We start from the raw sequence: 111760 nt of genomic DNA on the forward strand, positions 1-111760 counted from the left end.
CGGGCCGTCCGGGGGGTCCGTCGGGCCTCAGGCCGGGTCGGCCGCCTGCCCCGCCTCCCGGGCGATCTGCTCGAACCGCGCCCCCATGGCCGCCGCCAGTGCCTGCGCGCCCGACAGCGGGCGGACCATCACCGTGAACGAGTCGATCAGCCCGTCGTCGTCGACGTGCAGGAAGTCGCAGCCCTCGACGACCCGGTCGCCGACCCGTGCGGTGAAGACGAGGGCGTGGTCGCGGCCCCCGGCGTCGTCGATCGCGCGCACGTAACGGAAGTCCTCGAAGACGTCCGCCACCGCGCGCAGGATCGCGGCGGTGATCGCCCGGCCCGCGTACGGCTTGAACACCACCGGGCTGGTGAAGACGACGTCCTCGGCCAGCAGGGCCACGGCGGCATCCAGGTCGTGCGCCTCGACCGCCTCGCGGAACGCGCGCATCGGGCCTCCCTCATGGTCAACTTGTTGAATAGGTGTGGAGGAGAATAATCACCCGCCGCTACCCTGTCCACATGTCGCTCAGGTACGCCGTGCTGGCCGCGCTCCTGGAGGGCGAGGCGTCGGGCTACGAACTGTCCAAGCTCTTCGACGTCTCGTTCGCCAACTTCTGGGCCTCCACGCCCCAGCAGCTCTACCGGGAGCTCGAACGGCTCGCCGGGGACGGACTCATCGCGGCCCGGGTGGTCCGGCAGGAACGCCGCCCGGACAAGCGGATGTTCTCCCTCACCGAGGCGGGCCGCGCCGAACTGGACGGCTTCGCCGCGACGCCGCCCCGGCGTCCGACGGCCGTCCGCGACGAGCTGCTGATCAAGATCCAGGCCATGGACGGGGTCCCGCCGGAGGCGACCCGCGCCCTCGTCGAGGAGCGCAGGGACTGGGCCCTGGGCAAACTGGCCCGCTACACCCGGGTGCGCGAACGCCTCCTGGACGGCCGCACCGAGGAGGAGTACCTCCGGGAAGCCGACCGGCTGGGCCCGTACCTCACCCTGCTCGGCGGCATCGGCTTCGAGGAGCAGAACCTGCGCTGGTGCGAGCGCGTCCTGACGATCCTGGCCGACCGCGCCCGCGAGGAGCCGGCCACGGCACCGCCCGGGACCGCGGGCAGGAACCCGGTCGACGCCGGCCCCGGCCGGGCCTCCGCGTCCGGGTGACGGATCACGGCCGCCCTCGTTGGACGGGTGACCGCCCCCGCCGCAGAACGGAGCGTCCGTGTCCCGCGAAACACCCCCGCCCGGGGGGACCCCGACCGTCGTGCACGGCCCGGCCCCGGCCCCCCGGCCGCGCACGGGCCCACCGGAGGCCACCGGGCCGTCCGGGCCGTGCGTGCCGCCGGCGGAGCCCGTCCGGCCGGGACCGGGCGGCAGGTCGGCCGGGCGCGAGCCGGTCGACGACGGCGGCGCGGGCCGCGCCGCGGAGCCGGCTGGTACGCGGGGTGACCGCCGAGGCCCGCGCACCTTCGTCGAGGACACCCTGGAGACGCTGCGGCTCGACCCGGGCCGCGAACTGGCCGTGCACGGCGAACGACGGCTTTCGGCCGGGGAGTTCGCGGCGCTGGTGGACCGCATGGCCCACGCCCTCGTGGCCCTGGGCGTCGAGCGGGGCGCGACCGTGACGCTGCTGAGCGGCAACCTGCCTCAGACGCTCGCCGCCCGGTACGCGGCCCATCTCGCGGGCTGCAAGGTCAACCACCTCTACAGCGGGATCTCGGCCGCCCTGCAGGCGGCGATCGTCCGGGACGTGGAGACCCGGGTGCTGATCGTCGACCCGCGGCTCACCGGCCGCGCCAAGGAGATCACCGACGCGGCACCGGTACGGCACCTTCTCGTGCTGGGAGACCCGGGCCGCACCGGAGGGCAGGATTTTCTGGCGCTGGCGGACGGGCAGCCCGACAGCGCGTTCCCCGCCCGGTGCCGCCCCGAGGACATCTGCGTCATCCGGCACACCGGAGGCACCACGGGCCGCCCCAAGGGCATCGTCTCCGCCTTCGACCAGGCGGCGCGGATCAGCCGGGTGATGACCCCCGAGCGCCGGGGCGCCGACGGGGCGCTGCGGCAGCTCGTGTGCACGACCCTCGCGCACGCCGGGGGCATGATGGCCGACGGCGTGCTCCGGGCGGGCGGGAGCGTGGTGCTGCAGGACGGGTTCGACGCGGGCGAGGTGCTCGCCGCGATCGAACGCGAGCGCGTCACCTGCCTGTTCCTGCTGCCTCCGCTGCTCTACCAGCTCCTGGACCACCCCGACGCCCGCCGCCGCGACCTCAGCAGCCTGACCACGGTGACCTACAGCGGCTGCCAGGCGTCCCCCGCCCGACTCGCGAGCGCCGTACGGCGCCTGGGGCCCGTGCTCGTCCAGGTCTACGGCCAGAACGAGACGGGCGGGATCAGTGTCCTGACGGCGCGGGACCACGACCTCACGCGCCCCGAACGGATGCGTTCGGCGGGCCGCGTGCTGCCCGGGGTCGAGGTGGCCGTGCGCGACGCGGACGGCCGGGACCTCCCGGCGGGGGAGCAGGGCGAGATCTGTGTCCGCTCCCCGGGCGTCATGCGCGGCTACTGGAAGCAGCCCGAGCTGACCTCCCAGGTGCTGCGGGAGGGATGGGTGCACACCGGCGACCTCGGCCGCCTGGACGAGGAGGGCTACCTCACCGTCGTCGACCGGATCAAGGACATGATCGTCGTGGTCGGCGGACACGTCTACACCACCGAACTGGAGGATCTCCTCAACTCCCACCCGGAGGTGTCGCAGAGTGCCGTCTACGGCGTGCGGGACGCGGACCACGTGGAGCGGGTGCACGCCACCGTGGTCACCGTGCCGGGGGCCGGGGTGCGGGCCGGGGACCTGCGGGCCATGGTCCGGGAACGGCGCGGCCCCCTGTATGAACCGGCCCGCATCGACTTCGCGGACTCGCTCCCGCTCACGGACGCCGGCAAGCCCGACAAGAAGCTGCTGCAGCGACGGGCCCGGGAACGGGCCGGGACCGCGTCTCCCGCCTGACTCCGGCGGGGCGTGGCGGAAGTCCGGGGCCAGGGCACGGGGCCGGGTGAGCCGCACGCGCGGAACCCGGCCCCGGGCGCGGACCCCCCGGCCCCGGGCGCGGCCCTCCGGTGAGGCCCCGCGGGCCCCGTCGGCGGCCCGGCACCGGGGAACCGTCGGGACGCGTCGCCGGGACGTGCCGGGGTACTAGGCTGAGCCGATGTTCAGCCCCGAAGGCCCCCGGTTGCGCGAACTCGCCGTCCAGGCGCTCTCGTCCGTGGAGCACGGCTACGACCTCCTGGCCCCGAAGTTCGACCACACCCCCTTCCGCACCCCCGACCGGCTGCTGCACGCCACCGCCTCGGCGCTGCGCCGGTCCGGACCCTTCGACCACGGGCTCGACCTGTGCTGCGGCACCGGCGCCGGCGTGGAGGTGCTGGCCGGGCTGTGCCGCGGACGCGTCACCGCCGTCGACTTCAGCGCCGGCATGCTCACCGTGGCGCGCGAGCGGACCCGTCCCGGCGGGCCGCCGGTGGACTGGGTGCGCGCCGACGCCCGGGCCCTGCCGTTCCGCCGGGTCTTCGACCTCGTGGTGAGCTTCGGAGCCCTCGGCCACTTCCTGCCGCACGAGGTGCCCGGGCTGTTCGCGCAGGTGCACTCGGTGCTGCGGCCGGGAGGCCGGTTCGCCCTCCCCGTCGTCGCGCCGCCCCGGCCCGGCACGCCCGCCCACGCCGTGCTGCTCGGCTTCGACACGGTGATGCGGGTGCGCAACGCCCTGTGGCGCCCGCCGTTCGTCATGTACTACCGGGCCCTGCGCTTCGGCGACCTCGTGCGGGCCCTGGAGGAGGCGGGATTCCGGGTGGAGTTCCAGCCGCTCCCCGAGTTCGGCCGCCGGCCCGACGGCAGCCCGCGAGTCCGCCTGGTCGTCGGTGTGCGCCGGGAGGCGTGACCCGGGGGCCGTGGTCCCCCGGGGGATGTGACCCCGGGGAGTCGCGACGAGTGCCGGGAGGCGTGACGCCCGTGCCACGACGCTCGGACGCGTTACCTCGGGGGTGCGCCCCCCCCGGCCGCGCTCGGGGCGCGTCCGGTCGTCTCCGGTCGTCTTCGGTCGCGTCCAGTCGTCTCCGGTCGCGTCCGAGCCGTCGCGGCCCCGACGTCCGGCCCACGTCACACGGCGGCCGGCAGCGTGAACTCGTAGACCAGGGCGTCCTGCTGGCTGTCGACGACCAGTTCGGTGATCTCCAACGGCCGCGCGTACTGGTCGTGCACCCGCCGGGTGACCCGCACCGACGGCGCGCCCGCGATCCGGGAGATCGTGTCGCGGTGGTGCAGGGTGAGCCCGGCCCGGCGCAGCCAGTCGTAGGCGCGCCGCAGCTCGGCGGCGGCCGTGCCGTCGGCCCGCCCGCGGTAGCGGGCCAGCTCCGGCACCTCGGCGAGCGCCGTCGCGGAAAACGATGTCACCGCGGTCCGCTGCTCCCGCTCGTCCGCCGACGCCGACCAGTAGCGGTGCACCAGGGTCGGCCGGGCGGGCGCCAGGTCCAGGGCCTCCGCGTGGCCGGGCGGCGGATGCTCCCAGGCGATCGTCGCCCGGGTCACCGCCCCCCCGTCCGGCGGACCGCGAGCCCACCGGGAAGGTGAGGGAGGCGGGCGTCTCCACCGGCAGACCGGGCAGGGTGGCGTGGCTGCCCCGCCGGTCCGTGGCGACCAGACCGTCACGGCGCAGCACCTCCAGCGCCTGCCGTACGGTCTCCCGGCTGACGCCGAAGTGCCCGGCCAGCCGGCGCTCGCCCGGCAGCCGCTCGCCGGGCGGGATGGTCCCGGCGTGCAGCTCGCCGAGCAGTTCCGTCGCGATCCGCCGGTACAGGGGTTCGCCGTCGGCCGACGCGGGGTCCTGGGGGGTGGTGCGGGTCATGCCGCGCCTCCTGATGATGACGTTCCGTATGCGCTCGGGCTCGGTGCGCCATCACATCTACCATTGGTCTAAACCAGCAGGGAAGAGCGATCCTCTACTTCGGCCGAAACCGCACCGGGCGCCGCTCGCCTCAGAGGGCCCCGTGGACCGCGTCGATCAGGGCCGTCTTGCGGGGGTCGTCGGCGATGTGGGGCCCCATCCGGTTCATCACGTAGCCCATCGACACGCCGGCCTCCGGGTCCGCGAGGCCGCACGAGCCGCCGAAGCCGTCGTGTCCGAAAGCCCGCGGGTTGGGACCGTAGGAGGCGTGGGGTCCGCTGAGCCAGAGACCCAGCCCGATCTCGGTGTCCCGTTCGAAGCCCGCGCCGAGCACCAGGTCCCGGCAGCGGCCCTGCCCCTCGCGCACCCGTTCCGCCGCCCCGGCCGACAGCAGCCGGCGGCCCTCGCGCGGATCGCGCCCCATCAGCACGCCGTACAGGTCGGCCACGGCCCGGGCGGTGCCGTGCCCGTTGGCGGCCGGTATCTCCGCGGCCCGCCACGCGGGGGTGTTGGCGGTGGCCGCGCCCGCGAGGGGGTTCGCCAGCGCGGCGACCGCGACCGGCGCCGGCGCGGCCCGCTCCCCGCCCGGCGCGGCCGGATCCTGCACCAGTTCGGCGATCCGGCCGGCGTCCTTCTCCGGGCGGCCCACGGTGAAGTCGATGCCGAGGGGGCCGGCCACCTCCCGCTCCAGGAAGGCGCCGGGCAGCAGCCCCGACACCCGGCGCACCACCTCGCCGACCAGGTGACCGTACGTCAGCGCGTGGTAGCCGGACCGGGTGCCGGGTTCCCACCAGGGCTCCGTCGCGGCGAGCCGGCGCGTGGTCAGGTCCCAGTCGTAGAGCTGCTCCAGCGTGTGCGGCTCGCGCAGCCCCGCCAGGCCGGCCCGGTGCGACAGCAGATGGCGGACCAGGACGCCCTCCTTGCCCGCGGCCGCGAACTCCGGCCAGTACGCGGCCACCGGGGCGTCGAGGTCGAGCAGCCCCCGGTCGGCCAGCAGGTGCGCGCACAGGGCCACCGGACCCTTCGTCGTCGACCACACGTTGACCACGGTGTCCCGCTCCCAGGGCCGTGTGCGGGCCGCGTCCGCCCACCCGCCCCACAGGTCCACCACCGTCCGGCCGTCCACCGTCACGGTCACCGCGGCGCCCAGCTCGCCCCGCGCCCGGAAGTTCTCCTCGAACGCCTCCCGTACCGCGGCGAAGCGCGGTTCGCAGTGACCGTGAACCAGAACCTCGTGCTCGGACATGGGCCCTCCGTGGCCGTCGTGACGTCCGGGCTCCGACGAAGCGGCCCGGCGCAGCCCAGAACATACCGACTGGTCGGACCGTGAGGAAGGGGGCTGTCAGGGACGGGGTCGTGAGGAGGGGCTGTCAGGAGGAGACCGGGAGTGAGCGACCGCGAGGAGGGGGCGCGAGGAGGGGGGCGCGAGGAGGGGCGTGCCCCGGCGGCGGAAACCACGCGCCCGCCGCCGGGGCACGGGCACGGCACACCACCCCCGGGCGGCGCCCACCCACCGTCCGCCGTCAGGCGTACGCGCGCATCCAGCGCAGCTTGACCGCCTCGTGGAACGGGCCGCCGCCCTCGTGGTCGTTGAACTCGTACACCTCGATCGACTTCTCCGCGTGCGCCCAGGAGTTGAAGGCCGCGAAGACGGTCGAGGGCGGGCACGTCTGGTCCTCCAGGGCCACCGCGAACAGCGCCGGCGCCCGCCCTCGGGCCGCGAAGTGCACCCCGTCGAAGTACGCCAGGGTGCGCAGCGCGTCGTCGGTCCGCCCCGGAAGCCCCTTGAGGAACAGCCCGATCTCCCGGTACGGGGGCCGGTCGGTCAGCGTCACCGCGCGCGGGAAGTCGCACAGGAACGGCACGTCCGGCGCCACGCCCGCCAGGTCCGGCACCAGACCGCCCACCGCCAGCGCCAGCCCGCCGCCCTGGCTGGAGCCCACGACCACGGTGCGGTCCGCGTCCGTCAGCGGGTGCGCGCGGGCCGCCTCCACCGCGCGCACGGCGTCGGTGAACACCCGGCGGTAGTAGTACCGCGCGGGGTCGTCGAGGCCGCGGGTCATGAACCCGGGGTAGGCGGGACCGCTGCCCACCGGGTCGGCGGTGCCCTCCGCGGGCCCCCAGCCGCTGCCCTGGCCCCGGGTGTCCATCACGAAGTGGGCCCGGCCGGTGGACGCCCACAGCAGGTGCTCGTGCGGCAGACCGCGGCCCCCGCCGTAGCCGATGAACTCCACCACCAGCGGCAGCGGCCGGGTGGCCCCGGCGGGCAGCGTCAGCCAGCCCTTGACCGGGTGCCCGCCGAACCCGGCGAAGGTCACGTCGAACACCCGCACCGTGGCCAGCTCCGTGTCGACCGCCTCGAAGCGGACGTCCAGGTCGTGCGCGCGCGCCTCCGCGAGCGTCTTGGACCAGAAGGCGTCGAAGTCCCCGGGCTCCGTGGTGGACCCGCGGTACTCGCGCAGTCCGTCGAGGGGAAGGTCGAACCGGGCCATCAACAACCGCCTCCGTCAGCGAAGTACGCCTACACGATCACACCGTACGAACGCCGTGCGGGACCCCGCCAGGACCCGTACGGCCACCCGGTCAGACACCGCGCCCGGTCCACTCCGGACCCGTGCGGGCCCAGTCCCGCTCCCACTCGGCCAGCCGCCGCCGCATCGCCGCCGACCGCACGGCGGCGTGCACCACCAGCACCGCGGCCGCCGCACCGCCCGCGGCGAAGCCGCCCATGCCGACGGCGTGCTGCCAGGCCGTGGCGGCGTCCACCGGCGGCGGCACGTTGCGTCCCCGGGAGTCGAACCAGACGTGCACCCGGTCGCCCGCCCCCGCCGTGGCGGGCACCCGGGCCACGGCCTCGCGGGCGCTCCCGTCCGGGCCGGTCCAGCGCACGGTGGCCCGGTAGGCGTGACCGCGCTCCAGGGTGGCGGGGCGCGCGCCGGCGGCGCGGCCGGTGACCTCGACGGCCACCCGCTGCCGTTCGGCGCGCTGCTCCGCCGCGGCGGTCCGCGCGTCGACGTACGCCCACCGGGCCGCGACCACGCCCACCAGCGGGGCGCCCACGGCCACCAGCACGGCGACCACCAGGGCGGTCCACGCCTCGACGGCGTCCGACCGGCGCCGCAGCGGACTGCCCCGCAGCAGCCGGGCCCTCACCATCGGCGTTCGCATCCCGGCCTCCCCAGCCGTCGTCGCACCGTCGTCCCACCGCCGTCGGGCCGGACAGCGGGTGCGCCGACCGCGCCGCGACCCCCGTGGCGCGGGCCGCGCACCCGCCCGCCGGCCCTCCGCAGGGGTGCCCGGACGCACGGCGCCGAAACCGGCGGCGTCGCCGGTGCGCGGCTGCGGGCGGCACGGTTCAGCCGAAGCGCTCGATCCGGATCCGGTCCACCGGCTGACCGGCGGCCACCAGCAGCCCGGCGGCGTGCTCCGCGAAGGAGTTGGAACCGCAGACGTACGCCTCCCACCCGCCGGGCGGCGGGTCGGCCAGGAGCGGCGCGAGGTGACGGTCCGTCAGGCGTCCCACCGGCATCCCCGGCGGGGCGCTCCGGGTGAACACCGGGGTGGTCTCCGGGCCGTACTCGCGCGCGTAGATCAGGTCCTCGGGGCCGCGCGCCGACACCAGCAGCCGCAGCGGCACGGTCAGGCCGCGGGAGCGGTGGTGCCGCACCATCGACATCAGCGGGACCACCCCGGACCCGGCGCCGAGCAACAGGGCGGGCCGGTCGCCGGGCCAGGCGAAGAAGCCGCTGAGGGGGCCGCGCATCTCCACCCGGTCGCCGGGCCGCGCCACGGTGTGGAACCAGCCCGACACCTCGCCGTCCGCCACCCGGTCCAGGGTCAGCTCCACGTGCCCGGGGTCGTCCGGCGCGGAGGCGATCGAGTAGTGCCGCTGGGCCACGTAGCCGTCGGGGGCGGTCAGCCGCACCATCAGGTGCTGGCCCGGCACGTGCGCCGACCAGTCCGGCACGGCGAAGCGGAAGGTCGCCGCCCGCGGGGTCTCCCGGCGGATCTCCGTCAGGGTCGCCGTCCGCCACCGGGAGGCGGTCCCCTCGTTCACCGCGATCCGCCCGGGCACCGCGAACCGCGTGGGCGGCACGAAGCCGTCCGGCGCGGACCGGCGGGCCTGTTGGGACTGCCGGGCCTGCTGAGTTCGCTGGGTCTGCCGGGCCTGCTGGGTCTGCTGGGGCACGGTCTCAGTCACCGGAGTACCGCTGTTCCTCCCAGGGGTTGCCCCGCGGGTGGTAGCCGTTGGTCTCCCAGAAGCCCGGCTCCTCCCGGTCGAGGAGGCGCAGGCCGGCGACCCACTTCACGCTCTTCCAGAAGTACAGGTGGGGCACCACCAGGCGCGCCGGGGCGCCGTGCTCGGGCGTGAGCGGCTCGCCGTCGGCGTCCCAGACGATCCAGGCCCGCCCGCCGGTCACGTCCGCCAGCGGCAGGCTCGCGGTGTAGCCGGTGTGCGCGTACGCGACGACGTGGCTCGCGGTGTCCAGGGGCCGCACCGCGTCCAGGAAGGCGTCCAGGGACACGCCCCCGAACCGCACGCCGAACTTCGACCAGCCGGTCACGCAGTGGATGGCCCCCTCGTACGCCGAGGCCGGCAGGGCGTGCGCCTGGTCCCAGTCCCAGGTGCGGGGCTGCGCGACCAGCCCGTCGACCCGGAACGTCCAGTCGGCCGGCGCCAGGTCCGGGGTGACCTCGGCGGACAGCACGGGCCAGGTGTCACGGGCGTCGTACTGGCCGGGCGGCAGACCGGGATCGGCCACGCGGGGGCGGCCGGTGAAGCCTCGGGTGATGTTCACGTGATCAGTGGTTCCGTTGCGGGTGCGGGGTGTTCCAGGGTCCCACGGTACGGGGTGCGGGTGATCGTCGCGGACGTGCGGGGGCCGCGCGGCGTCCGGTACTGTGACGCTCCGGCCGCGCACGGGCGCGGCCTGTGGAGCCGGGGAGGTGGGACCGATCACCGCTCAGTCAGGTCGGGCGCACCCGCCTCGCAGGGCCGCGGAACACCGGCCGTAGGCGTCCGCGGGAGCGTCCCCACGGCTCTCGAAAGGCCCCCGCGATGCCGTCCCAGCCGCCCGTGAACCCCCTGGCGTCGTCCACGGACCCGCCGTCCGGCACGAGACCTGCCTCGCCACCCGCGGCGCCCGCGCCCGCCCCGTCCACGGACTCGTCCTCCGGCCCGGGGACGCCTCCGATGCCCTCGTCACCCGCGGCGTCCGCGCCCGTCCCGTCCGTGCCGCCGGCCGGGGTTCCGGTCCCCGACGGTGCGTCGGCCCCCCGCCCGGCCCCCGCCCCGGGCGGTCCTCCGGCGCCGGGCCCGGCGCCCGACTCCCCGCAGCCCGCCGACTTCCCGCCGTCCGCCGACTCCCCGCCGCCCGCCGGGGGCCCGTCGCTCGCCCCGCCGCCCGGCCCCTCCTCCCGGGACGTGGTCGTGGCCGTGCTGCGGGCCGCGGGCTGTGTGTTCGCCGAGGACGAGGCCGAGCTGATCCTCGCCACCGCGCGCACCGAGCGGGAGGCCGCCGCGCTGGCCGGGCGCCGCGCCCGCGGGGTGCCCCTCGAACAGGTCGTCGGCTGGGCCGGCTTCCGGGGCCGCCGGATCGGCGTCGTGCCCGGGGTCTTCGTACCGCGCCGGCGCACCGAGTTCCTCGTGGCGCAGGCCCTCGCGCAGGCACCGGACGCCTCCGTCGTCGTGGACCTGTGCTGCGGCTCGGGTGCCGTCGGGGCGGCCCTGGCCGCCGAACTCGGGGACGTGGAACTGCACGCCGCCGACCTCGACCCGGCGGCCGTGCGCTGCGCCCGGCGCAACCTCGCCGGTACCGGCGGCCAGGTCCACACCGGGGACCTGTTCGAGGCGCTCCCGCCCCGGCTGCGGGGCCGGGTCGACGTGCTCGCCGCCAACGTGCCGTACGTGCCCACCGGTGAGATCGCCCTGCTGCCCCCGGAGGCCCGTGACCACGAGCCGCTGATGGCGCTGGACGGCGGGGCGGACGGCCTGGACGTGCTGCGCCGGGTGGCCGCCGGTGCCCCGGACTGGCTGGCGCCCGGTGGGTGCCTGCTCGTCGAGACGAGCCGGCGGCAGGCGCCGGCGGCGGCCGAGGCGTTCACCGCCGCCGGCCTGCGGACCCGCTCGGCCGTGGCCGAGGAGGAGGACGCCCACGTGGTGATCGGCGTGGCGCCCGGCCCGGACGGCCCGGCGCACGGGCCGCGGGCGGTCAGCCCGGGGCCGTCGCCCGGGCGATGAGCAGGGCCACGTCGTCGAAGTTGTCGGGCTCGTGCAGGGTGCGCAGGAGGAGGTCGCAGACCTCCTCCAGGGGCAGGTCGGGGCAGTCCAGCAGGGTGAGGAGCCGGTCCAGCCGCTCGTCCAGCGGGTGCCGCCGCGTCTCCACGAGCCCGTCGGTGTAGAACACCAGCCGGTCGCCCGGCTCCAGGCCGACGACGGTGGTGGAGAAGGACACCCCGCCCACCCCGAGCGGCACCCCCGTGGGCAGGTCGAGCAGCTCCGGAGAGCTCCCGTTGCGCACCCGCACCGGCGGCAGGTGCCCGGCGTTGGCGATCAGGCACTGCCGTCGCGCGGGATCGTGGACGGCGTACACGCAGGTGGCGATCGCCTGGTCGAGGTCGCCGGAGATGCGGTCCAGGTGTTCCAGCAGCGCCGCCGGCTCCAGGTTGAGGGAGGCGAGGGTGTTGGTGGCGGTCCGCAGCCGGCCCATGGTGGCCGCGGCGGGGATGCCGCTGCCCATCACGTCCCCGACGACCAGCGCGGTCCGGTCGCCGGCCAGCGGGATCACGTCGAACCAGTCGCCGCCGACCTCGCTGGTGGTGCCCGCCGGCTGGTAGCGGGAGGCGAGTTCCAGCCCGCCCGTGCGGGGCGGGAGGCTGGGCAGCAGACTGCGCTGGAGGGTGAGTGCGGTGGCGCGGGCGTTCTGGTACCAGCGGGCGTTGTCGATCTGCACGGCCGCCCGGGAGGCCAGTTCGCGCGCCAGCAGCAGGTCGTCGTCGCCGAACGGCAGCGGATTGCCGCACCGCTTGAGGTCCAGCGCGCCCAGCACCTCGCCGCGCGCGATCAGCGGCACGGCGAGGTAGGAGTGGACGCCGGCCCGGCGGAGCAGTTCGGCGGCCTCGGGGGAGCGGGCGATGCGCGGCAGGTCGGCGTCCTCGACCACCGGGAGCATCACCGGCCGGGCCGTGCGCACGCACTCGGTGACCAGCCGGTCGGGAGCGTAACGGGCCAGTCCGCCCGGCGGGTCGGCGGCCCGGAGCGCGTCCGGCGCCCGGTCGCCCTGGACGGCCAGGGCCCGGATCACCGCGGGTTCGCCCGGACCGAGGGTGCTGCGACGGCCCCGGACCACCGCGTCCAGCAGGTCCACCGCCGCCACGTCGGCGAGTTCCGGCACCGCCACCTCGGCCAGTTCGCGGGCCGTGCGGTCCAGGTCCAGGGTGGTGCCGATGCGGGCCGTGGCGTCGGCGATGAGGGCCAGCCGGCGCCGGGCGGCCTCGGCCTCGACCCCGGCCCGGTACTGCTCGGTGACGTCGACCACCGACAGGGCGACGCCGAGGACCGTGCCGAGGGCGTTCTCCAGCCGGTACAGCGACACCGTCCAGGCGTGGTCCTCGTCCGGGTCGGCCGGTGTGCGCCCGACGGCGGACCGGTCGATGACCGGCTGCCCGGTGTCCAGCACCCGGCGGGCCGCGTTCTCCAGGACGTCGATGTCCAGCTGGGGCAGCACCTCGCGGACCGTGCGGCCCAGGTGCTTCGCGGCGGGGATGCCGTTGATCTGCTCCAGCGCGGGGTTGACGGACACGTACCGCAGGCGGGTGTCGAGCACGGCGAGCCCGATGGGGGACTGGGCGACGATCCGGGTGGACAGCGCCACGTCCTGTTCCAGCCGCCGCACCGTCGACTGGTCGACCGCGAGGCCGAGGGCGAAGACCTCTCCCTGGTCGTCCAGCAGCCGCATGTTGCGGAACTCCACCAGGCGGGTGCCGCCGTCCTTGCGCCGGATGGGAAAGGCGCCGGCCCAGCTCCGCCCCGTGCGCATCACGTCGGCGAACAGGTCGACGACCATGTCCAGGTGCTTCTCGTGCACCATGATCCGGGCCGCGTACTGGCCCAGCGCCTCGTGCACCGTGTACCCGAAGAGTTCCTCGGCCTGCGGGCTCCACAGGACCACGCGGCCCTCGGCGTCCAGCACCACCGAGGCCACGCCCAGCACGTCGAGGAGCCCGCTGGGGCGCACCGGCCCCCGCTCCGGGCCGCCGTCCCCGGCCGGGGGTGCCCCGGCTGCACTCATCCCATGCCCGCCTTCGCCGCTCGGGCCGACATCTCGTCGCGCTGCCGGCTTCCCTTGTTCTACCGCGCGCGGGGGCGATTTTCCGCCGCTCGGCCGGCCCGGTTTCCAGCTTCTCGCGTTCCGGTGCGGCTCTCACCCCGGCGCGGCGCGCATGCGCGTGCCGGTCGGCGGGTACCCGCGGGGTCCGCTTCCCGTCAGCCGTCCCGCGGGTCCGGCGACGCGCGGGTCGTGCCCGGGCGCCGACGGTGCTTTGCTGGGAGGGCGGGGCACGGCGGGGGTCAGGAGAGGAGCGATCCCGATGAGCAGTGAGCGACCGCACCCGGAATCCGTCTCGGTCGAGATCAGCGGATGCAGCAAGCACGACGCCCGGATCGTGTTCGACACGCTCTGCGCGTGCTTCACGTCCGACCGGTGCGCCGAGGACGTCCCCGAGGAGTTCCACGAGACCCGGCCCACGGTGTGGCTCGGCACGTTCGACGTGGCCGCACCGCACGGCGGCGGCACCGGCCCGGCCCGACTGTCGTCCTCCGTCGACGCCGACCTGCACGGCGGCCCCTGGGCCGTCGACCGGTTCCGCAGCACGCTGGACGACCTGTTCGCCGTGCACGACCTGACCACGGTCTCCGGGGACCAGGAGAGGGAGCTGCACGTCCGTCTCGAAAGCCGCTGACACGGCCGGCCCGAGCAGCCGCACCCGTCGGCCGACACCCACCGGACCCCGGAGCACCGCTCCGGGGTCCGTTGTGCCGTCCCTCACCCTCCGATCCTTATGCAACTAGTTGCACAAGGCGTCGCGCGTCCTCTACAACAGAGGCACCACACCGCGCACGGAGGGCCCGATGAGCCGTTACCCGCACCTGCTGACCCCCCTCGACCTGGGCTTCACCACCCTGCCCAACCGGGTCCTCATGGGCTCCATGCACGTCGGCCTGGAGGAGGCGGAGGGCGGCTTCGCCCGCATGGCCGAGTTCTACGCGGCCCGCGCGCGCGGCGGAGTCGGCCTCATCGTCACCGGCGGCATCGCGCCCAACGACGAGGGCCGGCCCTACGAGGGCGGCGCGAGGATCACCACCGAGGCCGAGGCGGAGCAGCACCGGGTCGTCACCGACGCCGTGCACGACGCGGGCGGACGCATCGCGCTGCAGATCCTGCACTTCGGCCGCTACGCCTACCACCAGGACCTGGTCGCCCCGAGCCCGCTCCAGGCGCCGATCAGCCCCTTCCCGCCCCGCGAGCTGACCGACGCCGAGGTCGAGCGCACCATCGACGACTACGCGCGCGCCGCCCGCCTCGCCCGGCAGGCCGGCTACGACGGCGTGGAGATCATGGGCTCCGAGGGCTACCTGATCAACGAGTTCATCGTGACGCGGACCAACCGGCGCACCGACCGCTGGGGCGGCTCCTACGAGAACCGGACGCGCTTCCCGGTCGAGATCGTCCGCCGGGTGCGCGAGGCGGTGGGCGAGGACTTCATCGTCATCTACCGCCTCTCCATGCTCGACCTGGTGCCCGACGGCTCCACGCTCGACGAGGTGATCACCCTGGCGAAGGCCGTCGAGGCGGCCGGGGCCACCCTCATCAACACCGGTATCGGCTGGCACGAGGCCCGCATCCCCACCATCGCCACCTCGGTGCCGCGCGGCGCCTACACCTGGGTCACCCAGCGCCTCATGGGCGAGGTGTCGGTCCCGCTGGTCACCACCAACCGGATCAACACCCCCGAACTCGCCGAGCAGGTGCTCGCCGAGGGCTACGCCGACATGGTCTCGATGGCGCGGCCGATGCTCGCCGACCCCGACTTCGTCGCCAAGGCGGCCGAGGGGCGGCCCGAGGCGATCAACACCTGCATCGGCTGCAACCAGGCGTGCCTCGACCACACCTTCAGCGGACAGATCACCTCCTGCCTGGTCAACCCGCGCGCCTGCCACGAGACCGAACTGGTGCTCTCCCCGACCCGCCGCCGCAAGCGCGTCGCCGTCGTCGGCGCCGGACCGGCCGGCCTCGCCTGCGCGGTCGGCGCCGCCGAACGTGGCCACCACGTCACCCTGTTCGACGCCGCGAGCGAGATCGGCGGACAGCTCAACGTGGCCCGCAAGGTGCCCGGCAAGCAGGAGTTCGACGAGACGCTGCGCTACTTCCGCACCCGCCTCGACGAACTGGCCGTCGCCCTGCGGCTGGACACGCACGTCACGGCGGACGACGTCGCCGGGTACGACGAGGTCGTCGTCGCCACCGGCGTCACCCCGCGGGTGCCGGAGATCCCCGGCGTCGACCACCCCAGCGTCCTCGGCTACCTGGACGTCCTCCGGGACGGCGCCCCCGTCGGCGACCGGGTCGCGATCCTCGGCGCCGGAGGCATCGGCTTCGACGTCGCCGAGTTCCTCACCGACAGCGGGGACAAGGCGCACGAGGACGCCGAGACCTACTTCCGCCACTGGGGCGTCGACCTCGACCACGCTGCCGCCGGCGGCCTCACGGCACCCGACCGGCCCGCCCCGCCGCGCACCGTCCACCTGCTCCAGCGCAAGACCACCAAGGTCGGCGCCGGCCTCGGCAAGACCACCGGCTGGATCCACCGCACCGAACTGAGGCACCGGGGCGTCACCATGGTCCCCGGAGTCGTCTACGACCGGATCGACGACGCCGGACTGCACCTGACCGTCGACGGCGAGAGCGCCGTGCTGGAGGTCGACACGGTGGTGCTGTGCACCGGCCAGGAGCCGCGCCGGGACCTCTACGAGGAGCTGGTCGCCGCCGGCCGTCCCGTCCACCTCATCGGCGGCGCCGACGTGGCGGCCGAACTGGACGCCAAGCGGGCCATCAAGCAGGGCACCGAGGTGGCCGCCGCCCTGTAGGGCCCGCGTCCCCGCCGGCCGTCCGGAACGAGCCGTCCCGCCCCGCCGGGACGGCCACTCCGGCACGGCGGGCCCGCACCCCGCCCCGTCGGGCCCGGCACCCGCCCACGGCAGGCCCGGCACCCGGCCACGGCGGGCTCGGTGCCCGGCCACGGCGGGCCGCGGGGCTCGCCTGCGTCCCTAGGATGAGCCCATGTCCCTCCCGCACGCGATCCTCACCGCCCTGCTCGAGAAGCCGTCGTCGGGGCTGGAGCTGACGCGCCGGTTCGACCGGTCGATCGGCTACTTCTGGTCCGCCACGCACCAGCAGATCTACCGCGAGCTGGGCAGGCTGGAGGCCGAGGGGTTCATCCGGGCGCTGCCCTCCCGGCAGCCGGTCCGGGGGCAGAAGAAGTCCTACGAGGTCCTGCCTGCAGGACGCGCGGAACTGGCCCGCTGGACGGCCGCGTCCCAGGATCCCAAGCCGCACCGCGACGCGATGCTGCTGCGCCTGCGCGCTGCCGCGGTGGTCGGCACCGACGGCATCGAGGACGACCTGCGGCGCCATCTGGAGCTGCACCAGCGGCAGTTGGCCGAGTACCAGGACATCGAGCTGCGCGACTTCCCGCCCGGCAAGGACGACCCCGAGGACCGTCTGCGCCACCTGGTGCTCCGGGCCGGCATCGACCTGGAGACGTTCTGGGTCCGCTGGCTCGAACACGCGCTCGCCGAACTCGCCGAACTCCGCGAACTGCGCGGCCCGCAGGGAACGCCGGGCCCACGAGCAATGCAGGCGCAGGCCGACCGGCCGGAGGCGGACGAGGGAACCCCGGACCGGCCGGAGGCGGGTGCGGAGCACGCCGGCTGAGCCTTCGGGCGCCGGGCACCCGGGAGCGGGTCACGAGGTCCGCGTCCGAAGCGCGCCGCGTCCCGGGTGAGGCCAGGCGCATCCCCGGGCGAGGGGTGACGGGCGTGGGGTGAGGTACGCGGGAGGGGGGCGGGAAAGGTGACGCCGGCCGCCGGACCGGAGCGCGTCGGACGTGGTGGCGGCCGGCGCCGGCTCAGAGGCGGTGCGGCTTGTTGCGGCGGCGCAGGAACCACGCCGCGCCGAGCAGACCGGTACCGACCAGCGCGCCGCCCGCGACCAGGGTCACCGTGCCGTAGTCCGTCGAACCGCCCCCCACGCCGCCCATGACGCCCCGTGACGGCGAGGCCGTCGGGGTGACCCGGCTCGGGCTGGGCGCGGGCGAGACGATGACGGACTGGCTGCCCGCGGTGCTGCCGTTGGAGCACGTCACGATCACCGTGTAGGTGCCGGACGTGACGTTCGACCAGGCGGCCGACTGCGACGAGGCGCTGCCCGACAGGGCCACCTGCCGGCCCTGGGCGAAGCTGGTCTGGCTGCTGTTGAGCAGCGAGGCCGTGCCCCAGTTGCCGTTGATCTGGGTGCACGCCGACGTGGTGACCGAGACGGTCGAGCCGGTGGTGCTCACCGAGATGCCGGAATCGGCGGCGGCCGGAGCGGCCAGCGCGAGGGTGAGCGCGGCGGCGGCTGCCGCGGTCGGGCCGGAGCGGAACACGGACGTGGAGTAGCGCATGTGGACTGCCTTCCGGCGGCACGGTTGGCGGTACATCCCTTGCGCCGCCGAGGGTCGGGAACGCCCGTGCCGTACAGGGCCAGCCAAGGCGCACCGGACGCCCCCCGCACCCCGGCCGCCGCCGGGCAGGTGACGGGGCCGTGCGCGCGGCCCACGGCCCCGTCGCGGGACGTCAGTTCCGGGTTCCGGTGGTCACCGTGCGCTCCGCCGAGAAGGCGCCCCACGTGCCGTCCGGCAGCATCGGCCGGATCCGGACCCGGTGGGTGACCCCCGGCTCCTTCCCCACGTAGAAGGAGTACTCGGCCCGGTCGCGCGGGGCCTCCCCGCCGAAGACCAGCGAGGTGGCCGCGCGGCCGTCCAGGTGGACCTGATACTCGGTCACCACGCCGTCCACGTCCGGCGGGACCCAGCTCAGGTCGAGGTGGTAGGCCCCGTCGGCCCGGCGCACGTCCGCCTCGAAGCGGGTGGGCGCGGTCCCGGCGCCGCCGTCCCCCGAGCCCGGTGTGGTGATCCGCACGGCGGTGCTCACCGGGGAGGCGTTGCCGGCGGCGTCGAGGGCCCGGACGGTGAAGGAGTACCGGGTGCCCGGCCGCAGGCCGGTGACCACCGTCGCCGTCTGCTGTCCGCCCACCCCGTGGATCTTCGTGCCGGCCTGGAGGATGTCGTACGAGACCACGGCCCGGTCGTCCGTGGCGGCCGACCAGGACAGTTGCACCGCCCTGCTGCCCACCGCCCGGCCCGCCGCCCCGGTCGGCCGGGTGGGTGCCGAGCGGTCCTCCGGTGCCGCCCGCGGGGTCGTCGCCCGGACCTCCCGGCTGTGCGGCCCCAGCCGCCCCTCCGTGTCCCGGGCCCGGACGGTGAAGGCGTACGCGGTCGCGGGCCGCAGCCCGGTGACGTCCACCATGTGTGCGGAGCCGGGGACCTCCTTCACCTTGGTGGCGTCGCGGTACACCTCGTACCGGGAGACCTTCCCGTCGCCGGGGGGCAGCGCGTTCCACATCACGTGCACGCTGGTGGCGCTCCCCGCCTCGGCGGTGACTCCGGTCGGCGCCCCCGGCAGCCCGCCCTCGCCCCCGGCGCGGTCCGCGGAGCCGCCGGTTCCGCAGGCGGCGAGGAGCAGGAGGAGGGCGCACGACACGGCGCCCGGCACCCCGGCCCGTCGCGCCGCGCGCCGGGGTGTGGGGGAAGGCGCGCGCGAGGGGGCGCAAGCAGGCGCGCGCGGGAGCTCGGACGCAGGCTCGGGCGAGGGAGCGTGCGACGGCGCGGGCGGGCGCGGGGAGGGCGGCGCGGGCGCGACCCTGGCGAACGGCGCGGAGGGGCGCGTGGCGGAGGAGCTGAAGGAGGTCGGGCCGGAGGCGGGCGGGAAGGGGCGCCCGGACGGGCCGTCCGGTTCCGGTTCGGCGGGCCTGTCGGCCGTGGGACGGTGCACGCTCCTCCTTTCCCCGGACCCCGGTCGTGGCGACACGCCGGGGCACCGGCCGAACGGACGGATCCTGGCCTCGTAATGGTCCGTACCAATATGCCGTCCCTGACGCGGCCACATCAAGGGGGCATCGTTGGTGCGCGGTCCGCCGTATTACGTATGCTGAGCATCCGAACGGCTGAACTGCTCGCGAGGGCTGGGTGGTTCATGTCCGTGGCGCGGACCGCTGTCGTCGCTCGTCCCGCGCCTCAGAGGGTGACCGGGCGGCCCGGGCCGGAACACGGCTCGGCCCCCGGGTGCCCGAGCACCCCCCGTCGCGCACCCTCCGGCCCCGTCGCGATGACCCCGTCGCGGAGCCGGAATGAGGTTGGCTGAGGGCTGAGTGCCCGTCAGTGTCCCCGACGAGAGGCCCCTCGAACGTGTTCCGTGCCCCCTCGCTCACCCTGGCCGCGGCCGGTGCCGCCCTGCTCGCCCCCACCCTGCTCCCCGGCGGACCGGCCGGGCCACAGCACGACGCACCGGTCGCCCGGAGCGAGAGTTCCGTGTCAGCCGCCGACCTGCTGGACAGGGTGCGCGACTGCACCCGGATCTCCGACGGTCTCTACCGCACCGATCACGGCACTGCCCCGACGGTCCCCGTCTGCGGCGCCCGCGACGTCGTGCACTGGACGGCCGACCTGGACATCGACTGCGACGGCCGTCCCGGCCCCCGCTGCAACGCCGCGACCGACCCCACCTTCTCCGCCGCCACGGCCTTCGCCCAGTCCGACGGCCGTCCGCTGAACTCCGCGACCCTGCCCCACATCGTGGTGCCGACCCCTAGCGCGGTCTGGGACTACCGCGAGCACGGGGTGCGCGGCGGCTCGGTCGCCGCCGTGATCCACGAGGACCGGGTTCAGTACGCGGTCGTCGGCGACGTGGGCCCCGCGCACATCATCGGCGAGGCCTCCTACGCCACCGCCGAGGCCCTCGGCATCGACCCGCATCCGCTCACCGGTGGCACCGCCGCCGACGTCACGTACATCGTCTTCAAGGACAGCCGCGTCACCCCGATCGAGGACGCCGACGCGGCGGTGACCCTGGGGGAGGAGTTGGCACGCCGGTTCGTCGACGCCGACTGACCGGGCGGCGCCGGTGCGGCTCCGGCGGCGCGCGAGCCGGCGGTGTGCGAGCCGACGGTGTGCGCGCGGGACGCCGGCGAGCGGGGCGGTAGCGGGCGGGGTGGGGGCACGCGGCCGGTGACGCGCCGGCCGGTGGCTCCGGGCGGTGGGTGGGCGGGCGGTGGCGGTGGCGGGCCACCGGCGCGGCTCCCGTCCAGCGGACCGCCCCGGAGCACCGCCCGTCCAGCGGGCCGCCGTCCCGCCGTCCCGTCGGCTCGCGCGCCGCCGCACCGCCGCCCGCCCGCCGCGTCACGCCTTGCGGTACGTGTACGCCTCCGCCGCCGCTGCCTCCACCGCGGCCAGGTCCGCTCCGGTGGCCGCCGTGACCACCGCGGCCACCGCGCCCTCCACGAACGGCGCGTCGACCAGCCGGGTGTTGCCGGGGAGTTCGTCGCCCTCGGCGAGGAGCGTCTTCACCGTGAGCACCGCGCTCCCCAGGTCGGTCAGCACGGCGACCCCGGCCCCGCGGTCGACGGACGCCGCCGCGGCGACGACGAGTTCGGCGCTCGTGCCGAGCCCGCCGTCGTCGGTGCCGCCCGCCGGGGCGACGGGGACCGCGTCCCCCGCCCCGGCCAGCCCCTTCGCCAGCTCCGCGACCGAGGTGGCGACCGCCGCGCTGTGCGACACCAGCACGATGCCCACCGTCGCGTCACTCACCGTCGGCCCCCGTCCCGGACGCGGCGGTCTCCAGGGCCGCGATCAGCAGCGCCGCCGACGTCGCCCCCGGATCCTGGTGCCCGATGCTGCGTTCACCCAGGTAGCTGGCCCTGCCCTTGTGGGCCCGCATCGGGGTGGTGGCCACGGCCCCCTCCTCGGCCGCGCTGCGGGCGGCGGCGAAGGACTGGCCCAGCGCCTCCACCGCCGGCTCCAGCGCGTCGATCATGGTCTTGTCGCCGGGAGCGGCGCCCCCGAGCTGCTTCACCGCGTCCAGCCCGGCCCGCAGCGCCTCGGCCAGTTGCGCCTCGTTGACCTCGTCGGCGTCGCCCAGCGTCTTGCCGGCCCGCCGCAGCAGCGTCCCGTACAGCGGTCCGGACGCGCCGCCGACCTTCGAGATGAGCAGGCGGCCCGCCGTGGTGAGCACCGCCCCGGGCGTGGCGGGCGGGTCCTGCTCCAGGGACTCCCGCACCGCCGTGAACCCGCGCCGCAGGTTGCCCCCGTGGTCGGCGTCACCGATGGGGGAGTCGAGGGCGGTGAGCCGCTCCGCCTCGCGGTCCACGGACGCGGCGGTCGCCGTCATCCAACGGCGGAAGAAATCGGCGTCGAGCACGGAATCTCCTTGCATGGTAGGCACTCCTCGGACCCTGCCCGGGTGCCCGTCACATACCCCAGCGCAGGCCGGGCGTACTGACCGGCGCGTCCCACAGGCGCAGCAACTCCTCGTCGACCTGGCACAGGGTGACCGAGGCGCCGGCCATGTCCAGCGAGGTCACGTAGTTCCCCACGAGGACCCGTGCGACGGGGACCCCGCGCTCGCCGAGCACCCGCTGCACCTCGGCATTGAAGCCGTACAGCTCCAGCAGCGGGGTGGCGCCCATGCCGTTGACCAGGACCAGGACCGGATTGCGGGGGGTGATGTCCGCGAGGATCGCGTCCAGCGCGGCCTCGGCGATCTCGCCCGCCGTCATCATCGGGCGCCGTTCCCGTCCGGGCTCCCCGTGGATGCCGATGCCCAACTCCAGCTCGCCGGACGGCAGGTCGAAGGTGGGGCTGCCCTTGGCGGGCGTGGTGACCGCGCTGAGGGCGACGCCGAAGCTGCGGGAGTTCTCGTTGACCTGCCGGGCGACGGCCTCCACCCGCTCCAGCGGCTGTCCCTCGTCCGCCGCGGCCCCCGCGATCTTCTCCACGAACAGGGTCGCGCCGGTCCCGCGGCGGCCGGCCGTGTACAGGCTGTCGGTCACCGCGACGTCGTCGTCGACCAGCACCTTCGCGACCCGGATCCCCTCGTCCTCGGCGAGTTCGGCGGCCATGTCGAAGTTGAGCACGTCGCCGGTGTAGTTCTTCACGATGAACAGGACACCGGCGCCGCTGTCCACGGCGGCGGCGCGCACCATCTGGTCGGGCACCGGGGAGGTGAACACCTCGCCGGGGCAGGCGGCGGAGAGCATGCCCGGCCCGACGAACCCGCCGTGCAGCGGCTCGTGCCCGGACCCTCCGCCGGACACCAGCCCGACCTTGCCGGCCACCGGCGCGTCCCTGCGGACGATCACCCGGTTCTCCACGTCCACCGTCAGTTCGGGATGAGCCGCCGCCATGCCCCGCAGCGCGTCGGCGACCACGGTTTCCGGGACGTTGATGAGCATCTTCATGGGTGCCTCCTCGGAACCCGCCGAGCGGGTCCGCCGCTGGTTCCTGCTGGTCGGACGGAAAAGGAACGGGAATCGGGGCCCGGCGGCCCGCGGCGGGCCGTGAGCCGGGTGCTGCTGGTGGCGCACGAGGGATTGTCACGTCGGTCGGGCGGTCGGCGGCCCTCGGCTGAGAGGGCCGCTAGTCGGCAGTATCGGCCCTGGCACGGCGAAGGGCACGTGCACGAGCAGGACCGGCCGAGGTGCCCTGCCCGCGGGCCGCGCACGGAGCCGGACGCCCCGCCCGGGCCCGGCCGTCCGGGCGCGGCGGATCCGGCGGACGGGTCGTGAGCCGGACGCACCGCGCCGCACGGCGTGCCCGCCGGGGGACGCTACCGGCGGGCGCGGCGGTGGGCGATGAGCAGGCCGAGGACCAGTCCGGCCACGAGGGTGACGGTCAGGACGCTCCACAGCGGCAGCGTGACCGTGGGGATCCACAGCCGTACCGTGACCGAGCCCGTGTTGGCGGCGATGAACCAGATGGCCGCGGCCACGATCAGCAGCGACCCGATGGTGCGCAGCCTGATGGCCCGCCCCTTGACCGTCACGGTCGGCGGATCGTACGCGCCGGCGGAACTCCGGGTGTTCCGGGACATACCGTCCATTATCGGCCCGGCCGTCGCACGCGGCGACTTCCGGCCGCCCCCGCCCGGGCTCGTCCCCGGGGCGCCCGCCGGGCGGGCCGCACGTGGCGGCCGGCGGCCTGCGTGATCCGGGTGGTTCCTGCGTGCGGGAGGCGGGAACGCGGGTCACGATGAGGTGGGCGGCGGAAACGGACCGTCTCGCCCCGGGTCCGGAAAGAGGTGGATGGTCGTGACGCGGGACGACGGTCGACGGCGCCCGGAGACGTCCCCACCACGGGAGACGACCCACCCGCACCGCTCCACGGTCGGGTACGCGAGGCCGACGACGGACCAGCAGCGCATGTCGGGCCTGCTCTCCGCCGTCCTCTCGCTGAGCCGGGAACTGGAGCTCCCCGTCGTCCTGCGGCGCATCGTGACCACCGCGATGGACCTGGTCGACGCCCGCTACGGCGCCCTCGGCGTCCTCGACGACGAGGCGAGCGGCCTGGAGGAGTTCATCCCCCTCGGCCTGAGCGACCAGGAGTACCGGGACCTGGCGGGCTCCGAGTTCCCGCACGGCCGCGGACTGCTCGGGCATCTGATCCACCACCCCGAGCCGCTGCGGGTGCGGGACCTGACCCGCCACCCCGACTCCATCGGCTTCCCCGAGGGGCATCCGCCGATGCGCACGCTGCTCGGGGTGGCCATCAGCGTGCGCGGGCGGATCTACGGCAACCTCTACCTGTGCGACCGGCGCGACGGCGAGCCGTTCGACGAGGAGGACGAGGCCGTCGTGACGGCGCTGGCCGGTGCCGCGGGCATCGCCATCGAGAACGCCCGCCTGTTCGAGCAGACCCGCGCCTCCGCCGAGCAGTTCCAGCGGCTGCTGCTGCCCCGCCTGCCCGACCTCGCCCCCTTCGAGGCGGCCGCCGTCTACCGCCCCGCCACCGCCCCCGGCCACCACCTGGGCGGGGACTGGTACGACGCCCTGCTGCTCCCGGACGACAGCTGCGGGGTCATCATCGGTGACGTCATCGGCCACGACTTGAAGGCCGCCGCGGCCATGGCGCAGATCCGCAACATGCTGCGCGCCCTGCTCTACGACCACCGCACCCCGCCCAGCCTGGTCCTGCACCGCCTCGACCACACCCTGCACGCCATCACCGAGGCACCGGTCACCACCGCCTGTCTGGCCCGCGTCGAGGCCGACGGGGACGGCTGGCACCTGCACTGGTCCACCGCGGGCCACCTGCCGCCGCTGGTCGTCACCGCCGACGGCCGCACCCGCTACCTGCACGCCGACCCCGGCCTGCCGCTCGGCGTCGACGAAGCGGTGCCGCGGCCCGACCACACGCATCAGCTGCGGGCGGGGGACACGGTCCTGCTGTTCACCGACGGGCTGGTGGAGCACCCCCACCGGCCCCTGGGCGCGTGCATGGACGAACTCGCCGCCCTCGCCGCCCAGCACATCGACAAGGATCTCGACGCACTGTGCCGGACGCTGGCCGACCGGCATCCCAGCGACGGGCACGACGACCTCGCCGCCCTCGCCCTCAGGCTCCCCGCGCCCGGCGCCCGCCGGAGCACGTGACGCCGCCGGGACGCCCACGCGGCCACCAGGGCCGGCGGGCGGTCACAGGCGCAGGGTGAACCAGGTGGTCTTGCCGTCGTCGGTGGGGCGCACGCCCCAGCTGTCGGCGAGGACGCGCACGAGGTTGAGCCCCCGGCCGCACTCCTCGTCCTCGTCGGCCCGCCGGGGCTCCGGCAGGCAGGGGCTGCCGTCCCCGACCTCCACGGTGACGTCGGCCGCTGTCCGGCACACGTGCAGGGTGACCGGTCCCTGGGCGTGCTGGACGGCGTTCGTCAACAGCTCGGAGACGAGCAGGCGCGCGTCGTCGGCTTTCTCACCGCAGCCCCAGGCGTCCAGCGCCCGGGTGAGGAAGGCGCGCCCCTCGGGCACCGATTCGGGCCGGGTGGCCAGGGTCGTGGTGAGGGACGCCAGGGGCGCGGCGGGCAGCCGGGCGAGCAGCAGCGTGACGTCGTCGTCGTGGCCCTCGGCGTCCGGCCGCAGGGTGGACAGGATGCGGTCGGCGGCCTCGTCCAGTCCCGGCGGTCCGGCGGTGAACAGGGCGCCGCAGGCGGACGTGAGGGCGGCGAGACTGTCCTCGATGTCGCAGCCCGGGGTCTCGATCAGGCCGTCGGTGTAGAGCACCAGGGTGGCGCCCGGGGGCACCGCCGCCGACGCCTGCTCGTACAGGACGCCGCCCACCCCGAGCGGCGCGTTCACCGGGGCCGCCAGCGGCCGCGCCCCCTCACCGGGCACGGCGACCAGCACCGGCAGGTGTCCGGCGGAGCACAGGGTCACCGTCGCCTCGTCGGCGGCCACGACGAGGTAGCAGCAGGTGACCAGCTGGTCCGGCACGTCCAGGTCCGCGACGCAGGCGTCCAGGGCCTGCATCAGCCGCCGGGGCCGCATGCCCGTCTTCGCCAGCGCGTGCGCCGCCGACCGCAGCTGGCCCATGGCGGCGGCCGCCTCCAGGCCGCGGCCCATCACGTCGCCGATCAGCACGCCGACCCGCCCGGCGCCCAGCGGTATCAGGTCGAACCAGTCGCCGCCCACGCCCGCCCCCTGGGTGGCCGGACGGTAGCGGCTCGCGGTGACCAGGCCGGGGACGTCCGGCGGGGTGCCCATCAGGCTGCGCTGCAGGGTCAGGGCGACATGGCGCTGCTGCTCGTACAGGGCGGTCAGTTCCGCCTCGGCCCGCTTGCGGTCACTGATGTCGCGGACGATGGCGCACACGCCGATGACCGTGCCGTCCGGTGCCCGCCGCGGCCACAGGGTGACGTCGACGTCCAGCAGCGCACCGGAGCGGGTGAGGCGCAGCGTCTCGAAGTGCTCCACCTTCTCGCCGAGCCGGAGCCGGTCCAGCAGCGCGGCGATCTCGTCCTGATGGCCGTCGGGGGCGAGGAGGGAGATGTGCCGGCCCATCACCTCGGCGGCGGTGTACCCGTACAGCCGCTGGGCGGCGGCGTTCCAGTAGGTGATCCGGCCGTCGAGCGTCTTGGCGAGGATGGCGTCCTGGGAGGACTCCACCAGGGCGGCCAGCTCGCTGATGCGTTCCTCGGCGGCCTTGCGGTCGCTCACGTCGCGGACGGCGGCGGAGATCAGCAGTCCGTCGGCGGTCTCCAGGGGGCTGAGGCTGATCTCGACGGGGAACTCGCTGCCGTCGCGACGCAGCCCGTACAGGTCGAGACCGGCGCCCATCGGGCGGACCTGCCGGTTCGCCAGGTAGGCGTCGCGGTGCAGGGTGTGGTGACCGCGCGAACGCTGGGGGACGAGCAACTCGACTGGCTGGCCCAGGAGTTCCCCGCGTTCGTAGCCGAACAGTGCCTCGGTCTGGGCGTTCACCAGGGTGATCGTCCCGGTCCCGTCGACGATGACCATGGCGTCCGGCGCCGCCTCCAGCAGGCCGCGGAACCGCTCCTCGGCGGCCCCCGGTTCGCCGGGCCGCGCGCAGGCCGAGGGCCGGCCCGGGGGGAGAACCGCGAGCGGATGCGTGGCCGTACCGGTGTTGTCGCTCATGTCCGCCCCAGCCGCCCTGCTGCCAGTGATGTCCGGCCATCCCAGCGCACCCGGACGCGGGCCGGGCCCCGATGTCCCAAAACGGCGACTTTCGGGCCGGGCCCGCCCGGTGACGCACCGCTTGTGACCGGCTGCGCGCCCGGGGTGTCCTCCGTCGCCGCTGTCGGCCCGCGGCGGCCGCCGGGCGGGAACGGCCGCCCCGAGCGGATCCGCCGCGGGTCGGACAAGCTGGAGAGAGGGCGGACACCGGCCACGCGCCGGGTCCCGCCGGACCACCACGGAAGCGAGGTGCGGCATGAAGGGTTACGTCTTCCACGGCCCCGGACGGGCCGCGTGGGAAGAGGTCCCCGACCCGGGCCTGCGGGACGCCACCGACGCCGTCGTCCGGGTCACCGCCGTGACCGTCTGCGGGACCGACCTGCACATCCTCAGGGGCGACGTGCCCGAGGTGCCGCCCGGCACCGTGCTCGGTCACGAGGCGGTCGGCGAGGTCGTCGAGGCGGGGAGCGCCGTGACCGCCGTCCGGCCCGGCGACCGGGTGCTGGTCTCCTGCATCAGCTCCTGCGGACGGTGCCCCTCCTGCAGGCAGGGCATGTACGGGCAGTGCCGCGGGGGCGGCGGCTGGATCCTCGGCCACACCGTCGACGGCACCCAGGCCGAGTACGTCCGGGTGCCGTTCGCCGACCTGTCCCTGCACCCGCTGCCGGGCGCGATGGCCGACCGGGACGCCGTGCTGCTGGCCGACATCTTCCCCACCGCCTACGAGGTGGGCGTGCTCAACGGCGGTGTGCGGCCCGGGGACACCGTGGTGGTCGTCGGCGCCGGGCCCGTCGGGCTGGCCGCCGTCGCCACCGCCCGGTTCTTCGCCCCCGAGCGGATCATCGCGGTCGACCTGGCCGCGTCCCGGCTGGAGGCCGCCAGGAACCTCGGCGCCGACGCCGTGGCCGACGCGGGGGAGGAACCCGCGCAACTGGTCGCCGACCTCACGGACGGGCAGGGTGCCGACGTCGCGATCGAAGCGGTCGGCGTGCCCGGCACGTTCGAGATGTGCGCCCGCATGGTGCGCCCCGGCGGACGCGTCGCCAACGTCGGGGTCCACGGCCAACCCGTCACCCTGCACCTGGAGGACCTGTGAATCAGGAACCTGACGATCACCACGGGCCTCGTCGACACCCGGACCACCCCCGTGCTGCTGCGGATGGCCGCCGCCGGCCGGCTGCCGGCCTCGCAGCTGGTCACCCACACGTTCGGACCGGACGGGATGCAGGAGGCCTACGACGTCTTCGCGGGTGCCGCCGAGACCGGTGCCCTCAAGGTCGTGGTGGGCGAGGAACCGCACGACGTCGTCGCCGTGCGGGACGGCTGACGGCCGCGCGGTGACCCCCGGCACCCGGGCCGGGGCCCTTCGGCCCCTGTTCCGGGCCGGCCGGGTCGCCGACGCTGGGAGTGTCCGCCCGACGACATCCGAGCAGGTGGGTGGAGATCATGGAGAACTCCCCGAAGACCGTCGCCGACGTCATGACGCGCACCGTGGTGGCCCTGTCCGGCGGGGCGACGTTCAAGGACATCGCCAGGACCATGAAGCAGTGGCGGGTCAGCGCGCTGCCCGTCCTGGACGACGAGGGCCGGGTCATCGGCGTCGTGTCGGAGGCCGATCTGCTCCGCAAGGAGGAGTTCCGCGACAGCGACCCGCCCGGCCCCGTGTTCCTGCGCAGCCCCTCCGAGCCGCACAAGGCCGACGCGGTGACCGCGGAGCAGCTCATGACCGCCCCGCCCCTGACCGTCACCCCCGACGCCCCGCCGGCCCGGGCCGCCCGCATCATGGCCCGGCGCGGCGTGAAGCGGCTGCCGGTGGTCGACGGCGAAGGGGTGCTGAAGGGCATCGTCAGCCGTGCCGACCTGCTCAAGGTGTTCCTGCGCGGCGACGACGAGATCGCTCGGGAGATCCGCGGCGTGATCGCCTCCGGGCGTTTCCCCGCCTCCATGGAGGCGGTGCGGGTGGACGTGCGCGACGGCGTGGTCACCCTCACCGGCCACGTCCCCGACCCCTCCCTGGTGCCCTTCGCGGTGCGGGTCGTCCGCTCCGTCGAGGGCGTGGTGGACGTGCACAGCCTCCTGTCGGGCCCCCGCCGGCGCCCGCCCCTCGACCCGGACTTCGCGGACGACGCGAAGCGCCCCGGCGAGCGGGACGGGACGGGCGGGACGCCGGAGAAGGCCGAAGCCTCCTGAACCCGCCCGCCCGCGGGCGCGCACGCTCAGGGCTTGCGGTTCTCCCGGACGACCACCACGGGGCAGGCGGCGTGCTGGGCGCAGCGCTGGCTGACCGAGCCGAGCATGGTCCGGGCGAAGCCGCCCCGCCCCCGGTGACCGACCACGAGCAGGTCCGCCCGCTCCGAGGCCCGGATCAGCACCTCAGACGGATCACCCTCGACCAGGCGCTCCCGCAGCCCCGGCGGACGCTCCCCGGGGAAGGCGGCCTCCAACGCCTCCCCGAAGCGGTGCCGCGCCTGCTCCAGGTCGAGGTCGGGCTCGATGGCGCGCCCGCCCCAGCTCGGCGTCACCCAGGTGTCCCAGGAGTGGATCGCCTCCACCTCACCGCCGACCAGCTCCGCGTACCGTGCCGCCCAGCGCAAGGCCTCGTACGACGCGGGGGAACCGTCCACGCCCACTACCACCAGAGGAACCGGCTCGGGGGATTCCATGGCCACCTCACTGGGTCGACGTTGTCCTACGTCCACGCTGCCCCGCCCGGGGCCGCCCCGCCAACCGGACGTGCGGAACAGGTCCGGGCACGGGCCGCGGGGCGGGTCAGAGGCTCGCCGCGTGGTCGGGGACGTAGGTCTGCAGCTCGCGCGGGGGCCGGCGGTAGCCGGTCGACGGCGGGCGTTCCGGCAGCTCCAGGACGGGCGGCGTCACCTCCGTGTAGGGCACGGAGGACAGCAGGTGCGCGATGGTGTTCAGCCGCGCCCGGCGCTTGTCGTCGCTCTCCACGACGAACCACGGCGCCTCGGCGATGTCGGTGTGCACCATCATCTCGTCCTTGGCCCGGGAGTAGGCCTCCCAGCGGGTGATCGACTCCAGGTCCATCGGTGACAGCTTCCAGCGGCGCCGCGGGTCCTCCAGGCGGCGCTGGAACCGCTCCTGCTGCACGGCGTCGCTCACCGAGAACCAGTACTTGCGCAGCAGGATCCCGTCCTCCACCAGCATCCGCTCGAACAGGGGGCACTGGCGCAGGAACAGCTGGTACTCCTCCTTGGTGCAGAAACCCATGACGTGCTCGACGCCGGCCCGGTTGTACCAGGACCGGTCGAACAGCACGATCTCCCCGGCGGCCGGCAGATGCTGCACGTACCGCTGGAAGTACCACTGGGTCCGCTCGCGCTCCGTCGGTTTCGGCAGCGCCGCGATGCGCGCGCCGCGCGGGTTGAGGTGCTCGGCGACCCGCTTGATGGTGCCGCCCTTGCCGGCCGCGTCCCGGCCCTCGAAGACGACGACCAGCCGGACGCCTTCCGCCCGCACCCACTCCTGCAGCCGCACCAGTTCGGTCTGCAGCCGCAGCAGTTCCTGCTCGTAGACCTTGCGCGGCACCCTCGCCGCCGCCGTGTCCGTCATGAACGCCTCCACCGCCCGGTGATCCGGCCGTGCTCCGCCGGGTCACTCCGCCGAGTCCACCACCCGGCGTCACGCTACTGAGCGGCGCCGGGCCGCGCACCCGGGGGCCGACCGGCCCTCCGGACGGGCCCGGACAGCCCCTGGGCACCGGGGGCGGGACGGCGGACGCTCGAAGCGTGGAGCAGTCCGCGACCGTGAGAGGAGGCGGTCCGCGATGACGAACACCGTGCTGGTCGCCTACGGAACGACCAACGGCTCGACGGCGGAGATCGCCGAGGCCGTCGCCGGCGTCCTGCGCCGTGAGGGGCTGACGGCCGAGGTGCTGCCCGCCCGGTCGGTGCGCAGCGTGACGCCGTACGACGCCGTCGTGGTGGGCGGCGGTCTGTACGCCGGACGCTGGCACCGGGACGCCCGGCGCTTCGTGCGCCGGTACCGCCGGGACCTCGCCGGCATGCCGCTGTGGTTCTTCAGCAGCGGGCCGCTGGACGCCTCGGCCTCCGAGAAGGACATCCCGCCCGCCCCCGGCGTCCGCCGGCTCATGGACCGGACCGACGCCGTGGACCACGCGACCTTCGGCGGCCGTCTGGAGGACGGCGCGAAGGGCTTCGTCGTCCGGATGATCCTGCGCTCCGGCAAGGGCGGGGACTTCCGCGACGTCGACGCGATCGAGCGCTGGTCCGCGCAGGTGGCGAGGGAACTGACCGGGGCCGGTGTCGGCGGCTCCGCCTGACCGGCTGTGCCTGACCGGCTCCGCCTGACCGACTGCGCCGTCCGCGGGGCGGCGGTACCGGGCCGTCACCGGGGACGGGGAGCCGGCCCACCGCCGGGGCGGGCCCGGGGCCGCGGGCGGATCAGCAGCAGCGCGATGTCGTCCCCCGGGGCGGGCACGTGGCGGACGAGGTGGTCCGCCATGGCGTCCAGGTCGGTCGGATCGGCGGCCTCCACCAGTCCGGCGAGGTTGGCGACGGCGTCGTCGAAGTCCGTCCCGGGGGCCTCGATCAGTCCGTCCGTGTACAGGACGAGCACGCAGCCGGGAGGCAGCGGGAACTCCAGCGCCGGGTAGTCGGCGTGCGGCTCGACGCCCAGCAGCAGACCGGGCGGGACACGGAGCAGTTCGGTCCGTCCGGACGCGTGCCGCAGCAGGGGCGGCGGGTGCCCGGCGGTGGCCAGGCGGACGCTGCGGCCGGCGAGGTCGAGGTGGGCGTAGAGACAGCTGGTGAACAGGCCCGGGTCGAGGTCGGCGAGCAGGCGGTTGGTGCCCGTCAGGACGGTGCCCGGGGGAGCGCCGAGGGCGGCGTGGACGTGGACGGCGGTGCGCACCTGGCCCATGAGGGCGGCGGCGTCCACGTTGTGGCCCTGTACGTCCCCGATGGTGGCGACCACCGTGTGCCGGTCGATCCGGATGAGGTCGTAGAAGTCCCCGCCGATGCCCAGGCCGCGCGCGGCGGGGAGATAGCGGGCGGTCACCTCGAGGCCGTCGACCACCGGAAGGGTGTGGGGGAGCAGGGCCGCCTGCAGCCGGTGGGCGAGGGCGTGCTTGCTGTCGTAGAGCCGGGCCCGGTCCAGGGCCTGGCCGACCAGCCCCGCCAGGGAGGTCAGCACGGCGCGTTCACCGGGCGGGAAGGGGTGGGGCCGCTCGTAGGCGAGCAGCAGGGAGCCGATCGGGCGGCCGGAGGCGATCAGCGGCAGCAGCGCCCACGCGGACATCCCGTCCTCGTGCACCGTGCCCGGGTAGGCGGCCTCCATCTCCGCGAAGGAGGCGAAGAAATCCGGCTCACCCGTCGTCAGGGGCCTGACCGCAGGGATGTCCGGGGAGAGCGGCGCGGCGTCGAAGCGGTCGACGACGGCCGCGTCGTACCCGCGGTGCCCGACGATCCTCAGCCGCCCGTCGTCGGCCGTCATCAGCACCATGGCCTGCGCATCGAGCGCCGGCAGCAGCTGGTCGGCGGTCTGGTCCACCACGTCCTGCACTCCGACCGCCTCGGTGAGCGTGGCCGCCAGGTGCATGAGGTGGTACAGCACCGTGGCGCGGCCCGGCCCGGTGGCCGGCGCGGAGGGGGGTTCCGGGGCGCCGTCGTCCGCGCGGCCGGGCAGGATGCGGACGCTGATCCCGGAGGAGTCCGGGTACAGCTCGAAGGTCAGCCACGTGTCCGGGGGCCGCAGCACCGTGAACACCTGCGGGCGACGGGTGACCAGCGCGGCCCGGTAGCGGTCCTCCACGTGGGGGACGTCCATCCAGGGCAGCGCCTCCCACGGCAGGGCCCCCAGCAGGGCGGAGCGGTCTGCGGCCACCAGGCCGGCCGCCGCGGGGGTGATGAACGTGATGCGGCCGCTGAGGTCCAGCGCGCACGAACCGCCGGGCAGGCGCTCGACGAAGGCGGTCATCGCGCGCGATTCGGCGACGGGCCGGATCCGGGGCGGCAACGGGGGGAGGGTGCGGGGACGGCCCCTGGGCAGCAGGGGGTCGCCGCGCTCGGCGCTCTGCTGCATGACACGCCCCAGGTGCTGGCACCCGGCTTCGACGGCCTCGCGCTCCCCGGGGCTCAGGGCCGGGCCGTGGGAGGAGGGCCACAGCAGGACCAGCCCGCCCCACACCGACTCCCCGGTGGCGACCGGCGCGGCGGCCAGGGAGAAGTCGTAGGGGAGGACCAGCGCGGGTTTCGGGTAGCGGCGGGCCATCTCCTCCTGGCCCCCGATCCACACCAGGCGCCGGTGCCGCACGGCGTCCGCCACCGGAATGGGGTCGGTCAGGGCCACCCGCCGCCACGGGGCGACCATCTCCTGCGGAGCGCCGGTCACCATCACCAGCCACAGTGCGCTCCCGCCGGGCGGCAGCACGTACAGCAGCCCGCCGGTCGCCTCGCAGTCCCGCACCACCGTGGTCAGCGCCGTGTCCATCAGCTGCCCGTCCCGGTCCGCGGCGGCGACGGTCGCGGTGGGGCGGTACCGCACCGGCCGCACCGAGCGTCGTCCATAGGGGGACGATACGCCCGGCCCCCGGCACCGGCATCCAGGCACGACGCGCGCGACCTGGGCCGGCGGTTTGCCCTGCCGCCCCCGGGCTACGCGAAGAGGGAGGACGTGTGCGGTCGACGGCCGTGTCGGGCGGCCGGGCCGAGGCGTCGGAGGAGGACAGGATGCGGCACGATCAGCAGGCCCGGACGGAGGACCCCGCCCGCCGCTCGCACCACGGGGCGACCGGCCGCCGCGCCCGGCGCAGCGGCACCGAACCGGTGACGGCCCGTAGCCCGCTGGGGCTGCGCCTGCTCCTGTCCGGCTTCTTCCTGCCGCTGTTCGTCGCGGCGACCGTGCTGTTCGCCCTGTGGGCGGCGGACTCGGACGCCGGCGACAGTCCGGGCCGGGGGCCACTCGTCGGCATCACCGTGGCGTGCGCCGTGCTGGCCCTGATCGCCGCGGTGGACGTCCTCGTCGTCCTGCGGCGGCGCCGGAGCGAGCGCCGCGGCCGCACCGGCGGGCGGTGAGGTGCCGCGCCCGGGGGCGGCCCCGGTGGTGATGGCGGCGCCGGTCAGGGGTCGGGTTGCTCGCGGGCCTCGCGCAGCCGCCGGTTGTGCCAGAGGACGGCACGGTGGATCTCCGGCTCGTGCAGGCCGGTGCGGCGGGCGACCTCGGCGACGGTGAGGGCGGGCGGGCCCGCGCTGAGCGCCTGGGTGACCTTCGCGGCCCACAGTTCCTCCTCGACGAAGGGGCGGCGCCGGTAGTCCTCCCGGAGCTCCTCGAGATGCTGCTCGCCGCAGGCGGTGAGCAGGCGCAGGCCGTCGGCGCGGCCGCCGCGCCCCTGCGCGCAGGAGGAGTCGGGCACCAGGGCGCACACCGCCCGGTCGGCGGGGAAGACCGCGCCGCACCGGTCGCACAGCTCGACCGGGGGGATGTCGTCGCGGTGGGCGCGCCCACCGCGCCGGGGGCGTTTCCACATGAGGACTCCCGCGGACGACGGCGCGACGGCTCGGCTGCGCCGCACCGGCGGATGTCCTCAGTCTGCCCCTCCCGGCCGCGGACGACACGGTCGGCTTCCGGTCACGGCACCCCGAGCTCGAACAGCACGTACCCCGCGTACGAGCCGGAGGCCAGCGCCGCCGTGCCCAGCACCACGGCCAGCGAGGGCACGCGCAGTCGCCGCATCCCCAGGGCCAAAGGGATGACGAGCGGGAACAGCGGGAGCAGGTAGCGGGAGACATTGCCGAAGATCTGCTGGGTGCCCATCACCATCAGGAAGGAGAGCACCGTGTACACGACCAGGACGGCCGGCGGGCGCAGCCGGACCAGCAGCACCGTGAGCACCGGCACCAGGAGCACCACCCCGACCCCGACGACGTCCTCGAAGGGCATCGCGAAGAGATAGTCGAAGTGGCCCACGGGCACGGAGGAGAGCACGTCGAGGGTGTGGCGGCCGTAGTCGAACCTGTGGGCCCAGGCGCCGTCCTGGAGGGTGCTGTAGCCGTTCCACTCGCCCATGCGGTAGCCGACCCAGCCGAGGTATCCGGCGGTCCCCAGCGGCGCGATCAGCACCGCGGCCAGCGGACGGCGCAGGCGCTCCCGGCGGCGCCACACCGCGACCAGTGCGGCCACCGCGAGGGCGGCGACCAGCGTCACGGCGGTCGGCCGGGCCAGGCCGGCCGTGAAGACCAGGACCCCCGCGGTGAGCCAGCGCCGGGTCAGGACGGCGTAGCAGGCCCAGGCAGCGAGCGCGGTGTACACCGACTCGGAGTACACCGCCCACTGCGCGCCCGACCCGGGCCACACCGCCCACAGCCCCACCGCGACCAGCCCGGCCCGGCGACCGCCCAGCCGCGCCGTCACGGCGTGGATCCCGAGGGCCGCGACGAAGGAGGCGACGACCGCGACGGCCATGCCGGAGCCGTACGGGCCGAGCCCGGTCACCTCCGAGACCATCCGCATCAGGGCCGGGTACAGCGGGAAGAACGCCGCCGAGTTGCCCTCCAGGGTGATCAGGCCGGTGGCGCCGGGGACGGGCTCCAGGGCGGGGTCGTAGCCGTGCAGGGCGATCTGCTGGTACCACCAGCCGTCCCAGCTGCCGAGGACGTCCCAGGGGTGCTCGCCGCCACCGAACCGCGGGTGCTTGTCGCGGAAGTCCCCGGCCGCGTCCAGCAGGTACATGAACACGGCGAACCCGGCCAGCTTCAGCGCGCCGTACGTGGCGAGCACCGGGCCGTGCTCCGCGGCCAGTCGGCGCAGCCGCGCGTGCCACGCGTGCCGGGCGGGCCGGTGCGCGGGGGCGCCGGTGGGCGGGCCGGGGTCCGGGGCGCGCGCCGGGAGGACCGCCGAAGGGGTGGCGGCGGCCGGGACGGCGGCGGGGGTGACGGTGGCGGGGGTCGGGCCGGGCCGGCCGGTGCCGGTGCTCATGGGCGGGGGGTTCCTGTCGTGCGGCGGGAGGGGGAGCGGGAGCCGGGGAACACCCAGGCCCGCAGGAGGAGGAAACGCAGCAGGGTCGCGGCGAGGCCGGCGAGGACCAGGGTCAGGAGTTCGGCGCCGGGGGCGGCGCCGGGCGCCGCGCGGTGCAGCAGGGCCAGCGAACCGCTGGTCAGGGCCAGCCCGACCAGGAAGGCGGCCAGGCTCTTCAGGTGGTGCCGCAGCACCCCGCCGCGCCCCCGTACGCCGAAGGTGAGCCGCCGGTTCGCGGCCGTGTTGGCGAGCGTGCCGGCCAGCAGGGCGAGCGCGTTGGCCGCCTGCGCCCCGGTCCAGGGGCGCAGCACCGTGTACAGCAGCAGGTGGAACAGCGTGCTGGCGGCGCCGACCGCGGCGAACCGCAGCAGCTGCGGGACCAGGCCGGGCGGCAGTCCGTCGGCGCGGCGCAGCGCGGTCACCGGCAGCCGCCCGCCGGCGAGGGCGCGCGCCAGCCGGGCCATGCCGCGCAGGTCGGCCAGGGCGGTGGAGAGGATGTCGACCCGGCTGTCGGGATCGTCCACCCAGTCCACCGGCACCTCGTGGATCCGCAGCCCGGCGCGCTCGGCGAGCACCAGCAGTTCGGTGTCGAAGAACCACTCGCGGTCCTCGACCAGGGGCAGCAGATGTTCGGCGACGTCCCGCCGCACCGCCTTGAATCCGCACTGCGCGTCGGTGAAGCCCACCGCGAGGGTGCCGCGGAGCAGGTGGTTGTAGCAGCGCGAGATGATCTCCCGCTTGGGTCCGCGCACCACCCGCGAGCCGCGGGCCAGGCGGGTGCCGATCGCGACGTCCGAGTGCCCGGAGATCAGCGGGGCGACCAGCGGCAGCAGGGCGGCGAGGTCGGTGGACAGGTCGACGTCCAGGTAGGCGAGCACCGGCGCGCGGGAGCGGGTCCAGGCGGCGTGCAGCGCCCGGCCCCGCCCCTTCGCGGCCAGCCGGATCCAGTCGGTGCCCGGCAGCTCGTGGGCCAGGCGTGCCGCGATCACCGGGGTGCGGTCGGTGCTGGCGTTGTCGGCGACGGTGATGCGGAACGCGTACGGGAACGTTTCTGTCAGGTGGGTGTGGAGCCGCCGGACACAGGGCTCCAGGTCGTCCTCCTCGTTGTGCACGGGGACGACGACGTCCAGCACCGGATCCGGATGGCCCGCGGGGAGCGGCGCGCGGCGCGGCAGCACGGCCGGCGCCGCGGCGGTGGAGGGGGTGCGGCGGCAGGCCGGGGCGGACCGCCTGGCGGTACTCATGGCTGGATCACGGTCTCTCTGCGGCGGAACGGGCACGGCGCGCCCCGTTGACGGGTGCATGCCGAACAGGTCGGTGGACGGGTGGCGGACGGGTGGCTCACGGTCGTGGTCGCAGCGGTCGTGGTCGTCGGAACGGTCGCGGTCGGACCGGTCGGTTGGCGAAGGGAGGGGCGCGGAACGCGCGCCGGGTGCCGCTAGCCGCTGGCGGCCGATTCCCCACCGGCCGACGACGAGGGGTCTCCGCCGGACGCGCCGGTCGGCGGGGGAGGGCCCGCCGTGACGGAGTGCGACGGGGGCGGCCCGCCCGTCGCCCGTCCGTCCGCCCCTTCCGGGGTGGAGGTCGGCGGCGTGGTCGGTGTGCGGTCGCCCGCGGGCGGCGTGGTGCCGGAGACGTCCGTGGACGACGGGCCGGTGGGCGCCCGGGACACGGTGGCGTCCGGGCTCGCCCCGGACGTCCGCGTCGGCGTCGGGGCGGCCGGAGGCGGTGTCGGGCTGGTCGCGGGCAGCGGCCCGGGGCCGGCCGGCTGGGTCCGGGACTCGACGCCGGGCAGCAGGGCCAGCCCGATGCCGAGGCCGGTCACCGCGAGGGCGGAGCCGCCGGCCCGCCACAGCATCCGCATGCGGCGGCGGGCGCGGATGCCGTGCCGCAGCCGCTGCCGCTGCTCGTCCGCGAAGGGGGTCTGCTGCCGGGTGTCGCGCATCATGCGCGTCAGCTCCCGCTCGAAGTCGTCCATCGCCTCTCCCCTCAGCCCACGGTCCGGACGGCGTCGGACAGGATGCTGCGCAGGCGGGCCACGCCCCGGGAGGCATGGGACCGCGCGGTCCCCACCGGGCAGCCGAGCGCCTGCGCCACCTGGGCCTCCGGCAGGTCCTCGCAGTAGCGCAGGACCACGGCCGCGCGCTGCCGGGGGGAGAGCAGCGCCAGCGCGGCCTCCAGCCGGGAGCGTTCCGCCACCGTCGACGACACGTCGTCCGGCAGGGGCCGGTCGGGCAGCGCCTCCACCGGGCGCTCGCCCCACCAGCGGCGCCGGGCGGACCGGGCCGCCAGCCGCACCAGGACCGTGCGGACGTACGCCTCCGGTGCCTGCTCGGCGACCCTGGGCCAGGCGAACCACAGCTTCACCAGCGATTCCTGCACCAGGTCCTCGGCCCGTTGCCGGTCCCCGCCGGTGAGCAGGCGCGCGACGTGGAGCAGCGCCGACCAGCGGGCAGCCACGAACTCGTCGAAGCCGTCGGCCCCCAACCGCTCCATCCCCACCGCCCCCGCGTCCGGAAATCCCCTTACACAAGAGACAAAGACTCGTGGCCTCCCGGAACGATGCACCCGCCTGCTGTGATCCCGGTCACCCGGTGACGCGGTTCGGTCGGGCGAGCGGTCACCCGGACATGCAAAGGGCGGGCCGCGGACCCTTGACCGCCCGGAGGTGATCAAGGGCCCGCGACCCGCCCGTGAAAGTCTCGGCCGTGGGAGATCGGCCGGGGGAAAGGCGGGCGCGCCGGTGCGCTACGTGCGGTCGCCCTTGGGCTTGCCCCGCTGGTCGGGGGTGCCGTGCGGCGGCGGCCCGAAGGGCTGCGGCGAGGTGGCGGGGGTGACGGGGGAACCGCCCCGGGCGGCGCCCGTCTCGGGGCGCAGCGCGCCCGGGTCGCCGGACGTCGGCTCGGCGCCCGCCCGCAGCTGCTCCAGCCGCGCCGACAGCAGTTCCGTCACCGGGAGCCGGTCGGCGTGCGTGCGCTCGTAGGCCAGGAGTTCCTCGACCTCGGCGGTGTTCAGGGACCGCACCCGGCTCTCCAGGCCGCCGAGGGGCAGGTGGTCGTAGTCCGGCAGCGGCAGGGCGCTGTGGGCGGGGTCGGCCATGGTTCTCACTTCCCTGTACGGCGTGCTGTGGGGCGGGCGCGTCGCACCGGCCGGTGTCGGGCCCGGGCGACGTCGCCGGTCAGCGGGTTCCCGGGCCGCCGCTGCCGAATCCGCCGCTGCTGCCCTCGTCCCAGCGCGGCCGCTCCTGCGACGTGCCGGTCCGGGTACCGGAGTTGCCGCGGCCGTCCATCTCATGGGGCGTCAGCCGCCGGTCGCTGCGCGGCATCTCGTTCGGCTCCCGCTGTTCCCGGGTCTCGCGCACCGGGCCGCCCTCGGGCATCCGGGGCTGCTCCTCGGGGCGGGGGCGGGCGGTGTCACCGCGTCGCACCCGGCGGCTGCCGAGCGCGAAGGCGGCGATCAGCACACCCACCACCACGACACCCACGGCCAGGCCGATGCCCACGGCGCCGCGGCCCGCGGCGAGGTCGGTCGTCTCCATCCAAGCGGTGTTCACCATGGGCCGCGGGTACCCCCGGCCGTCCCGGACGAACACGCTCCCGTGTCCCGCCCCCCCGCCGGGTTTGACCGCACCGGGCCCGGCAACCCGCGCTGTGTGACGACGACATTTTCGCAGCAGGAGTTGTTCCGGTTCCTGGAGGACCGCTTCGCCTGCGCCCAGGCGTGCACCGAGTGCGCCCGGGCCTGCGCGCTGCGGGCGAGCCTGGTGGATCCGGACGGGACGCAGGACCAGGAACTGGTACGGCGCAAGGGCATCATGTGCGCGGAGGTGTGCGACGCGACCTGCCGTGTGCTGTCCGAGCAGAACCAGGTGGACGAGGCGGCCATCCGGTCGCAGGTGGAGTGGTGCCGCGAGGTGTGCCTGGAGGCCGCCCACGCCTTCGACGGGCACCCGGGCGCCGAGAAGACGGCCCGGGCGTGCCGCGACTGCGCGCGGGCCTGCACGGAGTTCCTCGACACCCTGATCTGACGGCCGGGGCCGCACGGAGCGGTCCCGGCCGGCCCACGCGCCCGCCCTTCGCGCCCGCGCCAAGCTGACCGACGGCCGCCGGGTCGTCGACCTGCCCTGGGTGCGCCGGCTGCTGGCCCGCACCCACACCCGGCTGAAGGCGCTCAGGCTCCTCAGCCGGCGGACGGTCGCCGCCGTCGAGGACGGCACCCTCACCCCGCAGGAGGCGTCCGCCGTCAAGGTCCACGGCTCCGAGGCCCGACGCGACGCCTACGCCTGGCTGATGGAGATCGTCGCCGCGCCGGGCGCGCTGAAGGAGGGCTCGGCGGGCGCCGTGCTGCACGGCGGACTGGAACGCGGCTACCGCTCGGGGTTCATCTTCACCTTCGGCGGCGGCAACAACGAGATCCAGCGCGAGATCATCTCCTGGATCGGCCTCGGGATGCCCCGGGTGCGGCGGTAGGGCGCGGGTGAGGAGGACTCCCGGTCGGCCCAGAGGGTCCTGCCGCCGTCGGCGGTGATCAGTGCCGGACGCTGCTGCCCGTCGAGGCTTCGCGTTGCGTGGTGTGGTGGGAAGCGCTCAGCAGGGCGCGTGCCCGCGGGCGGCAGACCATCGCTCCCCGAGCCGGTGCGGGCGGGCCTGAGCGATGCCTGCCGAGCCGATACGGCGAACTGCAGCCGTGCTGCCCGCGGGGCGGCGGCCGGGCAGCCGGGCCGGGCCGATCGCCGTGGGGGCCTCAAGCGGGTCCGCCCAGCATGATCTTCCACACCCGGGTCGCCACCTGCAGGTTGAGGCGCTCCTCCACGTTCGTGAGGTCATGGCCGCTGAGCTCGCGGATGCGCTGGAGCCGGTAGCGGAGCGTGCTGCGGTGGATCGCGAGGGACGCGGCGGTCTCGGCGTAGTTGCCGCCGCAGTCGAAGTACCGGGACAGGGTCTCCACGAGCGCCGTACGGTGCCGGTCGTCGTAGTCGACGAGCTGTCCGAGCCATTCGTGAACGAACGCCTCCAGCTCCCGGTACTCGTTGCCGGGCCCCAGGATTCGGTAGAGGCCCAGGTCGTCGAAGAACGACGTGCCGTACCGCTGTCGGGACCGGCGGCGTACCTCCAGGGCACGCAGTGCCTCTTGGTACCGGCCGGGGATGCCGTCCGGGGTGTTGCAACGGGCGCTCACCCCGATCGTCCCGTCCCGGGTGCCGGTCTCCCGGGCGAGCGCCTCGTACAGGGCGTGGTCGTGCGGCCTGCCCTCGGCGACCAGCACCACGTGGTCGGAGCGCTGAGTCACCAGCGACGGCATGCCCACGGCCGAAGCCGCCCGGCCCACGGTCCGCGCGAAGGCGTCGTCCGCGGACCGTCCCCTCCACTGCACGACGATCACGTACTGGGTGCGGTGAAGGTCGTGTCCGAACGCCTCGGACCGGGCGTAGGCGCTCTTCTCGTCCGTGCCCTCCAGAAGATCGTCGACCAACTCGCGGCGCAGCCGCAGTTCGACCTCCGCCAGCCGGCGCTGGTGCGACAGTTCCAGGGCGAGTGATGTGGCGGCGTGCTCCAGAGCGAACACGGTGTACTCGTCGGCCTCGCCCCCGGGGTCGAGCAGGGCCAGCACCCCGAGCACCTCACCGCGTGGGCGTATCAGGGAGATGAGCCGGTCCTTGATCCGCACCGGTCCGTCTCTCCTGGCGACCCCCTGGAGCATCTCCTCATGGCGGGCGGGGTCCGGTTCCGGACAGGGGTCGGGTCGGCCGGGACCGGTCCAGGAGCGCAGTCGGCCGAAGCGGTCCTCGACCAGCACGGGAAGACCGGTGAGCGCATGCAGTGCGCCGGTGATGGCCTCCTCGCCGCCGCCCGCGGCCGCGACCCCGGCGAGGGCCTCGTGCACGGCTCGCTGGTATCCCCCCTCCACGAGCTGGGAGATCAGCCGCCGCTGGAGGGTTGTTCGTTCCCGTCGCAGTCGGTGCAGCTCCAGCGCCTCGTCCTGCCTGCGGCGGTGCGCGACGGCGACCGACAGGGCCGCGGCGGCGAGGCGCACCAGCGTGGTGAGCAGGAAGTGCTGGGCGTGGGTGGGCCGGGAGCGAGAGGTCACCACGAGGTAGCCGTGCAGTCCACCGGGCCCGTGCAGGGCCAGTGCCCGGCCCCGTGACCGGCCGGGAACGGACACCGGGCTGTCTTCCCCCGTCAGCTCTCGCACCGCCCGGTCGATGGCCGACGCGCGGTCCTGCCCGGCCTGCGGGCCGAACATCAGCCGGCCGTGCCCTCGGAGGTATCCGGCCTCAGCCCTGTACGGGCCGACGGCCGACACGTGATCCATGGCAAGGCGCAGGATCTCACTCTCGTCCCGGGTATCGAACAGGGCACGGGAGAGTGCCGGCAGCTTGCGGTATGCGAGGGCGGAAAGGGGCGGGCGGGAGCTTCTCCGCAAGATCGTGGGGTGCTGTCCCAGACGGACCGACGGAAGACGGCCTTCCTGGTCGGAACGGCGCCGGTACGTGTTCCTGACCCGGCTGCCTGCCATGTGATCATTCCTGTCCCTGTGGCCTGGAGCGGTGACAGTGACCCTCCTCGACGACGTCCCGGAGCGAGTACCACGATGCCCGAAATGCTCGTTTCGTGCTCGCGGGGGGACGGGCTCCGTCGTTCTTTGATCTGCCGGGTGGAGGCGTGGAGCCGCCCGGTTCGGGAGTCTGGGGCGTGTCGGGTGCCGCTGTGCACACCGGCAGGAAGGACTGGGCAATGACAGAGCAGCCTCGCAGGCCCGTTGCCGCGTACGAGACGTACCAGGAGGCCGAACGCACCGTCGAACACCTCTCGGACCAGGGGTTTCCCGTGGAGAGGGTGGCCATCATCGGCCAGGACGTCCGCCTCGTCGAGCAGGTCGTCGGGCGGATGGATTACGGCCGGGCCGCCCTGCACGGTGCGGTCAGCGGGGCGCTTCCCGGCGCGCTGATCGGCTGGCTCTTCGGCTTGGTCGACTGGGTGGACCCCCTCGTGTCCGCGTTGCTCGTCGCCCTCTACGGCCTGGTGTTCGGGGCGGTCGTGGGCGCGCTGTTCGGCCTGCTGCTGTACGCCCTGCAGCGTGGCCGCCGGGACTTCGCCTCCGTTCGCTCGATGGAGCCCAGCCGGTACGTCGTCGTCGTGGACGAAGCGGTCGCCGACGAGGCCGTACGGCTGCTCGGCGGCTTGCGGCCCACCGGTGCCGGCGGGCGTCCCGCCCATACCTGAACGATCAGTGCCGGCGCATGTCGCCGCACCGGGAGGAGTTCCTCATGGCCAAGGCAGTGGGCATCGACCTGGGCACCACGAACTCGGTGATCGCCGTGTGGGAGGGCGGCGAGTCATCCGTCGTGCCCAACACCGAAGGCAACCGCACGACACCGTCGGTGGTGGCCTTCACCGACACCGGGGAGCGGCTGGTGGGCCAGCTGGCCCGGCGCCAGGCGATCCTCAACCCCAAGGGCACCATCTACTCGGCCAAACGGTTCATCGGCCGGCATTTCGACGAGATCTCCGACGAGGCCAGGGCGGTGGCCTACGACGTCGTCGAGGGCGACGGCGGGGCAGCCCGCTTCAAGGTGCGCGACAAGCTCTACGCGCCGGAGGAGATCAGCGCCCAGGTGCTGCGCAAGCTCGCCGACGATGCTTCCAAGCAGCTGGGGGAGCGGGTCACGGAGGCGGTCATCACCGTACCCGCCTACTTCAACGACGCTCAGCGCACCGCCACCAAGGACGCCGGACGGATCGCGGGACTGGAGGTACTGCGCATCATCAACGAGCCGACCGCGGCTGCCCTCGCGTACGGCATGGACAAGAAGGAGCACGAGACCGTCCTCGTCTTCGACCTGGGCGGCGGAACCTTCGACGTGAGCATTCTCGACGTCGGCGACGGCGTCGTGGAGGTGCGCTCCACGGCCGGTGACAGCCATCTGGGCGGCGACGACTTCGACCGGCGGCTCGTGGATCACCTCGCGGACGGCTTCCAGAAGGAGAACGGCATCGACCTGCGCAAGGACCCGCAGGCGCTGCAACGCTTGTTCGAGGCGGCCGAGAAGGCCAAGACCGAGCTCAGTTCGGTGACGCAGACGCAGGTCAGCCTGCCGTTCATCACCGCCGACGCCTCCGGCCCGAAACACCTCACCGACTCCGTCATGCGGTCCACCTTCGAGCAGATCACCGGTGACCTGGTGGAGCGATGCCTGGGACCGGTGCAGCAGGCCATGTCCGACGCCAAGGTGGGCGAGAGCGACATCGACGAGGTCATCCTCGTCGGCGGTTCCACCCGCGTCCCCGCCGTCCAGGCGCTGGTGCGCCGGCTGACCGGCGGCAAGGAACCCAACATGAGCGTCAACCCGGACGAGGTCGTGGCCCTGGGCGCTGCGATCCAGGCCGGGGTGCTCAAGGGCGAGGTCAAGGACGTCCTGCTGCTCGATGTCACGCCCCTGTCGCTGGGTGTGGAGACGCGCGGCGGCGTGATGACGAAGATCATCGAGCGGAACACCACCATTCCGGTGCGTCGCACCGAGACCTTCTCCACCGCCGACGACAACCAGCCCGCCGTCGACATCGTCGTCCTCCAGGGCGAGCGCGAACTGGCCGCCGACAACCGGGTGCTCGGCCGCTTCCAGCTCACCGACATCCGCCCGGCGCCGCGCGGCGAGCCACAGATCGAGGTCACCTTCGACATCGACGCGAACGGCATCCTCAACGTCAGGGCCCGGGACCGGGACACCGGCAAGGAACAGGGCATCACCATCACCGAGAGCTCCAACCTGGACCGCAGTGAGGTCGAGCGCATGGTCCAGGAGGCCGAGCGCAACCAGGGCCAGGACCGGGCTCTGCGCGAGGCCGTCGATGCCCGCAACGAGCTCGACGCCGTGGCGTACCAGGTCGAAAAGCGCCTCGCCGAGCTGGGCGACGCCGCACCTGCGCACGAGAAGGCACGCGCCGAGATGCTGGTGTCGGATGCCCGGGCGGCAGTCAAGGAGGAGGCAGGCGTGGAACGAGTGCGGCCCCTGACCTCCGAACTCCAGCAGGTTCTTTCAGGACTGGCGGCCCATCACGGCGGCGCCACCACGGGCGGTCCCGACCAGGACACCACCGGCGGCGCCCCGAGCGGCGGCGGGGACGACGACGTCATCGATGCCGAGTTCGACAAGGACTGAGGAACCGTCATGCCGATCCACCCCAGGGAGTCCGACCCGGCCGTGCCGGACCCGGCCGGCCAGGCTCCGGAGAGCGCCGTACGCTCGCCGGGAGGGGAGCTTCCGCCCTCGGGCCCGCCGGACGGGCCGGGGTCCGACACGGACGAGGGACCCGGCCCCGACGCGTCCCGCGGTGGCTCCGCACCCTCCGAGGAGGAGCAGCACACGGCCGAGCTGAGGGAACTCGAAGACCGCTGGCGGCGTGCGCTCGCCGACCTCGACAACCTCCGCAAGCGCCACGCCAGGGAACTGGAGCGGGAGCGGACGGTCGAGCGGTCCCGCACAGCCGCCGCCTTCCTGCCCGTCCTGGACAACCTCGAACTCGCCCTGGCACATGCCGGATCCGACCCCGACGCCATCGTCGAGGGCGTCCGGGCGGTCCGCGACCAGGCGGTGAACGTCCTTGAACTGCTCGGCTACCCGCGGCACGCCGAGACCGGCGTCGCCTTCGACCCGGCCTGGCACGAGGTGGTCGGCGTCGTCAACGACCCCGACGCCCCACCGGGCACGGTCGTCGAGGTGCTGCGCCCGGGCTACGGGGACGGCGAACGCCAGCTCCGCCCCGCCGCCGTGACGGTCGCGAAGCGGGAGTGACCGGCCATGGCACAGGACTTCTACCGGGTGCTGGGCGTGTCACGGACCGCGAGCCAGGACGAGATCCAGCAGGCATATCGCAAACTCGCCCGCAAGTACCACCCCGACGTCAACAAGGACCCGGGGGCGGAGGAGCGCTTCAAGGACCTCAACGAGGCGTACAGCGTCCTGTCGGACCCCAGGACCCGGGCCCGCTACGACCGCTTCGGCGAGGACTTCCGGAAGGTCCCCGAGGACTGGGAGGAGCGGGTCGGCGCCGGCGCCGGACCCGGCGGCGGCTTCCGCGCCCGGCGGACCGCGGGTGCGGGCGGCCCTCGTGTCCGGTACACCGGCTTCGGCGACGACTTCGCAGCGGAGGGCGTCGACATCGACGACCTGCTCGGCTCGCTCTTCGGAGCAGGCGCCGCCCGCGGCGGTGTACCGGGGGCGGACCAGGAGGCCGAGCTGCCGCTCACCGTCGAGGAGGCGTACCGGGGCGGCCGCCGCACCGTCACGCTCGCCGGTCCCACCGGGCAGCCGCGGCGGTACGAGGTCGATGTACCGCCCGGCGTCACCGCCGGACAGCGCATCCGGCTGGCGGGCGAGGGCGGACGGGGCAGTGGTGACGCCGCCGCGGGAGACCTGTATCTGCGGGTCCGCATCCAGCCGCACCCCCGGTTCCGGCTGGACGGCCGGGACGTGTACGTGCAGCTTCCGGTCACCCCCTGGGAGGCCGCGCTGGGCGCCACGGTTCCGGTGCCCACCCCCGGCGGCGGCACGGCCAAGGTCACGGTGCCCGCGGGCTCGTCCAGTGGCCGGCGGCTGCGGCTGCGCGGCGAGGGCATGCCGAACCCGCGCGGTGCCGACGGCAACCTCTACGCCGAACTCCGCGTGATGGTGCCGCCCAAGCTCAGCGACCGTGAGCGCGAGCTGTTCGAGGAGCTCGCCGCCACCTCTTCGTACGATCCCAGGAGGACGTCATGAGCGACCGACCCTCATGGGGGGTGACCGGTGGCGGGCCCGCCCGGGCCGACGCGGGCGGGCCTCCCGTACGGACGGGCGCCGGCTCCACGGCCGTGCGGTACGCGCTCGTCCCCGTGCCCAGGCTTTCCCTGGACACCGTGGCCCGCCGCGCCGGAGTCCATCCCGACCTGGTCCGCCGCTTCGTCGCCCTGGGCCTGGTCGACGCCGAGCGCGACGCTGCGGGGCGCCTGGTGTTCGACTCCAGCGCCCCGGCGGTGCTCGCCCGCGTCCAGCGACTGCGCTCCGGTCTGTGTCTCAACTACGCATCCATCGGTCTGGTGCTCGATCTGCTGGACCGCATCACCCTGCTCGAAGCCGCACTGCGCCGCGCCGGTACGAGGAGTGACATACCGCCATGGACATGAACCGTCTCACCCAGAAGTCACAGGAAGCCCTGCAGGAGGCCCAGACCGCCGCCGTCCGCATGGGACAGACCGAGGTGGACGGTGAGCATCTGCTGCTCGCGCTCCTCGACCAGGAGGACGGTCTCATCCCGCGGCTGCTGCAGCAGGCGGGCAGGGAGCCCCAGGAACTCCGCGCGGCCGTACGGGAGGAACTTTCCCGCCGGCCCAAGGTGACCGGCCCGGGCGCGGCGCCGGGCCAGGTGTTCGTCACCCAGCGCCTGTCCCGGCTGCTGGACGCGGCCGAGCGGGAGGCCAAACGCCTCAAGGACGAGTACGTGTCCGTGGAACACCTCCTGCTGGCCCTGGCCGAGGAGGGCTCGTCCACCGCCGCCGGACGGCTGCTCAAGGAGCACGGCATCACCCGGGACTCGTTCCTGAGCGCGCTCACCCAGATCCGCGGTAACCAGCGCGTCACCTCGGCCAACCCCGAAGTGGCGTACGAGGCCCTGGAGAAGTACGGCCGCGACCTGGTGGCCGAGGCCAGGGACGGCAAGCTGGACCCGGTCATCGGCCGCGACGCCGAAATCCGTCGCGTCACCCAGATCCTCAGCCGCAAGTCCAAGAACAACCCCGTCCTCATCGGCGACCCCGGCGTCGGCAAGACCGCCATCGTCGAGGGCCTCGCCCAGCGCATCGTCCGCGGCGACGTGCCCGAAGGACTGCGCGACAAGACCGTGTTCGCACTCGACATGGGCTCCCTGGTGGCCGGGGCGAAGTACCGGGGCGAGTTCGAGGAACGCCTCAAGGCCGTGCTGTCCGAGGTGAAGGCCGCCCAGGGCCACATCCTGCTCTTCGTCGACGAACTCCACACCGTCGTGGGCGCCGGCGCCGCCGAAGGAGCCATGGACGCGGGCAACATGCTCAAGCCGATGCTCGCCCGCGGCGAACTCCACATGATCGGCGCCACCACCCTCGACGAGTACCGCAAGCACATCGAGAAGGACGCCGCCCTCGAACGCCGCTTCCAGCAGGTCCTGGTCGAAGAGCCGAGCGTGGAGGACACCATCTCCATCCTGCGCGGACTGCGCGAACGCCTGGAGATCTTCCACGGCGTGAAGATCCAGGACACCGCGCTGGTGTCCGCGGCCACCCTCAGCCACCGCTACATCACCGACCGGTTCCTGCCCGACAAGGCCATCGACCTCGTCGACGAGGCCTGCGCCCGGCTGCGTACCGAGATCGACTCCATGCCCGCCGAACTCGACGAGATCACCCGCCGCGTCACGCGACTGGAGATCGAGGAGGCGGCCCTGTCCAAGGAGACCGATCCCGCCAGCAAGGCCCGCCTGGAGGAGCTGCGCAGGGAACTGGCCGACCTGCGCGGCGAGGCCGACGCCAAGCACGCCCAGTGGGAGGCGGAACGGCAGGCGATCCGCCGCGTGCAGGGGCTGCGCCAGGAACTGGAACAGGTCCGCCACGAGGCGGAGGAGGCAGAACGCGCCTACGACCTCAACCGCGCCGCCGAACTCCGCTACGGCCGCCTCCAGGACCTGGAACGCCGGCTGGCGGCCGAGGAGGAGCAACTCGCCGCGAAGCAGGGGCAGAAACGGCTGCTCCGCGAGGTCGTCACCGAGGAGGAGATCGCCGACATCGTCGCTGCCTGGACCGGCATCCCCGTCAGCCGCCTGAAGGAGGGCGAACGCGAGAAGCTGCTGCGCCTCGACGAAATCCTGCGCGAGCGCGTCATCGGCCAGGACGAGGCCGTCCAACTCGTCGCCGACGCCATCATCCGCGCCCGCTCCGGCATCCGCGACCCGCGCCGCCCGATCGGCTCGTTCATCTTCCTCGGCCCCACCGGCGTGGGGAAGACCGAGCTGGCCAAGACCCTCGCCCGGGCCCTGTTCGACTCCGAGGACAACATGGTCCGGCTCGACATGAGCGAGTACCAGGAGCGGCACACCGTCAGCCGGCTCATGGGCGCGCCGCCCGGATACGTCGGCTACGAGGAGGGCGGTCAGCTCACCGAGGCCGTACGCCGCAAGCCGTACTCGGTGGTGCTGTTCGACGAGATCGAGAAGGCCCACACCGAAGTCTTCAACACCCTGCTGCAGGTCCTCGATGACGGCCGCATCACCGACGCCCAGGGCCGTACGGTCGACTTCCGCAACACCGTGATCATCATGACGTCCAACATCGGCTCCCAGTACCTCCTCGACGGCGCCACCGCCGACGGTGAGGTCAAGCCGGACGCCCGCGCCCTGGTGATGGGCGAACTGCGCGGGCACTTCCGCCCGGAGTTCCTCAACCGCGTCGACGACATCGTGCTGTTCAAGCCGCTCGGTGAGCGGCAGATCGAGCGGATCGTGGAGCTGCAGTTCGACGAGCTGAGGCAGCGCCTCGCCGAACGCCGCATCGCCGTCGAACTCACCGACGAGGCACGGGAGCTGATCGCCCACCAGGGCTACGACCCGGTGTACGGGGCGCGGCCGCTGCGGCGCTACATCTCCCACGAGGTCGAGACGCTGGTCGGGCGCGCCCTGCTGCGCGGCGACGTACAGGACGGCGCGAAGGTCCGCGTCGACGCCGCGCACGGAGAGCTGGTGGTCACCTACGACGCGCCCGAGGACGAGAAGGGAGCGCGGGCGGCATGAGTACCGTGCAAGCCACCCACGTCACCTGCCCGCACTGCGGGCGCACCAACCGGGTGCCCGTGGCCGCCGAGGGCCGCCCCAAATGCGCCAACTGCAAGCAGCCTCTGCCGTGGACGGCCGAGGCGGGTGACGACGACTTCGCCGAGGTCGTCGAGCAGGCCACCGTTCCCGTCGTGGTCGACCTGTGGGCCACCTGGTGCGGCCCCTGCCGCATGGTGAGCCCGGCGCTGGAGAAGGTCGCCGCCGATCTCGCGGGAAGGATCAAACTGGTCAAGGTCGACATCGACAGGAACCCGCGCCTGGCGCAGCGCTTCGAGGTCCAGGCGGTACCGACGCTGCTGATCCTCGACAAGGGACAGACCATCGCCCGGCAGGCGGGGGCCGCACCTGCCCCTGCCCTGCGGCGATGGGTGGAGCAGTCGATCGCCGGCCGCGGACCGGCCGGGAAAGGATGACCGGCCATGACCGTACGGACCGACCCCCACCTCGCCCTCGTACGCCCCGTGACCCCGCGCACCGCGGGATGCGAGGAATGCCTGGCCACGCGTTCCCCCTGGCTCCACCTCAGGTTCTGCCTGACCTGTGGCCACGTCGGCTGCTGCGACTCCTCGCCGAACCGGCACGCCCGCCGTCACGCCGCCGCCGACGGCCATCCGATCGCGGCGTCGCTGGAGCCCGGCGAGAACTGGCGGTGGTGCTTCGTCCACGAGGCGTTCGTGTGATGCCCGGCGACGAGACGCGGCCGGGCGCAGCGCCCGTGCCGGGCGAGCCGGAGGGAAGCGTCCCCTTCGAGACTCCTGACATCTACGGTGCCTACCCGCGTCTTTCGGACGGCCAGTTGGCCCGCCTGGCACAGCGCGGCCGGCGGCGTGCGGTGGACGCCGGCGAGGTGTTGATCCGAGAAGGGGAACGATGCGAGACGTTCTACGTCGTCCTCAGCGGGGCGCTCGCCATCCTCGAGGACTACGGCACACCCGGCGAACGGCTGCTGCGGGTCCACGGCCCCGGCCGCTTCATCGGCGAACTCGGCCTCCTGAACGGACAGGTGGCCTTCTACACCGCCGTGGTCAGGGACCCCGGCGAGATCCTGGCCCTGTCCATGGACCAACTGCGTGACCTGGTGACCCGGGACTCCGATCTGGGCGATGTGGTGCTGCGCGCCTGCCTGGGCCGCCGAGCCCTGCTCGTCGGGCAGGGCGCCGGTTTCCGCATCATCGGCTCACGCTACTCGCCCGACACCCGGCGGATGCGCGAGTTCGCCGCCCGCAACCGGCTGCCGCACCGCTGGATCGATCTGGAGACGGACCAGGAGGCGGAGGCGCTGCTGCGCCGCTTCGGGGTCGGTCCGGAACAGACGCCGCTGGTGATCTGGCGGGACACGACGCTGCTGCGCAATCCGAGCAACGCCGAACTGGCCCGGTTGATCGGCCTCCCGCCCTTGCCGTCGGGCAACGGCCACCGCGATCTCCTCATCGTCGGCTCCGGTCCGGCCGGTCTGGCCGCCGCGGTGAACGCCGCCTCGGAAGGCCTCGGAACGACCGTGGTCGAGGCACTGGCCACCGGCGGCCAGGCGGGGACGTCCTCCCGCATCGAGAATCTGCTCGGCTTCCCGTCCGGCATCTCCGGCGCCGAGCTCACCGAGCGCGCCGTGCTCCAAGCGGAGAAGTTCGGCGCCCGGATCAGCATTCCGGCGGAGGCCGCCCGGCTCGAACGGCGGGACGGCCACTACGCCGTCGGCTTCACCGACGGCAGCGAGATCACCGCCCGAACCCTCGTCCTGGCCACCGGCGCCCGCTACCGTCGCCTCCACGTGCCCGGCATCGAACCGCTGGAGTGCGCGAGCGTGCACTACTCGGCGACCGTCTATGAGGCCCAGCAGTGTCGCACCGACCCGGTGGCGGTGGTGGGCGGCGGCAACTCCGCGGGCCAGGCCGTGCTCTTCCTGGCCGGGTACGCGCCCCAGGTGTACCTGCTCGTCCGTGGGCCGAGCCTCGACGAGCACATGTCCCGCTACCTGATCGATCAGATCGAGCGCCACCCGCGGGTCCGGGTGCTCCTGCAGACCGAGATCACCGAGGCGCACGGCGACAAGGTCCTGGAGGCGGTCACCGTGGTCGACCACCGTGCGGGCACGCACCGCCGCCTCGCGGTGCGGGCTCTGTTCGTCTTCACCGGCGCCGACCCGCACACCGAGTGGCTGTCCGGCGCGCTCGCCCTGGACGCGCGCGGCTTCGTGCTCACCGGCGCGGACGCTCAGGCCTGCTCGGTCCCCGAGCTGTGGCAGAGCCAGGGCCGCGACTGCCTGACGCTGGAGACCACCCTGCCCGGCGTCTTCGCCGCCGGCGACGTCCGCAGCGGCTCGGTGAAACGCGTGGCCTCCGCCGTCGGCGACGGCGCGATGAGCATCCACTTCGTGCACCGCTACCTGGGCCACACGGTCGAGCCCGGCGACACCGACACCGCCCCGCAGACCCGTCCGAAGGAGTCCGCTTGGCTCGCTTGACACCAAGGGGACGACGAGATCACCAGAAGGAGAAGGAGGCGATGGGAATGGCCACGCCCGTCCGGCACCACCGAGGTGCCGCAACGCAGGCCAGGCCGCTCGGCTGGGCACGCAATCCGCTGACGGAGTTCGACCAGCTGCTCAGCGAGATGAGCGGGCTGATCGAATCCACGGTAGGAGGTGCGGCGACCGCAGTCGCGTGGACACCCCTGGCGGATGTCACGGAGTCCGACGACGCCTTCCACGTCGAGATCGAACTCCCCGGCGTCAAGAGCAAGGACATCGACGTCGAGGCGAGCGGACAGGAGCTGGTGGTCACCGGAGAGATCAAGGAGAAGGAACGCAAGGGCGTCCTGCGCCGGAGCACCCGCCGCACCGGGGCCTTCGAGTACCGGCTGCGGCTGCCCCGGGAGGTCAACACGGAAAAGATCAATGCGCGGATGTCGGACGGGGTGCTCACCATCACCGTCCCCAAGGCCGAGGTCGCAAAGCCCCGGCACGTCGAGATCACCGAGACGAATGACAGCACCGGGAGCAACGGCTGACGCGAACGCCGCGGTTCCGGACACCCGTCCGGAACCGCGGCCGGGCCGCCGAACCGCGACATCGGGGATGAGTCATGAAGGACGTCCCGCATCACGAGCCCTCACGCGGTGGAGATCCGCCGCCGGACTCCTTGCGGCGCCGCAGGCGCCAGGTGCGCAGCAGCCGGAGGGGGAGCAGGCCCAGCGGTGTCCGTCGGCCCATGTCCGCCAGGTCCTCGCGGTCGAATGCCCGTGCGTAACGCTCCGCGTCCTGGGGCGTCGGATACCGGCGCGGCAGCCATGGCGCTGGGCGGGCTGGCCGAGGTCTTCTTCGGTGTCCGGGCCGAGCAACAGTCTCTGGAGAACATCGCCCGGCCGCTCACCGCTGAGGAAGCCGACGCCGCCTGGCGCGACGAGCCCGCGCCGCAGGACGCCCGGGACCGCAGCCGCCCCGAGCGCGATCGGCGGGCCGCCGACGAACGGGAACAGCGGATCGCCGACCGCACCGCCCGCCGCCGGGAGCGGGAGCGCACGGGAGCCCGCCGCTACCGTCCGGGCACCGGATCGGGCAGCAGGATGTATTCACCGGGGATGGCCGGCACCGCGGGAACGGCAAGCCGTACGTCCGCCATGGCCGAACAACGCCTCGACGACGAGGTCGAACAGATCACCCAGGCACTCCAGGAATCCGGTGCGACGAGCCGCGACCAACTCGAACACGCCGTGAGCGGCCGCTCCTGGGGCCCGGGACGATTCCGCCGTGCCCTGCGCGAGTCCGAGCGGGAGGCCAGGATCAAGGGAGTGGGCAAGAGCAGCTATGCGCCGGCGGACGGACGCGGCCGGTCCGGCAGCGCGCCGGACGACCCCCATGACCAGCAGTGACCCGTACAGAAGGAGGCAGCAATGAAGTACGACGCATTCCTCGCCCGGGTACGCGAGCGAGGCGAGTACAAGGATCAGGACGAAGCCGCGGACGTCACCAAGGCCGTGCTCGAAGTGCTGGCCCAGCGGATCAGCCCCGGAGAGGTCAGGGACCTGGCATCCCAGCTGCCCGGCCCGCTGGGACAATTCCTGCAGGACGCCACGCCACAACGGGCACAGAGCTTCGGGATCGAAGAATTCCACCGCCGGGTCGCCGAGCGCACCAACGCCCGGCCGCGTACGGCGCAGTGGGACGCCAGCGCGGTCCTGACCACCGTTGCCGACGCCGTCACCGGCGGAGAACTGAATCAGATCATCAGCCAGCTCCCCTCGAGCTACGCGGTCCTGTTCGGCAAGGCCGACCTCGCGGACTGAGCCCGAGGCACCCCGGAACGAAAGGCCGCACAAATGGTTGAAACAGGTTTCTCCTCGTTCGACACCATGGTGGACAAGGCCAATCGGCTCCTCAGGGAGGTCGAGGAGGCCTTCGGATGGCCCAAGGAACGGCGTAAGCAGTCCTACGCGGCGCTGCGGGCAGTGCTGCACCCGCTCCGGGATCGTCTCCCGGTCGAGACGGCCGTGCAGTTCGGCGCCCAGCTGCCGACCATCGTCAGGGGCGTCTACTACGACGGTTGGAAACCGGCCGAAACGCCTGTGAGGATGAGCAATGAGGAGTTCCTGGCACGGGTCCGCAGTGAATTCCCCTATGCCGTCGAGGGCGGCGCCGAGAAGCTGGTGCGCACCGTCCTGAAGACTCTGGCGCTTCATGTGAGCGCCGGCGAATGGGAGCACCTCAAATCACGGGTGCCGAACTCGTTCGCCGTGCTCCTGCCGTGACCCGGCGAAGAGGGGGGCCGGCGCCCCGGCGCCATCCGGCTCCTCCGGTCACGGATCAGGGGGCTGCCACTCGAACATCAGGATCGTGGCGTCGTCGCTGAGTGAGTCGTGCCGGTGGTCCAGGACGGCATGGATGAGCAGGCGCAGCACCTCCGGGGCGTTCTGCCCCGCTGCGGTCGACCGGATGATGTAGTCGGTGAAGCGCTCCAGGCCGAACTCCTCGCCCGCCTCGTTGCGGGACTCGACCACGCCGTCCGAGTAGAGCAGTACGCGGTCACCGGGTTCGAGGCCGACCTCGTGCACCTGACGGGCGGTCTCGGCGAGACGTGCCGGCAGGCCCAACGGAGGCTCAGGAGGCCGGTCGAATGTCTCGGGGAGCAGACGGTGGCGACGGATGAGCAGCGGAGCGGGATGACCGCAGTTGCACCATCTCAGCACACCTGTGGGCATGTGCAGTTGAGCGAGGACACCCGTGCAGAACTGCTCCGGAAGCCACGTCGCCAGCGCATCGTCCACGGTGCCCACGAGTTCGTTGAGGCCTGCCCCGCTGCGCCGGGCATTGCGGCAGCCTGCCATGGCGACAGCGGTGGCCAGTCCGGACGCCAGATCGTGCCCCATGCCGTCGAGGATCGTGGTGTGCAGAAGGTCCTCGGTGAATACGTGGTCGAACGCATCGCCACCCAGTTCGTACGCAGGCTCCAGAGCCGCCGTCGAGACGACCCGCCCGGTGCCGATGGAGCGGGGAGGGAGGAAGGCACTCACCATTTCCGTGTGCAGGTGCATCGGCCTGGTACGCATGCGCTGGGCGATGGTGTCGCTGTAGGTGCGCTTGGATGTGATGATCAGCGCGAGGAGCGACGCCGCCGTCCGGCAGCGCCGTAGTCTGAGCCCGTCCAGGGTGCCCATGGTCAGTTCCAGCACGCCCAGGCGTTCCGCTCCGTCGGCCAGGGGCAGCCAGACGTTCAGCTCACCGGAGGGGGTTTCCGCCATTCGCAGTGAGTTGGTGCGGTAGGACCACCCTGCCAGCGACGTGTCGAGGTCCAGATCCGGCCCGTCCTCGACGAACGGCACGAGCAGTCTTTGCTGGATGTCGACCAGGTAGATCGCTGCTCTCCCCAGGCCCATGGCCTCTGCGTACCGGTTCAGGACGACGGGCAGTTCCGCGGGTGATGCCAGCTGGGCGGCACTGACGAGTTCCTCCAGCAACAGCTCCCCCGACCCGACGGACGCGTCTTTGTCCATGCGTTCGATGTTCCCCTCGCCGACGCGCCCCCACAATCCGGGCGTCCTACAGAAGCAGGTCGAAGACGGCTCGGGCCTCGTCCCAGTGCTGGGTCTGGGGGTTCTTCAGGTCGGGGTGGAGGATCTTGAAGCTCTGGGCGAGGGAGAGGCTGAGTCCGCCGATGATGTCCGGATAGGCCGCCTCGGTGTCCTGGTCGGGTGCGCGGTCGAGAGGGGGGTGGGTGGCGAGCTGTTCAAGGATCGGCTTGAGTTCCACTTCCTCGTCGATCGCCCGGAAGCGATGGATGCTCTCCTGCAGGCCCTTCGTGATCGGCAGGTCGCACGTCCGGATGATGTCGCGGTCATTGGCCTTGGCTGTGGCCTGGGCGACGGTCAGCAGATCGTAGAGCTTGGCGTCGACGAAGTCGCTGTACCGCTTGAGGTCGTTCTTGTCGACGTTCAGCCCTGCGGCCGTACGGAAGAACCGCTCGAACCTGGCGATGGACATCACGGTCATGATGGCAACCTCCGACTGCGGGCGCCGGGCGGCTCCCAGCCCCCTGTCCTTCAGCCCCAGCTTGACCGATGGGGCACGGGAACACTTGCGCATGCCGGGCCCAACCGACCCACCCCGCATTGCCCTGTCAGGACCAGGAGGCGACCCGGCGGCAGGGATCCGACGTGTCACGTGGCGACGACGGCGATCCAGGGGCATCCTGTGGGCACTTACGGTTTCGTGGGGCAGCCGATGAGAAGGGTTCAGCCATGCCGAAGCCGTCGCAGGGCGTCACGGTCGTGGCTCTCCTGGCAGATCCGGACACGCCGACGGAGATCGCTGAGCGTATGGCCCGGAGACTTCCCGACCGGCTCTCCAGAAAGTCGGACAAGGGGCGACGGTTCGACGTCAGGGTGGTCAGTGAGCCCGTCACCGCGGGGAGCGAGGACCCGCCCACCGTGATGCGCCGGATCAGGGAACGCGCGAACGCGGAGGACTGGGACGTCGTCGTGGCCCTCACCGACCTTCCGCTGCACTCGCACGGACGCAAGCTTGTGGTGGATCTGAATCACGAATACCGCCTTGCGCTGCTTTCCCTGCCCTCGCTGGGGGGCCGGCGGCTGCAGACGAGGGCCCAGAGGGCAGTGGAGGAGGCCGTCCTCAGCCTGACGGGTCGGCGGGACGCTCCGCCGCGCCCCTTCGACGATCCTCTCGCGCCGGTCCGTCCGGGCCCGGTCGATGAGGACGAACCCGCCGATCTCCGGTACACCACCGGCGGGCCCCGCGGCTACCTCAGGGTGCTCGGCGGCATGGTCCGGGCCAACCGGCCGTGGCGGCTGGTGCCGGCCCTGTCGAAGGCCCTGGCGGCCGCACTCGCCACGGGAGCGATTGCCACCGTGAACGCCACCGTCTGGAGCCTTGCCGCGTCCCTGAGCACCACCCGTCTCGTGATCGCCATGGTCGGATCCTCGCGCTCATGATCGGCTGGCTGATCGTGGACGCGCATCTGTGGCATCGAACGGCGGAGATCTCGCCGGAGGCGAGGAAGCGGGCGGCTCTGTACAACGCCTCGACGGTCGTGACCGTGGGTATCGGGGTGCTCGTCTGCTATGCGGGGCTGCTGGTCATCAACCTCATATGGGCGCTTTTCATCCTCAACGACCAGGTATTCGCCTTCATGACGCGAAGCTCGTTGCACCTCACGGAGTACCTGACGCTCGCCTGGTTCGTCGCTTCGGTCGCCACCGTGGGCGGTGCACTGGGATCAGGCTTGGAGAGCGACGAGGCGATCCGAGCAGCCGCCTACTCCAAGCGTGAACAGGAACGTCGCCGCAGGCTCGAGGACGACCACGAAGACTAGGCCGTGTCCCGGGCGGGAGGCACGGCGTTGGTCGGTGGTGCTCCGGGAACGGCACGTCCGTGTGTCCGCGGAGGAGCTGGCCGGGCTGGTCCGGCGCATCGGCGGGCCGGGCGACCGGTTCCTGGTCCTCCAGCGGATACCCGACCTGCCCGACGTCTTCGCCCAGGTGTGGCACGAGGCCGGCGGCCGGGAACCGGAGCGACCCGCGCGAGGGCGGGGCGCCCGGGAGGATCCCGACCCGGCCGCGCCTCCGGGCGGGGCGGACGCCGGTCCTGCGGAGGCGCCGGCGGACGGACCGGCCGGGCACCGTACAAAGTCGGACGAGATGTCGCCATACTGGTCGGGCCAGGGGAGGGCGCGGCGGACAGCGACGGGGGCGGGGCAGCGGAGATGGGGGACACCAGACTGATCCACGGCCGGTACCGGCTGCTCGACCGGATCGGGCGCGGCGGCATGGGTGAGGTGTGGCGGGCGCGGGACGAGTCACTGGGCCGGCAGGTGGCGGTGAAGTGCCTCAAACCGATCGGCCCCCAGCACGACCAGGCGTCCGGCCGGGTCCTGCGGGAGCGGTTCCGGCGCGAGGCCCGGGTGGCCGCGGCGCTCCAGCACCGGGGCATCACGGTGGTGCACGACTTCGGCGAGGACGACGGCGTGCCGTACCTCGTGATGGAGCTGCTCCAGGGCCGCGACCTCAGCCGGCTGCTGGAGGACAACAAGCAGCACCCGCTGCCGGTCGACGAGGTGGTGGACATCGCCGACCAGGTCGCCTCGGCCCTCGCCTACACCCACGACCAGGGCATCGTGCACCGTGACCTGAAGCCCGCCAACATCGTGCGCCTGCACGACGGCACCGTGAAGATCTGCGACTTCGGCATCGCCCGCCTCGGCCACGACATCGGCTACACCTCACGGCTGACCGGCACCGGCATCGCCATGGGCACCCCGCACTACATGTCCCCGGAGCAGATCGGCGGCTCGGAGGTCGACCGGCGCAGCGACCTGTACTCCTTCGGCTGCGTGCTCTACGAGATCGCCACCGGCGTCCCGCCGTTCGACCTGGACGACGCGTGGGCGATCCTCGTCGGTCACCGCGACACCCCGCCCCCGCCGCCCCGCGAGCACCGTGCCGAACTGCCCGAGCACCTCGAACGCCTCATCCTCGACCTGCTGGCCAAGGAGCCCGGCGGGCGCCCGGACAGCGCCCGCGAACTGACCCACCGGCTGGCCGCGCTGGGCACCGGAGGGGACCGGCCGCCCGCCCCGCGCGACCGGGCACCGGCCGCCGTCACGGTCCGGCCGCCCGGCCCCCACGCCCCGCCCGCGGCCACCGGCCGCGCCGCCCGGCTGCCCTCCTGGACCCGCGGCATGACCTCCGGGCGCAAGGCGGCCGGGGCGGCACCGGCCGCGCCGGCCGAGGACCCGGCGGCCGCGGCACTGTCGGGGGAGTGGATCGCCCGACCCGCCGGGCGACGCGACGAGGAACCCCCGGCGGACACCCGGCCCGCCCCGCCGGAGCAGGCCCTGACCACCCTGGCCGGCCGGCACAACGCGGGCCTGAGCCTGGGGCGCCTGGGCCGCTGGACGGAGGCGGGCGAGGTGCACCGCGCGGTCGCCGCCGAACGCGAGCACCTCCTCGGCCCCGACCACCCCGACACCCTCTCCAGCCGCCACGAGGTCGCGCTCAGCCTCAGCCGCACCGGCCGCGCCGCCGACGCGCTGCGCGAGTTCCGGCAGGTGACCGACGCCCGCCGGCGCGTGCTCGGCGCCGACCACGCCGACACCCTCGCCGCCCGGCAGGAGAAGGCCCACGTGCTCGGCCGCATGGGCCGCCCCTTCGAGGCCCACCAGACGTACCTGGCGGTGCTCGCCGCCCGGGAGCGCACCCAGGGCCCCGACCATCCGGACACCCTGCGCTGCCGCCACGACCTGGCCTTCAACCTCGGCCGGCTCGGCCGTCTGGAGGACTCCTGCACCATGGCCCGCGACGTCGCGGCGGCCCGCGCGCGGGTGCTGGGCGCCGAGCACCCCGACACCCTCGCGACCCGCTTCGAAGTGGCGTACACCCTGGGCCAGCTGGGCCGCTGGGACCAGGCGCTGGAACTGCACCGGGAGGTCGCGCGGGCCCGTGCCGCGGCACTCGGCGCGGACCACCCGGACACCCTGGCCGCCCGCTACGAGACCGCCGTCGGCCTGGGCCGCCTCGGCCGCACCGCCGAGGCGCTGGAGGTCTACCGCGTGCTGGTGGCGGACCGGGCCCGGGTGCAGGGCGCGGACCATCCCGAGACGCTGCGGACCCGGCACGGCCTGGGCGTCGCCCTCGGCCGGCTCGGACGCTGGGAGGAGGCCCTCGCCGAGGCGCGCGCCGTGTGCGCGCTGCGCGAGCGCGCCCTGGGCGCCGACCACGCCGACACGCTCGTCAGCCGCCGGGAGATCGCCGTGGCCCTGGGCTGGCTGGGCCGCTGGTCCGACGCGCTGACCGGCTACCGGAGGGTGGCGGACGCCCGCGAGCGGGTGCTCGGCGCGGGCCACCCCGACACCCTCGCCGCCCGCAACGACGAGGCGCAGTGCCTGCAGCGGCTGGACCGGACCGGCGAGGCGGCCGAGGTGTACCGCACCGTGGCGGCCCTGCGGCAGCAGGGGGTCGCCGGGGGCGCCTGAGGCCCGGCGGGCCGGGGGTGCCGTCTGGCCGCTGCGGATCACCGCGTGCTACCAAGAACCATGACCGCACCCGAGGGAACCGGAACCTACGACGTCGTCATCGTCGGCGGCGGCCACAACGGCCTGGTCGCCGCCGCCTACCTGGCCCGCGCCGGACGCTCCGTGCTCGTCCTGGAGCGCCTGGACCACACCGGCGGGGCGGCGGTCTCCACCCGCCCGTTCGCCGGGGTCGACGCCCGGCTGTCCCGGTACTCGTACCTCGTGAGCCTGCTGCCCGGGAAGATCGTGAGCGACCTGGGCCTCGACTTCCGGCTGCGCACCCGCTCCATCTCGTCGTACACGCCCACCGTGCGGGACGGGCGGCCCACCGGTCTGCTGGTCGGCGGCGGCGAGGAGCGCACCCGGGCGGCCTTCGCCCGGCTCACCGGCTCCGACCGCGAGTACGAGGCGTGGCGCCGCTTCTACGCCCTGACCGGCCGCGTCGCCGAACGGGTCTTCCCCACCCTCACCGAACCGCTGCCGACCCGCGAGGCACTGCGCCGCGCCGTCGACGACGAGACAGCCTGGCGGACCCTGTTCGAGGAGCCGATCGGGGTCGCCGTCGAGGACCACTTCTCCGACGACCTGGTGCGCGGCGTCGTCCTCACCGACGCGCTGATCGGTACCTTCGCCGACGCCCACGACCCGTCGCTGGCCCAGAACCGCTGCTTCCTCTACCACGTCATCGGCGGCGGCACGGGCGCCTGGGACGTGCCCGTCGGGGGCATGGGGGCCCTCACCGACGCGCTCGCCGACGCGGCCCGCGCCGCCGGCGCCGTCCTCGCCACCGGCCACGAGGCGATCCGCGTGGACACCGACGGCCGCCGCGCCGAGGTCGCCTACCGCACCGCCGACGGCGAGGGCGTCGCCGCCGCCCGCCACGTGCTGGTCAACGCCTCACCGCAGGCGCTCGCCGCCCTCACCGGCGACACCCCGCCGCACCCGGCGGAAGGCGCCCAGCTCAAGGTGAACATGCTGCTCGAACGGCTGCCCCGGCTGCGCGACACCTCCGTCGACCCCCGCGAGGCGTTCGCCGGGACCTTCCACATCGCCGAGGGGTACGGCCAACTGGCCGCCGCGCACGCCCAGGCCGCCGCCGGAGAGCTGCCGGAGGCACCGCCCTCCGAGATCTACTGCCACTCCCTCACCGACCCCGGCATCCTCGGCCCGGACCTGGCCGCGCGGGGCTTCCACACGCTCACCCTCTTCGGACTGCACACCCCGGCCCGGCTGTTCGAGCAGGACAACGACGCGACCCGCGAGCAGCTCCTGGCCGCCACCCTCGCCCAGCTCGACGCGCACCTGGCGGAACCGCTCGCCGACTGCCTGGCCCGCGACGCGGACGGGCGCCCCTGCCTGGAGGCCCGCACCCCGCTGGACCTGGAGCACGACCTCGGGCTGCCCGGCGGCAACATCTTCCACCGCGAGCTGTCCTGGCCCCACGCCCAGGAGGGCACCGGCCGCTGGGGCGTGGAGACCCGGCACGCCAACGTCCTGCTGTGCGGCGCGGGCGCGGTGCGCGGCGGCGGGGTCAGCGGCGTTCCGGGCCACAACGCGGCCATGGCGGTGCTGGAGGCCGGGGACGGGTGACAGCGGGGCGGGCCGGGCGCGCGAGACGGCTCGCCCGGCCCCGCTCAGTCGGCCGACCGCTCCCACCCCAGGGCGGTGACGCGGGCCGCGTCCGCGGGCCGTTCCTCGTCGAAGAGGACGCCGCGGGACGTCTCCACGCGCAGGGCGTCCACGTAGGCGCCCCGCCCGACGTACAGCCGGTCGGTCGCGTAGCGCCAGCGCAGGGTGAGGTTCCGCGCGGCGGGCAGGGCCGCGCCGAGCGTGTGCCAGACGCGGCCCGACCAGCCGGTGGCCGCACCCGAGGGGTGCGGACGGGACTCCGCTCCCGGCCGCCGGGTGTCGAACGGCACCGGCGACCAGGCCGTGCCGCCGTCGGTGGACGCCTCCAGCACGAGCGTGTCGGAGCCCGGTTCGGTGTCCCACCACAGGGCGCAGCGCAGGCGGGCACCGCCGGCCGAGGTGTCCAGCGCGGGCAGCGTCAGGGTGGCCGTGGCCGAGCTCTCCATGCCGGAGAACCAGGCCGTCCGTCCCCGGGCCGGCCGCACCGGCACCGCCCGGGCCAGCCAGTTGGCCGTGGCCACCCGGGGAGCCGAGCCGGAGCGCCAGCTGCGCACCGGGTGGACGGAGTTGCCCAGGACGACGAGGAACGAGTCGGTGGTGGGGTCCAGGACAAGGGACGTCCCGGTGAAGCCGGTGTGGCCGGCCGTGCTCGGGGTGGCCATCGCGCCCATGTACCAGTGCTGGTACAGCTCGAAGCCCAGCCCGTGCTCGTCGCCGGGGAAGCCGGTGTTGAAGTCGGTGAACATCAGCTCCACCGACTCCGGGCGCAGGACGCGCGCCCCGCCGTACACGCCGCCGTTGAGCAGGGTCCGCCCGAGCACCGCCAGGTCCCGCGCGGTGGAGAACACCCCGGCGTGACCCGCCACCCCGCCCAGGCTGTGGGCGTTCTCGTCGTGCACCTCGCCCCACACCAGTCCCCGGTCCAGACCCGACCAGGGCCGGCGCGCGTCCTCCGTGGCGGCGATCCGCGGGCGCCAGGCGGCCGGCGGGTTGTAGCGGGTGCGGCGCATGCCCAGCGGGCCGGTGATGTCGTCCCGCAGCAGCACGTCCAGGGTGCGTCCGGTGACCCGCTCCAGGAGCAGCTGGAGCGAGATCAGGTTCAGGTCGGAGTACAGGTACGCGGTGCCCGGCGCGCCGACCGGCTCCTCGTCGTACACCAGCCGGATCTTCTCCTCGCGGGTGGGGGCCGTGTAGAGCGGGATCCACGCGCGGAATCCGGAGGTGTGGGTGAGCAGCTGGCGGACCGTCACGTCCTCCTTGCCCGCCCGGCCGAAGCCGGGCAGGTAGGAGGCGACCTTCCCCTCCAGCTCCACGGCGCCCCGCTCGATCTGCTGCACGGCGAGGATCGAGGTGAACAGCTTGGACACCGACGCCAGGTCGAAGACGGTGTCCCTGGCCATGGGGATCTGCCGGTCCGGGGGGAACTCGACGCCGGTGTCGGTCTTCTCGTCGTACGCCCGGTAGCGCACCGCCATGCCGATGGGCTCGTGCAGCGCGATGGTGCCGCCGCGCCCGGCGAGCAGCACGGCGCCCGCGTACCAGGGATGAGTGGGGGAGGGGCCGAGGAACGCCTCGGCGTCGGTGACCAGCCGGCGCAGGGGCCCGGACAGCAGACCGGCGCGCCGCGGCGATCCGTACCGCAGGGTCGGGTGGCGGCCGCCCTGCCCGGGGCCGGCCGCGGCGGGGTCGGCGGGGAGGGTGGCGAACACCAGCGCGCCCCCCAGTGCCGCTGCCCGTGCGCCCAGTTGACGACGGGTCATCCCGTGTGCCGCCGCGTCCGCCATGACGTACCTCCCGTGTTCGGGGCCGCACCCGGCCTGAAAGAATCTTTCGGGATCGTCTCGCGGGGTGAAACTTTCCTGTCAGGTGCGGGATGTGTCAATGGGGCGTGCGCGCCGGGCGGGAAGTCCGGTGCCCGGCGTCCCCCGGACGCGGAACTGACGCAGCGCCAGAAAGACCCTTCCGTGGTGCGGCCGGCTGCGGCATCCTGCGCCCCTGCAGACGGAGCTGAGCCGCACCCTCGGAACCGAGCACGCCGTCTTCGGCTTCACGCCCTTCCCCGCCGTCGCCGACGCCGCCGCCTTCGGCATCCCGCAGGACGACCGGGGCGAGGAGGTCAAGGCGGTCGTCGAACCGGCCCCGGGCCACGAACCGGGCCCCGCCCGCGCCGCCGCGTCCCTTGACCTTCCCCGGCCGTGAACCGAGGATCGTCAGTCATGACGGCAGGACACGGCAGCACGGTGGACGGACTCCTGCGACGCAGCGCCCGGCGCACGCCGGCCCGCGTCGCCGTCGAGTACGGCGACCGCACCTGGACCTACGGCGAACTCGACAGCGCGGTCTCCCGCGCGGCGGGCGTCCTGCTCGCCGAGGGGCTGTCCCCGGGCGACCGGGTCGCCGCCTACGGGCACAACTCCGACGCCTACCTGATCGCCTTCCTCGCCTGCGCCCGCGCGGGCCTGGTGCACGTCCCGGTCAACCAGAACCTGACCGGCGACGACCTCGCCTACCTCGTCGGCCAGTCCGGCAGCTCCCTCGTCCTCGCCGACCCCGGCCTCACCGCCCGGCTCCCCGCGGGCGTGCCCGTCCTGCCGCTGCGCGACACCGACGACGCGCTGCTCGCCCGGCAGGCCGGCGCCGACCCCTACGACGGCCCCGAGCCACGCACCGAGGACCTGGTGCAGCTGCTGTACACCTCCGGCACCACCGCGCAGCCCAAGGGCGCGATGATGACCCACCGGGCCCTGGTGCACGAGTACCTGAGCGCCATCACCGCGCTCGACCTGTCGGCCGGCGACCGGCCCGTCCACTCCCTGCCGCTGTACCACTCGGCGCAGATGCACGTCTTCCTGATGCCCTACCTCGCCGTCGGCGCCACCAACATCGTCCTGGACGCCCCGGACGGCGACCGCATCTTCGACCTGGTCGAGGCGGACCGCGCGGACAGCCTGTTCGCGCCGCCGACCGTCTGGATCGCCCTCGCCAACCGCCCCGACTTCGCCACCCGCGACCTCAGCGGACTGCGCAAGGCGTACTACGGTGCCTCGATCATGCCGGTGCCCGTCCTGGAGCGGCTGCGGGAACGACTGCCCTCGCTGGCCTTCTACAACTGCTTCGGCCAGAGCGAGATCGGCCCGCTGGCCACCGTCCTCGGCCCGGCCGAGCACAAGGGGCGGCTGGACTCCTGCGGGCGGACCGTCCTGTTCGTCGACGCGCGGGTGGTCGACGAGGACGGCAAGGACGTCCCCGACGGGACGCCCGGCGAGATCGTCTACCGCTCCCCGCAGCTCTGCGAGGGCTACTGGGACAAGCCCGAGGAGACCGCCGAGGCGTTCCGGGACGGCTGGTTCCACTCCGGCGACCTCGCGGTGCGCGACGCCGACGGCTACTTCACGATCGTCGACCGGGTGAAGGACGTCATCAACTCCGGTGGTGTGCTGGTCGCCTCACGGCAGGTCGAGGACGCGCTCTACACCCACGAGGCGGTCGCCGAGGCCGCCGTGATCGGCCTGCCCGACGACCGCTGGGTGGAGGCCGTCACCGCGGTCGTCGTGCCGCGCGGCGACGCCGGCGGGGACGCGCTGGAACAGGAGCTGATCGCCCACGCCCGCGAGCGGCTCTCCTCGTTCAAGGCGCCCAAGAAGGTGCTGTTCGTCGACGAACTCCCGCGCAACGCCAGCGGGAAGATCCTCAAACGCGAACTGCGGGACCGCTTCACCGGATGAGCCGCGGCCCGGCCCGGGCGTGACGGGTCCCGGGCCGCGCGGTGCGGGAGGCGCTATCCGGCCCGCAGGTCGACGATCCGGCGGATCTTGCCCACGGACCGCTCCAGGGTCTCCGGATCCACGATCTCCACCGTGACCGACACCCCGATGCCCTCCTTCACGGCCGCCTCGACGGACCGGGCCGCCTTCTCCCGCGTCCCGCTGTCGGCGTCGGGCCGTGCCTCCGCCCGGACCGTGAGGCGGTCCAGGCGGCCCTCCCGGGTGAGCCGCAGCTGGAAGTGCGGGGCGACCCCCGGGGTGCGCAGCACGATCTCCTCGATCTGCGTGGGGAAGAGGTTGACCCCGCGCAGGATGACCATGTCGTCGCTGCGGCCGGTGATCTTCTCCATCCGGCGGAACACCCGTGCCGTGCCCGGCAGCAGCCGGGTCAGGTCCCGCGTCCGGTACCGGACGATCGGCATGGCCTCCTTGGTCAGCGAGGTGAACACCAGCTCGCCGCGTTCGCCGTCCGGCAGCACCTCACCGGTGACCGGGTCCACGACCTCCGGGTAGAAGTGGTCCTCCCAGATGTGCAGTCCGTCCTTGGTCTCCACGCACTCCTGCGCCACGCCGGGGCCGATGACCTCGGACAGCCCGTAGATGTCCACCGCGTCGATCGCGAACCGCTCCTCGATCTCCGCCCGCATCCGCTCGGTCCACGGCTCGGCCCCGAAGATGCCCACCCTGAGCGAGGTGCTGCGCGGGTCCACGCCCTGCCGCTCGAACTCGTCGAGCAGCGTGAGCATGTAGGACGGCGTCACCATGATGATCGTGGGCCGCAGGTCCTGGATCAGGGTCACCTGACGCGCCGTCATGCCGCCCGAGGCGGGAATCACCGTGCAGCCGAGCCGCTCGGCGCCGTAGTGGGCCCCCAGGCCGCCCGTGAACAGGCCGTAGCCGTACGCGACATGGGCGATGTCCCCGGGCCGGCCGCCCGCCCGCCGCGCGGATCGAGCGGGCCACCATGTCCGCCCACATCGACAGGTCGTTCTCGGTGTAGCCGACCACCGTCGGCCGTCCGGTCGTGCCGCTGGAGGCATGGACCCGGCGCAGCTGTTCGCGCGGCACCGCGCACATCCCGTACGGGTACTGCGCCCGCAGGTCCCCCTTGGTGGTGAACGGGAACCGGGCCAGATCGGCCGGCGACCGGCAGTCGTCCGGGTGGACACCCGCCGTGTCGAAGGACTGCCGGTAGAACGGCACGTTGTCGTAGGCGTGCCGCAACGACGCCCGCAGCCGCTCCAGTTGCAGCGCCCTCAGTCCCGCCTCGTCCAGCCGCTCCGCCGGATCCAGCAGGTAGGTCGTCTCCGCCATCCGACCGTCTCCTCGCCCTCGCGTCACAGGAGCGACCGATCGTTCGGTCGACTGTCCGGGGACCAGTAATCCAGGCGTGCGCGCTCCAGGCAAGAGCGGGGCGGCACCCATTCCCCGGTCCGCCCCGCTTTGCCGTCCCGTCCCGCCCCGCCCCGCCCCGTACCGGGCCGGGCCGCCCGCCGGAATCCTCGGCCCCGGAAGCGGCCGTACGTACCGGTCGTGCGAACCGGCCGTGCGAACCTGCCGGCCCGGTCACTCCCGAGGGGCGGCAGCCGTGGAGGTGCCCCCGTCCGGGCCGTACGCCGTCATGAAGCGGTCGCGGAAGCGGTCCATGCCCCAGCTCGGGGCGTCGGGGGCCGGCTTGAGGCCGTCGGTCCACCCCCAGTCGTCGATCCGGTCGAGCACCTTCTCGTCACGGGCGACGACCGTCACCGGCACCTCCTTGCTCGGGTCGCCGTCGACCACCGCCGGGACCGGCTGGTGGTCACCGAGGAACACCACCACGGTGTCCTCGTCGCCGTACCGCTCGATCCACTCGATCAGGCTCCGCAACGCGTACTCGACGGCCCCCCGGTACTCCCTGCGGATGCTCTCCGGGTTCTTCCAGACCTTCTTGGGGTCGGTGCCCTCCTTCTTGATGCGGTGGAAGACCGACCCGTCCCCGAGGTCCTCCCAGTCGATCATGCGGGCGATGGGGGACCAGGGGTTGTGGCTGGACGCCAGGATGATCTCGGCCATGATCGGAGGGCGGTCCTCCTTGCCGTGCTCCAGCCGCTGGAACGCCTCCATCGTGAACTGGTCGGGTACGGGCGTCCAGCTGAAGTACGGCCCGTGGTAGCCGAGGTGCTCGGAGTCGTAGATGTGGTCCAGGCCGAAGAACTTCCCCTCCGGCCAGGCCCGCCGCACCCCGGGCACGATGCCGACGGTGCGCCAGTCGCCGGCCCGGCGGAAGTAGTTGGTCAGGGTCATCCGGTCGCTGGTGGTCAGGCTGCGGTACCGCTGCTGGTTCTTGATCCACAGGCCGGACAGGAACGTCGAGTGGGCCAGCCAGCTCCCGGCGCCCGTGACCGGCGACTTCAGCCAGCCACTGCGGGAACCGAACCCGGCAGCCGTCAGCCGCTCGGTGCCCTCGGTCAGGACCGCGTCCGTCTCCGCGGCCATCTCCGGGTGGTCGATCGCGGTCCGGCCGTAGCTCTCCACGAAGGTGAACAGGACGTCCTTGCCGCGCAGGCCGGTGAGCAGCTGATCGGGCGGGACGTCCGCGAACGCGTCGACGGCCGCCTGCTTGCGGAAGACCCGGGCGTCCCGGATGCCCGCCTGCACCTGCTCCACCCGGTTGCCCAGCATCTCCGCCGTGCCCTTGGTGGCGACCCGCACGCCGGACACCTGAACGCCCAGGGTGACGCAGGTGATCCACACGACGCAGAGCACCAGCGTGGTGCGGGCGGCGGCGGCACGGTGGCGGGTCATCACACGGGTGAGGCGGACCGTGGCCCGCGTCATCAGCAGGAGCAGCAGGACGAACAGCACGACCGCCCCGACGACGGCCAGCACCTGACCGCCCCGCCCGAACGACTCCCGGACGAAGTCCGTGGCGTCGTCCAGCAGGATCCAGTCGAGGACCAGGTCGAACGGCCGGGCCAGCACCTGGTGGAAGCCCATGTCGAGGAACTTCAGCACGGTGAGCAGCCCGAGCAGGATGCCGGTCGCGACCGCCGTGATCCGGCGCGGGCGCGGCGGGAGCGCGAGCAGCAGGGCCGCGAGGAGGATGCCCTCGGCAGGCAGGCGCAGGAACGCCTCGGGGGCGAGCCGTTCCACGCGGTTCGGGACGAGGAGCGCGAACAGCACCAGGGCCCCGGCCAGCACCGTCGTGCCGACGGTGACGCCTCGTGCCGCCCGCGGATACCGGCGGCGCCAGGCGGACCGTCCGGCGGGCGGGGTCTCCTCCGAGGGCGCCTGCGGGGCGGCGGACGACTGCGTGCGCCCGGTGGCACCGGGCTCCGCCGGGGCGGCGGGCGCCGGTGTCGTCGGCCGGGCGGGCTCGGGCTCCGTCCGCCCGGCGCGCCCTCGTTCCGCCTGCTCGGCGGGGTCGGGCTCCGCCGGGGCGGTGGACGGGTGGCGGGGCTCCGGGCGCGGGGTGGCGTCGGGGTGTGGCTGTGGCTGTGGCTGTGGCTCTGATTGGGGCTGGGGTTGTGGTGGTGGCTGGGGCTCAGATCGGGGTCGGGGCTCGGGGTGACGCGCGGGCACTTCGTCCGCCGGGGCGGCGGGCTCGCCCTCCGTCGCGTTGGGCCGCTCGGGCTCGGCGCCGTCGGTGGTGTCCCCGGGTTCGGCCGTGTCGGTCCCCTCGGGCCGGGGGGCCTCGGTGTGTTGCGGCCGGGGGGCCTCGGGACCCCCGGCCCGGGCCGACTCCGTTCGGTCGGACCCGGCGTCCGCGGGGCGTCCGGGATCCGGTCCGGGCCCGGGTTCCGCGTCCGCCGGGGCGTCGGCTCCGGGCCTCGGCACGGCCCCGTTCGCCCGTACGCCGCCGTCCTTCCGCCGACCTCCGCCCTCCTGCTGGCCCTCGTCCTCTCCCGCATCCACCGCCCCGAGAGCCCTGCCCGGCTCCGGGGTGTCCGGCGCAGGCGTCTCCCCGGGGGTGTCGTCCCGGGCGGTGTCGTCCGGGTCCGCCCCGTTCCCGGGAGCGTCCGACAGCCTGCGGGAGCGAGTGAAGAGCGACACCCGGAGGTCCTTCCGTGCGGTGGTGCGATGGCATGGCGAACAGGACCCGTCACGGGGTCCGTCCCCAGCAGTACGTCCGCAGGTCGCCCCGTGTTCAACGGTCCTCCGGAAGACCCGCGAAAAGCCTCCGGCAGACCCGCGTGCCACCGCCTCCCGGGGCGGGGCCGCTCGCCCCGCGCCGGACCACCACCCGCCCGCAGCCCCCGGCCACCGGACCCGTCCGCCGCCCGTCCACGCCGACGGCCGGCGGGTGACGGGCCCGGTGGCCGACGCCCGTCCGGCGCGACGTCCGGAAAAGGTACTCCTCACGTGGCCTGTCTAGGTTCGGGGCCGCTCGCTAGGCTGGCCGCGGACGACGAAGCCGGGAGGAGCACGGACGTGGCCGAGAGCACCACCCAACAACGCCCGCTGACGGGCTGGGACAAGCCGGACCTGGACCTCAGCAACGCACAGTGGCAGTCCAGCAGCCGCGGCCTGGGCGATGTCCAGATCGCTTTCGTGGAGGGCTTCATCGCGATGCGCAACAGCGGCCGCCCGGAGAGCCCTTCCCTGATCTTCACCCCGGCGGAGTGGGGCGCGTTCGTGTCCGGGGCCCGGGAGGGGGAGTTCGACCTGACGTGAGCTCGCCCGTGCGGGCGCCCGCGCCGGGTTCGGTGCGCGGCGCGCGAGGTGCCCGCCCGCCGACGGGTGTTCATGTCGATTTTCCGGACACGCGGGAGGAAACACCGTGCCCGGGCCGGGTCTGAGCCAGGCTGGCCCGGCGGAAGCCGAACGTCGTACCCCGGAGGCGAGACACCCATGAGCATCCAGCCGGTCGTGGCGGCGGTCGACGGCTCGCAGGACAGCCTGCGCGCCCTGGACTGGGCCCTCGACGCCGCGCACCGGCGCGGAGCCCCGCTGCGGGTGGTGCACGTACGCCAGTACGCCCCCTGGCCGCAGGCCGAGGCCCTGGCCGCGGCGCCGCCCGATCCGGACGACGACCCCGTGCTGGAACAGGTGCGCGACCACCTGAAGGGCCGCACCGGCCTGCCGGAGGTCGAGTACACCGCCCTCGACGGCGCCCCCGGCGCGGTCCTGCCGGAACTGGGCGTCACCGCGGGGCTGCTGGTGCTCGGCTCCCGGGGCCGCGGCGGCTTCGCCAGTCTGCTGCTCGGCTCGAACTCGCTGGCCGCGGCCCGCGATGCCGAGTGCCCGGTCGTCGTCGTGCCCCGCCCCCGCGAGAACGAGGGCGACGCCCCGCCCGAACCCGGACCCCGGGTGGTGACCGGGCTCAACGTGGACAGTCCCGACGAGGCCACCCTCGCCTTCGCCCTCGGCGAGGCGGCCCTGCGCGGCGCACGGCTGTCCGTGGTCACGGCCTACCCGTGGCCGCTGCAGACCTGGATGCTGCCCGGGGAGATGCCCCCGCCGGGCATCGACCAGGACGCCGTCGAACACGAGAACCGCGTCCTCGCCCGGGGCTTCCTCGCCCCCCACCGCGAACGCCACCCCGAGGTCGCCGTCGACATCCTCACCCTGCCCGGCGACGCGGCGGGCCATCTGGTGGACGCCTCCCGGGGCGCCGACCTGGTCGTCGTGGGACGCCACCGGCGGCGGCTGCTGGCGCCGGCCCGCATGATGGGGTCCGTCACCCAGGCGGTCCTGCTGCACGCCGCCGGCCCCGTCGCGGTCGTCCCGCCGGCTCCCGCCGAGGAATAGACCCGCTCCGGCAGGAGGACGGCGGGGCCGGGGCCCGCGCACCGGCGTTCGCACGTCCGTGCGACGCGGGGACGGGCGGTGGCCCACGACGTGGACCGGGGCCCGGCCACGTACCATGGCGGCATGTCGTTCCTCCGCCGCCGCAGCGCCACGCCCGCCGGGCCCGACTTCGACGTACTGGCCATGGACCCGGGCGACTGGCCCGGCAACCTGGGCGCCGGCCTGCTGCCCGCCCCCGACGGCAGCTGCCAGGGCGTCTTCCTGCGGTACGACCTGTTCGGCGGCCGGGGCCCCGCGATGATCATCGGCAATCTGCCGGAGGGCTCCCCGGCGCGCGACATCCCCGAGGACGAGATCCCCTTCGAGGTCGGGCAGCTGCTGCTCGCACTGGAGAACGACGAGGACATCACCGTCGTCGGCACCGAGGACGTGCCGGTGATGCAGGGCGACAACCTGCTGATCGTGCGCCGCGTGAAGCTCTCCGAGAGCCGCATCTCGTGCGTGCAGTTCGACCGGAGCGACAAGGTCCTGGTCACCATCGCCGCCTGGGACCGCCCCATCACCGACGACCTGTACGCCCTCCTCAAGCCCCTGCCGGCGGAGCTGTTCCAGCAGGGCTGAGCCCCCGGTCCCTCCCGCACGGCTCCTCCTGGTCCCACCCGCACGGCTCCCCGGTCCCTCCCGGCCCCTCCCGCGTGGCCCCTTCCGGCTCCCCGCACGAGCCCGACGTGCCGCCGGAACGCGAACGGTCCGCGGCGCGTCCGTCTCCGGACGTACCGCGGACCTCGTGTCACCGCGCCGGCCTGTCACCGCGGACCGGGGCGCCGCGCGGGCCGTCGCCCCGCTCAGCGGGTGCCGACCGCCGCGCGCACGGCCCGGCGGGCCAGCTGGCAGTCGTCGTGCAGCCGCCGCAGCAGCAGCCGCTGCTCCTCGCCGGTGGCCGCCGCACTCGGCTGGGGCGCGCCCGGCACGGCCGGGGCCGCCTCGTGCATCGAACGCTGCACGGCCGTCTCGTACGTCCGGATCTCCCGGGTCAGCACGAGCATCAGGTTCACCAGGAACGCGTCGCGGGAGGCCGGGCCGGCCGCCTGCGCGATCTGGCTGATCTGCCGCCGGGCCACCGGGGCGTCCCCGAGGACCGCCCACAGCGTCGCCAGGTCGTAGCCCGGCAGGTACCACCCCGCGTGCTCCCAGTCGACCAGCACCGGGCCCGCCGGCGACATCAGGATGTTGGACAGCAGCGCGTCCCCGTGGCAGAACTGGCCCATGCCCTGCCGCCCGGCCGCGTGCGCGATGCCGTGCAGCAGCTTCTGCAGGTCGCCCAGGTCCCGGTCGGTGAGCAGGCCCAGCTCGTGGTAGCGGGCGATGCGGGCCGCGTAGTCCAGCGGGGCGTCGAACGTGCCCGCCGGCGGCCGCCAGGCGTTGAGCCGGCAGACCGCGCCGAGGGCCGCCCTGATGTCCGCCCGGGGCGGTGCCTCGACCGGGTGCCGCTGGAGCGCCGCCGCGCGGCCCGGCATCCGCTCGATCACCAGCGTGCAGTGGTCCGGATCCGCCGCGATCAGCCGGGGCACCCGCACGGGCGGGCGGTGCCGGACGAACGAGCGGTAGGCCGCTATTTCGTGGCGGATCCGCTCCGACCAGGCGGGCGAGTGGTCCAGTAAGCACTTGGCGACCGCCGTGCTCCTGCCGGTCGTCCCGACCAGCAGGACGGACCGCCCGGTCCGCCGCAGCACCTGCACCGGCGCGAACTCGGGGCAGATGCGCTGCACCGAGGCGATCGCCGTGCGCAACTGGGAGCCCTGGGGCCCGGACAGGTCGAGCCGGCCGCTGAGCGGCTGTGTGCCGGGCCCCGCGGCGCGGCGTGCCCTGGGTGCGCCCAGGGCCGGGGCCGCCGGGCGCGCGGGGGCGAGGTAGGGGCCGCCGTCCGCCGGACGCGGACGGAGCCGGGGCGGGGCGGACACGGAGGACGATGCTGCGTACATGGGCGAAACAGATCCCTTCGTGTGCCTGCGACGACAGCGCACCACCCGGCCCGGAGCCCGGCACACCCTGGGGAGTGTCCCCGCGGCCGCCGGGTCGTGGTGGCGCATTCCTACTCGACACCCGATGTCCCCTGGCACACCATCTGGCGCACCCTGGCGAACCCTGGCGAATAGTCGCCCGGCAACTTTCCCGGGGCTACTGTCAACTCAGCCGAGAACCTGGGGGCTTGACGTGAGCGGACAACCCAACACCCGTCTCTCGGACCTGTTCGGCCTGGCCGGCTGGTCCAAGGGCGAACTCGCGAGGCTGGTCAACCGGCAGGCGGCGGCCATGGGCCACCCGCAGCTGGCGACCGACACCTCCCGGGTGCGGCGGTGGATCGACATGGGAGAGATCCCGCGCGATCCCGTGCCACGGGTACTGGCGGCGCTGTTCACCGAGCGTCTCGGCCGTGTCGTGACCATCGAGGACCTCGGTCTGGTCCGGCACGGGCGTGCGGGGAAACGGTCGCGCGGCGGGAGTGCGGAACATCCCGACGACGTGCCGTGGGCGCCCGAGCGGACGGCTGCGGTCCTCACCGAATTCACGGGAATGGACCTCATGCTCAACCGACGCGGCTTGGTGGGCGCGGGCGCCGCGCTCGCCGCGGGATCCGCACTCAGCAGCGCCATGCACGACTGGCTGCACTCCGACCCTGCCCTGGTGGCCGACGCTCCCGGCTCCCGTCCCCTGCACGCCGACCCCGCCGGGTTCGACCGGTACGAGGCCGCCCCCATCGGGTCGCAGGAGATCGAGGAACTCGAGCGCTCCGTGGAGGTGTTCCGGGCCTGGGACGCCGCGCGCGGCGGCGGCCTCCAGCGCAAGGCGGTGGTGGGCCAGCTCAACGAGGTGGGCGGCATGCTCTCCTACCACCATCCACCCCATCTCCAGCGGCGCCTGTGGGGCGTCGCGGCCAACCTCGCCGTGCTGGCGGGCTGGATGTCGCACGACGTCGGCCTGGAACCCACGGCCCAGAAGTACTTCGTCATCGCCGCGCACGCCGCGAGGGAGGGCGGCGACCGGCCGCGGGCCGGTGAGGCGCTGTCCCGGGCGGCCCGTCAGATGGTGCACCTGGGCCGGCCGGACGACGCCATGGACCTGATGAAGCTGGCCCAGTCGGGCTCCGGCGAGGAGGTGCTGCCGCGCACCCGCGCGATGTTCCACACCGTCGAGGCGTGGGCGCAGGCGTCCATGGGCAAGGGGCAGGCGATGCGCCGCACCCTGGGCCGGGCCGAGGACCTGTTCGTCTCCGACAAGGGGGACGTGCCGCCGCCGAGCTGGATGCAGCTGTTCAACGAGGCGGACCTGTACGGGATGCAGGCGCTGGCGTACCGCACGCTCGCGGAGTTCGAGCCGCAGGCGGCGACGCACGCCCAGCACTACGCGGACAAGGCGCTGGCGCTGCGGGTGGACGCCCAGCAGCGGTCGAAGATCTTCGACTTCCTCTCCATGGCCTCGGCCTGCTTCATCGCCGACGACCCCGAACAGGCGGACCGGTTCGCCCGGCTCGCGCTGGTGTCGATGGGGCAGAACTCCTCCCACCGCACCTGGGACCGGCTGCGCGAGATGTACCGGCTGACCGCCGCGTACTCGGGCTACCCGCGGATCGAGGAACTGCGGGAGGAGATCGAACGGGCGCTGCCGAAGCCGCGGGGGAAGGGCGGCGCGGGGGCCACGGTGTGACCCGGAGGCCCCCGGGGCGGCACGCGTGCGTCCGGGACCGTGCCCTACGCGGTGACCCTGGCGGCCAGCAGACAGCCGTCGTCCTCGCGCCGTTCCTCCCCGAGCTCGTGGGCCACCGCACGGACGCAGTCCTGCGCGGTGGTGGTCCGGGTGAGGTGCGGGGCCAGGGCCAGCAGCCGGTGTGCCCCCGCGGCTGCCGACGGTCCGGGCAGCAGACCCCCGGTGGGCAGCAGGAGCAGGTCGCCGGCCTCCAGTGTCGTGGTCGCCTCCCCGAACCGGGGGTCGGCGGCGGCGCCGAGGAGCACGCCGTCCGGCGTGTCGAGGATCCGCCCCGTCCCGTCGCGGAACAGCAGCGGGGCGGGGTGTCCGGCCTGCGCCCACACCAGGGAGCGGGAGCCGGGCCGGTAGCGCAGGCAGAGGGCGCTGCCGAGCACGGGGTGGACGGCGGCGTCCACCAGCCGGTTCAGACAGGCCATCAGCGGTCCGGGCGCGGTGCCCGCCGTGCCGAGGGCCCGTACGGCGCCGAGCAGCATCGCCAGCGCCGAGGGCACCCCGATCCCCTGGCCGGTCAGATCGCCGACGGCGAGCTGCACGGTGCCGTCGGGCAGATGCTGGGCGTCGTACCAGTCACCACCGCTCCCGGGCGCGGCCGACGCGGGCAGGGAGAGCGCGGCGACCTCCAGGGCACCGGGCCCGGCCGGCGGCAGGCGCAGGGAGCCGCGCCACACCGGCCGTACGGCGTCCCGCAGTTCGGTGACGAGCCGGTCCCCGGCCGGGTCGGCGGCCGGCCGCGCGGTGCGCAGCGACGCCCGGCTCTCGCTCACCGCCCGGCGGCAGCGCCTCAGTTCGCTGACGTCGCGCAGCACGGCCCACATCGAGGCGGTGCCGCCGTCGGCGCCGAGCACCGGTTCCCCCATCATGTGCACGGTCCGCACGGCGCCGTCCGGGCGCACCACGCGGAACTCCCCGTCGATGGGCCGGGCGTCGATCAGGCAGTCCGTGACCATCCCGGTCAGGGCGGGCCGGTCCTCCTCGTGCACCAGGGAGGGCAGTTCGTCGAGGGTGAGGGGGGCGGTACCCGGGTCGCGGCCCAGGATGCGGAACAGCTCCTCCGACCAGGTGGCCTCGTCGGTGAGCAGGTTCCACTCGGCGCTGCCGACGCGGCTCAGCAGGGACGTGCGCGCGGACGGGGAGGACCCGGCGGGTGCCGGGCCACCGGCGCCCGGCGGACCGTCCCGCAGCTGGGCCAGGTACCGTCCGACGTCGTCGAGTTGATGGAGCGTCAGGTCGTACAGGGCGCGCTGCCAGCGGTCCTCGGGACCGGTCCCGTCCGCCGGTGCGCCCCTGCGCGCGGCGTCCACGTCGCCCTTGAGGCGCCGGGCCCGGGTCAGCAGCGTGTCGACGGGGCCGGGTCCCGGCGGCCGGGCCGCGGGGCGGTCCTCGGAGAGGTGGGACGGCATGACGCACTCCGATGCGGGACGGTACGGCCAGAGGCGGTGGGACCGCTACGACTGTCGCACAGCGCGCGACGGCCCGTAAGGGATTCGGCAACACACGATACGGCGGTGCCTCCGGCATATGTCACGGTCTTCGCGGAGTTACTCCGGGGTACCTTCGCCGGCCCGGCCCGAGGGCCCAATCCACCTGTGGGAAAGGGTAGTTGACGCGCCGCCCCCTCCCGTACCGTGCGTCACTCGGGTGTTCGGGATGCGCACATCTGTGCACGGCCGGGGCCGGCGGGGAGGGACCCCCGCCGGCCGTCTCAGTAGCGCAGGACACCCGCCATGCCCACCGCGTCGCCGAGGGTGCCGTCCGGGACGAAGTGGACCTCGGCGCCCGTCTCCAGGCTCTGCTCGACGATCTCGTCCACGATGTCCTCGCGGGCGTCCAGGTCGCCGTCCTCGGCCGGCACCAGGTGCTCGCCGTCGTCGCGCACCGTCAGCCGCAGGTTCTCCTCCACGGCCAGCAGCCCGACCCGGCCCTCCCGCGCGCTGCGCCACAGTTCGTCCACGCCCGCGGCGTACTCCTTGCGGCTGCGCGCCGCCTCCAGGGCCTCCAGCACCCCCTCGGTCCGCCGGCGGGCCTGCTCCTCCAGCACCGGCCGCAGGGCCTGCCACACGGCGTCGGGCGTGCTGTCCGCCAGCCCGCCGTGCGGGACGTGCACCGCGTCGCGGGTGACGGTTCCCGAGTCGTGCAGCAGCGAGAGCGCCGCCTGCTCCCCGGTGACGTACAGCGGGCGCGGCCGGTCGCGCAGCACCTCGGCCACGGCCGCGTCGGCCGCGCGCAGGAACCGGCGGGTGTCCTCGTCCCGGAAGTTGCTCGGCTGGTCGCCCACCCGTTCCTGCCGCTCCGGGTCGAAGTTCGGCTCGGAGCGGACGAGGGGGAAGTCGCCGGCCGTCTCCTCGACGACCCGGTCCACCCCGCCGCTCCACAGGGTGGCGCGGTCGGCCGACACGGAGAGTACCCAGAACGGCTGTTCGGCCGTGTGGGCGGAGACCAGGTTGCGGGTCAGGAAGGTGTCCGAGAGCACCACGCGCTCGGGCACGGAGCGGGCGAGCGTCCACACCTGGTGCTCCCCCGGGGCGGCGAAGATGACCAGGCCGTCCTCGGTGTGGCTCAGGTCGACCTCGGACAGGGCCCGGTCGAGTTCCTGGAACACCTGGGCGCGGCGGTCCCGGCTGACCGACGGGTCGGCCTCCAGCTGCTTCTTGGCCTCGGCGACCATGTTGCGCAGCCGGACCTGGTCCTGCGTGTTGAGGGGATCGCGCCGGTGGGTCGGCGTCAGCACGGACACCGCGGGGTAGGGGCGCGGACGGCGAAGCTCGGCAAGGGTCGTGGGACTCAGATCGTGCTCCATGACAGCACCATAGAGCCGAATCACGAGTACGGCATCGGGGGAAAGTCCGGACACGTCCGCCGGTCCGGCCGGTCCCGCTCAGCCGGCGGTGTCCTGCTCGGAGCCGCACGAACTCCCGTCGCGGGGCAGGGAACCGTACCGCAGGAAGTCGTCGACCTTGCGCTGCACGCACTTCGACGAGCCGTAGCCGGTGTGCCCCTCCGCCCGGTTGTCGAGCACCACCGCCGACGGACCCAGCCGCTCGGCCGTCTCCACCGTCCAGCGGTACGGCGTCGCGGGGTCGCCCCGCGTGCCCACCAGCAGCACCCTCGGCGTGTCCAGGTCCTTGACGTGCTCGCGGATGTAGTCGGTGCCCTTCGGGCGGCCGTAGCACATCAGCACCTGCGCGAGCCGGTACGGACCGAACACCGGCGAGGCCTTCTCGTAGCGGGCGCGCAGCCCCGGCAGGGCCCGGGTGATCTGGTCGGCGGACGGGCGGTCGGGGTCGTCCGCGCAGTTCACCGCCATCAGCGCCGCCGGGAGGTTGTCCAGCGGTATCTCCTCCTCGTCGGCGAGCGGCTCGTGCTCGCGCACCGGCAGCGGAGCGGTCACCCCGCCCGTCGCGAACGCCTCCACGCCACGGGTGTCGCCGTCCTCCATCAGCTGGGCCAGGGCCCGTTGCAGCAGGGGCCACAACTCCCTGCTGTACAGGCCCTGGCCCATCGCCCCGGCGAGGTCCTGACCGGTGAACTCGAAGCCGAAGTCCGTGGCCACCGGGTTCTCGTCCAGGGACTCCACCAGGTCCAGCACCTGCCGGCGCGCCGTGCGAGCGTCCTGCCCGAACGGGCAGGCGATGTCCTCGGTGCACCAGGTGAGGAAGGACTCCAGCGCCTGCTGCTGCCCCGCCGCGGCGGCCAGCCCCTGCTCGGCCAGCGGCTCGGTCAGCGTGTCGACGCCGTCCAGCACGAACCGGCCGACCTTGTCGGAGAACCGCGCCGCGTACACCGCGCCCAGCCGGGTGCCGTAGGAGAAGCCCAGGTAGTTCAGCTTCTCGTCGCCGAGGACCGCCCGCATGACGTCGAGGTCGCGGGCGACGTCCACGGTGCCGATGTGGGGGAGGACCGGGCCGGAGTGCTCGGCGCACTCGGCGGCCACCTCGCGCAGCTGCGTCATGGCCCGGCGAGGGTTCAGGTCCTCGCCGTCCGTGGCTTCCAGCGCCTGCCCCGTGGCCTCCGCGCCGCAGCTGACCGGGGCGGAGCGGCCGACCCCGCGCGGGTCGAAGGAGACCACGTCGTAGTCGTCGGTGAGGTCCATGAACTCCTTGCCGCCGTGGGCCAGCCCCAGGACGCCGGAACCGCCCGGGCCGCCGAAGTTGACCACCACGGAACCGCGCGGGTCGCCGGTGCCCCGGTAGCGGGCGAGGGCCAGCTCCAGCGTGCCCTTCCCGGGCGCGGCGTAGTCGACGGGGACGGTGATCCTCCCGCACTGCAGGTCCTCGGGCATCTCCATGCCGTCGCACGTCGACCAGGTGATCCGCTGGTCGTAGAACCGGCTCAGATTCGGCTCGTCCCGCTCGGTCGTCCCCGCGGTGACCGCGGCCGGCAGCCCGAGGCCCAGCAGGGCCAGCCCGACCGCGCCGGTCACCGCGCAACTGCGGACCGGCGGTCGCGTGGACAGCTTGATCGGCATGGATGCCTCCAGCAGCGCTGCGCGGACCGGGAACCGGTGCCCCCGCTCACCCTAGGCGGACCGCGCCGGACCCGCCTGTCGGCCGGACGGGGGCCGGCCCGGCGCCGGGGAGGGCCGCGGGACCGGCGCGCGTTCGACGCCTTTGCCCGGGGTTCGAGCCGCGGGCCACCCGACGGGGTGAACGCGGGACGACATCCGGCCGGGCCGCACCCGTCGGCGGGTCTCCGCGTTGAGCCGGGTGCGGGCGAGCGCCCGCGACGACGTCCGGAAGGCAGGAAACGATGGGACGGATCACTCGAAGCGGCATGATCGTCCTCGCCGCCGCGTCCGGCGCGCTGGCCGTGGCCGGGCCGGCGCACGCCGACGCCGGGGCGGAGGGGAGCGCGGCCGGGTCGCCCGGCCTGGTCTCCGGCAACACCGTCGAGCTGCCGGTGGACCTGCCGGTCAACGCGTGCGGGAACACGGCGGACGTCGTGGGACTGCTGAACCCGGCCCTGGGCAACACCTGCGCCGAGGAGGACGCGGACGACCCGGCGCCCCCGCCGTCCGAGGTGCCCCCGCACCCCCTCCCCGCCCCCGTCCCGGCTCCGCACACCGAGCGCACCGAGCTGGCCGAGACCGGTTCCGAGGGGACCGCCGCGCTGGCCGGAGCCGGTGCGGCCCTGTTCCTCGGCGGGGCCGCCCTCTACCGCCGCTCCCGCCCCCGGGCGGGACGCTGACCCGGCCCCGGCCGGGACGCTGACCCGCCCCTGGCCGGGGCGCCGACCCGGCACCTCCGGGCCGACGGGCCCCGGTCAGGCCGTGCCCCGGGACACCCCGGTGAGCAGCACCATCCCGGAGTCCCCGTAGTCCGGCAGGGTGGTGTCGCTGTCGATACGGGTGACCGCGAGTTCACCGGCGAGCGGCGCGAAGACGCGCTCCACCGTGGCCGGGTCGACCGGGCAGCCCGGCCAGCGGGAGGCCGGACCGATGCGGTACGTCGGCATGTTCTCCATGAACGCCGCCACCAGGTGGCCGCCGGGGCGCACCGTGCGGACGAAGGCGCGGCAGAAGGCGGCGAACTCCGCGAGGTCCTCGGTGGCGCCCTCGGCGACGAAGTGCATCGAGGCGAGGCCGTACCTGCCCGGCGGCAGGTCGCGCACGTCGCCGTGGATGACGTGCACCGGCGCGAGCGCTCCCGCGAGGGTGGGGGGCACGTCCGGTTCGAGCCGCCGGCACAGCGCGTGGAACTCCTCCCAGCTCGCGTCCGGACGGTGCTGGAGCTGCTGCTCCAGGTAGGCCACGTTGCTCGCCCCGGCCTCCACGGCGTCGATCCGCCGGCTCACCGCCGACGCGAGGATCAGCGGATACAGGTTCGGGCCCGCCCCGAACTCCACCGACCGGTCCACCGAGCCGCGCGGCAGCCGCCGGTAGTAGGCGCTGTGGTGCGCGATCACCGCGGCGTCCGAGGGGTGCACGTCGCGGTAGTTCTCGGCCAGGTAGTCGGCGACCGGCCAGCGGTCCCAGTCCACGTCGTCGTTGTGGGTGGTCATGACGTCCGGTCCCTCGCCTTCGCCCGCAGCGGGAAGCGCGCCGCCAGCCGGGTCAGCGTCCCGGCCAGCCGGTCCATGTCCTCGTCGGAGTTGAGCGCCGTGATCTGCACCCGGAAGCCGACCCGGTCCCGCGGCACGAGGGGGTAGGCCGCCAGCGTCACGTAGATGCCCTCGTCCCACAGGAACGAGCCCACCGCGTCGAGGTCGTCCGGGTCGGCCAGCGGGATCTCCACGATGGGCAGCCGGTCGGTGTTCAGGGTGTCCACCCCGAGGTCGTCGAGGTGGTCGAGCAGCCGCACCGTCCTGCGGTACAGACCGGCCCGCAAGCCGTCACCGCGCCGGTCGTTGACGTCGAGGCCGGCCATCGCGGTGGCCAGGGACGCCGTCGGGGAGGGCCCCGAGTACAGGTAGGGCGCCGCCGCCGTCTTCAGCCGGTTCTTCAGGTCCGTCGGCAGCGCGAGGAACGCCAGCAGCGACGAGTAGGCCTTGGAGAACCCGCCGGTGAGCACGAGGGAGTCGTAGCTCTCCCCGGTGTGGCGCACGATGCTGTTGCCGCGCAGGCCGTACGGGCACGGCTCGTCGGGCCCGCGTTCGCCGATCACCCCGAACCCGTGGGCGTCGTCCACGTACAGGGTGGCGCCCGCGGCCCGGCAGACCGCCGCCAGGTTCGGCAGGTCCGGGATGTCGCCGCTCATGCTGTTGACGCCGTCCAGGCAGACCAGCCGGGGGGTGCCCGTCGGCACCGAGTCCAGCAGGGTGCCGAGCTCGTCCGGCCGTTCGGCGTGGAAGCGGTGCAGGGTGGCGCCCTGGGCGCGCGCCACGACGCAGCCGTCGTAGAGGGTGCGGTGCGCGGTCGCCTCCACGAACACGTGGCCCTGGTCGGCCAGCACGGGGACGACCGAGGAGTGCATCAGGGTGAGCGTCGGCAGCAGCAGGGTGTCGGGGGCGCCCAGCAGCGCGGCCAGGCGCTCCTCGATGTCCGGGTACAGCCGCGGACTGCCCAGCAGCCGTGACCAGCTCGGATGCGTGCCCCAGGCGCGCACGGCGGGCTCGACGGCGGCCATGATCTCCGGGTCCCAGTCGAAGCCGAGGTAGTTGCAGGACGCGAAGTCGATCAGCCAGTGGTCGCCGCTGCGGATGTGGCGCCCGCGCACCTCGTCCAGGACCGCGTCGCTCATCGGGCTGGTGCGCCGGAGCCGGTCCAGTTCCGCGTGGTGGGCCCGCCGGCGCACCCGGGCGGCCCGCGCGGCCTGCTCCTCGCCGTCCGCCCGGACCCCCGTGCGTCCGGCCGGGCGGGGGCCGGGCGCGAAGTGCCGACGGCCGGGCCGGCGCAGCACGTGGGCGCTCTCCTCCACCGTCATGGGCCGCGCGTACAGGTAGCCCTGGCCGAAGCGGCACCCCATGCCGGCCAGCAGGTCGCGCTGGTCCGACTGCTCGATGCCCTCGGCGATCACCTGCAGTCCGAGGGTGTCGGCGATCCGCACGATGCCCTCGACGAGCGCCACCTGCTGGGCGTCCTGGGTGATGTCGTCGATGAAGGTCTTGTCGATCTTCAGCACGTCGATGGGGAAGTCGCGCAGGTAGCGCAGCGAGGAGAAGCCGGTGCCGAAGTCGTCGACCGCGATGTGCACGCCGAGGTCCTTCAGCGAGTCCAGGACCGAACGGATCCGGTCGTCGTGGCGCAGCAGCACGGTCTCCGTGAGCTCCAGCTGGAGGGAGCCGGGCACCAGTCCCGGCGTGCGCAGGGCCTCCCCGACCTGCTCCACGAACCCGGCGTCCCGGAACTGGCGTGCCGAGACGTTCACGCTGACGTACGGCGGCCGGTCCGTGCCGTGGGTGCGCTGCAGGCCGGCGATGTCGTGGACCGCGTTCTCCAGGACCCAGGAGCCGAGCGGGGTGATGTGCCCGGTCTCCTCGGCGAGCCCGATGAACCGCTCGGGCGGCACGGACGCGCGGGGCGCCTGCGGCCAGCGGACCAGGGCCTCGAAGCCGACGACCTCCCCGGCCGTGATGTCGACGACGGGCTGGTAGCGCAGCGTGAACTCCTTGCCGGCCACCGCCCGCGCCAGCTGCGTCTGCAGGTCGTGCCGTTCGGTCATGCGGTCCTGCAGCAGCGGCCGGAAACGCCGCCACTGCCGCTTGCCGGCGGCCTTCGCCGCGTACAGGGCCAGGTCGGCGTGGCGCAGGAGCTCCTGAGCGTCGGAGCTGTCGCGGGCCGTGGCGAGCCCGACGCTGGCGGAGACGGTGACCGCCTCGTCGGCGAGCTCGAAGGGCCGGCCGACGGTCTGGATGATCTGCGCGGCGAGCACCTCGGCGTCCCGCGGCTCGCGGGCGTCCTCCATCAGCACCGCGAACTCGTCCCCGCCGAGCCGGGCGGCGGTGTCGGTGCGTCGCAGGGCCCGGGAGAGCCGGTTGCCGACGGCGACCAGCAGGCCGTCGCCCGCCGCGTGCCCGAGGGTGTCGTTGACCAGCTTGAAGTCGTCCAGGTCGATGAAGAGCAGGCACACCAGGGACGATTCCCGGTGGCCCCGCAGCAGGGCGCGTTCGATCCGTTCCAGCAGCAGGGTGCGGTTGGGCAGCCCGGTCAGCGCGTCGTGGAAGGCGCGCTGGGTCAGCTCGTGCTCCAGCCGCCGCTGCTCGGTCACGTCCCGCAGGGTGACCACCAGCCCGGCCACGGTCCGCTCGCCACGGAAGTCGCTGCAGCGCACCTCCACCTCGACCCGGCCGTCGCGGCGCCGCACCCACCAGTGGTCGTGCCCCGCGCGGGTCTGCCGTTCCCGCACGGCCGCCAGTTCCCGCACCGCGCGCTGCCGGTCCGCGGGGTCGAGCAGTCCGGGCAGGGACTGGCCGGTGAGGTCGGCGGTGCCGAACACGGACGCGGCGGAGGGGCTGGCGTACCGGATGGTGTCGTCGTCCTCCACGATCAGGATGACGTCCGAGGCGTTGCGCACGAGGGTGCGGAAGTAGGCCTCGTTCTCCCGCCGGATGATCTCCTTGCGCAGCACCAGCCGTTCCATCGCCACCCCGACGTGGGAGGCGAGGATCTCCAGCGGCCCCCATGCCTCCGCCAGGGCCCGCTCGGGGCCCGCGACGAGCAGGACCCCGGGCACGCGCTCGGCCGGGCGGTCCGGCTGCGTCATCGGGCACACCAGGACGGCGGGCATGTCCTGCAGGGCGGTGGCGAGTTCGGGGCCGAGGGCGTCCGGGGTGACGAGGCGGGTGCCCTCGGGGGCGAGTTCGGCGACCCGGTCCGCGGGCAGCAGCAGCGTCCGGTGGCCGACGTCCGGGCCGAGGACCCGGTCCACGGCCGTCTGGCAGGAGAACACCACCTCGCTCGGGCGCACCGCCGCCACCAGGCTGGCCCCGGTGCCGTGCAGGGCCAGTTCGCGGGAGACGGCCCGGCGGTGGGCGACGACCATGCTGCCCAGCCGCAGGATGACCAGCAGGAACAGTCCCGCCGAGAACGCGGCGATCACGGTGGCGTCGTGCGCGGTGCGGGTCACCCCCTCGTAGAGCAGGATCGCCGGGGCGATGAGGGTGGCCACCGCGAGGACGACCAGCCGGTGCGGCGGCGGCAGCAGCGACGGGGAGCGCCGCTGGGGCAGTGGGGTGGTCAGCCGGACCATGGAGGGGTGCAGCGCGGCCAGTCCCCAGGCCGCGTAGAAGACGATCCACCCCGCGTCCAGCAGGGTGCCGACCTGCCACATCGCCCGCAGCTGGAGGATGCCGTAGCCGATGTCGAAGCAGAGCAGGGTGAGGGTGCCGACCACCAGCAGCCGGATGGAACGGTCCGCGCTGCCGAGCGGGGCCGGGCTGAGCAGCCGCGCCAGCAGGGCCAGCACCAGGACGTCGCCCAGCGGGTAGGCGATGCTGATCGCCCGCTGCTGCCAGGTCAGTCCCTGCACCTCGGTGAGCGGCTGCACCAGGAACACCCACACCGGCAGGGCGAGGCCCGCGGTGACGATCAGCGCGTCCAGCAGGCTCGGCAGGTCGCGGTCCGGGTAGCGGTACCGGATGAGTCCGGACAGCCCGACGGCGAAGAGGGGGTAGCTGAGGAGGTAGAGCGCGTCGGCGGGCGACGGGAAGGGGTTGGAGGCGCCGAAGTACTCCTCCATCACGTTGTAGTAGGTGTCGCCCGCGACGAACGTGAGCAGCCCCGCGGCCAGCACCCACCAGGGCCAGGCACGGGCCGGCCGGTTGACCCGGATGCCGACCGCGACGGCGGCGACGCCCGACAGACCGATGGCCGCCCACAGCGGCGCGCAGGTCGCGGGGACCGCCAGGTACACGACGGTCGCCACGACGATCCACGCTGTGTAGCCCGCCATCAGGCGGGTCGCCGGAAGCGAGCGCATACGCCGTCCCCCGTCGGGGAGACCAGGGAAGCGGCACCTGGTCTGACTGTCCCGACGATGGTAGACACCGGGGTTCGGGCCCTGCATCTCGGAACGGCCCGGGCCCGGCCCCCGGTCAGCCGTCGCGGCGGTGGTACCGCCGGTGCAAGTCCTTGATCCCGGGAGCGAGTTCGGGGACGGGTCCGGCGACCTCCACTCCCGGTGCGATCTCCGCGACGGGCAGCGGCCGCACCGGCGGGGCCGGCGCCCCGAACTCGGTGAGCCAGTCGGTCAGCTGTGCCGAGGAGGCCGCGTACACGATGCGCCCGAGGCCCACCCAGGCGTGCGCGGCGGCGCACATCGGGCAGTGCTCGCCCGAGGTGTACACCGTGGCGGCGGCGCGTTCGGCCGGGGTCAGGTGCTCGGCGGCCCAGCGCGCCAGCGCGAACTCGGGGTGCCGGGTGCGGTCCCCGGCGGCCGTGCGGTTGCGGTCCTCGGCCAGCACGGTGCCGTCCCCGCCGACGAGGACCGAGCCGAAGGGATCGTCCCCCGCTTCCAGCGCTTCGGCCGCCAGCTCCACACAGCGGCGCAGGTGGGGCAGTTCGCTGTCCTTCACGACCATGACCGGCCTCTCTCGACGTGGGTGACCACTGTTGCCGATCAAGGTAACCCGCGGGCCGCGCCGTGTGATTCCCGACGCGTTCCCGGCCGGCCGGGGCGCACCGGACCGGCCCCGGCCGGTGGGGGCGCGGCGGGCGGGATGGAGGCGGGGGTGGAGCCGGCCGGGGCGTGGGCCCGGCGGACGCCGGACGCCGGTGGCCGGGCCCGCCCCTTCTCCGTCGCCCGCGACGGCGCCGCCGTGCGGGGGTGGGCGGCATGGATCACGCCGCGCTCCTCGCCCTGTTCGACGCCGGGGTCCGCAGGGGGCGCGGCCCTACGGCCCGGGCGCCCGGACCGAGCGGACGGCGGCCGTGGTCCGGCAGACCGCCCCGGAGCACGGCCGGAACGGCGTCCCGTGGTCCGCGCTCACCACCACGACCCCGCCCGTCCACCTCCCGCAGGCCGGTACCCGCTCCTCGCGGGGCCGGAGGCCCGGGCCGACCGGTCCCGCGCGGGCCGGGCCGCGGTGCTACCTCCGGGTGCTGCGCGCGGCCGTGACGAGGCACACGGTGCCGAGGACCACCGTCAGGGCCCCGATGACGATGTTGTTCCAGATGACTCCCGCGTCCGGGTTCTCGCCGACGATCCACGGCGAGACGATCATCCACAGGCCCACGGCGCACATGGCGCCGCTGAGCCCGTACATCCGGGCCGGGGCGGCGGTGAAGCCGAGGGCGAGGAGCCCGATGGCGATGCCCACGATCAGGTTGTGGGGCACCAGGGCGGGCTGGCTCGTCGTGTAGTGGAGGATCCACGGGGACACCGCGCAGTAGAGACCGAGGATGAACACCGGTCCGTCCACGAGGGCCACGTCGCGACCGCCGAGGACCCGGTCGTAGCGGGCACGCATTTCTGAGGCATCGGGGTGGCCCGCGATGTCACCCCTGGGGTGCGAGACGTTGGCCATGACCGTCTCCTTAACTGGTCGTCCTGACCGCGCACCAAGCGCGGTATGCGGTGAGTGCCGCGCTTGCCCATTCTGCTCTTATTTCTTCCTTATGTGTAGGGGAGTGGGTGCCCTTCCGGGGCCCTTCCGGGGCCCTTCCGGCGTCCTTCCGGGCCCTGGCCGGCCGGGTTCCGGCGGGCGTGCGCCGAGGCTTCGGTCGGCGGGGCAGAGGCCCCGGTGCGCCGGTGTGGGAAGGGGGCGTCGCGTATCGGCCACCGTGACTGGTCTAAACCCTTGACTGGTACAGACCAAAGCGGTTGAGTGTGCCTCCACACCCCCCACCACGGCCGCCCCACCGCCCGTGACCGGATCACCGGTGCGCGCGTGCGGGCGCACCTTCGAGCGCCGTCCCGCCGGAGCGGCCGTGTCCCGCAAAGGAGTTGGACCCTTGTCGAGACACCGCATCGCCGCCGCGCTCACCGTGCTCGCCCTGGCCGGCAGTGCGCCCGTGCTCCTCCCCGCCTCGCCGGCCTCGGCCGCCGCGTGCTCCAGCTACCCGAACTGGCAGGCCGGGAAGGCCTACAACGCCGGTGACATCGTGCGCTACACCGACGGCCGGGCGTACATCGCCGAGCACGCCAACCCGGGCTACGACCCGGTCATCAGCACCTGGTACTGGGAGCCGTACGCCTGTGACAACGGGCCCGGGGCGCCCGTCGGGGACTTCGTGGTCTCCGAGGCGCAGTTCAACCAGATGTTCCCGAACCGGAACTCCTTCTACACCTACAGCGGGCTCAAGGCGGCGCTCAGCGCCTACCCGGGCTTCGCCAAGACCGGCAGCGACACGGTGAAGAAGCAGGAGGCCGCCGCCTTCCTGGCGAACGTCAGCCATGAAACGGGCGGTCTGGTGCACGTGGTGGAGCAGAACACCGCCAACTACCCGCACTACTGCGACTGGGGACAGCCCTACGGCTGCCCGGCCGGGCAGGCCGCCTACTACGGGCGCGGGCCGATCCAGCTGAGCTGGAACTTCAACTACAAGGCGGCGGGTGACGCCCTCGGCATCGACCTGCTGGGCAACCCCTGGCTGGTGCAGAACGACGCGGCCGTCGCCTGGAAGACCGCCCTGTGGTACTGGAACACCCAGACCGGCCCCGGGTCGATGACCGCGCACAACGCCATGGTCTCCCAGGCCGGCTTCGGTCACACCATCCGCAGCATCAACGGCTCGCTGGAGTGCGACGGGCGCAACCCGGCGCAGGTGCAGAGCCGGGTGACCAAGTACCAGCAGTTCGCCCAGATCCTCGGGACGACGCCCGGCGGCAACCTGTACTGCTGACACGGACGGTGCGCCGTGGTGTCATGCACCTGACCACCCGCCGTCACGGCCGTCGCGCGCCGGCGTCCCGCCGCGCGACGGCCGTGCCCGGACGAAGGGCACCCACCATGCGCACCCCCCACGCCGTACTGGCCGCCTGCGTCGCGACCGTCGCGCTGGCCGCGACGATCGCGGCACCGGGACGGGCCGCGGGCGCCGACGCGGTCCCACCGCCCGGCGCCTACTACGTGCAGAGCGCCGTCACCGGACTCAACGCCTCCGACCGCGGCGGCGCCGTCGAGCAGCACAGACCCCGCGGCGACGAGGACCGCCAGCAGTGGCGCCTGCGGGCGGAGGGCTCCACCCACCTCCTGGAGAACACCGACGCCCCCGGCTCCTGCCTCGGCCGGGCCGGTGACCGGGCCCGGACCGTCCCCTGCGGCAGCGCCGACGCCCCGTGGAGCATCACCCCCGTGGGAGACGGCCGCTTCACCCTCGCCGCACCCGGGAGCCCGGACCGCCGCCTCGCCGTCGCCCCCAAGCCCGCCGGTGCCGTCCACCCCGCTCCGCTCCCCGTCGGCGCCGCCCCCGGCGACCTCGCCGCCTGGTACCTCACCCCGGTCACCCCCGTCACCTCCCCGATGCCGCCCCCGGACCGCCGCAGCCTCGACCAGGTCACCTTCCTGACCTCCCACAACGCCTACGCCAACGGCGTCGACGGCGGCTTCGCCCCGCCCTTCGTCAACCTCTTCCCCAATCAGACCCGCGGCATCGAACGCCAACTCGCCGACGGGGTCCGCGGATTCATGCTGGACATCCACCAGACCCCGGACGGCGCGATCCTCTGCCACAACAGCTGCACCCTGGTCAGCCGGCCCGTCGCCCTCTGGGTCGACCTCCAGCGGATCGTGGACTTCCTGCGCTCCCACCCCGACCAGTTCGTCACCGTGTTCCTGGAGGACTACGTCGACCAGGAGGTACTGCGCGCCGAACTCGCCCGCGTCGACGGTCTCCAGGACGTGCTGTACCGGCCGGACCGGACCGGGGTGCGGCAGAACGGATGGCCCACGATGGCCGAACTGGCCGCCGCCGGGCACCGGTTGCTGATCTTCACCGACAGCACCCGCGCCTCCGACGCGGCCCGCGGCGTCACCCGTGACACCTTCGGGGTGATGTACCAGCGCGAGTGGACGGTGGAGAACCACTGGTCCATGGGCCCGGGCGTCGGCGCCTCCGACTGGTCCTGCCACAGCCGCTGGTACGACGCCGGGACCACCCTCCCGCTCACCCGCACCGAGCCCGGCTTCCGCCCGCTGTTCGTCATGAACCACTTCCGGGACGTCCCGATGGCCTCCACGGCGCGTACCGACAACGCCAAACTCGCCGACCGCGCCCGCCGGTTCTGCGAGCCGGCCGCCCGCAAGAAGCCCACCTACCTCGCGGTGGACCGCTACGACCTCGGCGACCCGGCGGCAGCCGTCGCCGCGCTGAACACGTACACCTACCCGTAGCCGCGCCACCGCGCGCGACGGACGGCGGGAGGGGCCCGGGTCCGCGGACCCGGGCCCCTCCCGTCCCGGTTCCCGCGATCCCCGACGCCGCCTCCGCCCGGACTGGCGCATCCGTGGGTTTTACGTATAACCTCTCCGGTCGATCCCCCCCCGGAAAGGTGCCGATGAGACGCATCGCCCTGGTCACCCTCGTCGTGGACGACCACGACGAGGCGATCCGCTTCTTCACCGAGGCCCTCGGCTTCCGGCTGGCCGAGGACACGACCCGGCCCGACGGCTCCCGCTGGGTCGTCGTCGAGCCCGACGACGGCCGCGTCGGAACCGGACTGCTGCTCGCCCGCGCGAAGGGGGAGCGGCAGCGCGCCCGGATCGGTGACCAGACCGGCGGCCGGGTCGGCTTCTTCCCGCACACCGACGACTTCACCCGCGACCACGCCCGGATGACGGCCGCGGGCGTGACCTTCCTGGAGCAGCCGCGCCACGAGCCGTACGGCACGGTCGCCGTCTTCCAGGACCCGTACGGCAACCGCTGGGACCTGCTCCAGCCCGCCGCCTGACCCACCCGCACCCCACCGACCGCCGAGGAACACCCCGCTCATGACCGCGCCCCTGACCACCGACACCCTGCGCCGGCTCCCCAAGGCCGTGCTGCACGACCACCTCGACGGCGCCCTGCGCCCCGCCACCCTGGTGGAACTCGCGGACGCCGTCGGCCACACCCTGCCCGTCACGGACCCCGACGGGCTCGCCGCCTGGTACGTCGAGGCCGCGAACTCCGGCGACCTGGTCCGCTACATAGCCACCTTCGAGCACACCCTGGCCGTGATGCAGCACCGCGAGGGCCTGCTGCGCACCGCCGAGGAGTACGTCCTCGACCTCGCCGCCGACGGGGTCGTCTACGGCGAGGTCCGCTACGCCCCCGAGCTGATGACCCGGGGCGGGCTGACCCTGCCCGAGGTCGTCGAGGCCGTGCAGGAGGGGCTCGCCGCGGGCATGGCCAAGGCCGCCGCCGCCGGCACCCCGGTACGCGTGGGCACGCTGCTGTGCGGGATGCGGATGTTCGACCGCACGCGGGAGATCGCCGACCTGGTGGTGGCGTACCGGGACGCCGGTGTCGTCGGCTTCGACATCGCCGGAGCCGAGGACGGCTTCCCGCCCGCGGACCACCTCGCCGCCTTCGAGCACCTGCGCCGCGAGAACGTGCCCTTCACCATCCACGCCGGTGAGGCCCACGGCCTGCCCAGCATCCACCAGGCGCTCCAGGTGTGCGGCGCCCAGCGCATCGGCCACGGCGTGCGCATCACCGACGACATCCCGGACCTGGCGGCGGGCAAGCTGGGCCGCCTGGCCGGCTGGGTCCGCGACCGGCGCGTCGCCCTGGAGATGTGCCCCACCTCCAACCTCCAGACCGGCGCCGCCACCTCGATCGCCGCGCACCCGATCACCGCGCTGAAGGACCTCGGCTTCCGCGTCACCCTCAACACCGACAACCGCCTGGTGTCCGGCACGACGATGACCCGCGAGATGTCCCTGCTGGTCGAGGAGGCCGGCTGGAGGGCCGAGGACCTGCGCACCGTGACGGTGAACGCCCTCAAGAGCGCTTTCCTCCCGTTCGACGAGCGCAACGCCCTCATCCGCGACGTGGTGCTGCCCGGCTACGACTCCGTCGCCTGAAGCAGCCCGCGCGCGTAGGCGGCCTGTCCGGCGTGCTGGAGGTCGTCGGACAGGACGCTGACCAGGCGGACGCCCAGGGTGACCGGCGGGTCCCACCGCTCGTCGACGATCCGCTCCAGATCCTTGGCCGTCAGCCCGCGCAGCGCCGACAGGGTCTGCGCGTGCACCGCGTCGTGGTAGCCGGTCAGCAGGCCGGGGGAGTCGACGCGCACCGTCGCGACCTTCGCCGGGGTGTGGCCGTAGCCGGTGTCGTGACGGGGCAGGCCCAGTCCGAAGCGCCGCTCCCAGCCCTGGGACAGCCAGACCTGGTCCAGCCCGAAGGCGTCGGCGACGTGGTCGTCCTGGACCCGGGTGAGGTGCCAGACGAGCCACGCGGGGGTGTTGGCGCCGGGAGCGGGCCGGGCGTGGAGCAGTTCGGGGGCGAGGTCCCCGACGGCGGCGTGGACCTCTTCCCGGACCCGGCCGAAGCCGTCGATGAGGATGTCCTTGGCATGCATGGGGTCCACCCTGGCGCATCCGGGGCCGGACCGCCCCGCGTCGCGTGACCCGCGTCGCACCGGGCGGCGTCCCCGCCGGCCGGCCTCAGCCGTCGCCGTGGTCCCCGTCGCCGCCGTGGTGGTCGTCCAGCAGGGACATCAGGGCCCGCGCGGCCGGGCTGGTGGCCCGCGGGGACGGGACCAGGGCGACCGTCTCGTAGACCGCCTCGCCGGCCCCCTTGAGGGGCAGCGCGGCCAGGCCCGCCCGCTTGTGCCGGAAGTGCCGGGGGACGACGGCGACGCCCAGGTCCTGGTCGACGAGGTCCAGCAGGCTGTGCACGTCGTTCACCTCCAGCGCCACCGTGCGCCGCACACCCGCCGCCGCGAACGCCGCGTCGGTGGCCCGGCGCGGACCCCAGTCCGGGTGGAAGTCCACGAAGACCTCCGCCGCCAGGTCGTCCGGCGTCACCGGCGCTCCCGCCCGGGCCAGCCTGTGCCCCGGATGGCACAGCACCGTCACCGGCTCGCTGGTCAGCGGGATCGCCCGCAGGTGGTCGGCGTCCCCGGCCGTCCGGTAGGCGAAGGCCAGGTCCAGCCGCCCCGCCGCGACCTCCTCCGCCAGCGCGGCCGAGCCCCACTGGCGCAGCCTGATCTCCACGTCGGGGTGCCGCCGCCGGAAGGCCGCGAGCAGTTCCGCGACGTGCACCCCGGCGATGCACTGCTCGGTCCCCACCGCGAGCGTCCCGCGCAGGACGCCCTGCACGGCGGCCACCGCCTCGTGCGCCGCCCGCACCTGTGCCAGGATCCGCTGGGCCTCCGCCAGCAGGGCCCGCCCGGCCTCGGTGAGCGTCACCCGGCGGGTCGTCCGGACGAACAGGGCGGCCTGCAGTTCCCGCTCCAGCGCGCGGATGGACGCCGACAGCCCCGACTGGGACACCATCAGCCGTTCCGCCGCCCGGGTGAAGTGCTGGTCCTCGGCGACGGCGACGAAGTGCTGGAGGTGGCGGAGTTCCATGATTGAGCAGCCTAACCGCACAATCCCATCGGATTCTTCTGTTGGACCGCTGCCCGCGCGCCGGGGCAGGGTGGACCCACGGTTCCACCGAACCGTCCCGACCCGTGTGCCCACCCCTCTGGAGTCGCGTTGTACACCCCGCACCCCGACCGTTACGCGGACATGCCCTACCGGCGCACCGGACGCAGCGGTCTGAAGCTGCCCGCGCTCTCGCTCGGCCTCTGGCACAACTTCGGCCCCGACCGCCCGGCCGCGACCCAGCGCGCCATCCTGCGCCGTGCCTTCGACCTCGGCGTCACCCACTTCGACCTCGCCAACAACTACGGCCCCCCGCCCGGCGCCGCCGAGTCGGCCCTCGGCGAGGCGCTGAGGGAGGATTTCGCGCCGTACCGCGACGAACTGGTGATCTCGACCAAGGCGGGCTACCTGATGTGGCCCGGCCCGTACGGCGAATGGGGCTCCCGGAAGTCCCTGCTGTCCTCGCTGGACCGGAGCCTGGAGCGCATGGGCCTCGAGTACGTCGACATCTTCTACTCCCACCGCTTCGACCCGGACACCCCGCTCGAGGAGACGATGGGCGCCCTGCACGCGGCGGTCCAGCAGGGCAAGGCGCTCTACGTCGGGGTGTCCAACTACTCGGCGGAGCAGACCCGGGAGGCCGCCCGCATCCTCGGCGAGCTGGGCACGCCGCTGCTGATCCACCAGCCGCGCTACTCGATGCTGGACCGCCGCCCCGAGGACGAGGGCCTGCTGGACGCGCTGGACGACCTGGGGGTCGGCTCCATCGCCTACTCGCCGCTGGACCAGGGGCTGCTGACCGACCGTTACCTGGACGGCATCCCCGAGGACTCGCGGGCCGCCGGCGACAGCCCGTTCCTGAGGACGGACGCCCTCACCGAGGACCTGGTGGGACGGCTGCGGGCGCTGAACGACATCGCCCGCTCCCGGGGCCAGAGCCTGGCGCAGACGGCGCTGGCCTGGGTGCTGCGGGGCGGTCGCGTGACCTCCGCCCTGGTCGGGGCCAGCAGCCCGCGCCAGCTGGAGGACAGCGTCGCGGCCACCCGCAACCTCTCCTTCGACGACGAGGAACTCGAACGGATCGACGCGGTCGTCCGGAAGTGACCGTCGTCCAGGCGTGACCGCCCGCCCGGGCCCCTGCCGGGGGGACGCGGCCGGACGGGCCGGGCCTCCGGTTCCGCCCGGGCCCCGTCCCGGCCCCCCGGCGGTGCTGTCCGGACCCCTTGGCGGTGCGGCCCGTGCCGCTGCGGGGGTCCGGACCCCGTGGGGATGTGGTGCGGGCCGCCGCGCGGGTGCGCCGTGTGCCTCCGCGACGGGGTCGTCCGGACCCCGTCACCCCTGTTCCGCCCGGCCTCCGCCGGGCCGCCAAACCGACTGAATATGCCAGGAGACTGGCCGGAAACACATGGTGACACTGTTTCAGTCGTGAACATACTCGAAGAGAGCGCTTCACACCGCGCGACGGCGCCCTCACGCACAGCACGCACCCCGGGCGTCCAGCACTCAGCGGCACACGCGAGCCACGCAGCGGGGGAGACATCGTGCACGACGAATTCCTGTGCCACGTCACGGCGTACGGCGTCTGCGACGGACGCCGCATCGGGGTCCCGCTGGGCACCTACCGGGCCCCCACCCTCGCGCTCGCCCTGTGGTGGCTGCGCGACCGGGCCTCCTGGATCGCCGAGCGCCTCGACCCCCGGCCGGAGGCCGAGCACTTACCGTCGGGCGCGCTCGTCCCCGTCCCGGACGGCGTGCCCGACGTGCCTGCCACCCTGCGCGCCTGGTGCGCCGACCTCACCCGGCAGCAGGAGATGGCCGAAGCGCTGGCGGCCGGCCGGATGGTCCGCGTCGCCACGGGTGACGACACCACCGAGTACGAACTGCTCGCGGAATCCGTGGACACCGTGCGCATGCAGCGCACCGCCCCGGTGCTGAGCGTCCCCGTCGGCTGACCGGAGCCCCGCCCGGACGCGGCGGCCACCGTTTCCACACCGGGCACCCGAACGGACCAATCGGTAGAATCCAGGCATGGCGGAGCGATCGGCAGCGCCCGAGCTCGTCCTGGAGACCGACACCGGTTCCACCCGGATGACTCCGGTCCGCGACTACCACGTCGGACGCGACCCGTTGTGCGACATCGTCCTCGACGACGCCCGGGTCTCCTGGCACCACGCGGTGCTCCGCCCCACGGACGGCCACTGGACCCTCCAGGACGAGCACAGCACCAACGGCACCTACGCCGACGGGCAGCGCATCGCCGCCCGGGACGTCGGCCCCGGCAGCGTCATCCGCTTCGGCAGCCCCGACACCGGCCCGCGCGCCGTGCTCACCGACCCGGCGCCGCCCGCCCCCGAGCGCCTCTCGGCCGTCTCCCACCCGGCGCTCACCGGCACCTACCGCCGGCCCACCGAGGTCCGGCCGCTGCCCACCCGCACGATCCGCATCGGCCGCGCCGCCGACAACGACCTCGTCCTCGACGACCTCGTGGTCTCCCGCGCCCACGCCGAACTGCGCGCCCTGCCCGACGGCGGCTACGAGATCGTCGACCTCGGCAGCCACAACGGCACCTACCTCAACGGCGCGCCCGTCACCCGCGCCCCCGTCGGCCCCGGTGACATCGTCGGCATCGGCCACGCCGCGTTCTGCCTGGTCGGCGACGAACTCCAGGAGTACGTCGACACCGGCGAGGTCTCCCTGGACGTCCAGGACCTCACCGTCGCCGTCGACCGGGGACGCAAGGTGCTGCTCGACCACGTCTCCTTCCCGGTGGGGGAGAAGTGCCTGCTCGCCGTGGTCGGCCCCAGCGGCGCCGGCAAGTCCACCCTGCTCAACGCCCTCACCGGGCAGCGCCCCGCCGACCACGGCACGGTCCTCTACGACGGCCGCGACCTCTACCGCGACTACGCCGAGCTGCGCCAGCGCATCGGCCTCGTCCCGCAGGACGACATCCTGCACGCCCAGCTCACCGTCCGCCGCGCCCTGTCCTACGCCGCCGAACTGCGCTTCCCGCAGGACACCGCCAAGGCCGAGCGCCGGGCCCGGGTCGACGAGGTCATCCGCGAACTCGGCCTGGAACAGCGGGCCGACCAGCCCGTGCACAGCCTCTCCGGCGGCCAGCGCAAACGGGTCAGCGTCGCCCTGGAACTGCTGACCAAGCCGTCCCTGCTGTTCCTCGACGAACCCACCTCCGGCCTCGACCCGGGCATGGACCGCTCCGTGATGCACATGCTGCGCGGCCTGGCCGACGACGGCCGCACCGTCGTCGTCGTCACCCACAGCGTGCTCAGCCTCGACGTCTGCGACCGGCTCCTGGTCCTGGCCCCCGGCGGGCGCATCGCCTACTACGGGCCCCCCGACGACGCCCTGGCGTTCTTCGGCTTCGCACAGTGGCCCGAAGCCTTCGAGGCGTTCGAACGCGACCGGGACCGCGACTGGGCCGGCGACTACCGGACCTCGCCCTTCCACGGCCGCTACATCGCCGACGCCACCGACCAGCCGCCCCAGCCCCGGTCCGGCCCGGTCGTCATCGCCCCGCCGCCCCGGCCGCGCAGCCGCACCGCGCAACTGGGCACCCTGGTCCGCCGCTACGCGGCCGCGCTGAGCGCCGACCGCACCTTCCTGGCGATCATGATCGCGCTGCCGTTCGTCATGGGCGCCATGGCCCGCGCCCTCGCCGGCGGCGCCCTGACCCGGGAGACCGTCTCCAACACCCTGCTGATCCTGTGCGTCGGCGCGGTGCTCACCGGCGCCGCCAACGCCGTACGGGAACTGGTCAAGGAGCGCGCGATCCACCGCCGCGAGCGGGCCGTCGGGCTGTCCAGATCGGCCTACCTGCTCTCCAAGATCGTCGTGCTGGGCACCGTCACCGTGCTCCAGGCGGTGGTGCTGACCCTGGTCGCCCTGCTCGGCGTCGACCTCAACGCCCCCGGGGGCGAGGGCGTCCTCATGCCGCCCCTGGTGGAGATCACCGTGGCGGTGGCCCTGCTCGCCTTCACCGCCATGACCCTCGGCCTCCTCGTCTCCGCGCTGGTGCGCAAGGAGGAGGTGACGATGCCGCTGCTGGTGCTGCTCGCCATCGTCCAGGTGGTGTTCTGCGGCGCCCTGCTGAAACTCGACGGCGTGCCCGGTCTCGAACAACTGTCCTGGCTGGTGCCCTCGCGCTGGGCGCTCGGCGCGATGGCCGGCACCGTCGACCTGGCCAGGATGTCGCCCGGCGACCTGACCTCGGACCCGATCATGCGGCACTCGGCGGGCATGTGGCTGCTCGACATCGGGATGCTCGTGGTGCTGTCGGCGCTGTTCGCCTTCGCCGTCTCCCGGCTGCTGCGCCGTCACGAACCCGTCGTGATGCGGAGGTAGACCCCCCGATGACCACGCCCGCGTTCCGGCCCACCCACGTCGTCCCCCGGCACGGCCTGCCCGCCTGGGAGGCACCGGACCCCTCCCGGCCCACCGCCGGCCTCGACCCGCTGCTGCCGGTGCGGCTCACCGAGTCGCGCGGCGACTGGGGGCACGTGCTGTGCTCCAACGGCTGGTCGGCCTGGGTCGACGGCCGCCGCCTGGTCGCCGTGCCCGAGGACCCGCCCGCCTCCGACGCCCCGCCCGCCCGGACCGCCGACCCCCGGCCCCTGCTGACCCGCGTCCAGGAGACCCTGGCCCGCTACCTGGTCGCCGCCGAGAACCTGGCGGAGGGCGGCCTCGACGGCGAGGCCTTCCGGCAGCGCACCCGCGGGCTGCGCGTCGGCATCGTGGTCGACGGGGAGTCCGCCTGGCTCTACGACTCCGCCCACGGCCGCTGGCTCTACACCGACGGCGCCCACCTGCAGCCCTACGCCGCCGACGAGCCCCCGCAGCAGGACCGGGAGCCCGCGCCCGAGGGCGCCGCCGCGGAACCCGGGCCCCGCCCGCGGGTCCCGGCGCACCCGCCGACCCGGGTGGTGCCCGAGGCGGGGGAGGACGGCGGCCCGGCGGCGCCACAGGAGCCGGGGGAGCCCGGCCCGGCCGCCGGTGCGCGGTCGTACACGCCGACCCGCGTGGTCCCGGACGGGGCCGTCCCCGGGGAGGACCCCCCGGCGCGGGCACCGGCCAGCGGGGACCGGGCGCCGGCCCGCGCGGACGGCGGACCGGCCGGGGCGCCCGCCGGACCGAGGGCGCCGGACGCCGTCCCGACCCGGGTGGTGTCCGGACCGCCGGACGCCTCCCCCCGCCGCGCGCCGGAACCCGCCGACGCGGGCCCCGGCACTCCGGCCGCCGGGAAGCCCGAGGGCCGGACCGGCGGCCCGGAGCGAGCCGCGGACCGTCCCCCCGACGCGTCCGCCGGCCATCCGCCCACCCGGGTCGTGTCCGGCAGCGGCCCGCCGCCCGGGCCGGGGGAGCCGACCCGCGTCGTGGACCCGGGCCCGGGGACGTCCGATGAGCCGTGACACCAGCCTCTTCGCGGGGCGCTCCGCCGACCTGACCGGGCAGCAGGTCGCCGGGTACCTCATCGAACAGGAGATCGGGCGGGGCGGCATGGCCGTCGTCTACCGGGGCCGGGACCTGCGGCTGGACCGCACCGTCGCCCTGAAACTGCTCGCCCCGGAACTCGCCCGCAACGACACCTTCCGCCGCCGCTTCACCCACGAGTCCCGCACCGCCGCCGCGATCGACCACCCGCACATCGTGCCGGTGTTCGAGGCGGGGGAGACGGACGGCATCCTCTACATCGCCATGCGCTACGTGGAGGGCAGCGACCTGCGTCACCTCCTGGACCGCGAGGGCCCGCTGCCGCTGCCGACCGCCCTGCGCATCGCCACCCAGGTGGCGTCCGCGCTCGACGCCGCCCACGACCACGGCCTGGTGCACCGGGACGTGAAGCCGGGCAACATCCTCGTCGCGCGCGGCACGGACAGCGACCACCCCGAGCACGTCTACCTCACCGACTTCGGGCTCACCAAGAAGTCCCTGTCGCTGACCGGCTTCACCACCGTCGGCCAGTTCGTCGGCACCCTCGACTACGTCGCCCCCGAGCAGATCTCCAGCCGCCCGGTCGACGCCCGCTGCGACGTCTACGGATTCGCCTGCGTCGTCCACGAGACCCTCACCGGGCACCCGCCCTTCCGCCGCGACGACGACATGGCGCTGCTGTGGGCGCACCAGTACGACGACCCGCCCCGCCTGACCGCCGAACGCCCCGGCCTCCCGGCGCCGGCCGACGCCGTCCTCGCCAAGGCCCTCGCCAAGAGCCCCGACGACCGCTACGCCTCCTGCCTGGACTTCGTCGCCGCGCTGCGCACCGCCTCGACCGGCAGCGCCCGCCCCGCCACCCACGTGGCCGCCCGGGTGCCGCGGCCGGAGGAGGGCCCGCCGAAACGGCCGCCCCGCTGGGCGCTCCCGGTGTTCGAACCGCCCGACTAGACCGGTCGGCGCGCGGGACCCGGCCCTGCGCGCCCGGACGCGCACCGCCCCGGACGCGCCACCGGGCTCAGGAGCCGTCCGGTGCCTTGCCCGGTGCCGCCTCGCCCCGCCGGCGGACCCGCCGGGCCGGCAGCGCCCCGAGGAAGCCCGTGACCAGGCCCCACAGCAGGCCCAGCCCCAGGGCGCCCCACACCCGCGGCCTCAGCAGCACCTGGCCCGACAGGCCCTCGCCCAGGTCGCCGATGCCGAGGACGGACAGCCCGAGGCGGGCGGAGATCCGGCCCAGCAGGCAGATCATCAGCACGGTGAGGGCGAGCGCCACCGCCAGGTGCACGGCGTGCTGCCAGGCCCGGACGCGCGACGGGGACAGGGCGGCCATCACGAACGCGGTGGTCAGCAGCAGCACCGCGGCGACGACCGGCAGCCACCACACCCGGCCGTCGTGCTCGGCGAGCGTGCCGAGGTTCAGCGCGGAGATGTCCGGCGTGCGCAGCACCTCGTCCAGGAGGTGCGGCATCGGCAGCCCGAACGGGCCGTTCACCCTGCCGTCCCAGGTGGCCCCGAGCCCGACGGTCAGCGCGAGCCAGGCGACGTTGGGCAGCCCGAGCAGGATCACCGCGAAGGTCTCGGCCGGGCGGCCTCGGACGGCGGCGACCGCGAGGGCGATCAGCAGCGCGACCACCACGTAGGCCAGCAGCAGTTGGACCATGGCGTGCGCGGCGGGCCGCACCGACGTCTGGAAGCGCAGCAGCCCGCCCGGCAGGGGCGCGCCGCGCGACACCAGCAGGGCCAGCACCAGCACGCCCGCCAGCCAGACCAGACCGATCAGCACGGTCGGCAGCACGTCGGTGGTGAAGCCCACCTCCGGCCGGACGCCGAAGAGGTCACCGAGGTCGCCCAGCGCGCCCTCCCCGAGGGAGATCGCGAACGTGTGCCGGGCCCCGAACGCCAGACCGAGCAGCGCGAGCAGCCACAGCGCGGCGATCCGCGCGGCCCAGCCCGCCAGTTCGGGCGCCCCGGCGACCGCCCGGTGCCGCAGCGGACGCAGGAAGCCCAGGCCGACGACCAGGGCCCCGGTCAGGGTCACGGAGAGCGGCATGACCGTCAGCCCGCCCTCGGTGCCGGCCAGTCCGCCGGCGTCACCGGAGAGCTTCACGGTGCCGCCGACGGCCGTGACCACGGTCGCCGCGACCACCGGGGGGAAGGCGCCGTCCGGCAGGTCCGCGGCCCCGGCCGCCCACAGGCCGAGCGCCGCGACCACGCCCATCGCGAGCAGCCCGGCGAGCACGGTCAGCAGGGCCTGGACCCACCCGTGCCGGGCGACCGCCGGGGCGGAGAGGGGGTGTGACGTCACCCGGCCACGCTAAGCAGACCCGGCCCGCCACGCCCGCCGGAAGGTCCGTCCGCGTCGGCTTGCGGGCGCCGCACCCCCGGAGCACACAATGGAACGTAGGGCGCACAGCCGCACACGTCGCCGCCCGGCCTTCCGGACGCGCGGGGCGGCTGCCGCGGACACCGCGCGGGAAGAAGAGCTCGTGAGCGTCGAACCCCCGTCCTCGGGCCGGCCCACCGGACCTCCCTCCGGGCCGCTGTCCGGCCCCTCCCAGCCCCCGTCGGGGCCACCCTCCCAGCCGCCCCCGGGCGGCGGCGGCTCCTCCGCCGGCCCGCCCGGGCCCCGGCGGCGGCCGTGGTGGCGCTCGGTACCCGGCATCGCCGTGCTCGCGGCGGCGGTGGCCGCCGCGGTGATCCTCACCGTGGTGTTCACCCGCTCCGACGGCGGCAGCACCCAGGCGGGCGGGGGAGAGGTGTTCCTCCAGGCCGCCGACGCCAAGGGCCCCGACCCGTTCACCGAGTCCACCGCGAAGGACGCCTCCGCGCCCACCGCCACCCCTTCCGTGGCGCCCAGCGGCTCCGCCGGCGCGAACGAGGTGCGCACCGTCGACGGCGCCGCCCCCGGCCTGTACGGGGGCACCCGGGACGCCGCCGCCTGCGACGTGGAGCAGCAGATCCGGTACCTGCGGGAGGTGCCCGCCAAGAACGAGGCGTTCGCGGCGGTCGCCGACGTCGCCCCGTCCGACGTGCCCGGCTACCTGCGCTCCCTCACCCCGCTGCAACTGCGCATGGACACCCGGGTCACCAACCACGGGTACCGCGACGGAGCCGCCACCCAGTACCAGGCCGTGCTGCAGGCCGGCACGGCGGTCCTGGTCGACGACCGGGGCGTGCCCCGGGTCCGCTGCGCCTGCGGCAACCCGCTGACCGAACCGGTCGCCCAGTCCTCGCCCCGCCTCACCGGCACGCCGTGGCCCGGTTTCGACGAGGCGAACACCGTGGTGGTGGAGCCCTCGGACCGGCCGGTGAAGAAATTCGTGGTGCGCGACGCCGAGGGCGGCTGGTTCGAGCGGAACCACGGCGACACCGGCGGCAAGGACCGTCCGACCGAGCCGCCGGACCACCGCAGCCCGTCGGCCACGCCGAGCACTCCCAGCACGCCGCCCACCGACGGGTCCACCCCCCCGGACGGGCCCACCACCCCGGCCGACCCGCCGACCACCGGCACCGAGCCGCCACCGGACACCGGCGACACCACGCCGACCGGCGACCCCCCGGCGTCCGAGTCGTCGGCGCCGCCGCCCCCGCCCGCGTCCGACACACCGGAGTCCGCCGCCACCGTGAGCGCGCCGCCGGTCGTCTCGTCCTGAACGGGGTGCCGCGGTGCTCCGGGCCGAGCGGACCGGCAGCGGCGCGGGTCCGCGGACCTCAGCGGCGGGGCTCCCGGGAGACGTCCCCTGGCCCTGCCGCGGCGGCCCGGACGACCAGCGCGTGATCGCCGAGCCCCCGCAGACGTCCGGGGGACAGCACGCCGACCGTCGTCAGCACCGCCCGCAGGCGCCCGGTGGCGGGATCGAACGCGGCGTCCAGCACGGTGCCGCGGTCCTCGCCCGTGTCGGTGAGCACCGGCCGCCCGATCAACTCGTGGTGCTCCGGCACCGGCACGGCACCGCCCGGCACCCGCACCCGGACCGCCTCCGGGCCGACGGCCTCGACGGCGCTCCACGGCAGCACGCGCCCGCCGCGCAGCCGCCCGCGCCGCACCCGCAGGTGCGTCACCTCACCCGCGGTCACGTCGACGGTCAGCGCGCCGACCGTGCCGAGCCGTCTGCCGCCCCGTGACCCCGCCACCACGACGGGCAGTCCCCGCAACCGCGAGTACGGCATCACGACGGCACTCCCCCCGCCCGCTCGTGACGGACACCGGCCCCGGACACGAACCCCGTCAGGTCGTCGGCGACGTAGGCGGTCGCGTGCCGCGGGACCACGAGGGTCCGTCCCGAGACGGACAGCGCCTCGGCCCGCGGCAGGTAGGCGCGGTGGCGGCGGTGCCGGGAGCCGCGCACCAGTTCGCGCCGGGCGGCGAGGCGGAACGCGGCCACCCGGCCGCTGGTACCGCCCTCGACCAGCACATCGAGCACGGTGCCGACCGGCTCACCCTCCTCGGTCACCACCCGGGCCCCCAGCAGTCGCCCGCGTGAGGCGTCCCCCCGCACGGCCGACAGCGGCAGCCCGAGCAGCGCCCGCTCGTCGCGGACCATGACGGCGTCGGGACCGAGGCTGTGGACGGCCGGCCAGGGCAGGCTCTGCCGCACGGGACCGGACAGCAGGTCCCGGCCGGTGACGGAGAACCCGGTGACGTGCCCGGCCGCGGCGTCGAGCAGGGTGTCCTTGACGTGGGCCACGGCGTCGCCCCCCAGGGTCACCACGGGTAGCATCGTCAGGCTCCGCACCGCCAGCAGGTGCCTCATGGTGTCTCCTCCCGCCGCCGGAACCGACGGCGGGCCGGGTCCGCGCCGGGGTCCCGGCAGCCCGGGTTCCCCGGTGTGCTCGGGCATACACCGGCCGGGAGGAGTGCCGCGCCCGACTCGGGGTACGCGGACTGGTGCAGAGCGTCCGGCCAGCCCGGCTTTTCAGAGAGACACGCATGACCGACCACCTGGACGGGGCAGTGATACCGACTGGTTTCGACGTGCCCGTGGAACCGCTGCGGCGGGCCGCACACTTCACCGGCGAGCCCGGATGCATCGCCGAGGCGCGGGCCTTCGCCTCGCTCTTCCTCGAGCAACTGCGGACCGACTGGTGCGCCACCATCGACGAGCGGACTGACGGAGCCGTCCTGCTGGTGGTCAGCGAACTGGTCACCAACGCCGACCGGCACAGCAACGGCCCGTACATCCTGGAGCTGGAGGGCACGGACGCCTCGGTCGCCGTCACGGTCTACGACAGCAGCGTCACCCTGCCGAGGGTGTTCCCCCGGGACCCCGAGCGCGTCGGCCGGCACGGCCTGGAGATCGTCCGCGCCCTGGTCGACAACGTCACGGTGGAACGCGTCCCGGTCGGCAAGTGCGTGCGCGCCGAACTGAAACTCGCCTCCGGCTGAACTCGCCTCCGGCTGAACCGTCGGAGGGGTCGGCCACGGCTGGCGTCGGTGTCCGTGCGTCCCGTGCGCGTCCCTGTCCCGGGCACGTGGGTCGTACGCGTTCGTTCAGCCGTCCCGTACGGCTCCGGCCGGCTCGCGCAGGGGCGCGGCACCGGTCCACCCACCCCCGTCGGCGCGGCACGCTCGGCGGGCGCCGGCCGGATGCGCGCGTTGTCTGCTCGTCGATCGTTCGATGACGTGACGTGAGCGGCTGCTGCCCTCACCCGTCACCGGCACGGCTCTCCCGGGAACGCGACCGTGGGTGCGGACCACCCCTCGCCACGCGTCCGTGAGACCGGGCTGCCGTCCCACCCGGTTCCGCGCGGTGCGCGGACGGAGGGGACGGCAGCCCGGTGTCGCTCGGGGTGGTGGCGGCTCAGGCGCAGCCCAGCTCGCCCAGCATGCCCTCACGGAGCCGGGTGATGATGCGCTTGATCAAGCGGGAGACGTGCATCTGGGAGCAGCCCAGGGCCTCACCGATCTCCGCCTGGGTGGCCTCCTCCACGAACCGCATGTGGATGATCTGCCGGTCGCGCTCGCTCAGCTCCGCCATCAGCGGGGCCAACGCGTGGAAGTCCTCGACGAGCTGGAGCCCTTCCTCCTCCACGCCGATGAAGTCGGCCAGCACGGCCTCGCCCTGCTCCGGGCCGTCACCGGTGAGGGCGGCGTCCAGGGAGGAGGAGTTGTAGCCGTTGGCGGCGATCTGCCCCTCGATCACCTGGTCCTCGGTGATGTTCATCAGGGTGGCGAGCTCGGCGACCGTCGGCTCGCGGTCCAGCCGGCTGGCCAGCTCCTCGCGGGCCTTCGCCAGCTCCACGCGCAGTTCCTGCAGCCGGCGCGGCACGTGCACGGCCCAGGTGGTGTCCCGGAAGAAACGCTTGATCTCACCGACGATGTACGGCAGCGCGAAGGAGGTGAACTCCACCTCGCGCGAGAGTTCGAACCGGTCGATCGCCTTGATGAGGCCGATCATGCCGGTCTGGACGATGTCCTCCATGTCGTCGCCGCGGCCGCGGAACCGGCCGGCGGCGAACCGCACGAGGGACATGTTCATCTCGATGAGGGTGTTGCGGGCGTACTGGTATTCGTGGGTGCCCTCTTCGAGCTCCGTCAGACGGCGGAAGAACTGCCGGGACAGCGCCCGGGCGTCGCGCGGAGCCACCGCCCGCGGATCCGTCCCCCCGAGCAGGTCCCCGTCACCCGTTCTGGCCTCGGTGTTCTCGTCCACGACCTGCGCCTGCGACCGGATCACGGCGGTCTCCATTACCTCTCCCCACGAGCATCACGGCGGACATGTGCTGGGCTGCCTCGCCCTCAGGACGTGCGGGTACCCCGCATGTCCCCACCCATGCACACCGAGTTCCGGACATCTGGCAACGGGTGCCCACCACGGGGGAAGGCACGCCGTTGTTCGATGGTACGGGTGCACCCGCCGGTCGGCAGCCGCCGGGCGGAACTCTCCGTTCCGGCCGGTCACGGGCCCGGCCCCAGGAGCCCGCTTCACTCAGGGCGGAACGCCGGTCCCTTCCGCCGCGGGCCGTGCTTCCTAGGCTGGGAGGGTGACGAACCAAGCGCCCCACGACGTCCGGGTCATCCCCCTGCGACCGGCTGCCGGCCGCCCGACACCCGCCCCGAGGGAACCGCTCTGGCGGGACCTCGTCGGAGACGTGCTGCGCCGGGAGCGCCTGGCCCAGGAACGGACCCTGAAGGACGTCGCCGACGCGGCCCGCATCTCCATGCCGTACCTGTCGGAAGTGGAGCGGGGCCGCAAGGAGGCATCCTCGGAGGTCCTCGCCGCCGCCGCCCGGGCCCTCGGCCTGGGGCTGGCCGACCTGCTGGCCCGCGTCCACCACGACCTCGCGAGCAGCACCGTCCGCCGGGCCGGCGGGCCGGCCCCGGGCAGCGCCCCCGCCCCGGCCCGTGCTCCCCGGGGCGGACTCTGCCTGGCCGCCTGACCACCGCCCGCCCGCCGGTGCCACGGCCCCGTGGCACCGGCGGGCGGCGGGTCAGACCCCGACGACGCGGCGGCTGAGCACCTCGTCGGCGAGACCGTAGGCGACGGCCTCGCCGGCGGTGAACACCTTGTCGCGGTCCATGTCGGCCCGCAGCGTGGCCACGTCGTGGCCGGTGTGCCGGGAAAGCACCTCCTCCACCTGTGAGCGGATCCGCACCATCTCCTGGGCCCGGAGCGACAGGTCCGAGACCGTGCCCCGCTGCCCGCCCGTGGCCGGCTGGCCCAGCAGCACCCGCGCGTGCTCCAGCACGAACCGCCGGCCCGGGTCCCCGCCGGCCAGCAGCACGGCCGCCGTGGACGCCGCCTGCCCGACGCAGTACGTGGAGACCGGCGCCCGGACGAAGGTCATCGTGTCGTAGATCGCCATGAGCGAGGTGAACGAGCCGCCGGGGGAGTTCAGGTAGAGGGCGATCTCGCTCTCCGGCGCCTCCGACTCCAGGTGCAGCAGCTGCGCGATGACGACGTTGGCGACCCCGTCGTCGATCTCCGTGCCCAGGAAGACGATCCGCTCCGACAACAGCCGGCTGAACACGTCGTAGGACCGTTCGCCGCGCGCGGTGCGCTCGACGACGTTCGGAATCGTGTACCCGCCCATCAGCGCAGCCCCATCCTCGGACGGCCGGCGGCCGGGCGGACGTCGGCGAGCGACTCCACCACCCGGTCGACCATCCCGTACTCCCGGGCCTCCTCGGCCGTGAACCAGCGGTCGCGGTCACCGTCCCGCGAGATCTCCTGCTCCGTCCGCCCGGTGTGCTCGGCGGTGATCCGCTCGATGGTCCGCTTGGTGAACTCCAGGTTCTCCGCCTGGATCTCGATGTCGGCGGTCGTCCCGCCGATGCCGGCCGACGGCTGGTGCATCATGATCCGCGCGTTCGGCAGCGCGAAGCGCTTGCCCGCCGCGCCGACGCTGAGCAGGAACTGACCCATGCTGGCGGCGAAGCCCATGGCGAGCGTCGACACGTCGTTGGGGATCAGCCGCATGGTGTCGTAGATCGCCAGCCCGGCGTGCACCGAGCCGCCGGGGCTGTTGATGCACAGGGCGATGTCGGTATGGGAGTCCTCCGCGGAGAGGATCAGCAGCTGGGCGCAGACGCGGTTGGCGGAGACCTCGTCGACCTGTGTGCCCAGCAGCACGATCCGCTGGGCGAGGAGCCGGTCGGCGAGCTGGTCGTCGAACCGGGTCGGCGGAGTGCCGCCGTCCTCGGCACGGGGTGACGGGTCCGGCCACGGACCGGTGGTGAAGGGGGACATGGCGCTCCCGGTGGTCGTCGGCACGCGGCCGGGGCGACCGCGTGCCACCACTGTCGACCGGCGGGCGCCCGCCGGGCCCCGTTCTCTGCCCGCGGCAGATTCGCCACGGGCAGAGCGCGCCCGGACCGGGGGCCGGAACGGCCCGGGGGAGCGGCTGGCCGCCGGGCCGCACAGGCGGGGGGCCGGTTCCAGGCCGGACCGCGCCGCACCGATGAGTTCCGGGTCCCGGTCCGGTCTCCCATTCCGACACGGTTCCACTCCCGCTACCCGCCACCGTTCCGCTGCCAGGAGGTACTCATGACCACCGACGGATTCACCACGTGCCTGTGGTTCGACGGGCGCGCCGAGGAGGCCGCCCACTTCTACGTCTCCGTCTTCGAGAACTCCCGCCTCGGCCGGGTCACCCGCCACACCGGTGCAGGCCCGGGGCCCGAGGGAAGCGTCCTCACCGTGGAGTTCACCGCCAACGGCCAGAAGTTCGTGGCGCTCAACGGCGGTCCGGAGTTCACCTTCTCGGAGGCGATCTCCTTCCAGATCGGCTGCGAGGACCAGGCGGAGATCGACCACTACTGGGACAAGCTCGTCGAGGGGGGCGGCAGCCACGGCCCGTGCGGCTGGCTGAAGGACCGGTTCGGCGTGTCCTGGCAGGTGACCCCCGTCCGCCTGGACGAGATGATCGCCGACCCGGACCCGGCCCGCGCGGACCGTGCCATGAAGGCGATGCTCGGCATGCACAAGCTGGACCTCGCGGCCCTGGAGAAGGCGTACGCGGGCGAGTGAGCGCCACAGCAGTCCCAGCAGCCCCAGCAGCCACAACAGCGATGGCAGCCGCAGCAGCCGTCCGGCGCACCGGTCAGCCGGAGGCGCGGACGTGTGCACCGATCGCCCGCGTGATCTCCCGGGCGATGCGCAGGATCCCGGGCGAGGGCACCGGACACGGCTTGGGCTTCGACGTGGTGGGCGCCAGGCAGAAGTGCAGATGGTCGTCGTCCCGGTGCAGGGCGGTCCGGTCACGTCCGGGCTGGGTGCAGTACCCGTCGCGGGCGCGTTCCTGGGCGGTGCACGGCAGGTACTGCGACCAGGTGTACCGCCCGCCCTCGGGGCTGACCGCCCGGCCCGCGTCGGCGACCAGGTCACCGGAGGCGGCGGCCCGCTCCCGGTAGAGCGCGTTCACCCGGCGGATCCGGTCGGGTGTCATGGGGTCCGGTCCCTGGAGCACCCACACGATGCGCGGCCGGTCGTCCCCGCCCGCGGCGTGGATCTGCTCGGTGAGCCGCCGGGCGTCGGCCGCGTACCGCCGGAAGTACGTGTCCTCGGCGGTCGCGTGGGAGACGCCCTTCATGCAGGGCGTGTAGTCCCAGGCGTTGCCCCAGAACTGCAGCACCACGTAGTCCGGCCGCACCGACCGCACCAGGGCCGCCGCCTTGTCCGCGGCGGGCACCAGGGAGCGGCCGGGGGTGCCTTCCAGGTAGTCGCACAGGGTCGTGCCGGAGTACGGCGCGCTGGTGTAGCGGGCGCGCAGGCCGGAGCGCAGTTCGCGGCCGAGCACCTTCTGGTTCTCCATCGCGAGCGAGTCGCCGAGGTACAGCACCGTCGGCCGCCGCGAGGGCGCGGACCCGGCCGTGGCCGGCGGGGTGCCGGGGGTGGCGGTGCCGGGGGAGGCGGGGGCGGCGGGCCGCTGGTGGGTGGTCGCCGACGCCTCGGGTGCCGCGGACGGCGGGGGACCGGCCATCGGTTCCGACGCCGGGTCCCCGCACGCGCCGAGCAGCACGGCACACAGCACCCCACCAACGATCCACACCTTGCGCACAGGGCGGCCTCCCCCACGGCCCGCGGAAACGGCCCTCAGGCAAGCACAGTGCGGGCGGCGGCGGAAGACCTCCCGGTGACAACTCGACCTCCCCGTAGGGCAGTCCGCAGCCTCGACCCGCCCGTCCCCGCCCGTCGCGTCACGCGGGCCGTTCCGGGTACGCGCACCTCACGACCGGGCCCCGCGCCCCCTCGGCTGCCGCCCGCGCGGAGGGACCGCCCGGCGAGGGGCGCCCCGGGAGGAACCGCCCCGCCGAGGGCCCCGTCCGGGCCCGGACCCCGCCGCCCGCGACACCCCGCGCTTCCACCGAGCGCACCGCTGCGGCCGTCGCTAGCGTGGAGTACCGGACCGACAGACCGACAAGCCGACAGGCGGACAGACCGCCGTTTCGAGAGAGGGCCGCCGTCATGGCCGTACAACCCGAGGGAGCCCCCTGCTGGGCCGACGCGATGTTCAGCGACATCGAGGGGGCCAAGAGCTTCTACGGAGCGGTGCTCGGCTGGACCTTCGGCGACACGGCGTCCGAGTACGGCAACTACACCCAGGCGTACGCGGACGGGAAGGCGGTGGCCGCCGTCGTGCCGCCCATGCCCGGGCAGGAGGGCACCTCGCAGTGGTGCCTGTACCTGGCGGCCCAGGACGCCACCGCCACGGCCGCGCGGATCCGGGAGCACGGCGGCGAGTTGCTGATGAACCCCATGCCGGTCGGCGACTTCGGCACCATGTGCCTGGCCCGGGACCCCAGCGGGGTGGTGTTCGGCGTCTGGGAGGCCGGCAGGCACGAGGGCTTCCAGGCGATGGGCGTCCCCGGCGCCTACTGCTGGGCGGAGGTGTTCACCCGTGATCCGGACGCGGCCGACGCCTTCTTCCCGGCCGTCTTCTCCTACCGGCAGAAGGAGATGGCGGACGAGATGGACTTCCGGATCTACGACCTGGGCGAACAGAGCGTGCTGGGCCGGATGCGGATGACCGAGGAGTTCCCGCCCGAGGTGCCGCCGTACATCAACGTGTACTTCACCGTGGCCGACTGCGACGCGGCCGTGGCCCGGGCCGCCGAGCTGGGCGGCATTCTGCGGTTCGGGCCGGAGAGCACGCCCTTCGGCCGGCTGGCCACGCTCAGCGACCCGCAGGGCGCCACGTTCTCCGTGATCGATCTCACCACCACCGAGGGCGACGTACCGGACACCGCCGACGTGGACTGAGCCACCGCCGGCGGCCGGGAACGGCCGGTGCGGACGGGTCCGCCGCCCGTGGCATGATCGGGGCCATGGGTGAGCGAGTGGTGGCCGCGTGCGACGGCGCGTCGAAGGGAAACCCCGGACCGGCCGGCTGGGCCTGGGTGGTCGCGGACGACACGGAGACCCCGGTGCGCTGGCAGGCCGGCGCGCTCGGCCGGGCCACCAACAACGTCGCCGAACTCACCGCGCTGGAACGGCTGCTGGCGGCGACCGACCCCGCCGTGCCGCTCGAGGTCCGGATGGACTCGCAGTACGCCATGAAGGCCGTCACCACCTGGCTCCCCGGCTGGAAGCGCAACGGCTGGCGCACCGCCGCCGGCAAGCCGGTCGCCAACCAGGAACTGGTCGTGCGCATCGACGAACTCCTGCGCGACCGGTCCGTCGAGTTCCGCTACGTCCCCGCCCACCAGGTGGACGGGGACCGGCTCAACGACTTCGCGGACCGCGCGGCGAGCCAGGCGGCGACGGTGCAGCAGGACGCGGGCAGCGAGCTGGGCTCGCCCGAGCCGCCGCCCGCCCCCGACGCCCCGCCCGCGGGTGCCGCGAAGCGGCGGTCCGGCAAGCCCGCGGCGGCCCGCCCGCGCGGTGGCTCCTCCTCGCGCACCCTGAAGGCGAAGTTCCCCGGGCGGTGCCGGTGCGGCCGCTCCTACGCGGCGGGCGAGACCATCGCCAAGAACGACAGCGGCTGGGGCCACCCGGAGTGCCGGACGGCCGACAGCGCCGGTCAGGCGTCGTAGGTGTAGTGCGGGGTGTGGTCCAGGAGGTCCGCCGGACTCGTGTCGTGCCACGGCCCCATCGTCTCGTCGAGGTCCACGACGTCCGGCGTCCCGGAGGCCGGGAGGTAGCCGGCGCCGGGGTGCCGGCGCTGCCACTCGGTCCACAGCTTGTCGATGTAGGCGTGGTGCAGCCAGAACACCGGGTCGTTGGGGGAGACGCCGGTGGCCATCTGCCCCCCGACCCACACGTGCACCCTGTTGTGCAGGTTGACTCCCCGCCAGCCCTCCAGGTGGTTGCGGAAGCCGTCCGATCCGCTGTTCCAGGGCGGCATGTCGTACGTGGACAGGGAGAGCACGGATTCGACGTCCGCCCGGGTCGGCAGCTGCCGGCCGCCCGCGCCGAGTGCCCGCCGCAGATAGGTGCGCTCGTCCACCCGCACCGTGATGGGCCAGTCGCCGGTGGACGCGGCGAACGGGCCGTCCATCACGCGGCCGTCCCGGCTGCGCCCGGTGCCGCCGAGGAAGTCGGGTGCCCACAGGGAGGAACGCACCGAGGAGTCGGTGCTCCAGTCCCAGTAGGGCAGTGCCACCGAGGCGTCCACCGACTGCAGGGCCCGCTCGAACTCCAGCAGGAATCTTCGGTGCCAGGGCAGGAACGACGGGGACCGGTGCCCGGTGCGGGGGCCGTGGTCGGTGTCGGCGACGATGAAGCCGTTGTGCGTGGTGACGAAGGCGTCGTAGCGGCCGGAGCGCTTCAGCTCCAGCAGGGCGGCGACGAAGCGGCGCTTCTCCCCGGCGGTCAGCGACGCCTGGTTCTTGCGGACGGTCATGTGCGGTGGTGCTCCCAACGTACGGACGGCACGGTTCAGTTGGCGGGCCGGGCAGGCCGGGCCGGCTTGGCGGGCGAGGCCGGGGCGGGCGCCGTCGGGAAGGGCAGCAGGGGGGAGCCCTGCAGTTCGTCCACCGCGGCGCGGGCGGCGGCCCGGGGGGTGG

At 74.2% G+C, this 111760-nt stretch carries 96 protein-coding genes and 7 pseudogenes (1 of these 103 cut by a window edge); 53 read left to right on the forward strand and 50 right to left on the reverse strand.

The genetic code is table 11. The annotated features are described in order from the left end of the window. Window positions 1-27 precede the first annotated feature (27 nt). A complete protein-coding gene (locus AC02VZ_RS15135; RefSeq protein ID WP_432055670.1) occupies window positions 28-432 on the reverse strand; it encodes a nuclear transport factor 2 family protein in 405 nt (134 codons plus the stop codon). A 71-nt stretch (window positions 433-503) separates the two neighbouring features. Here AC02VZ_RS15135 and AC02VZ_RS15140 point away from each other — a divergent pair, with 71 nt between their 5' ends. The 3 genes from AC02VZ_RS15140 (at window position 504) to AC02VZ_RS15150 (ending at window position 3913) form a co-directional block, all read left to right on the forward strand. Next, entirely contained in the window at window positions 504-1142 is a 639-nt protein-coding gene (locus AC02VZ_RS15140; protein WP_476475593.1) for a PadR family transcriptional regulator, read from the forward strand. Between the two features lie 319 nt (window positions 1143-1461). Beyond that, window positions 1462-2985 (forward strand): AMP-binding protein, encoded by a 1524-nt coding sequence (locus tag AC02VZ_RS15145; protein ID WP_476475658.1) that lies wholly within the window; start codon window positions 1462-1464, stop codon window positions 2983-2985. 199 nt (window positions 2986-3184) lie between these two features. Then, window positions 3185-3913: a class I SAM-dependent methyltransferase gene (locus AC02VZ_RS15150; protein WP_432055668.1), complete on the forward strand. Its 729-nt coding sequence runs from the start codon at window positions 3185-3187 to the stop codon at window positions 3911-3913. A gap of 218 nt (window positions 3914-4131) precedes the next feature. On the opposite strand, the pseudogene AC02VZ_RS15155 reads toward AC02VZ_RS15150, so the two are convergent. The 6 genes and pseudogenes from AC02VZ_RS15155 to AC02VZ_RS15180 all read right to left on the reverse strand — a co-directional run bounded on the left by AC02VZ_RS15155 (window position 4132) and on the right by AC02VZ_RS15180 (window position 9714). After that, window positions 4132-4876, reverse strand: a pseudogene (locus AC02VZ_RS15155) (GntR family transcriptional regulator). A 130-nt stretch (window positions 4877-5006) separates the two neighbouring features. Further along, window positions 5007-6161 carry a serine hydrolase domain-containing protein gene (locus AC02VZ_RS15160; RefSeq protein ID WP_432055667.1) on the reverse strand — a complete coding sequence of 385 codons (1155 nt, stop codon included), beginning with the start codon at window positions 6159-6161 and terminating at the stop codon, window positions 5007-5009. A 277-nt stretch (window positions 6162-6438) separates the two neighbouring features. After that, a complete protein-coding gene (locus AC02VZ_RS15165) occupies window positions 6439-7407 on the reverse strand; it encodes an acetylxylan esterase (RefSeq protein ID WP_432055666.1) in 969 nt (322 codons plus the stop codon). A gap of 91 nt (window positions 7408-7498) precedes the next feature. Next, entirely contained in the window at window positions 7499-8083 is a 585-nt protein-coding gene (locus AC02VZ_RS15170; RefSeq protein WP_432055665.1) for an Rv1733c family protein, read from the reverse strand. A gap of 187 nt (window positions 8084-8270) precedes the next feature. Beyond that, window positions 8271-8990 carry a ferredoxin reductase gene (locus tag AC02VZ_RS15175; protein ID WP_432055696.1) on the reverse strand — a complete coding sequence of 240 codons (720 nt, stop codon included), beginning with the start codon at window positions 8988-8990 and terminating at the stop codon, window positions 8271-8273. 118 nt (window positions 8991-9108) lie between these two features. Next, the gene (locus tag AC02VZ_RS15180) at window positions 9109-9714 is read right to left on the reverse strand and encodes a sulfite oxidase-like oxidoreductase (protein ID WP_476475594.1); all 606 of its coding nucleotides are present in this window, start codon (window positions 9712-9714) and stop codon (window positions 9109-9111) included. Between the two features lie 632 nt (window positions 9715-10346). On the opposite strand from AC02VZ_RS15180, the gene AC02VZ_RS15185 reads away from it, so the two are divergent. Beyond that, a complete protein-coding gene (locus AC02VZ_RS15185; RefSeq protein WP_476475659.1) occupies window positions 10347-11156 on the forward strand; it encodes a putative protein N(5)-glutamine methyltransferase in 810 nt (269 codons plus the stop codon). On the opposite strand, the gene AC02VZ_RS15190 is transcribed toward AC02VZ_RS15185, so the two are convergent. After that, complete coding sequence (locus AC02VZ_RS15190; RefSeq protein WP_476475595.1) at window positions 11128-13206, reverse strand: SpoIIE family protein phosphatase; 2079 nt, start codon at window positions 13204-13206, stop codon at window positions 11128-11130. The two genes, AC02VZ_RS15185 and AC02VZ_RS15190, sit on opposite strands and share 29 nt — an antisense overlap. A 298-nt stretch (window positions 13207-13504) precedes the next feature. Here AC02VZ_RS15190 and AC02VZ_RS15195 point away from each other — a divergent pair, with 298 nt between their 5' ends. From AC02VZ_RS15195 to AC02VZ_RS15205, 3 genes and pseudogenes are all read left to right on the forward strand, one after another. Then, a complete protein-coding gene (locus AC02VZ_RS15195; RefSeq protein ID WP_476475596.1) occupies window positions 13505-13876 on the forward strand; it encodes a hypothetical protein in 372 nt (123 codons plus the stop codon). Between the two features lie 169 nt (window positions 13877-14045). After that, entirely contained in the window at window positions 14046-16061 is a 2016-nt protein-coding gene (locus tag AC02VZ_RS15200; RefSeq protein WP_476475597.1) for an oxidoreductase, read from the forward strand. Between the two features lie 193 nt (window positions 16062-16254). Continuing rightward, a pseudogene (locus tag AC02VZ_RS15205) lies at window positions 16255-16785 on the forward strand (PadR family transcriptional regulator); the annotation flags it as partial. A gap of 316 nt (window positions 16786-17101) precedes the next feature. Here the strand turns inward: AC02VZ_RS15205 and AC02VZ_RS15210 are convergent. After that, window positions 17102-17638: a hypothetical protein gene (locus AC02VZ_RS15210; RefSeq protein ID WP_476475598.1), complete on the reverse strand. Its 537-nt coding sequence runs from the start codon at window positions 17636-17638 to the stop codon at window positions 17102-17104. 172 nt (window positions 17639-17810) lie between these two features. Then, on the reverse strand, window positions 17811-18776 hold the full coding sequence (locus AC02VZ_RS15215) for a fibronectin type III domain-containing protein (protein WP_476475599.1): 966 nt from the start codon (window positions 18774-18776) through the stop codon (window positions 17811-17813). Between the two features lie 704 nt (window positions 18777-19480). On the opposite strand from AC02VZ_RS15215, the gene AC02VZ_RS15220 reads away from it, so the two are divergent. After that, complete coding sequence (locus AC02VZ_RS15220) at window positions 19481-20182, forward strand: glycoside hydrolase family 75 protein (protein WP_476475600.1); 702 nt, start codon at window positions 19481-19483, stop codon at window positions 20180-20182. A gap of 288 nt (window positions 20183-20470) precedes the next feature. Here AC02VZ_RS15220 and dhaM read toward each other — a convergent pair whose 3' ends face one another. The 4 genes from dhaM to AC02VZ_RS15240 form a co-directional block, all read right to left on the reverse strand. Continuing rightward, a complete protein-coding gene (dhaM, locus tag AC02VZ_RS15225; protein ID WP_476475601.1) occupies window positions 20471-20878 on the reverse strand; it encodes a dihydroxyacetone kinase phosphoryl donor subunit DhaM in 408 nt (135 codons plus the stop codon). After that, complete coding sequence (gene dhaL / locus AC02VZ_RS15230) at window positions 20871-21488, reverse strand: dihydroxyacetone kinase subunit DhaL (RefSeq protein WP_476475660.1); 618 nt, start codon at window positions 21486-21488, stop codon at window positions 20871-20873. The genes dhaM and dhaL overlap by 8 nt, the downstream gene beginning before the upstream one ends. Window positions 21489-21537: 49 nt before the next feature. Beyond that, window positions 21538-22527: a dihydroxyacetone kinase subunit DhaK gene (dhaK, locus tag AC02VZ_RS15235; RefSeq protein ID WP_476475602.1), complete on the reverse strand. Its 990-nt coding sequence runs from the start codon at window positions 22525-22527 to the stop codon at window positions 21538-21540. Between the two features lie 368 nt (window positions 22528-22895). Next, on the reverse strand, window positions 22896-23159 hold the full coding sequence (locus tag AC02VZ_RS15240) for a lipopolysaccharide assembly protein LapA domain-containing protein (protein ID WP_476475603.1): 264 nt from the start codon (window positions 23157-23159) through the stop codon (window positions 22896-22898). A 211-nt stretch (window positions 23160-23370) separates the two neighbouring features. Between AC02VZ_RS15240 and AC02VZ_RS15245 the strand changes: the two genes are divergently transcribed. Then, window positions 23371-24717: a PP2C family protein-serine/threonine phosphatase gene (locus tag AC02VZ_RS15245; protein ID WP_476475604.1), complete on the forward strand. Its 1347-nt coding sequence runs from the start codon at window positions 23371-23373 to the stop codon at window positions 24715-24717. Window positions 24718-24759: 42 nt separating this feature from the next. On the opposite strand, the gene AC02VZ_RS15250 is transcribed toward AC02VZ_RS15245, so the two are convergent. Further along, window positions 24760-26709 carry a PAS domain S-box protein gene (locus AC02VZ_RS15250; RefSeq protein ID WP_476475605.1) on the reverse strand — a complete coding sequence of 650 codons (1950 nt, stop codon included), beginning with the start codon at window positions 26707-26709 and terminating at the stop codon, window positions 24760-24762. 295 nt (window positions 26710-27004) lie between these two features. Between AC02VZ_RS15250 and AC02VZ_RS15255 the strand changes: the two are divergent. Continuing rightward, window positions 27005-28075 (forward strand): annotated as a pseudogene (locus AC02VZ_RS15255) (alcohol dehydrogenase catalytic domain-containing protein). Between the two features lie 119 nt (window positions 28076-28194). Next, window positions 28195-28938, forward strand: coding sequence for a CBS domain-containing protein (locus AC02VZ_RS15260; protein WP_476475606.1), 744 nt, complete (start codon window positions 28195-28197; stop codon window positions 28936-28938). Between the two features lie 26 nt (window positions 28939-28964). Here AC02VZ_RS15260 and AC02VZ_RS15265 read toward each other — a convergent pair whose 3' ends face one another. Together AC02VZ_RS15265 and ppk2 are read right to left on the reverse strand one after the other, a co-directional pair. Continuing rightward, window positions 28965-29411 (reverse strand): universal stress protein, encoded by a 447-nt coding sequence (locus AC02VZ_RS15265; protein ID WP_164333772.1) that lies wholly within the window; start codon window positions 29409-29411, stop codon window positions 28965-28967. A gap of 106 nt (window positions 29412-29517) precedes the next feature. After that, complete coding sequence (gene ppk2 / locus AC02VZ_RS15270; protein WP_432055649.1) at window positions 29518-30321, reverse strand: polyphosphate kinase 2; 804 nt, start codon at window positions 30319-30321, stop codon at window positions 29518-29520. A gap of 214 nt (window positions 30322-30535) precedes the next feature. Here ppk2 and AC02VZ_RS15275 point away from each other — a divergent pair, with 214 nt between their 5' ends. Beyond that, window positions 30536-31051, forward strand: coding sequence for a flavodoxin domain-containing protein (locus AC02VZ_RS15275; RefSeq protein WP_476475607.1), 516 nt, complete (start codon window positions 30536-30538; stop codon window positions 31049-31051). 65 nt (window positions 31052-31116) lie between these two features. Here AC02VZ_RS15275 and AC02VZ_RS15280 read toward each other — a convergent pair whose 3' ends face one another. Then, window positions 31117-33219 carry a SpoIIE family protein phosphatase gene (locus tag AC02VZ_RS15280; RefSeq protein ID WP_476475661.1) on the reverse strand — a complete coding sequence of 701 codons (2103 nt, stop codon included), beginning with the start codon at window positions 33217-33219 and terminating at the stop codon, window positions 31117-31119. A gap of 239 nt (window positions 33220-33458) precedes the next feature. Here AC02VZ_RS15280 and AC02VZ_RS15285 point away from each other — a divergent pair, with 239 nt between their 5' ends. Continuing rightward, entirely contained in the window at window positions 33459-33803 is a 345-nt protein-coding gene (locus tag AC02VZ_RS15285; RefSeq protein WP_164438523.1) for a DUF6343 family protein, read from the forward strand. Between the two features lie 44 nt (window positions 33804-33847). Here the strand turns inward: AC02VZ_RS15285 and AC02VZ_RS15290 are convergent, their stop codons facing one another. The 7 genes from AC02VZ_RS15290 to AC02VZ_RS15320 all read right to left on the reverse strand — a co-directional run bounded on the left by AC02VZ_RS15290 (window position 33848) and on the right by AC02VZ_RS15320 (window position 39298). After that, a complete protein-coding gene (locus AC02VZ_RS15290; RefSeq protein WP_164438524.1) occupies window positions 33848-34255 on the reverse strand; it encodes a helix-turn-helix domain-containing protein in 408 nt (135 codons plus the stop codon). Between the two features lie 101 nt (window positions 34256-34356). Beyond that, window positions 34357-35703, reverse strand: coding sequence for a hypothetical protein (locus AC02VZ_RS15295; protein ID WP_471228683.1), 1347 nt, complete (start codon window positions 35701-35703; stop codon window positions 34357-34359). After that, complete coding sequence (locus AC02VZ_RS15300) at window positions 35700-36986, reverse strand: bifunctional glycosyltransferase family 2/GtrA family protein (RefSeq protein WP_476475608.1); 1287 nt, start codon at window positions 36984-36986, stop codon at window positions 35700-35702. Before AC02VZ_RS15300 ends, AC02VZ_RS15295 begins: the two co-directional genes overlap by 4 nt. 194 nt (window positions 36987-37180) lie before the next feature. Continuing rightward, window positions 37181-37720, reverse strand: coding sequence for a cellulase (locus AC02VZ_RS15305; RefSeq protein WP_476475609.1), 540 nt, complete (start codon window positions 37718-37720; stop codon window positions 37181-37183). Window positions 37721-37731: 11 nt separating this feature from the next. Then, window positions 37732-38238, reverse strand: a complete 507-nt coding sequence (locus tag AC02VZ_RS15310; protein WP_031101368.1) for a SigE family RNA polymerase sigma factor — start codon at window positions 38236-38238, stop codon at window positions 37732-37734. Between the two features lie 252 nt (window positions 38239-38490). After that, window positions 38491-38841, reverse strand: a complete 351-nt coding sequence (locus AC02VZ_RS15315; RefSeq protein WP_164437961.1) for a DUF8129 domain-containing protein — start codon at window positions 38839-38841, stop codon at window positions 38491-38493. 79 nt (window positions 38842-38920) lie between these two features. After that, a complete protein-coding gene (locus tag AC02VZ_RS15320) occupies window positions 38921-39298 on the reverse strand; it encodes a DUF6479 family protein (protein WP_031101372.1) in 378 nt (125 codons plus the stop codon). A gap of 96 nt (window positions 39299-39394) precedes the next feature. On the opposite strand from AC02VZ_RS15320, the gene AC02VZ_RS15325 reads away from it, so the two are divergent. Together AC02VZ_RS15325 and AC02VZ_RS15330 are read left to right on the forward strand one after the other, a co-directional pair. Further along, window positions 39395-39769 (forward strand): four-helix bundle copper-binding protein, encoded by a 375-nt coding sequence (locus AC02VZ_RS15325; protein ID WP_031101373.1) that lies wholly within the window; start codon window positions 39395-39397, stop codon window positions 39767-39769. A 61-nt stretch (window positions 39770-39830) separates the two neighbouring features. Beyond that, a pseudogene (locus AC02VZ_RS15330) lies at window positions 39831-40211 on the forward strand (acyl-CoA dehydrogenase family protein); the annotation flags it as partial. 274 nt (window positions 40212-40485) lie between these two features. Here AC02VZ_RS15330 and AC02VZ_RS15335 read toward each other — a convergent pair. Then, on the reverse strand, window positions 40486-42258 hold the full coding sequence (locus AC02VZ_RS15335) for a PucR family transcriptional regulator (RefSeq protein ID WP_476475610.1): 1773 nt from the start codon (window positions 42256-42258) through the stop codon (window positions 40486-40488). A 218-nt stretch (window positions 42259-42476) separates the two neighbouring features. Here AC02VZ_RS15335 and AC02VZ_RS15340 point away from each other — a divergent pair, with 218 nt between their 5' ends. From AC02VZ_RS15340 to AC02VZ_RS15400, 13 genes are all read left to right on the forward strand, one after another. After that, window positions 42477-42965: a general stress protein gene (locus AC02VZ_RS15340; protein WP_164441458.1), complete on the forward strand. Its 489-nt coding sequence runs from the start codon at window positions 42477-42479 to the stop codon at window positions 42963-42965. Between the two features lie 44 nt (window positions 42966-43009). Further along, window positions 43010-44902: a molecular chaperone DnaK gene (dnaK, locus tag AC02VZ_RS15345; protein ID WP_031101376.1), complete on the forward strand. Its 1893-nt coding sequence runs from the start codon at window positions 43010-43012 to the stop codon at window positions 44900-44902. A 9-nt stretch (window positions 44903-44911) separates the two neighbouring features. Beyond that, window positions 44912-45535 (forward strand): nucleotide exchange factor GrpE, encoded by a 624-nt coding sequence (locus tag AC02VZ_RS15350; RefSeq protein ID WP_031101377.1) that lies wholly within the window; start codon window positions 44912-44914, stop codon window positions 45533-45535. A gap of 6 nt (window positions 45536-45541) precedes the next feature. Further along, window positions 45542-46498 carry a DnaJ C-terminal domain-containing protein gene (locus AC02VZ_RS15355; protein ID WP_031101378.1) on the forward strand — a complete coding sequence of 319 codons (957 nt, stop codon included), beginning with the start codon at window positions 45542-45544 and terminating at the stop codon, window positions 46496-46498. Next, complete coding sequence (locus AC02VZ_RS15360; RefSeq protein WP_031101379.1) at window positions 46495-46902, forward strand: chaperone modulator CbpM; 408 nt, start codon at window positions 46495-46497, stop codon at window positions 46900-46902. Before AC02VZ_RS15355 ends, AC02VZ_RS15360 begins: the two co-directional genes overlap by 4 nt. Further along, window positions 46893-49532 carry an ATP-dependent chaperone ClpB gene (gene clpB, locus AC02VZ_RS15365; protein WP_031101381.1) on the forward strand — a complete coding sequence of 880 codons (2640 nt, stop codon included), beginning with the start codon at window positions 46893-46895 and terminating at the stop codon, window positions 49530-49532. The genes AC02VZ_RS15360 and clpB overlap by 10 nt, the downstream gene beginning before the upstream one ends. After that, a complete protein-coding gene (gene trxA / locus AC02VZ_RS15370; protein WP_192230058.1) occupies window positions 49529-49987 on the forward strand; it encodes a thioredoxin in 459 nt (152 codons plus the stop codon). Before clpB ends, trxA begins: the two co-directional genes overlap by 4 nt. Before the next feature lie 6 nt (window positions 49988-49993). After that, window positions 49994-50254: a UBP-type zinc finger domain-containing protein gene (locus AC02VZ_RS15375; RefSeq protein WP_476475611.1), complete on the forward strand. Its 261-nt coding sequence runs from the start codon at window positions 49994-49996 to the stop codon at window positions 50252-50254. Continuing rightward, complete coding sequence (locus AC02VZ_RS15380; protein WP_164338704.1) at window positions 50254-52035, forward strand: FAD-dependent oxidoreductase; 1782 nt, start codon at window positions 50254-50256, stop codon at window positions 52033-52035. The genes AC02VZ_RS15375 and AC02VZ_RS15380 overlap by 1 nt, the downstream gene beginning before the upstream one ends. Window positions 52036-52082: 47 nt before the next feature. Beyond that, a complete protein-coding gene (locus AC02VZ_RS15385) occupies window positions 52083-52580 on the forward strand; it encodes an Hsp20/alpha crystallin family protein (RefSeq protein ID WP_476475612.1) in 498 nt (165 codons plus the stop codon). Between the two features lie 279 nt (window positions 52581-52859). Further along, entirely contained in the window at window positions 52860-53441 is a 582-nt protein-coding gene (locus tag AC02VZ_RS15390) for a hypothetical protein (RefSeq protein WP_476475613.1), read from the forward strand. Between the two features lie 21 nt (window positions 53442-53462). Next, window positions 53463-53855 carry a DUF2267 domain-containing protein gene (locus AC02VZ_RS15395; protein ID WP_031101390.1) on the forward strand — a complete coding sequence of 131 codons (393 nt, stop codon included), beginning with the start codon at window positions 53463-53465 and terminating at the stop codon, window positions 53853-53855. Window positions 53856-53888: 33 nt separating this feature from the next. After that, window positions 53889-54317: a DUF2267 domain-containing protein gene (locus AC02VZ_RS15400; protein ID WP_031101392.1), complete on the forward strand. Its 429-nt coding sequence runs from the start codon at window positions 53889-53891 to the stop codon at window positions 54315-54317. Window positions 54318-54365: 48 nt separating this feature from the next. Here AC02VZ_RS15400 and AC02VZ_RS15405 read toward each other — a convergent pair whose 3' ends face one another. Further along, window positions 54366-55559: a PP2C family protein-serine/threonine phosphatase gene (locus tag AC02VZ_RS15405; protein WP_432055636.1), complete on the reverse strand. Its 1194-nt coding sequence runs from the start codon at window positions 55557-55559 to the stop codon at window positions 54366-54368. Between the two features lie 46 nt (window positions 55560-55605). Next, entirely contained in the window at window positions 55606-56055 is a 450-nt protein-coding gene (locus tag AC02VZ_RS15410) for a DUF1931 family protein (protein WP_031101397.1), read from the reverse strand. Between the two features lie 248 nt (window positions 56056-56303). On the opposite strand from AC02VZ_RS15410, the pseudogene AC02VZ_RS15415 reads away from it, so the two are divergent. From AC02VZ_RS15415 to AC02VZ_RS15430, 4 genes and pseudogenes are all read left to right on the forward strand, one after another. Beyond that, window positions 56304-57394: pseudogene (locus AC02VZ_RS15415) on the forward strand (hypothetical protein). A 34-nt stretch (window positions 57395-57428) separates the two neighbouring features. Further along, window positions 57429-57581 (forward strand): annotated as a pseudogene (locus tag AC02VZ_RS15420) (DUF6891 domain-containing protein); the annotation flags it as partial. 203 nt (window positions 57582-57784) lie between these two features. Beyond that, window positions 57785-60052, forward strand: a complete 2268-nt coding sequence (locus tag AC02VZ_RS15425; RefSeq protein ID WP_432055635.1) for a serine/threonine-protein kinase — start codon at window positions 57785-57787, stop codon at window positions 60050-60052. 60 nt (window positions 60053-60112) lie between these two features. Next, window positions 60113-61681, forward strand: a complete 1569-nt coding sequence (locus tag AC02VZ_RS15430) for a phytoene desaturase family protein (RefSeq protein WP_476475614.1) — start codon at window positions 60113-60115, stop codon at window positions 61679-61681. A gap of 44 nt (window positions 61682-61725) precedes the next feature. Here AC02VZ_RS15430 and AC02VZ_RS15435 read toward each other — a convergent pair whose 3' ends face one another. Next, window positions 61726-63504 (reverse strand): serine hydrolase domain-containing protein, encoded by a 1779-nt coding sequence (locus AC02VZ_RS15435; protein ID WP_476475615.1) that lies wholly within the window; start codon window positions 63502-63504, stop codon window positions 61726-61728. A 432-nt stretch (window positions 63505-63936) separates the two neighbouring features. Here AC02VZ_RS15435 and AC02VZ_RS15440 point away from each other — a divergent pair, with 432 nt between their 5' ends. After that, a complete protein-coding gene (locus AC02VZ_RS15440) occupies window positions 63937-65445 on the forward strand; it encodes an acyl-CoA synthetase (RefSeq protein ID WP_471228676.1) in 1509 nt (502 codons plus the stop codon). 53 nt (window positions 65446-65498) lie between these two features. Here AC02VZ_RS15440 and paaK read toward each other — a convergent pair. After that, window positions 65499-66798 (reverse strand): annotated as a pseudogene (gene paaK, locus AC02VZ_RS15445) (phenylacetate--CoA ligase PaaK). Between the two features lie 252 nt (window positions 66799-67050). Next, a complete protein-coding gene (locus tag AC02VZ_RS15450) occupies window positions 67051-69045 on the reverse strand; it encodes an alkaline phosphatase family protein (protein ID WP_476475662.1) in 1995 nt (664 codons plus the stop codon). A gap of 849 nt (window positions 69046-69894) precedes the next feature. Here AC02VZ_RS15450 and AC02VZ_RS15455 point away from each other — a divergent pair. The 3 genes from AC02VZ_RS15455 (at window position 69895) to AC02VZ_RS15465 (ending at window position 71835) form a co-directional block, all read left to right on the forward strand. Then, a complete protein-coding gene (locus tag AC02VZ_RS15455) occupies window positions 69895-70137 on the forward strand; it encodes a DUF397 domain-containing protein (protein ID WP_031102233.1) in 243 nt (80 codons plus the stop codon). Window positions 70138-70314: 177 nt separating this feature from the next. Further along, the gene (locus AC02VZ_RS15460) at window positions 70315-71214 is read left to right on the forward strand and encodes a universal stress protein (protein WP_432055631.1); all 900 of its coding nucleotides are present in this window, start codon (window positions 70315-70317) and stop codon (window positions 71212-71214) included. A gap of 123 nt (window positions 71215-71337) precedes the next feature. After that, entirely contained in the window at window positions 71338-71835 is a 498-nt protein-coding gene (locus tag AC02VZ_RS15465) for a hypothetical protein (RefSeq protein WP_432055630.1), read from the forward strand. Window positions 71836-72059: 224 nt separating this feature from the next. On the opposite strand, the gene AC02VZ_RS15470 is transcribed toward AC02VZ_RS15465, so the two are convergent. After that, window positions 72060-73196, reverse strand: coding sequence for an aminoglycoside phosphotransferase family protein (locus AC02VZ_RS15470; protein ID WP_476475616.1), 1137 nt, complete (start codon window positions 73194-73196; stop codon window positions 72060-72062). Between the two features lie 232 nt (window positions 73197-73428). On the opposite strand from AC02VZ_RS15470, the gene AC02VZ_RS15475 reads away from it, so the two are divergent. Then, a complete protein-coding gene (locus AC02VZ_RS15475; RefSeq protein WP_432055628.1) occupies window positions 73429-74919 on the forward strand; it encodes a DNA-binding protein NsdB in 1491 nt (496 codons plus the stop codon). Between the two features lie 44 nt (window positions 74920-74963). Here AC02VZ_RS15475 and AC02VZ_RS15480 read toward each other — a convergent pair whose 3' ends face one another. From AC02VZ_RS15480 to AC02VZ_RS15490, 3 genes are all read right to left on the reverse strand, one after another. Then, window positions 74964-76379 (reverse strand): PP2C family protein-serine/threonine phosphatase, encoded by a 1416-nt coding sequence (locus AC02VZ_RS15480; protein WP_476475617.1) that lies wholly within the window; start codon window positions 76377-76379, stop codon window positions 74964-74966. A 302-nt stretch (window positions 76380-76681) separates the two neighbouring features. Then, the gene (locus tag AC02VZ_RS15485; protein WP_432055626.1) at window positions 76682-77776 is read right to left on the reverse strand and encodes a baeRF3 domain-containing protein; all 1095 of its coding nucleotides are present in this window, start codon (window positions 77774-77776) and stop codon (window positions 76682-76684) included. Window positions 77777-77854: 78 nt separating this feature from the next. Next, window positions 77855-79444, reverse strand: a complete 1590-nt coding sequence (locus tag AC02VZ_RS15490; protein ID WP_476475618.1) for an alpha/beta hydrolase — start codon at window positions 79442-79444, stop codon at window positions 77855-77857. 281 nt (window positions 79445-79725) lie between these two features. Here AC02VZ_RS15490 and AC02VZ_RS15495 point away from each other — a divergent pair, with 281 nt between their 5' ends. Further along, window positions 79726-80163 carry a chaplin gene (locus AC02VZ_RS15495; protein WP_432055624.1) on the forward strand — a complete coding sequence of 146 codons (438 nt, stop codon included), beginning with the start codon at window positions 79726-79728 and terminating at the stop codon, window positions 80161-80163. 75 nt (window positions 80164-80238) lie between these two features. Here the strand turns inward: AC02VZ_RS15495 and AC02VZ_RS15500 are convergent, their stop codons facing one another. From AC02VZ_RS15500 to AC02VZ_RS15515, 4 genes are all read right to left on the reverse strand, one after another. After that, window positions 80239-80976, reverse strand: coding sequence for a class I SAM-dependent methyltransferase (locus AC02VZ_RS15500; RefSeq protein WP_432055623.1), 738 nt, complete (start codon window positions 80974-80976; stop codon window positions 80239-80241). Beyond that, a complete protein-coding gene (locus tag AC02VZ_RS15505) occupies window positions 80973-85331 on the reverse strand; it encodes an aminotransferase class I/II-fold pyridoxal phosphate-dependent enzyme (RefSeq protein ID WP_476475619.1) in 4359 nt (1452 codons plus the stop codon). The genes AC02VZ_RS15500 and AC02VZ_RS15505 overlap by 4 nt, the downstream gene beginning before the upstream one ends. 115 nt (window positions 85332-85446) lie before the next feature. Then, window positions 85447-85932 carry a nucleoside deaminase gene (locus AC02VZ_RS15510; protein WP_432055621.1) on the reverse strand — a complete coding sequence of 162 codons (486 nt, stop codon included), beginning with the start codon at window positions 85930-85932 and terminating at the stop codon, window positions 85447-85449. A 507-nt stretch (window positions 85933-86439) separates the two neighbouring features. Then, window positions 86440-86877 (reverse strand): SPW repeat protein, encoded by a 438-nt coding sequence (locus tag AC02VZ_RS15515; protein WP_476475620.1) that lies wholly within the window; start codon window positions 86875-86877, stop codon window positions 86440-86442. 427 nt (window positions 86878-87304) lie between these two features. Between AC02VZ_RS15515 and AC02VZ_RS15520 the strand changes: the two genes are divergently transcribed. The 4 genes from AC02VZ_RS15520 to AC02VZ_RS15535 all read left to right on the forward strand — a co-directional run bounded on the left by AC02VZ_RS15520 (window position 87305) and on the right by AC02VZ_RS15535 (window position 91359). Then, entirely contained in the window at window positions 87305-88195 is an 891-nt protein-coding gene (locus tag AC02VZ_RS15520; protein WP_476475621.1) for a glycoside hydrolase family 19 protein, read from the forward strand. A gap of 107 nt (window positions 88196-88302) precedes the next feature. Next, entirely contained in the window at window positions 88303-89685 is a 1383-nt protein-coding gene (locus AC02VZ_RS15525) for a phosphoinositide-specific phospholipase C-related protein (protein ID WP_476475622.1), read from the forward strand. A gap of 164 nt (window positions 89686-89849) precedes the next feature. After that, complete coding sequence (locus AC02VZ_RS15530; protein ID WP_476475623.1) at window positions 89850-90242, forward strand: VOC family protein; 393 nt, start codon at window positions 89850-89852, stop codon at window positions 90240-90242. Between the two features lie 40 nt (window positions 90243-90282). Further along, window positions 90283-91359 carry an adenosine deaminase gene (locus tag AC02VZ_RS15535; RefSeq protein WP_432055617.1) on the forward strand — a complete coding sequence of 359 codons (1077 nt, stop codon included), beginning with the start codon at window positions 90283-90285 and terminating at the stop codon, window positions 91357-91359. On the opposite strand, the gene AC02VZ_RS15540 is transcribed toward AC02VZ_RS15535, so the two are convergent. Then, window positions 91341-91856, reverse strand: a complete 516-nt coding sequence (locus tag AC02VZ_RS15540) for a mycothiol transferase (RefSeq protein WP_432055616.1) — start codon at window positions 91854-91856, stop codon at window positions 91341-91343. The genes AC02VZ_RS15535 and AC02VZ_RS15540 overlap by 19 nt on opposite strands. A gap of 85 nt (window positions 91857-91941) precedes the next feature. Further along, window positions 91942-92850 (reverse strand): LysR family transcriptional regulator, encoded by a 909-nt coding sequence (locus tag AC02VZ_RS15545; RefSeq protein WP_476475624.1) that lies wholly within the window; start codon window positions 92848-92850, stop codon window positions 91942-91944. Window positions 92851-92979: 129 nt separating this feature from the next. Between AC02VZ_RS15545 and mgrA the strand changes: the two genes are divergently transcribed. The 5 genes from mgrA (at window position 92980) to AC02VZ_RS15570 (ending at window position 99264) form a co-directional block, all read left to right on the forward strand. Beyond that, entirely contained in the window at window positions 92980-93972 is a 993-nt protein-coding gene (gene mgrA / locus AC02VZ_RS15550) for an L-glyceraldehyde 3-phosphate reductase (protein WP_476475625.1), read from the forward strand. Window positions 93973-94409: 437 nt separating this feature from the next. Continuing rightward, window positions 94410-94820, forward strand: coding sequence for a hypothetical protein (locus tag AC02VZ_RS15555; RefSeq protein ID WP_432055613.1), 411 nt, complete (start codon window positions 94410-94412; stop codon window positions 94818-94820). Window positions 94821-94896: 76 nt separating this feature from the next. Then, window positions 94897-97227, forward strand: coding sequence for an ABC transporter ATP-binding protein/permease (locus AC02VZ_RS15560; RefSeq protein WP_476475626.1), 2331 nt, complete (start codon window positions 94897-94899; stop codon window positions 97225-97227). 8 nt (window positions 97228-97235) lie between these two features. Next, window positions 97236-98291, forward strand: a complete 1056-nt coding sequence (locus tag AC02VZ_RS15565; protein ID WP_476475627.1) for a hypothetical protein — start codon at window positions 97236-97238, stop codon at window positions 98289-98291. Beyond that, window positions 98281-99264, forward strand: coding sequence for a serine/threonine-protein kinase (locus tag AC02VZ_RS15570; protein WP_476475628.1), 984 nt, complete (start codon window positions 98281-98283; stop codon window positions 99262-99264). Before AC02VZ_RS15565 ends, AC02VZ_RS15570 begins: the two co-directional genes overlap by 11 nt. 67 nt (window positions 99265-99331) lie before the next feature. On the opposite strand, the gene AC02VZ_RS15575 is transcribed toward AC02VZ_RS15570, so the two are convergent. Then, window positions 99332-100618 carry a streptophobe family protein gene (locus tag AC02VZ_RS15575; protein WP_476475629.1) on the reverse strand — a complete coding sequence of 429 codons (1287 nt, stop codon included), beginning with the start codon at window positions 100616-100618 and terminating at the stop codon, window positions 99332-99334. 181 nt (window positions 100619-100799) lie between these two features. Here AC02VZ_RS15575 and AC02VZ_RS15580 point away from each other — a divergent pair, with 181 nt between their 5' ends. Further along, on the forward strand, window positions 100800-101966 hold the full coding sequence (locus AC02VZ_RS15580; RefSeq protein WP_432055608.1) for a DUF6777 domain-containing protein: 1167 nt from the start codon (window positions 100800-100802) through the stop codon (window positions 101964-101966). 58 nt (window positions 101967-102024) lie between these two features. Here AC02VZ_RS15580 and AC02VZ_RS15585 read toward each other — a convergent pair whose 3' ends face one another. Together AC02VZ_RS15585 and AC02VZ_RS15590 are read right to left on the reverse strand one after the other, a co-directional pair. Beyond that, window positions 102025-102483 (reverse strand): PRC-barrel domain-containing protein, encoded by a 459-nt coding sequence (locus tag AC02VZ_RS15585; RefSeq protein WP_432055693.1) that lies wholly within the window; start codon window positions 102481-102483, stop codon window positions 102025-102027. Beyond that, window positions 102483-103067 (reverse strand): PRC-barrel domain-containing protein, encoded by a 585-nt coding sequence (locus tag AC02VZ_RS15590; protein WP_476475630.1) that lies wholly within the window; start codon window positions 103065-103067, stop codon window positions 102483-102485. The genes AC02VZ_RS15585 and AC02VZ_RS15590 overlap by 1 nt, the downstream gene beginning before the upstream one ends. A gap of 176 nt (window positions 103068-103243) precedes the next feature. Here AC02VZ_RS15590 and AC02VZ_RS15595 point away from each other — a divergent pair, with 176 nt between their 5' ends. Next, window positions 103244-103699: an ATP-binding protein gene (locus tag AC02VZ_RS15595; protein ID WP_432055606.1), complete on the forward strand. Its 456-nt coding sequence runs from the start codon at window positions 103244-103246 to the stop codon at window positions 103697-103699. A 415-nt stretch (window positions 103700-104114) separates the two neighbouring features. Here AC02VZ_RS15595 and AC02VZ_RS15600 read toward each other — a convergent pair whose 3' ends face one another. Next, window positions 104115-105002, reverse strand: coding sequence for an RNA polymerase sigma factor SigF (locus tag AC02VZ_RS15600; RefSeq protein WP_432055605.1), 888 nt, complete (start codon window positions 105000-105002; stop codon window positions 104115-104117). Window positions 105003-105297: 295 nt separating this feature from the next. On the opposite strand from AC02VZ_RS15600, the gene AC02VZ_RS15605 reads away from it, so the two are divergent. After that, a complete protein-coding gene (locus AC02VZ_RS15605; protein ID WP_476475631.1) occupies window positions 105298-105693 on the forward strand; it encodes a helix-turn-helix domain-containing protein in 396 nt (131 codons plus the stop codon). A gap of 51 nt (window positions 105694-105744) precedes the next feature. Here AC02VZ_RS15605 and AC02VZ_RS15610 read toward each other — a convergent pair whose 3' ends face one another. Together AC02VZ_RS15610 and AC02VZ_RS15615 are read right to left on the reverse strand one after the other, a co-directional pair. Beyond that, window positions 105745-106347 carry a ClpP family protease gene (locus AC02VZ_RS15610; RefSeq protein ID WP_476475632.1) on the reverse strand — a complete coding sequence of 201 codons (603 nt, stop codon included), beginning with the start codon at window positions 106345-106347 and terminating at the stop codon, window positions 105745-105747. After that, window positions 106347-107003, reverse strand: a complete 657-nt coding sequence (locus tag AC02VZ_RS15615; protein WP_476475633.1) for an ATP-dependent Clp protease proteolytic subunit — start codon at window positions 107001-107003, stop codon at window positions 106347-106349. The genes AC02VZ_RS15610 and AC02VZ_RS15615 overlap by 1 nt, the downstream gene beginning before the upstream one ends. A 297-nt stretch (window positions 107004-107300) precedes the next feature. Between AC02VZ_RS15615 and AC02VZ_RS15620 the strand changes: the two genes are divergently transcribed. Beyond that, window positions 107301-107783 carry a VOC family protein gene (locus AC02VZ_RS15620; protein ID WP_476475634.1) on the forward strand — a complete coding sequence of 161 codons (483 nt, stop codon included), beginning with the start codon at window positions 107301-107303 and terminating at the stop codon, window positions 107781-107783. Window positions 107784-107856: 73 nt separating this feature from the next. On the opposite strand, the gene AC02VZ_RS15625 is transcribed toward AC02VZ_RS15620, so the two are convergent. Further along, a complete protein-coding gene (locus AC02VZ_RS15625) occupies window positions 107857-108813 on the reverse strand; it encodes an SGNH/GDSL hydrolase family protein (RefSeq protein WP_476475635.1) in 957 nt (318 codons plus the stop codon). A gap of 407 nt (window positions 108814-109220) precedes the next feature. Here AC02VZ_RS15625 and AC02VZ_RS15630 point away from each other — a divergent pair, with 407 nt between their 5' ends. After that, a complete protein-coding gene (locus AC02VZ_RS15630) occupies window positions 109221-110015 on the forward strand; it encodes a VOC family protein (RefSeq protein WP_476475636.1) in 795 nt (264 codons plus the stop codon). Between the two features lie 53 nt (window positions 110016-110068). Beyond that, entirely contained in the window at window positions 110069-110788 is a 720-nt protein-coding gene (locus AC02VZ_RS15635; protein ID WP_432057492.1) for a ribonuclease H family protein, read from the forward strand. Here AC02VZ_RS15635 and melC2 read toward each other — a convergent pair. Together melC2 and melC1 are read right to left on the reverse strand one after the other, a co-directional pair. Continuing rightward, entirely contained in the window at window positions 110776-111597 is an 822-nt protein-coding gene (gene melC2 / locus AC02VZ_RS15640) for a tyrosinase MelC2 (protein WP_432057493.1), read from the reverse strand. The genes AC02VZ_RS15635 and melC2 overlap by 13 nt on opposite strands. A 35-nt stretch (window positions 111598-111632) precedes the next feature. Then, a protein-coding gene (gene melC1 / locus AC02VZ_RS15645) for an apotyrosinase chaperone MelC1 (protein WP_476475637.1) crosses the window boundary here: on the reverse strand, window positions 111633-111760 show its 3' end. It continues 313 nt past the right edge of the window; only the last 128 of its 441 coding nucleotides appear in the window; the start codon falls outside the window, past its right edge; the stop codon is at window positions 111633-111635.

This window comes from Streptomyces sp. 3-6 (assembly GCF_056323165.1).

Excerpts from the sequence above, each read along its gene's own strand:
- AC02VZ_RS15135 (WP_432055670.1), bottom strand. The coding sequence starts at position 432 with ATGCGCGCGTTCCGCGAGGCGGTCGAGGCGCACGACCTGGATGCCGCC.
- AC02VZ_RS15140 (WP_476475593.1), top strand. The coding sequence starts at position 504 with ATGTCGCTCAGGTACGCCGTGCTGGCCGCGCTCCTGGAGGGCGAGGCG.
- AC02VZ_RS15150 (WP_432055668.1), top strand. The coding sequence starts at position 3,185 with ATGTTCAGCCCCGAAGGCCCCCGGTTGCGCGAACTCGCCGTCCAGGCG.
- AC02VZ_RS15160 (WP_432055667.1), bottom strand. The coding sequence starts at position 6,161 with ATGTCCGAGCACGAGGTTCTGGTTCACGGTCACTGCGAACCGCGCTTC.
- AC02VZ_RS15165 (WP_432055666.1), bottom strand. The coding sequence starts at position 7,407 with ATGGCCCGGTTCGACCTTCCCCTCGACGGACTGCGCGAGTACCGCGGG.
- AC02VZ_RS15170 (WP_432055665.1), bottom strand. The coding sequence starts at position 8,083 with ATGCGAACGCCGATGGTGAGGGCCCGGCTGCTGCGGGGCAGTCCGCTG.
- AC02VZ_RS15190 (WP_476475595.1), bottom strand. The coding sequence starts at position 13,206 with ATGAGTGCAGCCGGGGCACCCCCGGCCGGGGACGGCGGCCCGGAGCGG.
- AC02VZ_RS15195 (WP_476475596.1), top strand. The coding sequence starts at position 13,505 with ATGAGCAGTGAGCGACCGCACCCGGAATCCGTCTCGGTCGAGATCAGC.
- AC02VZ_RS15200 (WP_476475597.1), top strand. The coding sequence starts at position 14,046 with ATGAGCCGTTACCCGCACCTGCTGACCCCCCTCGACCTGGGCTTCACC.
- AC02VZ_RS15210 (WP_476475598.1), bottom strand. The coding sequence starts at position 17,638 with ATGCGCTACTCCACGTCCGTGTTCCGCTCCGGCCCGACCGCGGCAGCC.
- dhaK (WP_476475602.1), bottom strand. The coding sequence starts at position 22,527 with ATGAAGATGCTCATCAACGTCCCGGAAACCGTGGTCGCCGACGCGCTG.
- AC02VZ_RS15240 (WP_476475603.1), bottom strand. The coding sequence starts at position 23,159 with ATGTCCCGGAACACCCGGAGTTCCGCCGGCGCGTACGATCCGCCGACC.
- AC02VZ_RS15245 (WP_476475604.1), top strand. The coding sequence starts at position 23,371 with ATGGTCGTGACGCGGGACGACGGTCGACGGCGCCCGGAGACGTCCCCA.
- AC02VZ_RS15250 (WP_476475605.1), bottom strand. The coding sequence starts at position 26,709 with ATGAGCGACAACACCGGTACGGCCACGCATCCGCTCGCGGTTCTCCCC.
- AC02VZ_RS15260 (WP_476475606.1), top strand. The coding sequence starts at position 28,195 with ATGGAGAACTCCCCGAAGACCGTCGCCGACGTCATGACGCGCACCGTG.
- AC02VZ_RS15265 (WP_164333772.1), bottom strand. The coding sequence starts at position 29,411 with ATGGAATCCCCCGAGCCGGTTCCTCTGGTGGTAGTGGGCGTGGACGGT.
- ppk2 (WP_432055649.1), bottom strand. The coding sequence starts at position 30,321 with ATGACGGACACGGCGGCGGCGAGGGTGCCGCGCAAGGTCTACGAGCAG.
- AC02VZ_RS15275 (WP_476475607.1), top strand. The coding sequence starts at position 30,536 with ATGACGAACACCGTGCTGGTCGCCTACGGAACGACCAACGGCTCGACG.
- AC02VZ_RS15280 (WP_476475661.1), bottom strand. The coding sequence starts at position 33,219 with ATGGACACGGCGCTGACCACGGTGGTGCGGGACTGCGAGGCGACCGGC.
- AC02VZ_RS15285 (WP_164438523.1), top strand. The coding sequence starts at position 33,459 with ATGCGGCACGATCAGCAGGCCCGGACGGAGGACCCCGCCCGCCGCTCG.
- AC02VZ_RS15290 (WP_164438524.1), bottom strand. The coding sequence starts at position 34,255 with ATGTGGAAACGCCCCCGGCGCGGTGGGCGCGCCCACCGCGACGACATC.
- AC02VZ_RS15295 (WP_471228683.1), bottom strand. The coding sequence starts at position 35,703 with ATGAGCACCGGCACCGGCCGGCCCGGCCCGACCCCCGCCACCGTCACC.
- AC02VZ_RS15300 (WP_476475608.1), bottom strand. The coding sequence starts at position 36,986 with ATGAGTACCGCCAGGCGGTCCGCCCCGGCCTGCCGCCGCACCCCCTCC.
- AC02VZ_RS15305 (WP_476475609.1), bottom strand. The coding sequence starts at position 37,720 with ATGGACGACTTCGAGCGGGAGCTGACGCGCATGATGCGCGACACCCGG.
- AC02VZ_RS15310 (WP_031101368.1), bottom strand. The coding sequence starts at position 38,238 with ATGGAGCGGTTGGGGGCCGACGGCTTCGACGAGTTCGTGGCTGCCCGC.
- AC02VZ_RS15315 (WP_164437961.1), bottom strand. The coding sequence starts at position 38,841 with ATGGCCGACCCCGCCCACAGCGCCCTGCCGCTGCCGGACTACGACCAC.
- AC02VZ_RS15320 (WP_031101372.1), bottom strand. The coding sequence starts at position 39,298 with ATGGTGAACACCGCTTGGATGGAGACGACCGACCTCGCCGCGGGCCGC.
- AC02VZ_RS15335 (WP_476475610.1), bottom strand. The coding sequence starts at position 42,258 with ATGGCAGGCAGCCGGGTCAGGAACACGTACCGGCGCCGTTCCGACCAG.
- AC02VZ_RS15340 (WP_164441458.1), top strand. The coding sequence starts at position 42,477 with ATGACAGAGCAGCCTCGCAGGCCCGTTGCCGCGTACGAGACGTACCAG.
- dnaK (WP_031101376.1), top strand. The coding sequence starts at position 43,010 with ATGGCCAAGGCAGTGGGCATCGACCTGGGCACCACGAACTCGGTGATC.
- AC02VZ_RS15350 (WP_031101377.1), top strand. The coding sequence starts at position 44,912 with ATGCCGATCCACCCCAGGGAGTCCGACCCGGCCGTGCCGGACCCGGCC.
- AC02VZ_RS15355 (WP_031101378.1), top strand. The coding sequence starts at position 45,542 with ATGGCACAGGACTTCTACCGGGTGCTGGGCGTGTCACGGACCGCGAGC.
- AC02VZ_RS15360 (WP_031101379.1), top strand. The coding sequence starts at position 46,495 with ATGAGCGACCGACCCTCATGGGGGGTGACCGGTGGCGGGCCCGCCCGG.
- clpB (WP_031101381.1), top strand. The coding sequence starts at position 46,893 with ATGGACATGAACCGTCTCACCCAGAAGTCACAGGAAGCCCTGCAGGAG.
- trxA (WP_192230058.1), top strand. The coding sequence starts at position 49,529 with ATGAGTACCGTGCAAGCCACCCACGTCACCTGCCCGCACTGCGGGCGC.
- AC02VZ_RS15375 (WP_476475611.1), top strand. The coding sequence starts at position 49,994 with ATGACCGTACGGACCGACCCCCACCTCGCCCTCGTACGCCCCGTGACC.
- AC02VZ_RS15380 (WP_164338704.1), top strand. The coding sequence starts at position 50,254 with ATGCCCGGCGACGAGACGCGGCCGGGCGCAGCGCCCGTGCCGGGCGAG.
- AC02VZ_RS15385 (WP_476475612.1), top strand. The coding sequence starts at position 52,083 with ATGGCCACGCCCGTCCGGCACCACCGAGGTGCCGCAACGCAGGCCAGG.
- AC02VZ_RS15390 (WP_476475613.1), top strand. The coding sequence starts at position 52,860 with ATGGCGCTGGGCGGGCTGGCCGAGGTCTTCTTCGGTGTCCGGGCCGAG.
- AC02VZ_RS15395 (WP_031101390.1), top strand. The coding sequence starts at position 53,463 with ATGAAGTACGACGCATTCCTCGCCCGGGTACGCGAGCGAGGCGAGTAC.
- AC02VZ_RS15400 (WP_031101392.1), top strand. The coding sequence starts at position 53,889 with ATGGTTGAAACAGGTTTCTCCTCGTTCGACACCATGGTGGACAAGGCC.
- AC02VZ_RS15405 (WP_432055636.1), bottom strand. The coding sequence starts at position 55,559 with ATGGACAAAGACGCGTCCGTCGGGTCGGGGGAGCTGTTGCTGGAGGAA.
- AC02VZ_RS15410 (WP_031101397.1), bottom strand. The coding sequence starts at position 56,055 with ATGACCGTGATGTCCATCGCCAGGTTCGAGCGGTTCTTCCGTACGGCC.
- AC02VZ_RS15425 (WP_432055635.1), top strand. The coding sequence starts at position 57,785 with ATGGGGGACACCAGACTGATCCACGGCCGGTACCGGCTGCTCGACCGG.
- AC02VZ_RS15430 (WP_476475614.1), top strand. The coding sequence starts at position 60,113 with ATGACCGCACCCGAGGGAACCGGAACCTACGACGTCGTCATCGTCGGC.
- AC02VZ_RS15435 (WP_476475615.1), bottom strand. The coding sequence starts at position 63,504 with ATGGCGGACGCGGCGGCACACGGGATGACCCGTCGTCAACTGGGCGCA.
- AC02VZ_RS15440 (WP_471228676.1), top strand. The coding sequence starts at position 63,937 with ATGACGGCAGGACACGGCAGCACGGTGGACGGACTCCTGCGACGCAGC.
- AC02VZ_RS15460 (WP_432055631.1), top strand. The coding sequence starts at position 70,315 with ATGAGCATCCAGCCGGTCGTGGCGGCGGTCGACGGCTCGCAGGACAGC.
- AC02VZ_RS15465 (WP_432055630.1), top strand. The coding sequence starts at position 71,338 with ATGTCGTTCCTCCGCCGCCGCAGCGCCACGCCCGCCGGGCCCGACTTC.
- AC02VZ_RS15470 (WP_476475616.1), bottom strand. The coding sequence starts at position 73,196 with ATGTACGCAGCATCGTCCTCCGTGTCCGCCCCGCCCCGGCTCCGTCCG.
- AC02VZ_RS15480 (WP_476475617.1), bottom strand. The coding sequence starts at position 76,379 with ATGCCGTCCCACCTCTCCGAGGACCGCCCCGCGGCCCGGCCGCCGGGA.
- AC02VZ_RS15485 (WP_432055626.1), bottom strand. The coding sequence starts at position 77,776 with ATGGAGCACGATCTGAGTCCCACGACCCTTGCCGAGCTTCGCCGTCCG.
- AC02VZ_RS15490 (WP_476475618.1), bottom strand. The coding sequence starts at position 79,444 with ATGCCGATCAAGCTGTCCACGCGACCGCCGGTCCGCAGTTGCGCGGTG.
- AC02VZ_RS15495 (WP_432055624.1), top strand. The coding sequence starts at position 79,726 with ATGGGACGGATCACTCGAAGCGGCATGATCGTCCTCGCCGCCGCGTCC.
- AC02VZ_RS15500 (WP_432055623.1), bottom strand. The coding sequence starts at position 80,976 with ATGACCACCCACAACGACGACGTGGACTGGGACCGCTGGCCGGTCGCC.
- AC02VZ_RS15505 (WP_476475619.1), bottom strand. The coding sequence starts at position 85,331 with ATGCGCTCGCTTCCGGCGACCCGCCTGATGGCGGGCTACACAGCGTGG.
- AC02VZ_RS15510 (WP_432055621.1), bottom strand. The coding sequence starts at position 85,932 with ATGGTCGTGAAGGACAGCGAACTGCCCCACCTGCGCCGCTGTGTGGAG.
- AC02VZ_RS15515 (WP_476475620.1), bottom strand. The coding sequence starts at position 86,877 with ATGGCCAACGTCTCGCACCCCAGGGGTGACATCGCGGGCCACCCCGAT.
- AC02VZ_RS15525 (WP_476475622.1), top strand. The coding sequence starts at position 88,303 with ATGCGCACCCCCCACGCCGTACTGGCCGCCTGCGTCGCGACCGTCGCG.
- AC02VZ_RS15530 (WP_476475623.1), top strand. The coding sequence starts at position 89,850 with ATGAGACGCATCGCCCTGGTCACCCTCGTCGTGGACGACCACGACGAG.
- AC02VZ_RS15535 (WP_432055617.1), top strand. The coding sequence starts at position 90,283 with ATGACCGCGCCCCTGACCACCGACACCCTGCGCCGGCTCCCCAAGGCC.
- AC02VZ_RS15540 (WP_432055616.1), bottom strand. The coding sequence starts at position 91,856 with ATGCATGCCAAGGACATCCTCATCGACGGCTTCGGCCGGGTCCGGGAA.
- AC02VZ_RS15545 (WP_476475624.1), bottom strand. The coding sequence starts at position 92,850 with ATGGAACTCCGCCACCTCCAGCACTTCGTCGCCGTCGCCGAGGACCAG.
- AC02VZ_RS15560 (WP_476475626.1), top strand. The coding sequence starts at position 94,897 with ATGGCGGAGCGATCGGCAGCGCCCGAGCTCGTCCTGGAGACCGACACC.
- AC02VZ_RS15565 (WP_476475627.1), top strand. The coding sequence starts at position 97,236 with ATGACCACGCCCGCGTTCCGGCCCACCCACGTCGTCCCCCGGCACGGC.
- AC02VZ_RS15570 (WP_476475628.1), top strand. The coding sequence starts at position 98,281 with ATGAGCCGTGACACCAGCCTCTTCGCGGGGCGCTCCGCCGACCTGACC.
- AC02VZ_RS15585 (WP_432055693.1), bottom strand. The coding sequence starts at position 102,483 with ATGCCGTACTCGCGGTTGCGGGGACTGCCCGTCGTGGTGGCGGGGTCA.
- AC02VZ_RS15590 (WP_476475630.1), bottom strand. The coding sequence starts at position 103,067 with ATGAGGCACCTGCTGGCGGTGCGGAGCCTGACGATGCTACCCGTGGTG.
- AC02VZ_RS15595 (WP_432055606.1), top strand. The coding sequence starts at position 103,244 with ATGACCGACCACCTGGACGGGGCAGTGATACCGACTGGTTTCGACGTG.
- AC02VZ_RS15600 (WP_432055605.1), bottom strand. The coding sequence starts at position 105,002 with ATGGAGACCGCCGTGATCCGGTCGCAGGCGCAGGTCGTGGACGAGAAC.
- AC02VZ_RS15610 (WP_476475632.1), bottom strand. The coding sequence starts at position 106,347 with ATGGGCGGGTACACGATTCCGAACGTCGTCGAGCGCACCGCGCGCGGC.
- AC02VZ_RS15615 (WP_476475633.1), bottom strand. The coding sequence starts at position 107,003 with ATGTCCCCCTTCACCACCGGTCCGTGGCCGGACCCGTCACCCCGTGCC.
- AC02VZ_RS15620 (WP_476475634.1), top strand. The coding sequence starts at position 107,301 with ATGACCACCGACGGATTCACCACGTGCCTGTGGTTCGACGGGCGCGCC.
- AC02VZ_RS15630 (WP_476475636.1), top strand. The coding sequence starts at position 109,221 with ATGGCCGTACAACCCGAGGGAGCCCCCTGCTGGGCCGACGCGATGTTC.
- AC02VZ_RS15635 (WP_432057492.1), top strand. The coding sequence starts at position 110,069 with ATGATCGGGGCCATGGGTGAGCGAGTGGTGGCCGCGTGCGACGGCGCG.
- melC2 (WP_432057493.1), bottom strand. The coding sequence starts at position 111,597 with ATGACCGTCCGCAAGAACCAGGCGTCGCTGACCGCCGGGGAGAAGCGC.